This window comes from Micromonospora sp. NPDC047756, assembly GCF_055587245.1.
The window spans coordinates 294,622-407,825 of the sequence record NZ_JBVJGQ010000006.1 but is presented as its reverse complement, the minus strand read 5'-3'; the positions used below and the strand labels follow the sequence as shown (position 1 = coordinate 407,825).

The following is a 113,204-nucleotide window of genomic DNA, read 5'->3' as shown; positions in this document are numbered from 1 at the left end:
CTCAACGCTCCGCCGAAGGCGAGGAACTGCACCAGCAGGATGGTGATGATCAGGGTGCTCTGCTCCAGGCGCAGTTCCTCGGTGCCGTACTGGCTGGCCAGCGTGATGACGGTCTGGATGCCGTCGTTGTAGACCAGGAAGGCCAGCAGGAAGTACAGCGTCAGCGGGTACGCCTTGATCTCGCGCACGGTGCGGCCGAGCTGGCGGAACCCGTCGGTGAGAATGTTGCCGCCGCCGGCCAGTGCCGCCGCCGGCGGGCGTTCACGCAGCCACCGCAGCGGGACCAGCGTGAACAGCGCCCACCAGACACCGGCGGACACGATCGACCAGCGGGCCAGGTCCAGGGTGCGTTGCGGGTTGTCACCGTCGTCGAGCAGGGTGATCGCGACCAGGTTGAGCGCCAGCAGCAGACCGCCGCCGAGGTAGCCCAGCGCCCAGCCGCGGCTGGAGATGCCGTCGCGTTCGTCGGGACCGCCGAGCTGCGGCAGGAACGAGTTGTAGACCACGATCGCGGCGCCGAACGAGATGTTGGCGACCAGGAACAGCGCCCCGCCGAGCAGGTATCGGTCGCCGGTCACCAACGCCATCGCGACGGTGGCGCCGGCGCCGGTGAACGCGGCCCCGCCGAGCAGCCGCTTCTTGTGCGCCGACCGGTCCGCGATCGCCCCGATGACCGGCAGCACGAACACGGTGAGGAACACCGACAGGGAGATCAGGTACGGGTAGTAGGACCCGGCGGCGACCTTGATGCCGAGCGGGTACACGAAGCCGTCGCACGAATCCGCACCCAGCTCGCACCCGGCCGCCACCTCCGCGACGGTGGTCAGGAACGGACCGAGGAACACGGTGATGACGGTGGTCTGGAACGCGGAGTTGGCCCAGTCGTAGATGTACCAACCCCGGCGCTCCCGGCGGGTGCTCGCGGGAGGCGGGGTGTCGTCCACCGTGGGGGTCACGGTCTCGGCCATCGGGGGTCCTTGGAATGGTTCAGGCGGCCCATTGGCCGCGGCTGCGGTAGACGTCGCGCAGCACGCCGACGTGATCGGTCATGATGCCATCCACGCCACGATCCAGTAAGTCGTGCATCTGGGCGGGTTCGTCGATCGTCCAGACGTGCACCTGCAGGCCGATGCGGTGGCAGTAGTCGAGGAACCGGCGGTCCACCACCGGTACCCGCCCGTAGCGCGGCGGCACCTGCGCGGCGACCACCGACGGCGGCAGCCGCAGCGGACGCCCGTGCAGGGAGGCCAGCCGCAGCCGGGCGACGCCGCGCATGCCGAGGCTGGTGGCGACGCGTCCCTCGGTGAGCGCCCGCAGCCGGGTCAGCCGGGCGTCGCTGAACGAGGCGAGCAGCACCCGGTCGCCGGCGCCGGCCCGGGTCACCGTCGCGACCGTCGGCTCGACGCCGCCGTCGGCCTTCACGTCGATGTTGAAGCGGACCTGCGGCCACGCCCCCAACACCTCGTCGAGCCGGGGTACGACGGCGGCGCCGCCGACGCGTACGGAGGCGAGGTCCGCCCAGCTCATCTCGGCGATGCGCCCCGCCTCGCCGGTGACCCGACGCAACGTCGGATCGTGGAAGATCACCGCCACGCCGTCGGCGGTGGCGTGCACGTCGGTCTCCACGTACCGGTAGCCCAGCCCGATGGCCCGGGCGAACGCCTCGGTGGTGTTCTCGTCGCCCTCGGCGGCGCCGCCACGGTGGGCGAACGCCAGCGGCGCGGGCGCGTCGAGGTAGCCGAATCGGGTCAACACGCGACGCAGTATGCCTGCCGTCGGTGGAGCACGGGTGGCCTGCCGGCGAAGATCAGGCCCACGGCGTCGGCGGGTTCGGGCAGGTCCTTTGAGCGGCCCCGTGAGCGCGGCGCCGAGCGGGGCCGAGGGCCGGGTGTCGTCCTGGCCCCCGCTGGGGCAGCTCGTTCGTCGCGCTCGTCCCCGGCGCGCCGGTCGACCGCAGGCTCCCGCCCCCGGACCGACGCACGCCCCCCAGACATCAGTTCTTCACCCTTTGCTCTGCACCCGCGGAGGCGACAGTCACCGTCTGTAGCTGGCGCGTCGGCGGGTGCAGAGCAAAGGACACGGTGGTGGGGAATGGGGGTAGGGGTGCGCCGGACCGGCTCGCGCAGCCAGCGATGCCCCTGCACGAGCCGCCACCGCGCTCGATTCCCCGGCCCCCGGCGGGCCCGCGCAGTTGCTCGACTCGGGCGCGCGTGCACCGCCGGTGGTGCGGGGTGCGGGCCCGCGGCGCTCAGGCCGAGTGGCGGCGGTGGGCGCGGCTGAGGTCGGTGGGGCGTCCGGGGTCGACGTGGCGGGGCCGGTCGGGTTCGTCGGGGCGCAGCGGGGCGAGGGTGTCGGTGAGCGCGTCGATGATCCGGTCGGTGGCGCGGCGGGCGGCGCCGGGGTTGGCCGCCGCCGTCTCGCCCAGGTCGACGGGGGTGCCGAAGTGCACCCGGATCACCGGGCGGCGCCACAGCGAGCGGGCGATGCCGCGCAGCATTCCGCGGGGCGCCTGGTAGGGCAGTACCTCGTGCGCGCCCCACTGGGCGACCGGGACGACCGGGGCGCCACAGGCCAGGGCGAGGCGGGCGGCGCCGGTCTTGCCGCGTTCGGGCCACAGGCCGGGGTCCAGGCCGATGCGGCCCTCGGGGTAGATGAGGATCACCGAGCCGCGCGCGACGGCCGTGGCGGCGTCGTCGAGGGCCCGGTGCACGGCGCTGGTGCCGCGGTCGACCCGGATGTGTCCGGCGTGGCGCATGGCGGCACCGAACACCGGGACGCGGAACAGTCCGGCGGTCGCCATGATCCGGGGGGCGACGCCGCGGGTCTGGCAGGCGGCGGCCATGACCACCGGGTCGAACGGGCTGATGTGGTTGGCGGTCAGCACCAGCGGGCCGCGACGCAGGTGCGCCGGGACGTCGCCGGTGACCTCGAGGCGGGCGAGCAGGCCGACCAGGCCCCGGGCCAGCAGCAGGGCTGCGCGCCAGATCAGCGGCGGCTGCCAGGTGGTGTGTGCGGTGTCCATCAGCGCGCCATCGTCGCACGCTGCGCCGGGGCCGCGAGGGCGGGTCGGGTGATCAGGGTCATTGGTCCCGGCGGGGTACGGGCCGCCCAACCACCTACGACGAGCAGTAGTATTTACTACGTCGCGTAGTACGGATGGCTGGAGGTCTTCAGGTGGACGCGTTGGACGTTGCCCGCTGGCAGTTCGGTGTCACCACCGTCTACCACTTCCTCTTCGTGCCGCTGACCATCGGCCTCTCCGTCCTGGTGGCCATCCTCCAGACGATGTGGCACCGCACCGGCAACGAGCGCTACCTCAAGCTCACCAAGTTCTACGGCAAGCTTTTCCTGATCAACTTTGCGATGGGTGTGGTCACCGGCATCGTGCAGGAGTTCCAGTTCGGCATGAACTGGAGCGACTACTCCCGCTTCGTCGGCGACATCTTCGGGGCACCGCTGGCCATCGAGGCGCTCGTCGCGTTCTTCCTCGAATCCACCTTCATCGGCCTGTGGATCTTCGGCTGGGACCGACTGCCCAAGCGGGCGCACCTGGCCAGCATCTGGGCCGCTGCGATCGGCACCAACCTGTCCGCGTACTTCATCCTCGCCGCGAACTCGTTCATGCAGAACCCGGTGGGCTACCGGATCAACCCCGACAGCGGACGCGCCGAGCTGACCGACTTCCCGGCCGTGCTGACCAACAAGGTCGCCCTGATCACCTTCCCGCACACCCTGGCCGGCTCGTTCCTGGTCGCCGGATCGCTCATCGTCGCGGTCGGCCTGTGGCACGTCATCCGCAACCGCGACTCCGCCGACACCGGCGCGTACCGCTTCGCCACCAGGTTCGGCTCCTGGGTGGTCCTGGTCGCCTCCGCCGCCGTGCTGTTCACCGGCGACATCCAGGGCAAGATCATGACCGAGGTGCAGCCGATGAAGATGGCCGCCGCCGAGGGCCTCTACACCACTGAGAGCCCCGCCTCGTTCTCCGTGCTCACCATCGGCAGCCTGGACGGCAGCCGCGAGGTGTTCGCCCTCAAGATCCCGTACCTGCTGTCGTACCTGGGAACCGGCGACCCGAACGGCACCGTGCACGGCATCAACGACCTGCAGGCCCAGTACGCCACCCAGTACGGCGCGGGCAGCTACACCCCGATCATCCCGGTCACCTACTGGAGCTTCCGCTTCATGATCGCCTTCGGGATGGCGGCCGGCGCGATCGCTTTGCTGGTGCTCTGGAGCCAGCGCAAGGGCCGTACCCCGAGCAGTAAGTGGCTGCTGCGCGCGGGCCTGGCCATGCCGGTGCTGCCGTTGCTGGCCAACTCCTTCGGCTGGATCTTCACCGAGATGGGCCGCCAGCCGTGGATCGTCTTCGGCGAGATGCTCACCCGCAACGGGGTGTCGCGCAGCGTCTCGCTGGCCGAGGTGCTCACCTCGTTCACCGCGTTCACGCTGATCTACGCCACCCTCGCCGTGATCGAGGTGAAGTTGCTGCTGCGCTACGCCAAGGCCGGCGTGCCCGACGTCAGCGAGCAACCCCCCACCGACGACACCGACGACGCCGAGCGCCCGCTCGCCTTCGCCTACTGATCCCGGAGCCCATCGTGGAACTGACCACCATCTGGTTTCTCCTCGTCGCCGTGCTGTTCACCGGGTACTTCATCCTGGAGGGCTTCGACTTCGGCGTCGGCATGCTGCTGCCCGTGCTCGGCCGCGACGACCGGGAACGCCGCGTCCTGATCAACACCATCGGCCCGGTCTGGGACGGCAACGAGGTGTGGCTGATCACCGCCGGTGGCGCCATGTTCGCCGCGTTCCCCGAGTGGTACGCCACCCTGTTCTCCGGCTTCTACCTGCCGCTGCTGCTGATTCTGCTGGCCCTGATCGCCCGGGGCGTCGCCTTCGAGTACCGGCACAAGCGCCCCGAGGCGTCCTGGAAGCGCCGCTGGGACACCGCGATCGTGGTCGGCTCGCTGCTGCCGGCGTTCCTGTGGGGCGTCGTGTTCGCCAACATCCTGCGCGGCGTGCCACTGGACGCCGACCACGAGTACGTCGGCGGCCTGCTCGACCTGCTCCACCCGTACGCCCTGCTGGGCGGCGCGACCACCCTCGCGCTCTTCCTGACCCACGGCGCGGTGTTCCTCGCCCTGAAGACCACCGGCGACATCCGCGAGCGGGCGGGCGCGCTCGCCGTGCGCCTGGGCGTGGGCGCCGCCGTGCTCGCGGTCGGGTTCCTGACCTGGACGTTGAGCATCCGCTCCAGCGCGGCCGCCGTCGTGCTCGCCGTCGGCGCGGCCCTCGCCCTGCTCGGCGCTCTGGCCGCCGCCCGGGTACGCCGGGAGGGCTGGGCGTTCACCGGCACGGCCGTGGCGATCGGCCTGGCGGTGGCGACCCTGTTCGCGGCGCTGTTCCCGAACGTGCTGCCCTCCACCCTGGACGCGGCCGGCACGTTGACGGCCACCAACGCCGCGTCCACCCCGTACACCCTGAAGATCATGACCTGGGTGGCGGTGATCTTCACTCCGGTGGTGTTGGCCTACCAGGGGTGGACGTACTGGGTGTTCCGCAAGCGCATCGGCGTGGCCAACATCCCGCAACACTGACCACGAGGAGCGGGGAAATCGCGCCTGACCACGAGGAGCGGGGGAATCGCGCCGATCTTGCACTTCCGGTCGTCGATCCGCGTCAAATGTCGGATAGGCCGCGACAGAAACCGCAAGATCGCGCACCAGCGGGGGCGGGCGGGGCGGCGCGAGGGTGTCGGAAAATCAGCGGTTGGTGGGGGGTGGGCTCGTTACGGTGTGCCGATGCCCGCCACTGTGCACGTACGCGAACTCACCGCCGACGACCTCGACGCCGCCTGGGAGCTGGGCCGCTTCGCGTTCGGCTCCGACCCGCAGCGCCCGGCGCCCGCGCCCGTGCCGGTGCCCGGCCTGACTCGGTACGGCGCGTTCGACGAATCCGGTCGGCTCGTCGGCAACGCCGTCGACCTGCACCACGACCAGTGGTGGTCCGGGCGGGAGGTGCCGGCCGCGGACGTGGCCGGGGTGGCCGTGGCCCCCGAGGCCCGTGGTCGTGGGGTGGCGCGAGCCCTGCTCAGCGCGCTGCTGCGCGGCGCCCGTGACCGTCAGGCGGCGATCAGCGCGCTCTATCCGACCGTCGCCGCGCCGTACCGGGCCTGCGGGTGGGAGGCCGCCGGGGTGCTGCGTACCGTCGACCTGGCCACCGCCGCGTTGCCCCGGCACCGGCCCGCCGCGCACCTCACCGTCCGGGCCGGCACGCCCGCCGACCTGCCGGCGGTCGACGCCCTGTACGAGCGGGTCACCCGGCACCGCAACGGCATGCTGACCCGTCGGGGTGAGCTGTTCGACGCCGCCGACCGTGCTCTGCCCGGCGACGGGGTGACCCTCGTCGAGGCAGACGGCGAGCTGGTCGGTTACGCCACCTGGCAGCGGGGCCGGGGCTACGGGGCGGATTCGGTGCTCACCGTCGACGAGGCCCTCGCTGTCACGCCCGAGGCCGCCCGGGAGATCGTCGGGGTGCTCGGCAGTTGGGCCAGCGTCGCGCCGACGCTGCGGCTGTGCCCGCTCGACGGCGACGCGGTCAGCGCCGTCCTGCCGTTGGAGTCGGCCCGCGACCACGAGCGGGACCTGTGGATGCACCGACCGGTCGACGTCGCCCGAGCGGTGAGCGCGCGGGGGTGGCCCACCCACACCCGGGGCGTCGTCGACTTCGCCCTCACCGACCCGCTCGCCGAGTGGAACACCGGCACCTGGAGGCTGACCGTCGCCGACGGCGACGCCGAGCTGACCCGGGTCGACGGCGAGGCCGACCTGCGGTTGGACGTGCGCGGTTTCGCCCTGCTCTACGCCGGTGCCGCGCCGGCCCGCTCGGTCGCGCAGGCCGGGCTGCTGCACCACAGTCCGGGTGTCGACCCGGGCGCACTCGACCTGCTGGGCTGCGGCGGGCCCGCGCAGTTGCTCGACTACTTCTGAGCGGTCTGCGACCGTGGCTGCTCGGGAACGTCCTGCGCGACCGCTGACCGGCACCGGGAGGCGTTGCGGCGGCTGCCGGTACGCGACCGTTCCCGACGTCGCCGACGCCTGGTCGACCGGATGCACGACAGCGGTGCGGCAACGGGCCGCCGTGTCGCAGCGCCCGGCGCGGTAGGTGGTCCGGGCGGCCGGCTCCAGGATCCGTGCCCCGGACACCGGCCGCCCGGTGGCGGCGTCCGGTCAGGCCGGGGTCGCCGCCAGCTCGGCGTTAGCGTGTCGGGTGACGATGGTGAGCACCCGCGCTGCCGTGCTGGCCTCGTCGGTGGGGATTGCCGCGTACAGCCGGGCGCTGAGGTCGGCCACGGCTGCGGCGACGGCGCGCTGCGTGGCGCGACCGGTGTCGGTGAGCGCCAGCCGCGGCTCGTCGCCGCCGGCCGGGGCGTCGACCTGCGCGAGGCCGGTGTCGACGAGGTGGTCGAGCACCTGGCGCAGGGCCGCATCGTCGATCGCGAGGGTGCTGGTGACCCGGTACGTGAGATCGGCGCGTTCGACCGGGCCCTGGGCGAGGAGGTTCAGCACGATCACCTGGTGGAAGGTGACGCCGAGTGGGCTGATGGTCCGTTCGAGCAGGGCCCGGGTGGCGTAGTGGGCCTGACCGATGACCTGGCCGTTGAGGGTGGGGACGGTGGACATGACGCCTCCTTCGATACGTTGGCTAAACCAACGTTGGTTGCGCCAACATAACATTCGGTCGTGGGTCGCGCCAACGATTCCTGATAGGCTGCGCCCATGGACAACGCGGCCCCGCAGTCACCCGCCGGGCTCAACACCACCCCAAGCTGGCTGCTCAACCAGACCGCCGCTCACGCCGCCCGCCTCCTCAGCGAGGGCTTCGCCGCACACGACCTGCGCGGCTACCACTACCGGCTGCTCGCCACCCTCGCCGAGGACGGGCCCGCGAGCCAGGCCGACCTCGGCCGTCGCTGCGGCATCGACCGCAGCGACGTGGTGGCCGCCATCAACGACCTGGCCGGCCGAGGACTCGTGGTGCGTGCCCCCGACCCGGCCGATCGCCGCCGCAACGTCATCAGCGCCACCGACGCCGGCGCCGACGAGGCCCGCCGGCTGAACGCGACCCTCGCGCGCGTCCAGGTCGACCTGCTCGCACCGCTGTCCACCACCGAACGCGAGCAGCTGACGCGACTGCTCACCCGACTGCTGCGCCACCACAGCCGGCACTGAGCGCCCTCAGCGGGCCTCGCGCAGCTCCGCCAGCCGGGCCTCGATCTCGGCCAGCTCGGCGCGCAGCTTCTCGGCCTGCTGCTCCGCCTCGGCCCGCTCGGTGCCGAGAATCTGCTCCACCGCCTCCTGCACCCCCGGCACATCGACCAGGGCCACCATCTTCAACGCCTCCGCCGGCTTCACCACGTACGGCTTCGCGAGGGCCTTGCTGCCCTGCTGCGCGGCGACGGTCCACTCCCCGTCGGCGTACGCCAAGGTCACGGTGAGACCCGCGGGGCTCTTCGGCTTGACGGCCTTGACCGCCCGCCGCGCCGGCGGCTTCTCCGTCTGCTCCACCTTCGGCTCCTCCTGTCGCTGCGCGGGCACCCGCGGCGTGTCCAACACGAACTCCGGCGCGGCCACCGCCGGCGGCTCGGGCTCCGGCTCCGGCTTCGGCTCCACCACCCGACGAGTGGCACCCTTGGGCGCCACGGCCAGGTCGGCGGGGGAGAACGGCAACTCGTCGCGACCGAAGCGCACCACCACGAACTCGTCGGACACCTCCGGGTCGGTCAGCTCGATCACCTGACCGACCTGACCGGCGATCTGCCCCGCCGACGCGGTGAACACCACCCGCGGTTTACGCCCGGCCGCCAACGACTCCCGGATGCTCTGCACCTCGCTAGTGGACAAACCCTGGCCGGCATCCATCACAACCCTCTTCCGTACACCTGTTTGATTGCTGTCTTGATATCAGCCGACTGCGACACCCGCCGCACGGGGCTCACGCCCTCAGCCGCCCAGCGCCCGCAGCGCCCGATCCGCGTGCTCGTTCATGCTGACCTCGCTGTGGATCACCTCGATGACCCGCTGGTCGGTGCCGATGACGAACGTCATGCGCTTCATGCTCAACGGTCCCAACGGCACCCGCCGCTTGACGCCGAACTGCTGCGCCACCGCCCCGTCGGCGTCCGACAGCAGCGGATAGTCGAAGCCGTGCAGCTTCGAGAACTCGGCCTGCTTCGCCACCGGGTCGCGGCTGATGCCCACCCGCGTCGCGCCCAGCGCCGTGAACTCCGCGGCGAGGTCGCGGAAGTGGCAGCTCTCCGCCGTGCACCCCCGGGTCATCGCCGCCGGGTAGAAGAACAGCACCACCGGCCCGGCCGCCAGGAACTCCGACAGCCGCCGCGGCGTGCCCGTCTCGTCCGGCAGCTCGAAATCCCGCACCACGTCGCCGACACCCACACCCGCCACCGCGCACCTCCATCGTCTGATCGACAGCGCGGTGAGCGTAAGCGATCACGCCCGCAGCGTCGCCACCTCGTCGGCCTGGCGTCGTCCGGCCACCAGGGACACCCGCCGTCACGTCCGCGTGTGACCCTCCTCTCGAGGACCGGGCCGCGCCGGTCACGGTAGCGTCGGCAGGAGCATCGCGCAGCCGTCAGACTCCCCGGGAGGCACCGTGGCACCCGTCACCGTCATCACCGGCGGCGGCCGGGGCATCGGCGCGGCCACCGCCCGTCGGCTCGCCGCCGCCGGCCACCACGTGGCCCTGTGCTACCGCCGCGACGACGCCGCCGCCACCGCCGTCCTGGCCGACCTGCGGGCCACCGGCGCACAGGCCGTCGCGGTACGCGCCGACACCACCGACCCCGAGCAGGTGCGCGACCTGTTCGACGCCGCCGCGCAGCTCGGCCCGCTCACCGGCCTGGTCAACAACGCCGGCGTCACCAGCCTGATCGGACCGTTCACCGAACTGCGCGTCGAGGACCTGCGCCGGGTCGTCGACGTCAACCTCGTCGGGTACGTCCTCTGCGCCCAGCAGGCCGCCCACCGGCTCACCGACGGTGGGGCGATCGTCAACGTCTCGTCGGCGGCGGCGACCCTCGGCAGCCCGGGGGAGTACGTGCACTACGCCGCCGTGAAGGCGGCCACCGACACCCTCACCGTCGGCCTGGCCAAGGAACTCGCCCCGAGGGGCATCCGGGTCAACGCCGTGGCCCCCGGCATCGTGCGCACCGACATCCACGCCGACTCCGGGGTCCCCGACCGCGCCGACTCCGCCGTCGGTCGCATCCCGCTGGGCCGCGCCGGGGAACCCGACGAGATCGCCGCCGCCATCGCCTGGCTGCTCGGCCCGGACGCCTCGTACGCCACCGGGACCGTGCTGCGCGTCTCCGGCGGCCTGTGACGGTGCTGCGGGGTGCCGGCCGACGGCACCCCGCAGCGCACCTCAGTGGGTGAACAGCTTCGCCGCCGTGACGACGGTCTGGGCGATCCCGTAGCCGAGCAGCGCCGCCACCACCAACCAGGAGATCCACAACCGGGCCCGCTGCCCGGAACGGCTGTCCTCACTCATCGCGTACCACTCCTCTGCGCCGTCGTGTCCTCGTCCGCGTGCTGGTCCGGGTGCTCATCCGCCGCTGGCTCGTGGTAGCGCTGCGGCACCGGCCGCACCAGCAGGTTCGCCACGAAGCCCACGGCCAGCACGCCCACCATGGTGAACAGCGCCGGACGGTACGCCGCGGCGGTCAGCGAGCCCGGCTCGCCCTGCGCGTCGAGGAACCCGTTGACGATCAGCGGACCGGCGATCCCCGCCGCCGACCACGCGGTCAGCAGCCGACCGTGGATCGCACCGACCTGGAAGGTGCCGAACAGGTCCCGCAGGTACGCCGGCACGGTCGCGAAGCCACCGCCGTAGAACGACAGGATCACGCAGGCCAACAGCACGAACAGGGCCGTCGAGGTCTGCCCGACGAGCGCCAGCAGCGCGTAGAGCACCATGCCGACACCCAGGTACACCAGGTAGATCGGTTTGCGGCCGATGAGGTCCGAGGTGGACGACCAGACGAACCGCCCGGCCATGTTGAACAGCGACAGCAGACCCACGAACCCGCCGGCCGCCGCGACGGTCACCGCGGAGGCGCCGTTGTCGCGGAAGAAGTCCTGGATCATCGGGCTGGCCTGTTCCAGGATGCCGATGCCGGCGGTCACGTTGCAGAACAGCACCACCCACAGCAGCCAGAACGAGCGGGTCTTCACCGCGTTCGCCGCCGACACGTTCGCCGTGGTGACCAGCGGCTTCGCCGCCACGCTGGCGGGGTCGAAGCCGGCCGGCCGCCAGTCCGGCGCCGGCACCCGCACGTTCGCCACCCCGAACATCATGATCACGAAGTAGCCCAGGCCGAGCGTCACGAACAGCCACACCAGGGCGCTGCCCGACGCCGTCGACCCCGCGTTGGCCGGGTCGTAGCCGGCGTCGTAGAACGACAACAGTTGCCGCGACAGGGGAGAGGCGACCATCGCCCCACCACCGAACCCCATGATCGCCAACCCGGTGGCCAGACCCGGCCGGTCCGGGAACCACTTGATCAGTGTGGAGACGGGGGAGATGTAACCGATACCCAGCCCGATGCCGCCGAGCAGCCCGTAGCCCAGATACAGCAGCCACAGCTGCTTCGTGGCGATGCCCAGCGAGCCCACCAGGAACCCCGCCGCCCAGAAGCAGGCCGAGACGAACATGGCCTTGCGCGGCCCGTTCGCCTCCACCCAGGTCCCGGCGACCGCCGCGGACAACCCGAGCATCACGATCGCGATGCTGAAGATCACCCCGATCGCCGTCTGGCTGGTGTCGAAGTGGGCGATCAGCGAGTTCTTGTAGACGCTGGTCGCGTAGACCTGACCGATGCAGAGGTGGATGGCCAACGCCGCCGGGGGAATGAGCCACCGGCTGTAGCCGGGCGGCGCGACGGTGTGCCGACGATCGAGTGCGGAAAGCATGCGCTGCTTCCTCTCCGACGAGGACGAGAAACGTCGCCCCCAACGTGCCCACACCACACGTAAGCGGCAAACCTCACCGTCGCCGGACGGTCGACCCGCTGAGCTGAGCGGTCAGTCAGCGTCCGCGCGCCGCGCCCGTGACCGACTCGGCTCACGCACCGTCGCGACACCGCGACACCGCGGTCGGTCACGCCGCTTTCGTCAGTCGCGGCCTCAGCGCAGGTCCGGAACGTGCCAGCCGCCGGCCAACGCGTCGGCGTCCGCCGGACCCCAACCGCCCTTCTCGTACGACCGCACCGCCGTCGCCAGATCCAGGATCGGCGCGACGATGCGCCACTCCTGCTCGATCGTCTCGGCACGCGCGAAGCGCAGGTGCTGTCCGTCCATCGCGTCGTCGAGCAGCCGCTCGTACGCCTCCTGTCGGCGACCGAGAGCCGCGCCGAAGTCGACGGACAGGTCCACCGGACGGCTCGCCACCTCAGCACCCGGGCTCTTCGCCTGGATCGACATGGTGATGCCGTCACCGCGCCCGAGCCGGAACCGCAGCAGGTTCGCGGCGGGGGCCTGACCCCGCTCGGCCGGGATCAGCGAGCGCTGCGGCTGCTTGAACTCGACCACCACCTCCGTCGCCGTCCCCGCCAGGGACTTGCCGGCACGCAGGTAGAACGGCACACCCGCCCACCGGGGGGAGTCGACCGTCAACCGGGTCGCCACGAACGTCTCGGTGTTCGAATCCGCCGCCACGCCCGGCTCGTCGCGGTAGCCCGCGTACTGCCCCCGGACGGTGGAGTCCGGCGACAGCGGCGCGACCTGACGCAGCACCGCGGCCTCCGCCTCCCGGAACGCCGCGGTGTCCTCACTGACCGGCGCCTCCATCGCGATCAGCGCCACGACCTGCAGGATGTGGTTCTGCAGCACGTCCCGGGTCGCGCCCACGGTGTTGTAGAAGCCGGCCCGCCCCTGGGTGCCGAACGCCTCGGCGAGCGTCACCTGGATGTTGTCGATGTGCTCGTTGTTCCACAGCGGCTCGAACAACCGGTTGGCGAACCGGAAGGCGTAGAGACCCTCGACGGCTTCCTTGCCGAGGTAGTGGTCGATCCGGAACACCCGCTCCGGCGCGAAGGCCGCGCGCAGGGTGCGATCCAGTTCGCGGGAGGACTCCAGGTCACGCCCGAACGGCTTCTCCACGATCACCCGACCCCGGTCGGCCAGACCCACTGCCGCCAGGCCCTCGACGACGGCGCCGAACACCGCCGGAGGGATCGCCAGGTAGAAGACCGGCCGCTGGGCGTCGCTCAGTCGCTGCGCCAGCCGTTGGTACGTCGCCGGGTCCGCGTAGTCGCCGGAGATCATCGAGAGGTTGCCCGCGAGCCGGTCGAAGGTCTCGTCGTCGATCTCGTCCTGGGCCTCGGTGACCGACTTGCGGGCCATGGTGACCAACTGCTGATCGTCCCAGGCGGAGCGGGCCACACCGATCACCGGAACGTCGAGTCGGTCGCGCCGGGTCAACTCGTACAGCGCCGGAAACAGCTTCTTCGAGACGAGGTCTCCCGTGACGCCGAACAGCACTACCGCGTCTGAGCGCATGTGCATGGCACTTCCCATTCGATCATCCGAACCTGATCTTCCGAACGGACAACGGCACGACCCACTCCGGGAATTCCCCAGCGTGCGTCGCACGTGAGGACGGCGACACGCACCGCCGTGACGAGCCTTATCTTAAGGAAGGTTTACAGTGCAGGCGAAACGCCGGTAACCTGCGTAACCAATCGACAAACGTCGATCATGACGAGGCCTGGAGGTACCGTGCGTCGCCGACACACCACCACACGGCTGCTGGCCATAGCCGCACTCACGCTACCCGTCACCCTGCCCGCAACGCCCGCCGCCGCAGCACCCGCCGCACCAGCCCGACACCTCAGCGACGTCATCCCCGCACCGGTCGAAACCCACCCCGACGCACACAACACCTTCCGCATCACCCCCCTGACCGTCATCCGCACCACCCCCGGCTCAGCCGCCGCCTGGCAGGTCGGCCACCAACTCGCCACCACACTGCGCCCCGCCACCGGCCACGCCCTGCCCGTCCTGCCCGTACGCTCCACCCCGCTACCCGAGATCGCCCTGCTCATCGGCGGCACCGACGACCGCATCGGCCAGCAGGGCTACCAACTCGACGTCACCCGCCGCAGCGTCACCATCCGCGCCAACACCCCCGCCGGACTGTTCGCCGGCACCCAGACCCTGCGCCAACTGCTCCCCGCCCAGATCGAGGCACCCGACCGGCAGCGAACCACCTGGACAATCCCCGGCGGACGAATCATCGACCACCCACGCTTCGCCTACCGCGGCGCGATGCTCGACCTCGCCCGCCACTTCCACACCGTCGACGACATCACCGCCTACGTCGACCTGCTCAGCCAGTACAAAATCAACTACCTGCACCTGCACCTCACCGACGACCAGGGCTGGCGCATCCAGATCGACTCCTGGCCCCGCCTCACCACCGTCGGCGGCGGACCCGGCACCGGAGTCGACGGCGTCGGCCCCGGATACCTCACCAAAGCCGACTACAAAGCCGTCGTCGCCTACGCCGCCGCACGACACATCACGATCATCCCCGAGATCGACATGCCCGGGCACACCAACGCCGCCCAGTCGACCTACCCCGAACTCAACTGCGACGGCGTCGCACCGCCCCCGCGCACCGACATCGCCGTCGGCTACAGCTCCCTCTGCATCAACGACGAACTCACCTACCGCTTCGTCGAGGACGTCATCCGCGAAATCGCGGCCATCACCCCCGGACCATTCCTGCACATCGGCGGCGACGAAGCCCACGCGACCACCGACGAGGACTACCGCACCTTCATGAACCGGGTCCTGCCCCTGGTCACGAAGTACGGCAAACGCGCCTACGGCTGGAACGAAATCACCCGGGCCGACACCTCTACCGACGACGTCGCCCAGTTCTGGGGCACCGGCACCACAAACGCCAGCCTCGTCGCGGCCGCCGCCCGCGGCACCAAAGTCGTCATGTCACCGGCGAACAAGGCCTACCTCGACATGAAGTACGACGCCAACACCCGCCTCGGCCTACGCTGGGCCGGCCTGATCGAGGTGTCCGACGCGTACGGCTGGGACCCCGCCACCCGGGTCACCGGCATCGGCGAGAACGCCATCCTCGGCGTCGAGGCCCCACTGTGGTCCGAGACACTACGCACCCTCGACGACATCGAACACATGGCCTTCCCCCGCCTACCGGCGATCGCCGAACTCGGCTGGTCAACCACCGCCAGCCACGACTGGGAATCATTCCGCACCAGACTGGGGGAGCAGGCACCCCGCTGGCGACTGCAACAGGTCGACTTCTACCCGTCCCCACAGGTGCCCTGGACCTGACCCGTACCCCCGGTTCGTGGGCACCGGCCGACCCGGCCGGTGCCCACAACGCTCAGCGACCGCAGACGGTGTCCAACGCCTTCAGCGGCGGATCGAGATCCGGCGCCTCGATCTCGGCGGCCTTCGCACCGGCCAGGTGCTTCTCCACCCCCGCAGCCAGGGTCTCCAACGCGGTCCGCACCTGCGGATCGACAGCGGTCGGCGCCGCCGTCTTCAAGTCCTGCAACAGCGCCGTGTAGTGACCGCGAACCTTCGCGCCCGCCTCCTTGGCGCTCACCGGCTTGTCGATCGCGGCGATCGCATCGTCAGCCATCGCGACGTAGTGCTTCTTGACAAAAACGAGACTGGCGTCGCAGACCTGCTTGGTGTTCGCCGCCACGTCGACGGTCGGGCTCGGCGCCACGGTCGGAGACGGCGCGCCGGCCCCCTCATTCTCCTTCTCGGCAGGCTGGCAGCCCACAACGAGGCCGACGGTCGCGACCAGGCCAACCACAATACGGACAGACTTACTCGTCAAGGCGTTCCCCCGTGGTGATGTGCGGCCCCGCCGTTCACGGTGAACGGGCAGCGGCCGGAGCGCACCACTGTAGACACCACCCGCCGAAGACGCAGACCACCTTCACCCGCGGCCCACCCGGCATGAGACGTTGAACTCGAATCCCACCGCCGACAACCCCAACGAGGACCCCCGATGAACCTGGCGTTCGACCACACGGCGGAAACCGGACCAGCGGTGGTGTGCCTACCCATGTTCAGCACGAGCCGCGCCGCCACGGCCGCCGCCTTCCACCCCGCCCTCGCCGGCACCGGCCTCCGCGAGATCTACCTCGACCTACCCGGCCACGGAGACACCCCCGCGCACTGCCCTCCCACCTCCCAGGCGGTCCTGGACACCGTCTGCGCCTGGCTCGACCACCACCTCGACACGCCAGTCCTGCTCGCCGGCGGCTCCTACGGCGCGTACCTGGCCGCCGGCATCGCCCGCCAACGACCCGACCTCGTCCGCGGCCTGCTCCTCGTCTGCCCCGGTGTCACCATCGCCCGCCACAGCCGCAACCTGCCCGACGACCCACCACTCGAGGCACCCCCGGGCTGGCTCGACGCCGCTCCCACCGAACTGCACCCACATCTGGACGCCGCCCTGGGTCACCGCACCCCAACCGTCGTCGCGACGGTGCTCGCCGCGCTGAACTCCGGCGGCCCCGGCGACCCGACATTCCAACAGGCGTTGCAGAGCGGCCCCGACTACGCGCTGCCCGACGAGAACACCGAGATCGTCGTCGACAGCCCGGTGACCGTGATCACCGGCCGGCAGGACCGCATCGTCGGGTACGCCGACCAGTTCCGCGCCATGCGCCACTATCCGCGCGGCACCTACAGCATGATCGACGCGGCCGGGCACTACCTGCCCTACGAACAACCCGCTCTGCTGCGCTCGCTCACCCAGGACTGGCTGCGCCGTTCGCACACCTGACAGGCCGAGCTGGGGGAGCGGACCTTGTCCGGCTATCTACGCGGTCCCTGACGGGTTTCACTGCGATCCGCAAGTGGTGCTCGGTCACCCCGAAGAGCCACCGTCAACTGATCCAAGCCCATCGAACCCAACTCCAGCGCCTGACGATGGAACGCGCGCCGGTCGCCAGGGAAGGACGAACGGCCCGCCAGCCACACGCGCTCACCCACCTTGTAGGCCAACGCCTGCCCAGGCCGACCCAGGTAACGCGCAAGCTCGGCGGACGCGTAGGCCCCCTGATGACAGCGATCCCGCAACAGCTTCAGCGCCGCGTCCGCCGTCCACACGCCTCCATCGCCGGATGGCATCGCCAGCCGCAGGTGCAGGCCGATGTCGAGCACGACCCGTGCGGCGCGCAGGAGCTGCATGTACAGGTACCCCAGTCGAGCACCTGGCTGCTCATACAGCCCGAGCTCGTCCATGAACCGCTCCGCATACAGCGCCCAACCCTCCTGACTCCCGGAGAGGCCGCCGAGCAGATTCAGCCGCTGCCCGAGGCCGCCCCGGCAGGCTTCCGCGCCGAGGTGAAGGTGATGGCCGGGAACCCCCTCGTGAAAGGCGGTGCTGTAGGCGTACCAGGTAGGGAATGTCGCTGTGCCCTCCGGGACCGACCACCAGACCCGGCCCGGCCGCGCCAGGTCCCGTGACGGCCCTGTGTACGCGATGCCGGACGACGTGGCCAACCGCGACTCGATGCGCCTCAGCGGGGCGGGGATGTCGAAGTAGACACCGTCCAACCTCTCGGTAGTCGACTCCAACAGGTCCTGCAGCCACGCAGCGAACGACTCCCTACTGTGCAGCGTGCCAGGTGCGTCGGGACTGTTGAGCCGGGCGAGCACCTCCGGCACGCTGCCGCCCAGGGCCTCCGCCTCAGCGAGAAGCTCTGCCTCTGTCGCTCTGAACTCCTCCCAACCCCACTCGTACAGCTCGCGCAGGTCAGGTTGGGCCGCGAGGAAGGTACGCACCCAGAGCGCATACCGCTGCCGACCGAACGCCTCCTCCTCAACTGCCCGCGGTGCCAGGTCGACGGTCAGCCTCTCGGCGAGCTTCTGGTACGCCGCTCGCGAGCCCGCTGCTGCGGCTTGCAACGACGCCCGCTGACGCCCCTCGCCATAGCGATCCACCAGGGCAGCATCGTCGTCAGTCCAGGTGGGGCAGCGCTGCGCGACGAGCTCCACCTGACGGCGCGTCGGCACATCGCCGCGCTGCGCGGCGAGTAGGAGGCTGCGGGCGTACCCCTCCAGGGCCGCAGGGATCGCGGCCATGCGTGCGCCGACACGAGCCCAGCCCTCCTCGAAGGCCGCGTTCTCGGCGTCGCGGCCGGGAACCGCGGCTTCGACGGCTTGGCGGATGAGCTGAAGGGGACCGGTGGCCGCCACGTGCAGTTCGCGCAGATCCTCCCCGGCGTCGTGGAAGGCGACACGCGTGTGCAGCCGTTCGACGAGGTGGGCGTGCAGCGGGGTCCGGGCCGGCAGTGCCTCGATCTCGCGCAGGGCGCGGGCGGCCCGGTCCGCGCGGGCCTGATGGCCCTCGGGGCTGTAGTCGGTAAGCCCGTCGACGTCCTGTTCGCCAGCGTCGACCACGGCTGTGCAAGGGTCGAGGATGGCCATGTCGTGCAGAAGCCGCTCCACGAAATCCTCGATCACCTGGGCAATGTTAGGGCCTTGCGCCAGTTGCCATGGGGCAAGGTCGCATCGGTCCGGAACGATGTAAAGCTAATTCGATAATGCACATTATGTAAAGTAAGGCGTTCCAGGGCCCCCTCCGGCAGTGGTCAGTCGCGCGTCAGACCCGGCGGGCACGCGTCCTCGTCCGGCCCCACGAGACGCGCGTCGACAAGCGGGTTGCGGCGCAGGGCCGTGAGCACGGCCGCGCTGGCGCCGATGTCGGTCCAGGTGTCGTCCCACAGGGCGGAGACGAGCCAGGACCGATCCGCCGGGAAGAACAGGTCGGGCAACGCCCCGTCGCCACGCATGTGACCGGTCCGCCAGGTGAGAGCCTGCTCCGGCCCGGCCTCAATGAGCACGTACGACCAATCCCAGTAGAGCGACACCCGCCGGGCGTGCGGGAAGACCACGTCGTGGGCGCCGGTGTCGAGGAAACCCAGCCACCAGGGCTGATCGGATGTGCACCCCACCAGTTCGTCGATCACCGCGTGTTCGTGGGCGTCGAGGTCCACGCCGGCGGGCGGGTGGAACGTGCCGTACGCCTCGAACACCTGCGGGATCGCGGCGGTGACCGAGAAACCCGGCGTGGTACGCCCGGCGAGCCAGGCGACGTCGCTGGCCGTGCCGACCAGCCAACGCCGCCCGTCTCTGTCGACCCGGTCGGCGCCGGTTCGGATCGTCGCCTCGCGGGGTGCGGCGACCGCGGTGGGTGTCGCCGTCGGGGACCATCCGGGTCGGTCGGTCGCCTGCCACCGGTGCCCCTCGGGACAGACCCGTTGCACGGGGTCGCCCGGATCCCGGTACACGCTGGGCGTGCCGGGCCGACCACACTCGGGGCAGGTGGCAGCGGGTGACGTCATGTGCCGCACGATACGTGTTTCTCGATCAGGGCCACCCGTGTCCGCACCGGTCCGGCCGGTATGTCGACGAGGTGGTGCCCGTGCTCCTCGTACACCTGCTGGTGCAGGCGGGCGAAGGCCAGCGCGGCGGCGTAGCTGATCCGGCGCGCCGCGGTGTGCCGGATGAAGCCCAGCGGGCTGATCAGGAAGACCAGGCGTTGGTAGGTGCGCTCGCGCGTGATCCGGTCCACCTCGGCGGTCAGCGTCGGGCCGATCGGTCTGCCCAGGTGGCGGGCCAGTGCCAGAGTGCACAGCGGCGAGCGGTCGTAGAACTGCACCGGCTGACCGGCGTCGGTTCCGATCTGCCGGTGGTGTTGCAGCGCGGCGACGGTGTCGACGAAGTCGTCGTCGTGCCACGGTTCCGCGTACCCCCGTGCCTGCCTTTCGGTGATGAGGTCGGTGGCGGCCTCTCGGACGGTGAGGTGTCCCCTGCGGCGCAGGGCCTCGATGGTTGTTGTCTTGCCGGCGCCGGGCGCTCCGGTGAGGACGTATCGCCGGGGTGCTGGCATCTTCTCCCCCTCTGCCGGTCCCCTTCCAGGAAACCCGAGAATGCTGCATAATATCCCTTATGCATGACAAAAAGGACGAATCGCTCGGGGTGCTGATCGAGGAGTTCCTGACCGCTCGGGCCACCCGCAAGCCCTCCCCGCACACCCTGGCCGCGTACCGCAGGGATCTGCACACGGTCGCGGCCCTGGTCGCGGAGGCCACTCCCCTCCCCCTCGACGCACTGTCGATCACCGACCTCTCCCCCCGGGTGATGCGGGCGGCCTTCGCCCGGTTCGCCGCCCCCCGGGCGCCCGCGTCGGTGCACCGCGCCTGGTCCACCTGGAACAGTTTCTTCACCTTCCTGGTCGCCGACGGGTTCGTGGCGGGCAACCCGATGCCGGCGGTCGGGCGTCCCCGGGCGCTACTCCCCCAGCCGAAGCCACTGCGCGGCGCGGACACCCCCGAGGTGCTGCTGGCGTCCGTCGCGCGCGACGACGGGCGGCAACGCGACCCGTGGCCGGAGCGGGACGTGGCGGTGTTGGCGGTGGCGCTCTGCGCCGGGCTGCGCCTGTCGGAGTTGCTGGCGTTGCGCGTCGACTCGCTCGGCGGTCGGCCCGGTGAGCGGCGGGTCGAGGTGGTCGGCAAGGGTGGGCGGCCGCGGGTGGTGCCGATCGAGGCGGATCTGGACCGGGTGCTGCGGGACTACCTGGACAGTCGGGTGCGGCGATTCGGTTCGCGGTCGGTACGCCCCGACTCGCCGTTTCTGGTGGATCGGCGTGGTGAGCCGTTGCGCCGAGGTGGTCTGCAGTATCTCGTGGAGTCGTGTTACCGGCGGGCCGGCATCGGTGACCGGGTGCCGCGGGGTGCGCGGCTGCACGCGCTGCGGCACACCTTCGCGACCCGGTTGGCGGAGGACGGCGCGAGCGCTGCGGAGATCATGCGGTTGTTGGGGCACGCGTCGTTGGCGTCGTCGCAGACGTACATCGAGGTGACGGCCGGGCAGCAGCGTGACGCGGTCCGCGCCAATCGGACCAACCGCGCGTTGGCGGGTCTGGTGCCGCCGGGGTGAGGGTGGTCAGTGTGCGCGGTGGCCGGTGCCGTCGGCGGTGACGGGCAGGGGGCCGAGGACGGCGTTGATGATGTGGATGCGGGCGTTGGTGGCCCGGTAGTCGGCGCAGACCGTGTCGGCGCGGCCGCCGAGGCGGGCGGTGGGTCCGGTGCGGGTGACGGTGACGCTGACGCCGTCGAGGGTGGTGGCGGTGCCGGCGGTGCTCAGGTCGGCGATCGGGTGGTTGCCGGTGATGAGGTGGGCTTTCAGCAGGGTGCGGAGCTGGTCGGTGTGGTGGGTCATGAGGTCGTCCCAGTTGTCCTCGGAGAACGTGGCGGCGAAGGCGTCGTCGGAGGGGGCCAGGAGGGTGACGCCGCCGCCGGCGGGTAGGTCGGTGAGGACGCCGCTGGTGCGCAGTGCCGCTTCGAACGTGGTGAGGGTGGGGATCCAGCGCAGCGCCGCCTCGACGGGTTGCCCGGCGAGGAAGGTCGGGTTGCCGGGGTCGGTGCCGGTGGGTAGGGCGGCGCAGAGGGGCCCGGTGGGTTGGGGTGCGGTGCTCGCGGGTGCGGCGTCGGTGCGCGGGGTTGCGGGGCTGCCGGTGCAGGCGGCCAGGAGCAGGGCCGGCAGGAGCAGGCCGAGCGTGCGGCGGACGCGTCGAGCGCCGTGCGGTGTGCGGGATGGTCGGGGGTTTCGTGGTGCGGTGGTGGGGTGCGGCACGGCGGCCTCCACGGGTGCGGTGTTGCTGGTGGGGTGCCGGCGGCGCGGGTGTCGGTCCGCGCCGCCGGCGTGCTGGCTCGCTAGTGGTCGGTCACAGTGCCGCGCACTGGGTGGTGCGGGGGCCGTGGACGGTGTTGGCGATGCCGAGGTTGTGCGGGGTGGGGTTGTTGCCGGTGCAGGTGAGTGGGCCGCGGATGGTGGTGCCGGCCAGCACGGGTGCGTCGGTGGCGGTGGTGTTGCCGGAGAGGTCGACGGGGCCGGCGACGGTGGCGTCGATGATGGAGATCGTGCCGGTGGTGGCGATGCGGACCGGGCCGTTGATGGTGCTGTCGGCGAGCAGGACGCCGGCGGCGCCGGTGGCGGTGAGGGGGCCGTTGATGGTGGTTGCCGTGGTGACGAGTGCCGCGCCGGCTCGGACGGTGACTGGGCCGTTGATGGTGGCGTCGTTGGCGCAGGTGAAGCCGGTGACGGTCAGGGGTCCGTTGCGGCGGCCGGTGAGGGTGGGGTGGACGCGTTCGCCGTCGGTCAGCTTTTCCACGCCCTTGCTGTCGAGGAGCAGGGGGATGAGGCCGCGTTCGGGTTGGTTGAGGGAGACGTAGTGGTCGTCGCCGATGGTGATGACCTTCCAGCCGTGCGCGGCGATGCGTTGGGCGACGGTGGTGCCGACGCCGCCGGGTCCGTCGGTGCGGGCGCCGTTGTACTGGGCGTCGGTGAGTTTGTAGGCGCAGGGTGGGGTGTCGAGGATCAGGTCGGCGGGGGGCGCGTCGAGTGGTGGTGGGCTGTCGCCGGGGTGCGGTGCCGGGTGGGCGGGGATGGGGCGGGAGCCGCGGAAGACGAGCCGGCCGGTGTTGGCGGCTTGGGATTCGATGGCGTCGCTGCGGGCGGTCAGGATGTCGGCGCGGTCGGCGCGGTGGTAGTCGAGGAACTGGTGGAACGTCCAGAGTGCGGAGTAGGTCTTGCGGCGTCGGTTGTTGGCGGTGTTGCCCTCGTCGGGGCGGGTCTGGCCGCCGGAGCTGCGGAGTTCGAGCAGGGAGTTGGTGACGTTCTTGAGTCCGAGGGTGTTGCGGAGGATGGTCTCTTCGCTGAGGCCGACGTTGCCGCCGCCTTCGCAGCCGTAGGGGCAGGCCCACCAGCCGGCTTCGGCGCCTTTGGCGTACATGTGGCCTTCGATCATGTCCTGGGACTGGTCGAAGATGGGTTGGGCGACGTTCTGGTGCCGTGGGGGCAGCATCGGCAGGTCGCCGGCGCGGGAGTTGCCGAACTCGTGGCCGTCGTAGCCGGCGACGGGTCGGTAGTCGCGGACCATTGTGATGTACGCGGTGGTTTCGGGTTGGCGGATCAGGGAGTAGTCGCGGTTGAGGTCCTGGCCGGTGGAGTTGCCGCGGGTGTTGTTGGCGCGGCCGTCTCCGTTGATGGTGGGGACGATCAGGACGGTGGTGTGGCTGAGCAGGTCGGTGATGCGGGGGTCGGTGCTGAAGGCGAGTTGGCGGGCCATGATGAGGCAGGCTTCGCGGTCGCCGGGTTCGTTGCCGTGCACGTTGCAGTTGATGGCCACGGGTGCGGTGGCGGCGACGGCTTGCGGGGTGGCCGCGGGGGTGGGGTGGCCGATGACCATCATGTTGATGGGTCGGTTCTGGACGGTGCGGCCGAGTTCGACGACGCGTACGCGGTCGCTGAGGGCGTCGATGGCGGCGGTGTAGGCGTACTCGTCGGTGTCGGTGGTGTATTGGGCGGCGCGGGTGGTTTCCCAGCCGGTGCGCAGTTGCTCGCCGGGGGTGGTGGGGTTGCCCCAGGGTGCGGTGGTGGTGGCGGTGACCGGGTCGGAGTAGGGCTGTTCGGTGGTGCCGGTGCGGGCGCGTACGCGCCATTGGAAGGTGTCGCCGGGGTGGTAGCCGGCGTCGGCGAAGGTGGGTGCCTGTTGGTTGATCTGGCGGTTGGGTCGCCAGATGCCGACGATGGTGGGTGCGCCGGTGGGGGTGTTGTCGGCGTCGACGGGGGTGCGTTCGATCTGGTAGTCGGTGGCGCCGTCGACGGGTTGCCAGGCGAGGGTGGTGTATCCGTCGGCCTGGTGGGCGGTGAGGGCGGTGACCTGGTCGGGTGGTGCGGTGGTGTGGGCGTTGGCGGGGGTGGCCGCGGTGGTGAGGGTGAGGGTGATGAGGGTGGTCACGGCGATGAGGGTTTGTCGCTGGCGTCTCATGTGGCCTCCGACGGGTTGATCGTGGCGTGTCGACCAGCATGATCGTCGACGTCCGTCGATGCAATGATCTTGAGGGAATCTTGCGCCTTGTGGTCCGCTCCCCCGCTGGGTCTGCGGTCGGCGCGGTGTCCGGGGCACGTTCATACCGGCCGAGGGCGGCGTCGGGCGTCGACGGTCGGCGCGGTGAGGTGGTGTGGTTCAGCGGGCGTGGCGCAGGGCCCAGTCGAGGGCGACGTCGGCGATGCGCTGCCAGCCCTGCTGGGCGGGCAGCAGGTGCGCGTACCCCTCGAAGAACTCGACCTCGGTGATGGTGTCGCCGGTGTAGTGCGCGGCGTTGGAGCGCTGCACGCTGGGCGGCATGATGTGGTCCTCGGAGCCGGAGATGAACAGCAGCGGGGCGCGTTGGGCGTTGTGGTAGTCGACAGCGATGTCCTGGGGGCCGGGCAGCAGGTTGGCCAGGACGCTGTCCCAGAGGATGCCGCCGGCGGCGGGGATGGCGTAGCGCTCGTACAGGGCGCGGGACTCCTGCTGGTCGAAGGTGTTGGTGAACGCGTAGTGCCACTGTTCGAAGGTGAACCCGACGGCGCGGTGCCGGTTGGCGGGGTTGCGCAGCACCGGGAAGGTGGAGCGCAGTTGCGAGAAGGGGATGTTCCTGACGCCTTCGGTGGGCGCCGAGTTGAGGGCGACCGCCGAGGCGCCGTAGCCGCGGTCGAGCAGCACCTGGGTGAATGCCCCGCCGGCGGAGTGGCCCATGATGATCGGCGGCGTGGGCAGCGCGGCGACGACTTCGATGAGGTGGTCGATGACCTGCGGCGCGGTCAGCGTCTCCAGGGGGCTGGGGTCGGCGTTGATGGCCTCGACCTCGCCCTCCAGCCCGGGGTAGGTGGGGGTGAGCACCTGGAAGCCCTTGGCCTGGTAGTGGGTGACCCAGTGTTCCCAGCTGCGGGGGGTGACCCAGAACCCGTGGATGAGGACGATGGTGTCCGGCGTGTCGCTCACGGTCAGCTCCCTGTGGTGGCGGGGGTGGCGATGGCGCGACGGCGTGGTGTCGGTGATGCCTCACCTTAGACATTCGTGAGGCGCGATGCTGCCGGTTGGCGGTGATGCTCAGCCGAGGTCGACCAGCAGGGGGCGGTGGTCGGAGATGGTGGACGACGGCGCGGTGACCGCGCGTACGGGTGGGAGGGCGGTGAGGGCGTGCCGGTCGGCGAGGATGTGGTCGAGTTGGACGCGGGGCTGCCCGGACGGGTAGGTGGGGCGTCGGCCCAGGGGGTGCCAGCCGGAGATGAGCCGGGCCGCGCCGGCGGGGAGGTTGAGGTCGCCGAGCAGGACGCGGGGCCCCGGTAGCGCGCGCAGGGCGCGGACGGTCTGACGGAGTTGGCGGGCGTTCCAGCCGGGCACGAAGGACAGGTGGGTCGCGGCGACGGTGAGGGGGCCGTGCGGGGTGTCCAGGACGGCGGCGAGGATCACGCGGGGTTCGTCGTGCAGCAGGATGAGACCGCCGCGGGGGCCGGGCACGTAGACCGGTGAGCGTACCGGCGCCGGTTTGAGTCGGGTGACCTGCCAGCTGAGTACGGGGTGTCGGCTGATCAGGCCGATGCCGTAGCAGGGTTCCCCGTGGCCGTCGTCTTCGTGGCGCAGTGGGCGGAACTGTTCGCCGGGGGTGCCGACGACGGCGGCGGCGAAACGGTGGTGGGGTGCCCCGAGGGCGCGGGCGGCGATGGCGGTGAGGTCGAGGTTGCCGCTGCGGCGTTGGTCGCGGTCGACCTCCTGCAGGGCGAGTACGTCGGCGTCGAGGGCCCCGATGGCGGCGGCGAGTCGGTCGGGGTCGACGAGCCCGTCGGTGAGGGACCGTCCGTGCAGCAGGTTGAAGGTGGCCAGGCGCACTCCTGCACCTTACGTGCCCGTGGCATGGTTGCCGGGTGGTGAAGGTGTTGCTGTGTTCGGTTCTGGTGTTCGTGGCGGTCGGCGCGTTGGGGGTGTGGTTGCGGCGTACGCGGGGTCGTTGAGCAGGTGAGGCTGGCCACTCGGGTGCCAGGTGCGGGGTGTCGGGTAGGCAGAATTGCCGCCCGTGGACGCCGTGACGCTGAGTACTCTGCTGGCCGCCGCCGCGATGGCCGGGTGGGTCGATGCTGTGGTCGGTGGTGGCGGGTTGTTGCTGCTGCCGGCGTTGTTGGTGGCTGCTCCGGGGTTGCCGGTGGCCACCGCGCTGGGCACGAACAAGCTGGCCGCGATCTTCGGCACGGCCACGGCGGCGGCGACGTACGCGCGTAGGACGACTGTCGACTGGCGGGTGGCGGGTCCGGCGGCGGGGTTCGCGGTGCTCAGCGCGGGGGTGGGCGCGGCGCTGGCCGGGGCGGTGCCGGCGTCGGCGTACCGGCCGGTCGTGCTCGTGGTGCTGGTGTCGGTGGCGGTGTTCGTGCTGGTACGTCCCCGGATGGGGGTGGTGGCGGTGCCGTCGAAGCGCACCACGGTGCGGGTGGCGGCGGTGATCGCGGTGGCCGGGGTGGGGATCGCCCTGTACGACGGGTTGATCGGCCCGGGTACCGGCACGTTCCTGGTGTTGGCGTTCACCGCCCTGGTGGGTGCGGACTTCGTGCACGGCTCGGCGATGGCGAAGGTCGTCAACGCGGGGACGAACCTGGGCGCGTTGGTGGTGTTCGCGGTGACCGGGCACGTGTGGTGGCTGTTGGGCGCGGGCATGGCGGTGTGCAACATCGCCGGCGCGGTGCTGGGGGCGCGGATGGCGTTGCGGCGCGGCGCCGGGTTCGTGCGGGTGGTGTTGCTGGTGGTGGTGGTGGCGTTGGTCGCGAAGCTGGGCCACGACCAGTGGGTGAGCTAGCTGCGGCGGCTGGGTGAGTCGAAGCGTCCGGCGCGGATCTCGCGCAGGGCGCGGCGGCGGGTGTCGCCGCGCAGGGTGTCGACGTAGAGCCGCCCGGCGAGGTGGTCGGTCTCGTGTTGCAGGGCGCGGGCGAGGAACCCGCTGCCGGTGATGGTCAGCGGCTCGCCGTTCTGGTCGACGCCGTGTGCGGTGGCGTGCAGGGCCCGCACGGTCGGGAAGTACAGCCCGGGGATGGACAGGCAGCCCTCGTCGTCGTCCTGGAGTTCGTCGGACAGTTCCAGGGTGGGGTTGATGAGGTGGCCGCGGTGCCCGTCGGCGTCGTAGACGAACACCTGGGCGCTGACGCCGATCTGGGGTGCGGCGACGCCGGCGCGGCCGGGGGCGCCGAGCAGGGTGTCCATCAGGTCGGTGACGAGGGCGCGTAGCTCGGCGTCGAAGGTGGTGACCGGTTCGCATCCGGTGCGCAGGACAGGGTCGCCGATGATCCGGATGGGCCGCATGGTCATGGGGTTCAGCGTATCGCCGTGTGGTGCCGCGGTCAGCGCCCGGCCAGGGTGGCGCGGATCGGGCTGGTTTTCGCGGCGGCTTCGGCGACCTCGGCGTGTGCGTCGCTGTCCCAGGTGATGCCGCCGCCGGCCCAGGTGTGCAGTCGGTGGCCGTCGGCGGCGGCGGTGCGGATGGTCAGGCCCAGGTCGACGTGGCCCGGGGCGACCCACCCCAGCGCGCCCATGCTGGCGCCGCGTCCGACGGGTTCGAGGGCGTTGATCTGGGTGAGGGCGGCGAGTTTCGGGGCGCCGGTGACGGAGCCGCCGGGGCAGGTGGCGCGCAGCAGGTCGGCGAGGCCGAGGCCGTCGGCGGCGGTGGCGCGCACTGTCGATTCGGCCTGCCACAGGTCGCACCAGCGGCGGACGGCGAACAGGTCGTCGACGGTGACGGTGCCGGTGCGGGCGATGCGGGCGAGGTCGTTGCGTTCCAGGTCGACGATCATGATGTGTTCGGCGCGTTCCTTGGCGCTGGCGAGCAGTTCGGCGCGGCCGGTGGCGGTGGCCGGGCGGGTGCCCTTGATCGGTCGGGTGATCACCTGCCCGTCGGTGACCTCGACGAGGGTTTCCGGGGAGGCGCAGCCGATGGCCCAGCCGTGGCCGGTGAGGACGCCGCCGTAGCGGGCGCCGGGGAGCGCGCTGAGGCGGTTCAGGGCGGGCAGCGGGTCGCCGGTGTAGGGGGCGAAGGCGTGGCCGACGAGGTTGCTCTGGTAGACGTCGCCGCGGCTGATGGCGGCGCGGACCGCGTCGACGGCGTCGGCGTGCTGGGTGGGGGTCCAGCTCTCGACCCAGTCGCCGAGCCACCACGGTGGTGGTGGTCCGGGTCGGGTGACCCGGGTGGGGCCGTGGTGGTAGACGACGACGGCGAGGTCGGGTAGGCCCGGTGCGGGCTCGGGCGCCGCGGCGGGTGCGCCGGCCAGCAGCGCCCCGGCGGCGGCGGAGAGGTACAGCGCCGCGCCGCAGACGCCGGTGCCGTGCTGGCCGGGGGCGGGTCGGGTCAGGTCGTGCAGGGGGAGGCCGTGCGCGGCGAGGAACTCCTCGGCCAGGGTCGCGGGGTCTCCGCCGTCGCCGCGGGACCAGTGCAGGCGGGCGCGTTCGGTCAGCGCGCCCCGGCATGCGGCCGGCGCGGCGGGTACATCGACAGACGCGACCGGGCCGCTGGTCGCGGCGCACACCTTTGGGAGCGTTTCCACGCCGTACGGTCCAACCTTCCTCATCCGTTCAGTGGATTTCCCGTGCACCAGGCGGGCACCTGCTCGATGTTGGACACTTTCGCTTGGTACTGTGCGTCACTGGTCATGTGAACCATGACACAGTGCCCCCACAGTCCGGAGAACCCGATGTGCCAGCACCAACCGACCTGCCCCTCCGCTGAAGCCACCGACCGGGAAGCCGCGCGAGTGCTCGCCTGCTTCCGTGAGCAGGGCTGGAGCCTGCTCTGCAATGGTGTCATCGTCTTCGAGGACACCGGTGAGTTGCTCCCCGACGGCAGCAGCATCGCACCGCACCGCGGCCCCGCCCGCCACGCCCTCGTGGCCTGACCGACCACTCAGCGTCACCGTTTAGCCGCGCGTCACCGTTTAGCCGCCGCCGACCCAGGCTAGTCCCCCGGTAAGGGACACCACGCCCAGGTCGTCGCGGCTGCCGGGGCGGCTCGCAACCGCCCGCCCCGGCACGCCCGTCGCCAAGCTCAGTCTTCGAACGCCTCCGGCGACGGGCACGAGCAGACCAGGTTCCGGTCGCCGTACGCGCCGTCGATGCGCCGCACCGGCGGCCAGTACTTCCCGGCCCGGTCCACCCCGGCCGGGTACGCGCCCACCGACCGCGGGTACGCGTGCGACCACTCGTCACCGCTGACCATCGCCGCGGTGTGCGGCGCGTTGGCCAGGGGGTTGTCCCCCGCCGGCCACGCCCCGGAACCCACCTGCTCGATCTCCGCCCGGATCGCGATCATCGCGTCGCAGAACCGGTCCAGCTCGGCCAGGTCCTCGCTCTCGGTCGGCTCCACCATCAGCGTTCCCGCCACCGGGAACGACATCGTCGGCGCGTGGAAGCCGTAGTCGATCAGCCGCTTCGCCACGTCGTCCACCGTCACCCCGGTCGCCTTCGTCAACGGCCGCAGGTCGAGGATGCACTCGTGGGCCACCAGGCCCTTGTTCCCGGCGTACAGCACCGGGAAGTGCCCCCGCAGCCGGGCCGCCACGTAGTTCGCGGCGAGGACCGCCACACCGGTGGCCCGGGTCAGCCCCTCGGCGCCCATCATCCGCAGGTACGCCCACGGGATCGGCAGGATCCCCGCCGACCCGTACTTCGCCGCCGAGATCGCCGGGGTGGCGTCGACGTGCGCGCCCAGCGGGTCACCGGGCAGGAACGGCGCCAGGTGCGCGCGCACCGCCACCGGGCCCACCCCCGGGCCACCGCCGCCGTGCGGGATGCAGAACGTCTTGTGCAGGTTCAGGTGCGACACGTCCGCCCCGAACTGACCGGGCTTGGCGAACCCGACCAGGGCGTTGAGGTTCGCCCCGTCGACGTACACCTGCCCGCCGGCGTCGTGGACCTTCGCGCACAGCGACGCGATACCCGTCTCGTACACACCGTGCGTGGACGGGTACGTCACCATGATCGCGGCGAGCGCGTCGCGGTGCTTGTCGATCTTCGCGTCCAGGTCGACGAGGTCGACGTTGCCGTCGTCGTCGCAGGCCACCACCACGACCCGCATCCCGGCCATCACCGCCGACGCCGCGTTCGTGCCGTGCGCCGACGACGGGATCAGACACACGTCGCGGTGCGTCTCCCCCCGCGACGCGTGGTACGAGCGGATCGCCAACAGGCCGGCCAGCTCCCCCTGCGAACCGGCGTTGGGCTGCACGCTGACCGCGTCGTACCCGGTCACCTCGGCCAGCCACGACTCCAGTTGGCCGATCATCTCCCGGTACCCGACGGTCTGCGCGTCCGGCGCGAACGGGTGGATGTGCGCGAACTCCGCCCAGCTGACCGGCTCCATCTCGGTGGTCGCGTTCAGCTTCATCGTGCACGACCCGAGCGGGATCATGCCCCGGTCCAGGGCGTAGTCGAAGTCCGACAACCGCCGCAGATAGCGCAGCATCGCCGTCTCCGAGTGGTGGCTGCGGAACACCGGGTGGGTGAGGTAGTCGCTGCCGCGCGTCAGGTCGACGGGCAGCGCCGCGTCCCCGTCGCCGTCGAACGCGGGCACCCCGAACGCCGCCCACACCAGCGCCAGGTGCGCGGCGGTCGTGGTCTCGTCGCAGGACACCCCCACCCGGTCGGCGTCGACCAGCCGCAGGTTGACACCACGCTGCGCGGCGGCGGCCACCACCTCGGCAGCCCTGCCGGGCACGGTCACGGTGACGGTGTCGAAGAACGCGACGTCCGCGACGTCCATCCCACCGGCGCGCAACCCGGCCGCGAGCCGCGCCGCCATCGCATGGGTACGCGTCGCGATGGCGCGCAGCCCGTCCGGGCCGTGGTACACGGCGTACATGCCGGCCATCACCGCCAGGAGCACCTGCGCGGTGCAGATGTTGCTGGTCGCCTTCTCCCGGCGGATGTGCTGCTCACGGGTCTGCAACGCCAACCGGTAGGCCGGGTTGCCGTCCGCGTCGCGTGACACCCCGACCAGACGCCCGGGCAGCATCCGCTCCAGGCCCGAACGCACCGCCAGGTAACCGGCGTGCGGCCCACCGAAGCCCATCGGTACGCCGAAACGCTGGGTGGTGCCGGCGGCGATGTCCGCGCCGATCTCCCCCGGCGCGCGCAGCAGCGTCAACGCCAGCAGGTCCGCCGCCACGGTCACCAGGGCGCCGGCGGCGTGCGCCGCCTCCACGAGCCCGGCGTGGTCGCGCACCGCCCCGGACGCCCCCGGGTACTGCAGGTGCAGGCCGAAGAACTCCTCCGGCAACTCGTCGCGCTGCACGTCGAGGACCCGCACGTCGATGCCGAGCGGCACGGCCCGGCTGGTGATCACCGCGATGGTCTGCGGCAGGGCGTCGGCGTCGACGACGTACACGCCGCTCTTGGTCTTGGAGGCCCGGCGGGCGAGGGTCATCGCCTCCGCCGCCGCGGTGCCCTCGTCGAGCATGGAGGCGTTCGCGGTGGCCAGGCCGGTCAGGTCGGTGACCATGGTCTGGAAGTTCAGCAACGCCTCCAGCCGGCCCTGGCTGATCTCCGGCTGGTACGGCGTGTACGCCGTGTACCAGGCCGGGTCCTCCAGGACGTTGCGGCGGATCACCGCCGGGGTGTGCGTGCCGTGGTACCCCAGGCCGATCATGGAGACGGCGACGGTGTTGCGCGCCGCGAGGGCCCGCAGCTCGGCGATCGTCTCGGCCTCGGTGGCGGCCTCCGGCAGGTCGAGGGTGCCGTGCCAGCGGATCACCTCGGGGATCGCGGCGTCCATCAGCTCGTCGATCGAGTCGTGCCCGACGACCTCCAGCATCCGACGCTCGTCGTCGGGGCCGGGACCGATGTGACGGGTGGCGAACTGCTCTGCGGTCATCAGGGGCACTCCCGGGGCGAGGTCGACGTGTCGGCCTCCCCCTCTGTCGCACCCACAGGGGCACTCCACAGTGCCTGCCCACGAGGTCCTTTTGCCTGAGAGGTTCCGGGGAGGATTTGCCCCTTCGGCGCCGCCCTGCGTGCTGTCGGGCGGTCTCTCCCACGTGGGTGTTACCGGCGTGGTCAACGCTACCAGCGTCGGTGTTTCCGGCGGATGTCCTACCCCCGGGGGTAGGAGTCGCACCCCCGGGGGTAGGAGTCGCACCCCCGGGCGGGGATGCACCCCCGGGGCGGGGCCGTCAGACCCCCAGCGGCGTCCCGGCGCCGACGCGCGCGGCCAGCCGCGGCAGCACCGCGCCCAGCGGCGCGTCGACGCAGACGGTGGCGTGGGCGTCACCCCGGGTCGGCCCCTGGTTGACGATCGCGACCGGGATGCCCCGTTTCGCGGCCCGAATCACGAACCGGCGGCCCGACATCACCGTCAACGACGACCCGAGCACCAGCAGCGAGCGGGCCTGCTCCACGGCCGCGAAACACCGCGCCACCCGCTGCGACGGCACCGTCTCACCGAAGAACACCACGTCCGGTTTCAGCATCCCGGTGCCGCAGATCCCACAATCCACCGGCCGGAAAGCCGCCACCTGATCATCGGGGAGATCAACATCACCGTCCGGGTTGACAGCGGCGACGCGGGCCACGAACTCCGGGTTGGCCTCGCGCAGCCGCCGGTGCAGCTCCTCCCGGGAGGTCAGGTTGCCGCAGTCCAGGCAGGTCACCTCGTCGAGGCGGCCGTGCAACTCGATCACCGACGGGCTGCCGGCCGCACCGTGCAGACCGTCGACGTTCTGGGTGATGACCGTGTCGACCAGCCCCGCGTGTTGCAGGCCGGCCACCGCCCGGTGCCCCGCGTTGGGCGCCGCGCCCGCGATCAGCCGCCAGCCCAGGTGGCTGCGCGCCCAGTAGCGCCGCCGGGCCAACGGATCGCGGGTGAACGCCTGGAAGGTCATCGGCGTGTGCCGCCGCGCCACCCCGCTGGGCCCCCGGTAGTCCGGAATTCCCGACTCGGTGGACAGGCCGGCGCCGCTGAGGACCACCACCCCACCACCGGCCACCAGCGAGGTCAACGCGTCGAAGCTCTCCATCACCTCTCCATGCTGCCTCAACCGGTTCGCCAACGCCGAGCCCCGCGCCGGGTGAGCGGCCCCACCCGGCGCGGACGGCGGCCACCCGGCGGACACGTCGCCGACGACGGCGACGGCGGGCGACGACGGCTACGCGGCGACGACGTCGGCGACGACGCAGGCGATGTTGTCCGGCGCCCCCTCGGCCCGCGCCAGATCGATCAGCGCCCGCACCGTGTCGTCCGGGTCGTCCGTCGCGGCCAACGCCGACCCCAACCCGGCCCGGTCGACGACCGCGGACAACCCGTCGGAGCACAACAAATACCGGTCACCCGCCACCGCGGTACGCAACGCCAGATCCGCCTCGACCTGCCGGCCGCCACCGAGGGCACGCACCAGCACCGCGCGCTGCGGATGCGCCGCGGCCTGGTCCCGGTCGAGCCGACCCTGATCAACCTGGGCCTGCACCCAGGTGTGATCCTGCGTGAGCAGGGACAACTCACCGCCGCGCAGCAGGTAGGCCCGGGTGTCACCGATGTGCACCAGCGCCAGCCGGGAACCGCTGAGCAGCAGCGCGGTCAGCGTCGTGACGGGCTGGTCGGTGTCGGTGGCCAACCCGTGCACGGCCCGGTCGGCGGCGCTCACCGCGCCACCCAGCATCGTCAGCAGGTCCGCGCCCGGCACGTCGGTCAGGGCCAACGGCTTCAGGGCGTCGACGGCGGCGGCGCTGGCAGCCGCGCCGCCGGGCCCCCTCATCCCGTCGGCCACGGCGAGCAACCGCTCGCTGGCGTACGCGGTGTCCTCGTTGCTGTCGCGCACCAGCCCGGTGTCACAGCCGGCGGCACAGCGGACGGTGACGGTGGGATCCGGGTCAGACATGGTGGTGCCTCCTTCAGACAGGTGGTCCACGAGGAGGGTGGCGAGCCGGGCGCGGGCCGCGGTGTCGGCGCTGACCTGCCGCCAGTACGCGGTGACCGCCTCCGCCGCCGCTGCCGGCTCCAGGTCACACACGACCCGGATCGTCGCCAGCGGCATACCGAGCCGACGCAACTGGGCGACCAACCGCGCCACCGGCAACTGGACCGGGTCGTAGAGCCGGTAACCGGACTCCGGATCGACAGCGGCCGGCACCAGCAGCCCACCCCGGTCATACAGGCGCAACGCCTTCGGCGTCAGCCTCGCCGCCCGGGCGAACGCCCCGATGGTCATCAGCCCCACGTCGACATCCTCCTCGCACCGGTCACGGCGACCGGCACCCACCAGGCTCAGGGTTGCCCGAAGGTCAAGGTCAAGCCGGTGACGCCGCCGGTAGGTTGGGCGTATGCGCGTCGTCATCGCCGGAGGCCACGGCAAGATCGCCCTGCTGCTGCAACGCCACCTCGTCGGGCGCGGCGACACCGCCGTCGGCCTCATCCGCAACCCCGAGCAGACCGCGACGCTGCGCGCCGCCGGCGCCACCCCCGTCGTCTGCGACCTGGAACACACCCCGCCCGACCAGGTGGCCGAGCACCTGCGCGGCGCCGACGCGGTGGTCTTCGCCGCCGGCGCGGGCCCCGGCAGCGGCGCCGCCCGCAAGGACACCGTCGACCGGGCCGCCGCCGCGCTGCTCGCCGACGCCGCCACCCGCGCCGGCGTCCACCGCTACCTGCTCGTCTCCTCCATGGGCGTGGACACACCACCGGCCCCCGGCACCGACGACGTGTGGGCGGCGTACCTGCGCGCCAAACGCGCCGCCGAGGACGACCTGCGCCGCCGCGACCTGACCTGGACGGTGCTGCGACCCGGCCGGCTCACCGACGACCCACCCACCGGGCGGGTCACCCTCACCCCACACGCCGGTGCTGGGGCGATCAGCCGCACCGACGTCGCCCACGTCCTCGCCGCGCTGCTCGACGAACCGCGCACCACCGGCGCGACACTGGAACTCGTCGACGGACCCACCCCGATCGCCGAGGCCATCCGCGCCGCCGTCAGCTGAGCGACCCCGTCGCGCCGGCATGCGAACCCCGCACCGGCGCAGCCGACACCACTGCGGCCCTCAGCCGCCCGGGCGGTGCGCGGCGACCAACACCGGCCCACCGGGGACGGTCGGGAAACGCCGAACGTCACCCAACCCGGCCCCCGCCAGCACCTGCGCCATCCGGTCGGCGTCGAAGGCGTTGCCGCCGTTGCGCACCGCGTTCCACCGGTCGACGGCCGCCCGCAACGGGTCCCCGGCCGGCGCATTGGTGCCGGCCACCAGCCAGCCACCGGGTCGCAGCGCCTGCACCAACCGGGGCAACGCGAGCGCCAACGTCTGCTGGGGAAGAAACGGCGCCGGCACCCACACCAGGTCGTACCCGCCCGGCTCGGTCACCTCCGCGACGTCCTGCCGGCGCACACTGATCCGGTCGGCGACGTCGCGCGCCTCGGCCAACTCCCCGCGGGCCAGGTCCAACGCCCGCTGGAGCACGTCGATGCCCACCACCGACACCCGGGGCAACGCGCGGGCCAGGGCGACCGCCAACGCCGCCACGCCGGTGCCCACGTCCAGAATTCGGGCATCCGCCGAGTCCAAGCGCTCCGCCAGCCCCGCCAACTCGGGCACCACCCGGGTCGCCAACGCCCGGCCGGTCGCCGCCGACGCCCGACCCTGATGCAGCAACACCTCGTCGTCGACCTGCGCCCAGCCGACCGCACCCCCGCCGGAAGGCTCCTGCGCCGCCGCGGCGACCGCCTGCCGCAGCGAACTCAACCGCGCCTGCACCGCGCTGCGCCCGGTCGGCCCGTCGGCCGCCACCAGCGACGGGTGCGCGACCGGCGTCGCGCCGTCCCAGGACAGCAGACCGGCGGCCTCCAGGACCGCGCTGCGGTGCGGCGACGCCGCGACGACCTCGGCGAGCGGGGCCGACAGGGCGTCAGTCATGGTGCCGACGGCGGCCGCCAGCGCCCACACCGACGCCTCCAACGCCGCGAGGGGGTCCGCCGACCCGCCGGATGGAGACGGTGATACCGACACGACGGGCCTCTCCCCGGGGCGGGCCACCGGTCAGCCCCGCCTGACCCCTTCGACTATGCCACCGTCGCCAGCGCCCCGGGTGGGGTCCACGTCAGCGCACCCCACCCGGCGACTCAACGCTGCTGGTGCCGCGGCAACGCCGACTGACCCACCGCGCCGCCCACGAACGGCGCCCCCGGCGTCTCCGCCGCGATCCGGTCCATCGTGCGCGCCAACTGCTCACTGCCGTCGTCGAGATGCCGCGCCGCCGCCTGCATGTGCGACACCATCATCTCGCCGAAGATCCGCAACGCCTCCCGGGTCGCCACCGTGTCGTCGAAGCTCGACCCCGCCGCGCTGCGGTACTCCGCCACCGCCCGCTCCGCCTCCTGCTTCGCCTCCGCCTCCGCCGCGTGCAGGTAACTCTCGTACTGCACCCGGGCGTACTCGGCGACCCGACGCGCGTAGTCATGCGCCTGCGCGATGATCTGCTCGGCCTCCCGCTGCGCCGCCGACAGCAGATTCACCTCCCGCGCCGCCGGGACCTTCGACGCCGCCCCCGTACTGGGGATCACCCCGTGCCGGTGCAACTCCACCCGGTCGGTCAGCCGCTCGTTCTCCGCCCGCAACGTCGCGATCTGCGTCGCCAACAGGTCCAACTCGTCAGCGACCTGCACCCGGAACCGGTCCACGTCGGCGTTGTCGTAACCACGCCGAGCGAACGACGCCGCACCGAACTCCCACCGCCGCACCCGGTCGGCGGTCATCCGCACCTGCACACCGCCGGACACCTGCACCCCGTCATACCGACTGATCGGCGTCGCACTCACCTGTGCAGACCTCCGTCCGCGACCGCCGGGCTCGCAAGCTCACACCTCGCGCTCACCTGTGCCCACCTCCCGAAGTGTCACCCGCAGCCGGCTGCTGCACCGCCGTGCGCCACGCCGGGCCGTACCACTGCGCGCCCAGGCCCTCGTGGTGCACCTGACCCGCGTGGTAGCCCGCCTGCGCCAACGCCCGCACCGCGTGCGACACCATCTCGTCCGACCCACACACGAACACGTGCCGGGACCGCCAGTCACCGTCGGCCAACGCCCGGTCCACCGCCTGCACGAACTCCCCCGGCCGGTGCACGTCGGCACCGACCACGTACGTCACCGTCAACCACGGATACGACGACGCCATCTTGTCGATCGCATCATTGTCGTAGAACTCGCTACGGGACCGGGCCCCCACGTACAGGTCCACCCGACGGCGGGAACCCTCCGCGGCCACCTGCTCCACCAACGCCTTCACCGGCGCCCAGCCGGTACCCGACACCAACAGCAACAGATCACTGGACCCCGCCGCCCACAACCCCAGCCGGTCCCCCACCGGCGCCGCCAGGTGGATCCGATCCCCCACCGCCGACCCGTACACCAACCGCGACGACACCGCGCCACCCGGCGCGGCCCGCACATGCAACTCCAACGTGCCGTCCGCCCGCGGCGCGTTCGCCGGCGAGTAGTACCGCCACGACCGCACCGACGGGTGCGACACCCCGATCGACTGACCCGGCGTGAACGGCAACAGATACTGCGGACGCACCGTCAACACCGCCACGTCGAACGCCCGCCGCTCATGCGCCACGATCTCCGCCACCCACCACGGCGGATTGACCGCCTCAGCGGCCTGCGCGGCCTCCACCATCACCTGGGCGACCAACCCGTACGCCGCCGTCCAGTCCGCAGCCAACTCGTCGGTCCACTGCTCGCCGAGGAAATGCTGCAACGTCGCCACCAGCGCCTCACCGACCGCCGGATAGTGCTCCGCGCGGACCGCGAACTTGCGGTGATCCGCGCCGAGATCCTGCAGGAAACCCACCAGCCGATCGACCTGGTCCACGTTGGACACGATGTGACCCAACGCGGTCACGAGGCGGTCCCGCTGACCAGCCATGTTCGTGGGGAACATCTGCCGCGTCTCGGGATGGGCGAGGAACAACGTCGAGTAGAAGTAGAGCGGCACCTGGTCGCCGTGACCGGCGACCACCGACCAGCTCTGCTTGAGGCGAGCCGCGTCCACGCTCAGGCGTCCGACCTGTTCCCGGCAGCCACCACCTGGCCCTGCACCTGCCCCAGCACCGTCTGCACATCAGCGAGGACGTCCGACGGCACCCCGAGCTCGGTCAGCGTCAGCATCAGGTACTCGCCCACCTTCGCGTAGTGCCCCACCGTGATGCCCAACGGCTGGTGCGCCTCGGCCAACCCGCGACCCGTGTACTCGTTCGGGCCACCCAGCACCACCGTCAACATCAACGCCAGATGCCGCCGCTGACCCGCCATGTCCACGCCGTCGAAATAGCCCGCCAACTCAGGGTCCGCGAGCACCTTGTCATAGAACAGCTCAACCGCCGCCTTGACCGAACTGGCACCGCCGATGCGGTCGTAGTGCGAGGCGGGAACAGTCTCTTCCGTAACCGTCACGGTCGTTCCTTCCGGGGGTGAAGGGTCCAGAACCGTGAGGGACCATAGCGTGTCAACCGCCCTCGGTCAGCGCCCCCTTATCGGATTCCCGACAACACGCCGACACGGTGCGTCACCACTACCGATGGGTATCTCCACAATGGGCCACCAACACAACACCCACGGTATCCACAGTGGACCGACACGCCCGACATACCCCCACCACCGTCACCGACGGTCGCGAGAAAACAACCGGAAAAAAACCGAAGACGAAAACGTCAGCCGGCGCGCCGCCGCGCCCGCCGCGCCGCCAACTCGTCACCCACCGGATCCGGGCCCGACGCCACCGCCGGCTCCACCGGGCCGCTCGTCGCCGGCTCCGCCGGCAGATGCGACAACGACCCCTGGATCTCCTTGAAAGCCCCACCGATCGCGATGCCGAAGACCCCCTGGCCACCCTGCAACAGGTCGACCACCTCCTCCGGAGACCGGCACTCATACACCGTCGTCCCATCAGAGATCAGCGTGATCCCCGCCAGATCCTCCACACCACGCGACCGCAACGCCTCAATCGCCTTACGGATGTTCTGCAGGGACACCCCCGCATCCAACAACCGCTTCACGACCTTCAACACCACCAGGTCCCGGAACGAATACAACCGCTGCGTCCCCGAACCCGAGGCATCCCGAACGCTCGGCACCACCAGCGTCGTCCGCGCCCAGTAATCCAACTGCCGGTAACTGATACCCACCGCATGGCAGGCCGTCACACCCCGGTAACCAACCGAACCGTCACCCTCAGCCGCCACACCTGGCGACGAGGCACCCGACTCGTCGAACTCTGCACCCGGATCGGAATCCTGCGGCTCGTGCATCCGGACAACCTCCCCGTCAGTGTGGCGACGCGCCGTTTCCACCGACGCGCACCCCTCGACACGGAAACCCTATCGCCACCGTCAGGGGTTACCACGGAGGAACCGACGCGACACGCCGCGCAGCCACCGAGAAAGATCACCAACAGAGCCCAGGCACACCTCAGCCCGCGAAATCCTCCGGACGCACCTGCTCCAGGAACTCGCGGAACTTCTCCACCTCGTCCTCCTGCTCATCAGGGATAACGATCCCCGCCTCGCTGAGGACCTGCTCCGCACAACGAATCGGCGCACCAACCCGCAACGCCAACGCGATCGAATCGCTCGGCCGCGCCGACACCCGCACCCCATCACCGATCAACAGATCAGCGTAGAAGACGTTCTCCTTCAGCTCGGTGATCTCCACCGCCTGCAACGGCGCCTTCAACGCCGCCAACACGTCCCGCAGAAGGTCATGCGTCAACGGCCGGGCCGGCTTGACCCCCTGCTGCTCATAAGCGATAGCCGTCGCCTCGACCGCGCCGATCCAGATCGGCAGATAGCGGTCCCCCTCGACCTCCCTGAGCAGGACGATCGGCTGGTTGCTGGGCAGCTCCACCCGAACTCCGACCACGCTCAGCTCGCGCACCGCCGCCTCCGTGTCGTTGTCACCTACGCCGCACCGCGCCCTTCCCTGCACGGTACACGGACCGCAACACGGCCGTCCCATGCGCTACAGCACCACGCCCGCGCCGAAAAGGGGTTACCCCGGCAAGCCTACGGCACGCTTCCCGGAAGAGATCTTTCCGCTCAGCCGCCACCCACCGGGCACCCTCACCGACCCAACGTCGACCGCAGCCCCACCCGCACCAACGCCGCGTGCAACTGCTCCGACAACGCCACCAACTCCCGCGCCGTCTCCGCCGCCCGCGCCCGCGCCGCCGGATCACTCTGCCGCGCCAACGGCGCCACCAACTGCGCGAACAAACCAACCTCCCGGTCCGCCGCCGTCCGATAACCCCGCAGGTGCCGCGGCTCCAACCCGTACGCCGCCAACCCCGCCACCGCCGACGCGATGATCAAAGCATCAGCGTCATACCAACCCGGCGGATCCGACACCAGCACACCGAGCCGCTCCAACTCCACCAACGTCGACTCGTCGATCCCACTGCGCGCCACCAGATCCACCCGGCCGAGCCGCACCTGCGACGACTCGGCCGGCTCCGCCAACTCCCGACCCGGCACCGCACCATCAGGACCAACCGCCACCAACGCCGGCCGCGACCGCTCCGGCTGCTCACCGGACGAATCCCACTGCGCCAACTGCTCCCGGATCACCCGCAACGGCAGGTACCTGTCCCGCTGCGCGGTCAACACGAACCGCAACCGCGCCACATCGTCCCAGCTGTACTTCCGGTAACCCGCCGCCGTCCGCTGCGGCTCGACCAAACCCTCAGCCTCAAGAAACCGCAGCTTCGAAATCGTGGTATCCGGAAAATCCACCCGCAACTGCCCAAGCACCTCACCGATGCTCATCAACGGCTCAGACCGAGCCGCCCCGGGTGACCTGGAGGCCGCAGGCTCGTTCACCCCCGGCCGGCCTCCTCCTCCGGGCGCGGACCGGCGATGAACACCACCCGGAACTTACCGATCTGAACCTCGTCACCATTGCTCAACGTGGCCGCCTCAACCCGCTCACGATTGACGTACGTGCCATTCAGGCTGCCCACGTCCCGCACCGTGAACGTCCCACCATCGCGGTGGAACTCCGCGTGCCGACGCGACACCGTCACGTCATCCAGGAAGATGTCACTGTCCGGGTGCCGGCCACTGGTCGTCACATCGTGGTCCAACAAGAACCGGGCACCCGCATTCGGGCCTCGACGAACCACCAGCAGCGCCATACCCGGCGGCAACGAACCGGACATCCGGCTCGGCACCACATCGGTATCCGGCCCCTCCAGCACTTCGTCGAGCGAACCGAGATTGAGCGTCGAAGTGACGTCGAGTGGGGGGAACTCGTCGTCTGGCCGCGTCATGGGACCACCTCACGGATCTGTTCGGTCGGCGTCGGGTAATGGCGGGTCTGGCCGCCGGGCACTTGAACACCCGGCGGCTGGCTCCCCGTGCCCGGGAAGGCAATTCCGCAACGCTCAACTATTGGGTTCTCGGTCGACTGGGCGAGCCTAGCCAGCGCCGAAATGCAGGGCAACCGGACGCGCGCAGACAACCCGCGCACCGGATCAAGCACACTCAGCCTTCGGTGATCTTCTGATACGCGGCCGCCGTCAGCAACCCATCCGTCGCAGTCGGATCATTCGGCGTGATCTCCACCAACCAACCCTCACCGTACGGATCAGTGTTGATCAGCTCAGGCGTGTCGGCCAACGCATCATTGCGCGCAGCCACCGTACCGGCCACCGGCGCGTAGATCTCCGACACGCTCTTGGTCGACTCGATCTCACCCAACGAGTCACCGGCCGCGACCACCGCACCCGCCTCGGGCAACTGCACGTACACGATGTCACCGAGCGCGTCCTGCGCGAAGTGGGTGATGCCGACCCGGACCGAAGCCGTGCCGTCACCCGCCACCCACTCATGCTCGGCGGTGTATCGCAGATCCTCGGGAATCACCAGACGCGTCCTTCATCCATCGGTGCCCCGGACCACCCGGGTCCGGCGCGGCCGCGCCGGTCAGGAGACCGGACGGGCGTGTTCCAACTTGATCGGCACGTGCAGCGCCGAAACCTCGGCAACCTCACGCTCCCCAAACGTCACGTTACCGCCGTCACCCCGGACCGACGCCACCACCCCACCAGGAATGTTCAACGCCGTACGCATCGTCGCCGGATCACCGATCACCGTGATCGTGTACGGCCCCGACAACCGACGCCCCTCCACCATCAACGACCCGTTGTCCCCATCGAGGAAGAACGTCGACGCGATGATCCGCACCGTCGCCCGATCCCCACCGGAAATCTGCATCGCCTCGGCACCCGCACCGCGCAACTCCTGCACCGCGTCCAACACCCGGTTCGCCGAGATCGGCTTCACCCCGCCGTCGAACTGCACAGTCAACCCCGGACCCACCGCCGGCAACGTCCCCGCCAGGATGCCCAACTCGTCCGCCCGCCGCGTCGCCTCATCCAACGCCGCCTGACGACCCTGCTCACCCGAGCGCAACTGCCGCTGACTGTCCTCCAGAGCCCGGATGTCCTGCTGCAGGCGATTCTCCCGCGCATCCAGATCCGACAGGATCCGGACCAGGTCCTCCTGACGGGTGGCACCCAGAGTCGGGTCCGTCGACGTCGTCTTCAACTGCACGACCAACGTGAACCCCAGCAACGCCAACAACGCGGCGATCATCACCCCGGCCGCACTCCACCGGGACCGACCAGCCACCACCGACGCCGGCTCGCCCACCGGCTCCGCCGACTCGTCGGAACCCGCAACCGGCCGCTCCCCCGACCGCGACACCGCGCTCAGGTCCACCGTCGCACCATCGTCGACCGGCTCCACACCCGGCTCCACCGCAGGCTCGTCATCCGACGGCGCCTGCGGCGCCAACGGGCTCAACTCATCCGGATCCGGCGCATCCGGCCGCGGATCCGGCTCACCCGCCGGCCCACCCGGCCGCACCGGACCCACCGGCTGCGGCCACCCGGTCCCCGTGTCGGTCTGCTCATCACTCATCGCAACCCAACCTACGCCCGGAACAGGTGCCGGCGGATCGCCGCCACGTTGCCGAAGATACGCACACCCAACACAACGACCACACCGGTGGACAACTGCCCACCCACCCCCAACTGGTCACCCAGATACACGATCAGACCAGCCACCAGCACGTTCGAAATGAACGACACCACGAACTGCTTGTCGTCGAAGATGCGGTCCAACCGGGCCCGCACCCCACCGAACACCGCGTCCAACGCGGCCACCACCGCGATCGGCAGGTACGGCTGCAACGCCGCCGGCACCGTGGGATCAAGCCACACGCCCAGCACCACACCGGCCAGCAACGCCAACACCGCGATCATCGGCCACCTCCGGAGGGGCTAACACTCGTCCCCGGACCGGACGACCCGGGACTGCCGGAACGGACACCCGACGCGGAAGGGCTCGGACTGACCGACGGCTTGGCGTAGCGTAGCTGCGGCTCCGGCGCCGCCGGCAAGGTGAGGTCATCCGCCTCCCGCACACCGAACGACAACCCCGTCCCCTGCGCCACCTTGCGCATCAGCGCCGCATTCCGACTGTCCTCGAACTTGCGCCGCATCGAACCCGGCCCGATCGCCGACACCTCGTACGGCCCCGTCACCGGCCGGAAATCCACGAGCATCGCCTCACCCGCCGACCGGATCGTCGACGTCGACGTCAACCGCTGCCCGTTGATGGCGATCGCCTCCGCACCAGCACTCCACAACGCGTTCGCCACACCCTGCAGGTCGCTGTAGAGCACCCGCGGCGGCCCCGCGCCGGCACCGGTGACCGCGTCCGCCTTGTCCGGAGCGTCCGCCAACCGCACCACCACACCGTCACCGCGCACCCGGCCCAACCCGGTGCTCGCCTCCAGGTTGCGCAACCGGGCAGCGGCCGAACCGGTCAACGCCGCGTCCCGCTGCCGACTGACCTCCTCGCGCAGCTGGTCCGCCCGCGTGGACAACCGATCGGTCTGGCTCTCCCGCTCCTTGATCTGCGTCACCAGACCCGAGCGGGCCTGGCTGCGCCCCGGCTCGTCCGCCATCGTCTGCCGGTACGCCACCGCGAACAGGAAACCCAGCATCACCACCACGACCAGGCTCACCGACCGGGCCGGCAAGGCCCGCCACCCGCGCGCCGGAGCGGACTCCGCCGAGCGCCGACGAGCCGCAGCCGCATCCGCGTACCCCGGATCCAACGGGTTGCGGAACAACTCGGTGAGGAAATCCGGCGCGTACACCCGGTCCTGGCCGGGTTTTCCCGGCCGAGGCGCGCTCACGCCGCCGCTCCCGGACCGCGCGCCGCGCGCACCAGCCGGGCCGCCTGTACGACGTACATCGCGCCGGCCACCCAGTACAGCACCAGCCCCCACCAGGCCAACGCCCAACCGATGGCGCTCGCCGCCGTCGCCACGTCGGTGGCCGCGCTGGCCAACAGCAGCACCGGGAACGCCGCGAGCAGCAGGAACGTGGCGGTCTTGCCCACGTAGTGCACCGGCGGCGGACCGTACCCGTAGCGCCGCAGCACCGCCAGCGACGCCAGCAGGAGCACCTCACGGGCCAGCAGCGCCGCGGTGAACTGCCACGGCACCACCTCCCGGGCGGTGAAGGCGACCAGGGTGGCGAGGATGTAGAGGCGGTCGGCCAGCGGGTCGAGCAGCTCGCCCAGGCGGCTGACCTGGCGCAGGCGGCGAGCGATCCAACCGTCGACCCAGTCGGTGGTGCCGCCGATGGCCAGCACCACGACCGCCGCCACGTCGGCCTTTGCCACCAGGAACAGGTAGAGGAAGAGCGGCACGCCCAGCAGCCGCCCGAAGCTGATCAGGTTGGGCAGGGTGAGGACCTGGTTGCCGGGGGTCTCGTCACCGGCGTCCCGCGGTTGCTCTGCCCGAGCCGGCCGACGCGACACCGATCCTCCTCCACGGCACGCGGGCCCCCGGCCGGCGCCGGGCGCGGCTGAGGGTCGTACGCGCTGTCGGGCCGACCAGCGCCGGCTCTCCCCTGCGGCCCCGGGCGGGGCCCCATGCCCTGATACGGCCCGCGATCTCGATGATCGCGGGCCGGCTAGGTGCGCTGCCACTATATCGGGCTTCCTCTCGCTGGCCGGGCGCTGCGGCGGCCTGCCGGTGCGGTGGTGTCGCACTGTGGCGTGGATCACCACGCGTAGAGCGTCCTAGGATACTAGTGGAGGAGGGGACGGCGTTCAGGCCGTCTGGACGGCGGGATCGGTCTGCTGCTCGGGCACCGACGTCGCCGCCCGAGCGAACCCGGCCAGCGCCAGCAACAGCTCGTGCTGCATCCGCGACGGCATCCGATCCAGCACCGCCTGCACCGCGCGCTGACGCCGCTCGGCCAACTCCCCCAACAGGGTCAGCGCCGCAGGCGTCGGCACCAGCCGCACCTCACGCCGGTCCCGCGGATCCGCCACCCGACGCAACAACCCGGTCGCCTCCAACCGGTCGCACAGGCGGCTCGCCGACGACGGCACCACGTCCAGCAGCTCCGCCAACCCGTTGACGTTGGTCTCCGGACGACCGCTGATCAGCGTGAGCACCCTCAGCTGGGTGGGCGGCACCTGGTGGCGCGACCCGGCCGACTCCAGCACGGCGATCAGCGTCTCGGCGGCCGTGGTGATCGCCGCGGCGAGATCCGCAGGTCGCTCCACCTGATGTCCCCTGCCGTTGTCGCGCTGGTGCCCGCCCGGCAATGCGGCGGCGAGACTCACGCCATGCTCCGCTCGCGTGGACCGTGCCAGTCCAGACAGACCACGACGGCGTCGTCACGCAGATCGGAATCGGCGTGATAGGCGTGTAGTTCGCGCATCACCGTACCAACCGCCTCGGCCGGCGGCTGCAACCGCGTGGCGCGCAGAGAACGTGCCATCACCCGCTGCCCGTACGGCTCCTGGCCCGGCGGCTCGGCGGCCCACACCCCGTCGCTGACGACGAAGAGCCGGTCACCGGGGGCGAGTTGTATCTCCTGAAGCTCGTAGCGGGTCTCGGCGAACATGCCCAGCGGCAGCTGCTGATCCAGTTTCACCGGCTCGACAGTGGAGCCGCGCATCCGCAACAGGTGGGGCGAGCCGGCGTCGACGGCCCGCACCCGGCCGAGGCGAGTGTCCACCTCAAGCAGCAGGGTGGCCACGTACCGCGCGCCCCGGTGCTGGTAGAAGACCGTGTCCGACGCCAGCTCGGCCTGCTCCACCAGGCCGCCACCGGAGCGACGCGCGTTGCGCATCGCGTTGACGGTGACGGCTGTCAACAGCGACGCCGCCAGGCCGTTGCCCTCACCGTTGAGCACCGTCACGGTGAGACGGTCGCCGTCCAGCGACCAGTCGAAGTGGTCGCCACCCACCGTGTACGCCGGTTCGAGCTGGCCGGCCAGGTCGAACGCGTGGTGGGACACACCACGACCGGGCAGCAGGTCCCACTGCATCTCGGCGGCCATCGTCAGTCGCTCCCGACGGCGGGCCCGCCGGTAGCGGTCGGTCTCCCGGTCCGCCGCGCGCATCGCCACCGCCAGCGCGCCGGCGATGTCCGTCGCCCGACCGGTGACCGCCGCGTTCGGTACGGTCGGCAGCTCGATCATCAGCACGCCCAGCCGTTCCCCCCACACCGTCAACGGCAGGTAGAGCCGGCAGGGACCCGAACCGTCGCGGACCGGCTGCTGGCTGCTGAAGCAGCGCTGCGCCATGGTGTGACAGGCCAGGAAACCGCCGGCCGGCAGGTCCGGGTCCAGCACCGGCCACAGGCCGCTGATCCGGTAGTCGGCGACGAAGACGTCGGTGCGCAGCGCGCCCATCGCGGACCGGATCGCCCGGTCCGCCGCCTCCGCCAACTGGTCGGGCGGAGCCTCGCGCAACGCGCGCGACACCACGTCCGGCGCGTCTACCATCGTCGCCCTCCCCCGAAGCTTGCTGTAGGGCAAGCATCATACGGACGTCGCCGGACGGATGATCGGCGCGGTCAGTCACCCGCGCGGGTCGCGAGCACACCGTGGAACGCGTCGGGCACCTCGGCCGGTGGGCCTTGCGGCCGCCACTCGGTGACCGGGACGATCCCGTCCGCCGTCGGCGCCCACCGACCCAGCAGGGGCGCGAACGCCGCCGGTGGACGCATCCGGAACTGCGGCCCCATCATGGCCAGCGCCTGCGGGTGACCGGCCAGCTCCTCGGTGTCGAAGTCCACAGCGAGCAGGCTGCCCGGCGCCGCGGCAGCGTACAGCTCGTCGAGGGTGCGGGTCAGCGTGACGTCGTCGAGGAACGCGGCCAACCCCAGGAAGACCACGCCGACCGGCCGCCGACCCCACCCCGGCACGAAACGGTGCAGCTGCGCCGGGTCGATGGTGCCGATGTCGGTCGCGTCTCCGAAGCCGTAGCCGGCCCGGTCACTGCCGGCGAGGATGCCCTGTCCCAGTCGGATGGTGACCGGGTCGACGTCGGTGTAGAGCACCGTCGCGTCGGCGGCGACCTCGTGCACGTTGCCCATCGTCGGCACCCCGGCGCCGAACACCAGGAACCCGTCCACGCCCTGCTCGGCCATGGCCCGCACCGCCCGGCCCAGGAACGCCCGCAGCTCGCGGAACACCGGCGCGCACGGCCCGTACGCCTGCTCGAACGCGTTCGCGGCGGCCACGTCCACCGGGAAGTGATGCTGCCCGCCGAGCCAAAAGTCGATCATGCGCGCGGTACTCGGCTGGTCTGGTTCACCCATCGTCGGCGCTCCCTCCCCGGTCGTCGCCAGCGTACCGACCCCGACGCGCTCGGCGGTATCGCGACGCGGGGGCGTCCGGGCCCGCGATACTGGCCGCGAGCGGAGGTGGGCGGTGAACTCGGCGAACAACGCGGCGGTGGTGGTCGGCGTCGACGGCTCGGAGTCGGCGCTGCGCGCCGTGCGGCTCGCCGCCACCGAGGCGGCCCGCCGGCACCGACCGCTGCGGGTCGTGCACGGCTTCATCTGGCCGCTGCTGCACGTACCCGTCTCCCCCGCCCCGGACGCGCCGCCCGGCGGCGGGCTGCGCCACCGGGCCGAGGAACTCGTCGAGGCCGCCGTGCGCGAGGCCGAGGCGACAGTGCCCGGGTTGTCGATCTCCGGCGAGATCATCGACGGCGAGGCCGCCGCGGTGCTGGTGGGCGAGTCCCCCACCGCCGCGCTCATCGTGCTCGGCGATCGCGGGTTGGGTGGGTTCTCCGCGCTGCTGGTCGGCTCGGTCGCGGTGCAGGTCGCCGCGTACGCCGACTGCCCGGTGCTGGTCGCGCGCGGCACGCAACGCCCCGACCAGCCGGTCCTGGTCGCGGTGGACGGCTCGGACGCCTCCCGGCGGGCGGCGGACGTCGCCGCCGAGACCGCCGTGTCCCTCGGCGTGCCGCTGATGGCGGTGCACGCGTACCGACATCCCGGCAGCAGCGGCCCCGGCGACATGCAACCCCTGGTGTACGACGAGGCGAAGCTGCGCGGCGAGCAGGAGCGGATGCTCGCCGGGTGGCTGACCGGGCTCACCGAGGACCACCCGGGTCTGCGGTTGACCTGCCAGGTGGTGCACGGCCGACCCGGAACCGCGCTCGCCGAGGCGTCGCGCTCCGCCCAACTGGCGGTCGTCGGAGGGCGCGGGCGCGGCGAGGTGACCGGGTTGCTGCTGGGGTCGGTGAGCCAGTCGATGCTGCACCACGCGCAGTGCCCGGTAGTCGTGGTCCGCGCCCCCCGGTAGGGCCGGGGTTGGTCCGCCCCGAGACGGGTAGACGGCCGCGGTACGCCCAGCGGACGGCGGGCAGCACCAGGTGCCCAGACCGACGAAGGAGGCACAGATGCCAGGACCACGGCCGGGCAGTAACGCGTACGACAAGCAGCGCGCGCGGTTGCGTAACGCGATCGACGACTCCGGACGCCGAGTACCCGACGGCAAGGCCAACCAGGTCGCGAACAGGATCCTGCAGGAGGATCGCGGTCAGCGGGGCGTGGTGCGCGGCGACCGGACGTACGGCCCGAAGAGCGAGCGCGAACCGGGCGACCCGAAGTGAGGACGGTCGACGTGGCCGACGGCGCGATCGCGGGCGCCGTCGGCAGCACCGCGCTGAACGTGGTCAGCTACCTGGACATGGCACTGCGGGGGCGGCCGGAGAGCGACGTCCCCCAGGAGACCGTCGACCGGCTGGCCGGGATCGCGCACGTCGACCTGGGGAACGGGGCCCGAGCGGCCAACCGCCGCTCGGGCCTCGGGCCGCTGATCGGTTACGGGTTGGGCATCGCCGCGGGCGTCGGTTTCGCGCTCTACGCCGGTGGTCGACGTCAGCCGTTGCCGGTGGCCACCGGTCTGCTCGGCGCGGGCGTCATGACCATGACCGACGGGTCGATCACCGTGCTCGGGATCAGCGACCCGCGGACGTGGCGGCGCTCCGACTGGATCTCCGACATCATCCCGCACCTCGCGTACGGGCTGGCGGCCGCCGCCACCTGGAACAGGTTGCGACGGCCGCCAGGCCGCGGACGCTAGAGCCGTCAGCGGGTGTCGCTGTCGTCGTCGGCCACCGGCTCGCCGGCCGGGCCGTACGGCGACACCTGCCCCTTGGGCACTGGACGACCGGCGTCGCCACGCGAGCTACCACGGTTGGCCGGGTGCCCGCCCGGGGCGGGGCCCTTGTTGTCCTGGCTGGTGGCGCCCAGTGCGTTGCGGCGCAACTCCTGCTGCTGCGGGTTCGTCACGGGGTGTCTCCCTCCGGTACGGCAGGCGGCAGAAGCCGCCTCCACCGTCGGCATACCCGCCCGCCCCGAGGGCATTCCGGCCTCGCTCAGCGGTGCGACGGCTAGCGGGTCCTCAAGTGGGTAACCCGACCGGGTGGGCAATGATCGACGTGTGGTGCGGGTGTTGCTCGACCGGCGTGGCCGCACGTACGCGGAGGAGGCCGGTATCCGCCTCTCCGACCGGCCGGGGCCGCTGTACCAGCTGCTGGTGCTGACCACGCTGCTGAGCACCCGGATCCGCGCGTGCGTGGCGGTGGACGCCGCGCGGGAACTGTTCGCCGCCGGCTACCGCACCCCCCAGGCCATGGAGGCGGCCCGTTGGCAGGAGCGCGTCGACGCGCTGGGCCGGGGCCACTACCGCCGCTACGACGAGCGGACCGCCACCATGCTCGGCACCGGCGCCCGGCTGTGCCTGGACCGTTGGCACGGTGACCTGCGACGCCTGCACCGGGAGGCCCAGGGCGACCCGGCCGGGCTTCGGCGGCGGCTCACCGAGTTCCCCGGCATCGGCCCCACCGGCGCGGACATCTACCTGCGCGAGGCGCAGACGGTCTGGTCGGACGTGCGTCCGTACGCCGACCGTCGGGCCCTGGCGGGCGCGAAGCGGCTGGGCCTGCCGGGGTCCCCGGACCGGCTCGCCGGTCTGGTCGACGAACCGGACTTCGGCCGGCTCGCGTCAGCGCTGGTACGGGTGGCGCTGGGTGAGGAATCCGCCGGTGAGGTCACCCGGGTCGCCGCCCGGTGAGGCGCTCACTTGACGGTCTTGTCCCCCGGGCGGGTCAGGTGCCACACCAGCAACGCGGCGAGCAGCGCCAGGACCACCACCCCGCCGGAGATGCCACGGCCCTCCTCGGGGCTGCGGCCGGCGCTGCCGAAGTAGATCACCGCGAGGCCGGCCAGCACCGTGACGAACGTACGCAACCCTCGGTCCTTCACGTCTGGCACGGTAGGCGTACCGCGTTGCTCGCTTTGTCGATTTGAGTCTTTTGTCAGCCTTCTGGGTGAACGCTCAGCGCTCGTTGACGAACCCGCAGAGGCGTACCCGGCGCACCGCCCGGTCGGCGACCTCCACCACTTGCAAGGTCAGACCGGGCAGCCGCACCGTCTCACCCGGGGAGTCCGGCAGGTGACGCAGTCGGGCCAGCACCAGACCGGCCACCGTCGTGTAGTCCCGGGACAACGGAAAGCTCAGCCGCACCCCCAGGTCGGGCAGGTCATGCAGCGGGAAGTCACCGGGCACCAGCAGGGAGCCGTCCGGTTCCCGGACCACCCCGTGCATGTCCCGGTCGGTCTCGTCGTACAACTCACCGACCACCTCGGCCAGAAGATCCTCCATGGTGATCATGCCGTCGATGCCACCGTGCTCATCGACCACCAATGCCAGTTGCTGATGCTCCTGGCGCAGCTGACGCATCGCGTCGGCGACCGGCAGGGTCACCGGCAGCAGCAGTGGCGCCTGGACCCGCTCACCGACTCGGGCGGTGCCGGCCCGCACCAGGTCGCGGATGTGCACCACCCCGAGCACCTCGTCCAGGCCGCCGGGGCCGGTGACGGGAGCACGGGAGCGTCCGGCGGCGGCGAGCCGCCGGACGCCCTCGTCCGCGGCCAGATCGGCGGGCAGCGTCGTCACCTCGCGCCGGGCGACCAGGATCTCCCGCAGCGTCCGGCCGGCGATGTCGAACGCGCCGGTCAGGATCTCCCGCTGCTGGGCCGACAGGCCGCGCTGGCTGGACAGCATCTCCCGCAACTCCTCCTCGGTCATCTCCTCCCGGTTGGCCCGCGGGTCACCACCGGCGAGCCGCACGACCGCGTCGGTGGCCCGGCTGAGCAGCCACACCGCCGGCCGGGACACCCGAGCCAGCAGGTCCAACGGGCCGGCGCTCAGCAGCGCCCAACGCTCGGCCCGCTGCATGGCCAGCCGCTTCGGGGCCAACTCACCGAGCACCAGCGTGACGAACGTCAGCAGCACGGTCACCAGCAGCACCGCGGCGGGACGCGCCGCCGCGCCGAGGAACCCCAACGGCCCGACCAGCGGAGAGGCCAACGACACCGCGGCTGCCGCCGAGGCCAGGAACCCGGCCAGGGTGATGCCGAGCTGAATCGTGGCCAGGTAGCGGTTCGGGTCGCGGGACAGCTGCACCAACCGGTCACCGGCGCCGCTGCGCCGGCCCAGCCGCCGCAACTGCCCCTCCCGCAGGGTCACCAGCGCCATCTCGCTGCCGGAGAGCGCGGCGTTGACCAGCACCAGCACGGCCACCAACGCCAACTGCCCGAGCTGACTGCCCATCGCGTCCCCCCGTCCGCCGCCTGAGGTCACTCAACCGCAGCAAGGCGCGGCGTGGGCGGTGTTTGCGACCGCGCCCCCGCTCAGTCGACCTCCAGGTCGTCCAGCGAGATGGAGTGCGTCATCAGCCACCGGGCCAGCGCCGTCATCCCGAACAGCCACAGCGGCACCGACTCGGTGGGGCCGTTGGTGGCGTAGATGGCGAAACGCAGGTCCGGTGCCCGGTACGCCTCGATCCGCCACTTGTGCTGCCGGTCCCGCCAGACCGCCGAAGGGTCCATGGCGTCACCGTAGGTGACCATCGCCGGCCTCGGGGCCGGTTGGCCCGGCATCTCCGGCTCAGCCCGGCACCACCGTCGGTCCGAACACGATGCCGGCAACGGACACCAGGAGGCTGATGCCGACCGCGGCGAGGATCAGCCAGCCGAGCCCGCGCCACCCCGAGGCACGGCCGGGCACCGGCACCGGCGGTGGTCTCCACAGCTCCCGGTAGGTCCAGGCCAGCACACCTGTCCCGAATGGCAGCAGCCCGACCCAGAACCAGAACCACCGGGTGCCCACCAGCGGCGGCGCGCCACCGATCAGCCGGCCCAACCAGAGCGCGGCCAGCACACCGGCGAGCAGCGCCGCGGCGTTTCCGATCCGCTGCCCGGGGTCACCGTTCGCGCTCCCCGCGGCGGACAGGGCGGCGAGCTGGGCGTCCCGCCAGCTCGGCGGGGCGTCCACCGACGGGTCCGGCTCGGCGAGGTGCGAATGCCAGACGGGCGTTGCGTCAAGGATGTAGCGGCTCTGGCCGTTCGGCACGGTCCAGACGACCATTGCACCGTTGGTCGCATACTGCGGTCGGGGCCGACTCCCCCAGTACGCGCCGTCGTCGGCCCAGCCGGACGCCCGTTGGAAGGCCACCACCTGGCCGGTCGCGAGATCGCGGTCGAGCTGGGCCTCGGTCGACTGGCGGGGCTCCACCCACCACGCCAGACCGGCCCACAGCACCCAGAGCACCGGCAGCCCCCAGCGCAGCACCACCGGGACGATCTCCCGCCACCGCCCACCGAACGGTCGCGCCCGGGACGCCATCACCTCGACCATAAACCCACCGTCGCATCCCGACGCGACCCTGTCAGTCCCGCAAGGGCGCGCGTTCAGGTGACGACGATCCGGGCGTCGTCGGGCAGCCGGCGGGTCGCGCCCCGCCGGTCCAGCAGCTCCAGCAGGGGCACCGCCACCCGGCGGGTGGTGTCCAACGCCTGCCGGGCCGCGGAGAGGGTGAACGGCTGCGGCAACCCGGCCAACACCCGGACCGCGTCGTCGAGCGCGTCGGGCAGCAGCACCACGTTGTCGGCCAGCCGCAGCAGCGCCCCGGCCCGCACCGCGGCGCCGATCTCCCGGGGGCCCAGGCCGAGGTCGACGAGGCGGTCCGCTTCGGGGGCGCGGAACGGGCGGTCGCCGTACTCGGCGCGGACCCGGCGCACGGCCAGGGCCACCGGTTCGGGCAGCGCGTTGGCGCTCGCCGCGCCGACCCGACCAGCGTGGACGCGCAGCGGCGGCCGGACCAGCGCCTCGACCAGCACCCGGTCGGGCAGGGCGAGGCGCTGACGCAGGGCGTCCACCGGCATTCCGGGCTCCAACGGGTGCTCCCGCGCGTGCCGGGCGACCTCCTCGGTCAGCCGCTCGCCGAGCCGCCGCCAGTGCGCGGGGTCGGCCAGCCAGTCGCCGGCCACCGGCGCGGGGCTGTCCCGCCCCGGCCCGGTGGGCACCGGCACACCCATCCGGACCAGCGCGCCGGCCCGGATCAGCCGGCGACGGCGCAGCTCCCCCGCCAGGTCCGGTCGACCGTCCAACTCGGCGAGGACCTGGGCGCGGGCGGCGGCCGCACCCCGTCGGCCCAGCGGTGGCGGTGCCACGTCCAGCACCCGCACCCCGCCGCTCACGTGGTGGCGGCCCGGATCCCGCAGCAGCGCCCGGTCACCCACCAGCAACGGCAGCGGGCGGGCCAGCCGCAGCCGGACGGTGTCCGGGCCGAGCGGGCGCACCCGTACCGGCACCGCCGCCGACCCGACGTGCAGGGTGAGGGTGGCCGGCAGGTCGCCGGCCGGGTCGCCGGCGAGCCGGACGTCGACGAGGTCGGTGTGGTGAAACCGGCCCGGGGTGAGCAGCGCGTCGCCCCGGCCGAGCCGGTCGCGGGGCGTGCCCCGCAGGTTGACCGCGACCCGGGCGACCGCCGCCGCCTCCGGGCGGGCCTCGCCCAGGCAGTGCAGGCCGCGGACCCGGACCGGTTCGTCGGCGCCGGCCAGCTCCAGTTCGTCGCCGACCCGCAGCCGGCCGCCGCCGAGGGTACCGGTGACGACGGTGCCGCTGCCCCGCACCGTGAAGCTGCGGTCCACCCAGAGCCGGACCGGGTCGTCCACGACCGGCGCGGGCAGTTGGGCGGCGAGGCGGTCCAGGGCGGCCCGCAGCTCCGGCAGGCCGGCGCCGGTCAGGCCGCTCACCGCAACCGCCGGCACCGCGCCGAGGCTGGTCGCGGCGATCTCGGCGCGGGCGCGGGCCGTCGCCGGCCCCGGATCGGCCAGGTCCGCGCGGGTCACCGCGAGCAGGCCGTACGCGACGCCGAGCGCGTCGAGCGCGGCCAGGTGCTCGGCGGACTGCGGCATCCAGCCCTCGTCGGCGGCCACCACGATCAGCGCCGCCGGGACCGGGCCGACGCCGGCGAGCATGTTCGGCACGAACCGCTCGTGCCCGGGTACGTCGACGAAGGCGACGGTGCCGCCGGACGGCAGCGTCGTCCAGGCGAAACCCAGGTCGATGGTCATCCCCCGGCGGCGTTCCTCGGCCCACCGGTCGGGTTCCATCCCGGTCAACGCCCGGACCAGCGTCGACTTGCCGTGGTCGACGTGCCCGGCGGTCGCGACGACGAACACGCCTCAGTCGTCTCCGGGTACGCGCAGCACGGCCGCGCGGACGGCGTCGTCGGCGTCGGCGGGCACACAGCGCAGGTCGAGCAGGAGCCGCCCACGTACCACCCGCCCGAGGACCGGCGGGTGTCCGGTGCGCAGCGGGAACGCGTACCGCTCGGGCAGGCTCAGCGCCCACGAGTCCAACTCCACCCCGGGGGCGCCGCCCCCGCCGACCACCGCGACGGCCGGCACCACCTCCGCCTTGCGGCCGTCCGCGCCGAGGCGGTCCCGCAGCCGCTCCACCCGTTCCCGCAGAGCGCCCGGCTCGGCGTGCAGCGCCGCGCGGGTCGGGGTGTGCGGTTGGTGCAGGGTGGCGGCGAGCGCGGCCAGGGTGAGCTTGTCCACCCGCAGCGCCCGGGCCAGCGGGTGACGGCGCAGCCGCTCGACCACCTCGACGTCACCGAGCAGCAGCCCGGCCTGCGGCCCACCGAGCAGCTTGTCGCCGCTGGCGGTGACCAGCGCGGCGCCCGCCCGCAGGGTGCTGGCCGCGTCCGGTTCGTCGGGCAGCAGCGGATCCGCGCCGAGCAGCCCGGAGCCGATGTCGGCGACCACCGGCACCCCGAGCGTGGCCAGTTGCCGTACCCCGACGGCGGAGGTGAAGCCGGTGACCCGGAAGTTCGACGGGTGCACCTTGAGCACGAAACCGGTCTGCGGGCCGAGCGCGGCGGCGTAGTCGGCGACTGTGGTGCGGTTGGTGGTGCCCACCTCGCGCAGCCGCGCGCCGGTGCTCTCCAGCAGGTCGGGCAGGCGGAACCCGTCGCCGATTTCGACCAGTTCGCCCCGGCTGACCACGATCTCCCGGCCGCCGGCCAACGCGGTCGCGGCCAGCACCAGCGCGGCGGCGCCGTTGTTGACCACGTGCACGGCGCCCGCCTCGGGCACGGCCGCGGCCAGCGCGTCGAGCGCGCCCCGGCCGCGGCGGGCCCGCCGCCCGGTGGCCAGATCCAACTCGACGTCGGTGTGCCCGGCGGCGGCCACCACCGCGGCGACCGCGCCGGACGACAACGCCGCCCGACCCAGGTTGGTGTGCAGGACGACACCGGTGGCGTTGAGCACCACCCGGGGACCGGGCGTGGGCAACGCGGCGACCGCCGCGTCGCGTACCTCGTCGGGGTTGAGCTCACCGCGGCGGGCGCGGCCCTGCGCGTGGGAGACGATCGCCTTGACCTGCTCCCGGCCGAGAGTCACGGTGGCGGCGGCCAGCGCCGGGTCGGCGAGCAGCGTGTCCGTACGGGGCACCCGACGTCGCGGGTCCACCGGGCCGTCGCCCATCTCGTCATCTCCTGCAAGCGGTGTGGCGGAGACGGACGGGAATCGAACCCGCCTGGCCCGGGTCCCGGACCACTCCGGTTTTGAAGACCGGGAGGGGCACCAGCCGCCTGAACGCCTCCACCGGACATTCGATCACACCGCGGGCGGGTCCGCCCGACCAGATGGAAGATCCATGGCGGTCCGCCGCGCCTGCGCCCGCTCACGCTGCGGCACCACCGTGTACCGGGGGTCGCGGGCCGAGGCGACACCACCGTAGAAGATGCCGAACCGGGTCAACACCGACGCGGCCAGCAGCGAGGTCCCCGACAGCACCCCGACCACCCGGTGACGCCGGCCCAGCAGAGCGCCCGCCACCCCACCGAGGGTCAGTAGCCGCGCGGCACGCAGCATCCGGCCCGGCCGGCCCAGTCGGTAGGGCTCGCTGAGCAGGCCGAGGCGGCTCTCCAGCCGATGCGTGCCGTACAGCTCCAGGGCCGCGCCGGCCACCGCCATCCGGCGGGCCGGCCCGGCCTGGGCCGGCGGCGCGGCGAGCAGACCCACGCCGGCGCCGCTGGCCAACGCGCTGCCCGCGAAGATCACCGGCAACTCGGGGTACGCCTCATGCCACGACGGCACCGCCGTGTCGGCCAGCAACACCCCGGTGTACGTGGCCAGCGCCGGCGCGGTGCCGGCGGCCAGCAGCCCGGCGGCGTGCCCGATCGGCGGCAACGCCCGGCCGGCCAGCCCGAGCAGACCGCGCCGGGGCAGCACACCGGCCGCCTCGGCGATCGCCGCGACACCCGCCGCCGGCCCGTACGCGGTGAGGATCCAGGTCCCCATCGACATCGGCGAGGTCGGCTTGGCCACCCGCAGCATGTGGTGGAACCGCGCCGGCCGGCCCAGGTCCTTGACCAGGAAGACGGCGCTGGCGCTGACGGCGGCCAACGCGGTGACCCGACCGGCGCGTCGCAACGCGGGCCGCCCGGTGAGCTGCCCACCCGCGGCCAGCAGCGACGAGCCGGCTGCCAGCCCGCCGGTGAACAGGTACGCGGCGATGTCCCACTTCCACACCGGCCCCTTGAGGATGGGCCGACCGTAGTAGGACGTGAACTCAGCCTCCGGCACTCGCAGTTCCTCACCGCCACCGCCGCGCCGCCTGCGCCGCCGGCCGGGAGACTCGCCGCTGCGCCGCACCGTCAGGTCACCCCCGGGGGTGCTCACCGAGGGTTGGTGGCCGTTCTCGTCGGCGAACCGCTCCCGGAAGCGACGGAACCGGTCGCCCACCGGGCCCGACGGGGTCATGAGGAACCGCCCACGAACGCGGCGACGGTCGCCGCCGCCATAGCGAGAGCGGCGAGGCCGGCGCGCTTCCACATCTTCGGCAGGTCACGGGTGGTCACGACCGGGTCGGGCGGCAGCCCGTACACCTCGGGTTCGTCCAGGAGCAGGAAGAACGCCCCGTCACCACCCACGCCGTCGTTCGGGTCGTGCCCGTACAGGCGGGCCTCGGGGATCCCCCGGTCGTGCAGCGTCGCCACCCGGGCCGCGGCGCGTTCCCGCAGCTCGTCGAGGGGCCCGTACTGGATCGACTCGGTCGGACACGCCTGAGCGCACGCCGGAGTCATCCCCGCGCCCAACCGGTCGTAGCACAGCGTGCACTTCCACGCCCGACCGTCGTCCTTACGCTGGTCGATCACCCCGTACGGACACGCCGAGATGCAGTACCCACACCCGTTGCAGATGTCCTCCTGCACCACCACCGTGCCGAATTCCGTGCGGAACAACGAACCCGTCGGACACACGTCCAGGCAGGCGGCATGGGTGCAGTGCTTGCAGACGTCCGACATCATCAACCACCGGAAATCCGTGCGCTCCTCGACGCCCGTGCCCCGGCCCGGTGGTTGGGCCCCCGGCATCCCCAGGAACTGCGGGCCCGCGTCGACCGGCCGGGCCGGGTCGGCGTCGACCGGTGACCCGAGGACGTCCGCCAGGGCGACACCGTGCCCGGCGGGGCGGGGCTGCTCGATGAACGCGACGTGCCGCCACGAGTTCGCTGTCAACGCGCCGGTGTTGTCGTACGACATGCCGAGCAGGTCCAGGCCGCTCTCCGGAACGCCGTTCCACTCCTTGCAGGCCACCTCACAGGCCTTGCAGCCGATGCAGACGCTGGTGTCGGTGAAGAACCCCATCCGCGGCGGCGCGTTCTCGTACCCTGCTTCGGGTGCCGGGTCCAGCGGGCCGTACAGGCTGTGCGGGTCAGGAAGCACCGGGTTCCTTCCCCTCGTCGTCGGTGGTCACGGCCGGCGCGTGCCGGCCCGGGATGATCCCGGCGCGCCGCTGGTAGTCGGCCACCAGGTCGAGCAACGCGGGGCCGGTGGGACGACGGCCGGGCCGCACGTCGCAGGTGCCGACCTTGCTCTCCTGGATCAGCACGTTCGGGTCCAGGCTGATGCCGAACAGGTCGTTGGCCGAGTCGCCGGTGACCAGACCCTCGAAACCGAAGTGGTACGGCAACCACACCTGGTGGATGATCCGACCGTCCACCCGCAACGGGGTGAGCCGATCGGTGACCAACACCTTCGCCTCGATCACCGCGCGGCCGCTGACCAGGTGCGCCCAGCCCAGGTGCGTCAGCCCGACCTCGTCGGCGAGGGCTGGGGACACCTCGACGAACATCTCCGGTTGCAACTCCGCGAGGGGTGACACCGACCGGCTCATCGCACCGGCGGTGTGGTGCTCGGTGAGCCGGCTGACAGTGAACACGTACGGGAACACCTGGGCGTGCTCCTGCGGCGGACTCGGGTTCACCGAATTCACCGGGTGCGCGTACATCTTGCGCGTCGGGTTGGCCTGCTGAGCGTAGAGCGGGTTACGCACCGGCGACTCCACCGGCTCGTAGTGCGTCGGCAGCGGCCCGTCCAGGACACCGCTGGGCGCGTACAGCCAGCCCTTACCGTCGCCCTGCATGACGAACGGGTCGTCGCCCGCGATGCCCTCCGGTCCGGACGCGCCGGGCGGCGGCCGGTACGACGGCGGTTTGGTCTTCTCGAAGTCCGGCACGTCGTAGCCGGTCCACTCGGCCTTCTCCGCGTCCCACCACACGTAGCGCTTGCGCTCGGACCACGGGTTGCCGTCCGGGTCGGCGGAGGCGCGGTTGTAGAGGATGCGCCGGTTCGCCGGCCACGCCCAACCCCACTCGGCGGCCACCCAGTCCTGGTCGTGCCGGGACTTGCGCCGAGCCGCCTGGTTCACCCCGTCCGCGTACACGCCGGTGTAGATCCAACAACCGATCGCGGTGGAGCCGTCCGCGCGGGCCTCGGCGAAACTGGACAGCGGACGGCCGGTCGCCACGTCGTACCCGTTGATCTCGCGCAGCACCGCCTCGGCGCTCGGCTCCGCGTGCGGACCGTGCGTGGGGTAGTCCCAGGTGAGGTCGAGCAACGCCCGGTCGCGCGGCAGCGGAGAGTCGGCCAGCCGCTCCCGCAGCTTGCGGCCCAGGTGATAGAAGAACCACAGCTCGGAGCGGGCGTCGCCCGGCGGCTCGACGGCCTTCTCCCGCCACTGCAACAGCCGCTGCGTCTGGGTGAACGTGCCCTCCTTCTCCACATGCGACGCGGCGGGCAGGAAGAACACCTCCGTGCGGCACTCCTGCGGCACGATCTCGCCGGTCGCGACCTCGGGGCCGTTCTGCCAGAACGTCGCGCTCTCGATCATGAACAGGTCGCGGACCACCAACCAGTCGAGGTTGGCCATGCCGAGGCGCTGCGCGCGACCGTGCGCCGACCCGACCGCCGGGTTCTGCCCGAGCAGGAAGTACCCCTTGATCTTCCCGTCGATCATGTTGAGCACCTGCTGGTACGTGCCGTGATCACCGGTCAGCCGAGGCAGGTAGCCGTAACAGAAGTCGTTCTCCGGCGTCGCCGCGTCACCCCAGTACGCCTTGAGCAGGCTGGCGGCGAACGACCCCGCGTTACCCCAGAACCCCTTCTGCCCCGGATGGCGAATGCTGTCCACCCACTCCTCGAAACTCGGGTGTTCGGCGTGGTGCGGCATCGGCAGGTAGCCGGGCAGCAGGTTGAACAACGTCGGGATGTCGGTCGAGCCCTGGATGCTGGCGTGCCCGCGCAGGGCCATCACCCCGCCACCCGGGCGGCCCATGTTGCCCAGCAGGAGCTGGATGATCGCGCCGGTGCGGATGTACTGCACACCCACACTGTGCTGCGTCCAACCCACCGAGTAGATCAACATGCCGGTGCGGTCCCGACCGGAGTTCAACGTCCACGCCCGCGCCAACTCCAGGAACTGCGCCTGCGAGATGCCGCAGACCCGCTCCACCATCTCCGGGGTGTAGCGGGAGAAGTGTCGCTTGAGGATCTGGTACACACAGCGCGGGTGCTGCAACGACTCATCGCGTCGGGTCTGCCCGCTCACCGGCGCGCCGTGCGACTCGTGCGTCAAACCCGCCGCGCTGTCCCGCTCCTGCGCCGTGTGCCCACTGCCCGACGAACCCTCGTGCCCCTCGTACTGCCAGCTGTCCTGCACGTAGGCACCGGTCTGCGGATCGAAGCCGGAGAAGAAACCGTCGCCGTCCTCGGTGTCGCTGAACTCGTCACTGACGATGGTCGCCGCATTGGTGTACGCGAGCACGTACTCCCGGAAGTCCAACTCGTTGTCCAGGATGTAGCGCACCACCCCACCGAGCAACGCGATGTCCGTGCCCGCCCGGATCGGCAGGTACGCGTCCGCGACCGCACTCGTCCGGGTGAACCGGGGGTCGACGTGGAAGACCTTCGCCCCCCGACGCTTGGCCTCCATCACCCACTGGAAACCCACCGGGTGCGCCTCAGCCATGTTGGAGCCCTGGATGACGATCACGTCAGCGTTGGCGATGTCCTGCTGGAAATCCGTCGCACCGCCACGACCGAAGCTGGCCCCCAGACCGGGGACGGTGGCGGAGTGTCAAATACGCGCCTGGTTCTCGATCTGGAGCGCCCCCATCGCGGTGAACAACTTCTTGATGAGGTAGTTCTCCTCGTTGTCCAGCGTCGCCCCACCGAGGCTGGAGATGCCCAGCGTCCGGTTGAGCGGCCGGCCCTGCGTGTCGACGTCCTCCCAGGTCTGCTCGCGGGCGGCAAGGATCCGGTCGGCGATCATGTCGAGCGCCGTGTCGAGCTCCAGATCCTCCCACTGCGTCGAGTACGGCCGGCGGTAGCGGACCTTGGTCTGCCGCAGCGGACTGGTCACCAGGCTCTTGCTCGCCGAACCCTTCGGACAGAGCCGACCCCGCGAGATCGGGCTGTCCGGATCACCCTCGATCTGACTGACCCGCCCGTCCTTCACGAACACCCGCTGACCACACCCGACGGCGCAGTACGGGCAGACCGAGCGGGCGACGCTGTCGGCCGTCTCGGTCCGAGCGGTCAACGCGCGGGACCCGTCGGATTTCGCCGCGGCACCGCGGCCCAGCGGGTCCGTGCCGGTGAGCTGGCGATACACCGGCCAACCCTCGATGAAGGTCCGTAGACCCATCCCGACACCCCCTCCCACGCGAGCGACCCTCTGAAGATAGGTCACCTGAGACAGCTTCGCGAACCGAGGATGCACAGACAGCGCCGCCCCCAGCTGAAGGGCCGGGGGCGGCGCTGGTGTCGGTGTGCAGGTCGCCTCTCGGCGAGTGGCACGACGCGGCTCCAGCCGAACGGTATTCCGCGAGGGCGATATTAGGTGAGGCCCGGGGACACTGAGTCACACCGACACCCTCCACAACCAGCCCGCCGGCGCCGTTGTTCCCGCACCCGCCCACCTACCCGCTGCCGGGCGTCCCGCCGCTTTGGGGTCACACCCGCCCCGGGCCATGGTGCCGTGCGGCGTGCTGCCGTGGTGCCGTGGTGCCGTGGTGCCGCACCGATGGCAGCAGCCGCTCCCTCCCGCCGCACCCCAGGCCAGCGTCAGACGGTTGGCGGCCGGCACGGCCGGCACGGCCGGCGCGGGCGGCGCGGGCGGCGCGGGCGGCGCGGGCGGCACGGCCGGCGCGGGCGGCGCGGGCGGCACATCAAGGTGGCGTTGGCCATAGGCAGACCTGTCGGCGATCGGTGGTGGCGGTGCCGGTCACCACGCCGTACCTCCGGTTGTGCCCGGCGGTACGGCGGGCGGTCAATGCCATCCCGCTGCGCCGGACCGTTCTGCCGCAGGCTTTCATCGCTGCACGCCGGCCGTCTCACGACCGCGACACCCGCCGCCGCGCCGCGCTTCGGCCACATTTCACGAGATCTTGGACAGTTTCCGTTCGCGCGTGACGGAAAGTGTCCAAGATCTGCGGGCGGATGCGGGGTTGGATCTCGCTATCCACATCCCGCGAGGGTCCGGCACCGTCGGCATGCATCTCTAGAACAAGCCCCAGTCGCCCACCGCTCGCGGTCCGCGGTGAACGACCGGCGCCGGGCTTCGGGCTTCGGACCAACCGGCCCCGGCGACCGGCGAACGACCGAAGGGTCATGCCCAGCCACAATAAAACTGCCGCTGGCCGCCACCCCTGGTCCGGAGACGTGCGGGTGCTGGCCAGCAAGTCGGTGCCCTGGTCGGTCTCCGCGGGCAGGGCACGGGGATGCGGCTGGCCGGAGGCCCGAGGGTGCCGGTTTTCGGCCGGCGTCGTGGTGCGGTCTGCGGGGTCAGGGGGTGAAGATGCCGTTGGCCGGCGCCCCGGGGTTGCGGGGTACCGGCCAGCCGTCGGTGTCGTGGTGCGGTCTGTGCGGGGTCAGTGGGTGGAGATGCCGCTGGCCGGCGCCCCGGGGTTGCGGGGTACCGGCCAGCGGTCGATGCTGTCGTGCTGTGTGCCGTGACGCGGGTCAGCTGTTCCAGTGCTGGGCGACGAGGTCGGTGGCCTGCTGTTCCCACTGGGCGTAGGCGTCCGGGTAGGCCGACACCTGCACCGTCTGCGCGGCGTCGGTCAGGGGCATGTCCTGCCACCCGTCGACCTGCTTCAGACCCTTGAGGAAGGCGGTGGTGGAGTACTCGGGGTCGGTGATCTGCTCCGGCGTACCCCAACCACTGGACGGGCGCTGCTGGAACAGGCCCAGCGAGTCGTGGTCGTTCCTATCACCCAGGTGGCCCAGGTTCTCCAGCTTGGACTCCTGCAGGCTCGTCGCGATCGAGATGACCGCGGCCCGCTCGGGCAGGCCGGCCTTCTTCGTCGCGGCGATGATCGCCTTGACGTTGGCGGTCTGCTCGTCGGTGAGGCCGATGTGGGACTGCTCGCCCTGCGGCTTCGGCGCGGCCGACTGCACAGCCACGGCCACGGGCTTGGCATCAACCGGGGTGGCGGCGTGGGCGGCGATCGGACCGGCGAACACACCACCGGCGAACGCGAGACCCGCAACGGACAGAACGCTCTTACGCATGATCGTGTTCATGGGGGTAGCTCCTTCGGGGGTAGGAACACCCACACCACCAACAAGGGGGGAAAACGGTGGTGGTGGGTGTGAGCACCTCGTCCGGCGCTGCAACAAACAAGAGGAAAAGTTTGGGAGGTCGGCGACCTGGCGAGCGAGGGCTCGTGGCGCCGGGACCCTGTGTAACGACCGGGGGCCGGGAGTCATTCCGGGGTCGGCCCACCCATCGGGCGGCACCCTCGTCGAGGCGGTGCCTGCGGTCGTGGGGGTTGTAACGACCGGCGGGCCGCGGTCATTCCGGGGTCGGCCCACCCATCGGGCGGCACCCACATCGCGGCGGTGCCTGCGGCCGTGGGGACTGCAACGACCAGGTCAAGGCTGCCATTCCCACCTGCGCCACCCGCCCTGGAAGGGCCAGGCCTGCGGTCGGTGGTACTGCGATCGTCAGGGTGTGTAACGACCCCGCCCCGGCCATGATTCCAGCCCACACGTGCGCCCGACCACACCCCACAAACGGGCAAACCACCCACACGACACGAACTCCGAGCGCTCGGACGAGCCCCACCGGGGTGATCCACTCGGGTTCAGCGAAGGCGGGGCATCCCGGACGCTCGGACGCCCCGACATCAGGGAACCCGAGCGATCAGGGACGGATCGACCGGGTGTAGGCCGCGCATACCGGACATACTTTGCGGCCGGGCAGGGTCGGGTCGGCGCACATGGAGCAGCGCGCTCGGATCGACCTGAGCGACACCGGCTCTGACGGGCGTTACCCTGACACCATGCAGGCCGTCTCCCCCACCGCGACCGGCGTGGCCTATCTGGCCCGCCCGGGTCGCCCCGCTGTGGTGGCGCGGACCCTCGCCGAGCTTGCCGGCCCCACCCGGGGTGTGGTGGAACTGCCGGTACGGCTGATGTGGAACGCCGAGCGCACCTTCGACCTCAGCGACCCGGACCAGCTGCTCTGGATGTACGAGAACGTGCTTCGCGAGACCACGCGGGCCGAGGATCTGCGCGCCCTGATCAACGGGCGGACGTTGCGTCGGGTGTGGCGGCTGCTCAACCTGCCTCGGGGCGTACGCCAGGCGTGGGAGAGCCGGCACCGCGGCCTGCGCGCGGCGTGACCGAACCTCATCTGCACGAGTTCTACCGGGAGGTGGCCCGGGTGGCGCTGGCCGCCGCCGGGCCGTACCGGTTCGTTCTGGGTGGTGGGGTGGCGTGGGCGGTGCACGGGCTGGTCGCCCGACCGACGGAGGACGTGGACCTCTTCGCGGACGTGGAGGGTGCCGCGGGGGCGGCGTCCGCCGGGGTGCGGGTGGCCCTGGAGCGGGCCGGGTTCATCGTCAGTGACGCCGACCCGGACAGTGAGCTGGCCGAGCTGTTCGACGGGTACGAGCAGGACATGAAGGACTTCGTGGTGAGCCGCGACGGGCGCCAGATCCGGCTCAGCCTCGCCCGGTTGGACCGCCAGCAGAGTCCGGTGGTGATGGATCTCGGCCCGGTGATGGACGTTCGTGACCTGGTGGCGAACAAGATCGCGGCGTTGGTCAACCGGCGGGAGGTTCGCGACTTCATCGACGTGGCCGCTGCCCTCGACCACTACGACGTGACCGAACTGTTGGTGCTGGCCCGGCAGGTCGACCCCGCGCTGGACCCCGACGACGTGCGCGCCGCCGGCCGCTATCTGGACCGGCTCTCCGACCAGCGTTTCAGCCGATACGGCCTGGGGGCCGTCGACGTCGCGGAGATTCGGCAACGCTTCGCCGCCTGGCCACGCTGACCAACGAGTCACGAGAACACGCCGCACCAACGGACCGCGCCACCGACGGGCCACGCGAACACGAGACGCGAGCGGCCCACAAGCGTCGGGCCGCGCGAACAAGCCCGCACCACCGGGCCACGCCATCGACGGGCCGCGCGAACACGAGACGCGAGCGGGTCACGAGCGTCGGGTGGGCACCCGGGCGGACGCCCACCCGACGGCGGTTCACTTGGTCGGTCGACCGCCCGTGACCCCCAGGATCTCGCCGGTCACGTAGCTGGACTCCTGCGAGGCGAAGAAGACGTACGCGGGTGCCAGCTCCGCCGGCTGCCCGGGACGCCCCTCCGGGGTGTCGGTGCCGAACTGCTTCACCTTCTCCTGCGGCATGGTGGCAGGGATCAACGGCGTCCACACCGGGCCCGGTGCGACCGCGTTGACGCGGATGCCCTGCTCGGCCAGGTCGGCGGCGAGAGCCTTGGTGAAGTTGGCGATCCCCGCCTTGGTGGTGGCGTAGTCCAGCAACTGCGGCGACGGGTCGAACGCCTGGATCGACGACGTGTTGATGATCGCCGATCCCTCGGCCAGGTGCGGAATGGCGGCCTTGCAGAGCCAGAACATCGCGTACAGGTTGGTCTTGAACACCCGGTCGAACTGCTCGGTGCTGATCCCGAGGATCCCCTTGTCCTGCGACATCTGGTACGCCGCGTTGTTCACCAGGATGTCGAGACCGCCCAGGTCGCGCACCGCCCGGTCGACCAGTTCCTGGCAGTGCGCCTCGTCGGTGACGTCGCCGCGTACCGCGACACCCCGCCGGCCGGCGGCCTCGACCAGGCGGATGGTCTCCCGGGCGTCAGCGTCCTCCTCCTCACTGAGGTACGAGATGAGCACGTCCGCGCCCTCCCGGGCGAACGCGATCGCGACGGCCCGGCCGATCCCCGAGTCACCGCCGGTGATCAGCGCCCGCTTGCCGTCGAGCTTGCCGCTGCCCCGGTACGACTCCTCCCCGTGGTCCGGCCGCGGGTTCATCTCCGCGGTCGAGCCGGGCGCTGACTGCTGCTGCGCGGGCTGACCGGACTGCCCTCCGTACTGGCTGGTCGGGTCCTGCTGGGTGTGCTGGTCCTCGCTCACTGAAAACTCTCCTCGCTGCGCGCGGGAAGCGGGGTCTCCCGCGAATGCCGTCCCTGACCGCCCTACCCTGCGTCGGCCTGCGGAAACCGCCGTAACGGCCGGGGCTGCCGTGCGGCGGTGCCCGCTGCTGGTTAGGGTGCGCAAGGCGCTCACGAGGCGCGTCCACCCCCATGGAAAGGCACGTCATGACCTCTCCCTCCGGCCCGTCGCGCCGCCAGGTGCTCGTCGCCGCGGCGGCCGCGGCGACCACCCCGCTGATCGCCGCCGCGCCCGCGCAGGCGGCCGGCAGGCCCAAGCCGCGCACCTGGGATCTCACCCTCCTGGGCACGTCGGACACGCACGGCAACGTCTACAACTGGGACTACTACCGCGACGCCGAGTACGACGACAGCAAGCAGAACGACATCGGCGTGGCGAAGCTGGCGACACTGATCAACCAGATCCGTCGGGAGCGGCGCGGCAAGGCGACGCTGGTGCTCGACGCCGGCGACACGATCCAGGGCACGCCGCTGGCCACGTACTACGCCAAGCAGGAGCCGATCACCGCCACCGGGGAGAAGCACCCGATGGCCCGGGCCATGAACGTCATCGACTACGACGCGGTGACCCTGGGCAACCACGAGTTCAACTACGGTCTGCCGTTGCTGGACCTGTGGATCCGCCAGCTCGGCTTCCCGGCGCTCGCCGCGAACGCCGTCAACGCGAAGACCGGCAAGCCGGCCTTCCTCCCGTACGTCATCAAGAAGGTCTCCCTCGGTCTTGGCGCGCCCACCCTGCGGGTCGGCATCCTCGGGTTGACCAACCCCGGTGTGGCCATCTGGGACAAGGGGAACGTCGAGGGCAAGCTGCGCTTCGACGACATGATCGCGACCGCCGCGAAGTGGGTGCCGATCATGCGGGCCCGCGGCGCGGACCTCGTGCTGATCTCCGCCCACGGCGGTGACAGCGGCACCTCCAGCTACGGCCCCGAGCTGCCGAACGAGAACCCGGTGGCGTTGATCGCCCAGCAGGTGCCGGGGATCGACGCGATCCTCTTCGGGCACGCGCACAACGAGGTGGTCGAGCGGTTCGTGACCAACGAGCGCACCGGCACGCAGGTGCTGCTCTCCGAGCCGTCGAAGTGGGGCCAGCGGCTCACCCGGATGGACTTCACTCTCACCCGCGAGCGCGGCCGGTGGGCGATCACCAAGAAGGCCGCCACCATGTTGAACACCAACACGGTGGTGGAGGACCCGAAGGTGCTCGCCGCCGTGCGGGCCCAACACCAGAAGACCGTGGCGTACGTCAACCAGGTGGTCGCCCGGTCCACGGTGGAGCTGTCGGCGGCGCAGTCGCGGTACAAGGACACCCCGATCCTGGACTTCATCAACCACGTGCAGACCGAGGTGGTCGGCGCGGCACTGGCCGGCACGGCGTACGCGGACCTGCCGGTGCTGTCGATCGCGGCGCCGTTCAGCCGGACCGCCGTCTTCCCCGCCGGTGACGTGAAGATCCGCGACGTGGCCGGCCTGTACGTGTACGACAACACCCTCGAGGCGGTCGTGCTCAGCGGCGCCGAGGTGCGCGCCTACCTGGAGTACTCGGCGAAGTACTTCCGGACGGTCGCGCCGGGCGCCCCGGTCGACCCGGAGCAGATCAGCGACCCGGCGGTGCCGGACTACAACTACGACGTCTTCTCCGGCCTGGACTACGACATCGACATCTCCCGGCCGGTCGGGCAGCGGATCACCCGCCTGGTGCTGGCCGGCAGCGACACCCCGGTCGCGGACAACGCGCAGTTCGTGGTGGCGGTGAACAACTACCGGCGCAGCGGCGGCGGCAACTTCCCCGGCATCGTGAAGACCCAGGTCTACAACGCGCAGCAGGAGATCCGTCAGCTGCTCATCGACTGGGCGCAGGCCGAGGGGACGATCGACCCGGCGGACTTCTTCCAGCCCAACTGGCGTCTGGTACGCGAGGGCGTGCCCGTCTTCTGACGACAGCGCATCACGAACGGGCCGTGGGTGGCGACACCCGCGGCCCGTCGCGCGTTCTCAGCCCTGCACGTTCCAGCGGATCGGGTCCTCGGACTCCTCCGGCCGGTCGCGCCCGGGATCGGTCTCGGTCAGGGCCACCCGCTCGTCGGGACGGACGGCGGGCGGCAACTCCCCGAACCGCGCGTGCCGCAGGAACGCGTACTCGTCGTCGGTGAACGGTTGCTCGGTCATCAGCGTCTCCTCCTGCTCCGCTGTGATTGTCCGGCGGTCCTGCCGGTCGGCACCAGTAGCCGGGCGCACACCCTCTACGGCATCCTAGGATCCTGGGTGAGCGGGAGTGGCCTGCGGCGACGAACGGGACAACCGGTCGAGCACCGCGAGCGCCGCCCGGATCGGCCGACGGCGCAGCATCTCGTCGAAGCTCGCCCGCCCCTGGCAGAACTGCACGAACATCCGCCAGCCCGGCGGGGTCGCCAACAGCGCGTGGAACACGTCCGGGCGACGGGTGAACACGTCGAGCAGCCGGAAGCCCGCCCGCATCTCCGGCAGCAGACGCTCGGCCACCGCCCGCTCGTACCCGGCCAGGTCACCACCCGCGACCGCAGCTCCGGCCAACTCGCCCGAGCGCAACGCGAAGCTGATCCCCTCCCGGCTCCAGGGCTCCAGCAACCCCGCCGCATCCCCCACGACCAGCACCCGGCCGGTGCGCAACGGTGAATCCTCCGCCCGACAACGAGTCAGGTGACCGGAGTCGTGCTCCGCCGGCAGCCCGGTCAGACCCAACCGGTCGACGAACCGCCGCAGGTAGTCGCGGGTGCCCTCCCCCGCGCCGCGAGCGGCGATCACGCCCACGGTCAACCGGTCGCCCTTGGGAAACACCCAGGCGTACGAGCCCGGCATGTCGCCCCAGTCCAGCAGCAGCCGGCCCCGCCACCGCTCCTGCTCGACCGGCGGCACCGGAATCTCCAACTCCAGACCCAGATCCACCTGCCGATACCGAACCCCGACGTGCCGCCCGGTCACCCCCGACGAGCCGTCCGCCCCGATCACGGCACGAGCCGCGATCGTCGTACCGTCGGCCAGCCGCAGGCGTACCCCCTCGGGGTCCTGCTCGATGGCGCGGACCGCGACCCGCTCCCGCAGCTGCGCGCCGGCGGCGACCGCCGCCGCGCGCAACCGGTCGTCGAACTCCTCGCGGCGCACCATCGTCACCACCGGGCTGCCGTTGCGGCGGGTGAACTCCCGACGCCCGTCGCGGGTGAACGTCACCCGGTCCACCCGGTCGTGCGCGGGCACCTCGATCCGATCCTGAACGGCCGCCAGCGAGGTGCCGATCAGGCCACCACCGCAGGTCTTGTACCGCGGGTGCACGGCTCGCTCGACGACAAGCGTGGAGACGCCAGCACGGGCGGCGGCGTGCGCCGCGGACAGCCCCGCGGGGCCGGCGCCAACGACGACGAGATCCCAAACGATCACGGAAGCAGCCTAGGGCACCTCCCCGGCTCGACCGCCGGACCCGCCCGCCGTCGCGACCGCCCGATCAGGTGCGCATCTTCGGGCACCGAGGGGGTAACCGGCGCACGGCAACCGCCACCGCAGTGGCGGACGAGCAGAGGAGGAACCATGCAGCAGGTGCAACTGTCGGAGGCCGAGCAACGGGTGTACCAGGCGGTCACCACCCTTGAGGCACGCGGGCAGGTGCCCTACCCGGACCTGATCGCCGAGGAGTCCGGCCTCACCGAGGAGCAGGTGGGCAGCCCCCTGCACCTGCTCACCGAGAAGGGTCTGCTGCACCGCGAGGACTCACCGATGGCCGGCCTCGACTTCGGTCCCCGGTTCTGCGCCCGCCAGATGGCGTGACCCGCGAAGCCAACTGGCACGGTTCGCCCCCCGAAGACCCGGGTAGCGGTCAACCATGCGTGACCGAGGGTCGACGGGGGGCGCGATGAGCGCGGCGCAGACGCCGCAGCCGGTGACCGCGGCTGAGAACCGACGGCGCTGGCAGGCCGTCGGCGTCGGACTCGTCGCCGCCTTCATGACGCTGCTCGACGTGAGCATCGTCAACGTGGCCGTGCCCTCGATCGACCGGGCGCTGCACGCGTCGTCGAGCGATCTGCAGTGGATCCTCTCCGGGTACGCGCTCACCTTCGGGCTGGCGCTGGTGCCCGCCGGCCGCTTCGGCGACGCCCGCGGTCGGCGCAACGCCTTCGTCTTCGGCATCGCGCTGTTCACCATCACCAGCGCGCTCGCCGGCCTCGCCACCTCCCCGACCTGGCTGGTCATCACCCGACTGCTGCAGGGCGCCGCCGCCGGCATCGTCAACCCGCAGGTCATCGGGCTGATCCAGCAACTGTTCCGTGGGCCCGAACGTGCCCGCCCGTTCGGGATCCTCGGCGCCACCATCGGCATCTCCACCGCCGTCGGGCCGTTGCTCGGTGGGCTGCTCATCGCCGTCGGCGGCGAGGACCACGGCTGGCGGTGGGTCTTCTTCGTCAACGTGCCCGTCGGTGTCCTCGCGGTGATCCTCGGCTGGCGGTTGCTGCCCGGCCGGCCCACCGGCCAACCCGGCTGGCGTCAACTCGACCCCGTCGGGGTTCTGCTGCTCGGCATCGGTGTCGTCCTGGTCCTGCTGCCACTGGTGCAGGAGCAGCAGTGGCGGACCCCGTGGAAGTGGGCCCTCATCCCGGCCGGCCTGGCGGTGCTGGTCGCCTTCGGGCTCTGGGAACGACGCTACGCGCGCCACCATCAGCCCCTGTTCGACCTCCGACTGTTCAGCTTCCAGTCGTACACGCTGGGCTCGGTCCTGGCGCTCGTCTACTTCGGTGGCTTCACCGCGATCTTCTTCATCTTCACCCTGTTCCTGCAGATGGGGCTCGGCTACAGCGCCCTCGTCGCCGGCCTGGCCATCACCCCGTTCGCCCTGGGCTCCGCGGCCGCCGCCGTGCTCGGTGGCCGCATCGTCAACCGCTTCGGCCGACCACTGGTCGCCATCGGACTGCTCACCGTGGTGGTCGGACTGGCCGCCACGGTGATCGCACTGCGTCTCTTCCCGGACGCGCCGGCGCCCTGGGTCACCGCCGGACCACTGCTCGTCGCCGGCATCGGCAGCGGACTGGTGATCGCCCCCAACCAGACGATCACCCTCTCCGAGGTGCCCGTCGGTCAGTCGGGCAGCGGCGCCGGCATGCTCCAGACCGGCCAGCGGATCGGCGCCGCCGCCGGCATCGCCGCCGTCGGGTCGCTGTTCTTCTCCACGTTGGCCGACAGCCGCGGAGACTGGACCAACGCCTTCGAACAGTCCCTCACGCTCGCCGCCGGCATCATCGCGCTCGCGTTGATCGCTGCGCTGATCGATATCTGGCGAACCCACAACCACAAGAACTGACCGGTGTACGCCGCTGGCCGGCACCCCGGGGTTGCGGGTGCCGGCCAGCGGTCGGTGTCGTGGTGCGGTCTGTGCGGGGTCAGTGGGTGGAAATGCCGCTGGCCGGCGCCCCGGGGTTGCGGGGTGCCGGCCAGCGGTCGATGGTGTCGTGCTGCGTGCCGTGACGCGGGTCAGCTGTTCCAGTGCTGGGCGACGAGGTCGGTGGCCTGCTGTTCCCACTGGGCGTAGGCGTCCGGGTAGGCCGACACCTGCACCGTCTGCGCGGCGTCGGTCAGGGGCATGTTCTGCCACCCGTCGACCTGCTTGAGGCCCTTGAGGAATGCGGTGGTGGAATACTCGGGGTCGGTGATCTGCTCCGGCGTACCCCAACCCGAACTCGGGCGTTGCTGGAACAGGCCCAGCGAGTCGTGGTCGTTCCTATCACCCAGGTGGCCCAGGTTCTCCAGCTTGGACTCCTGCAGGCTCGTCGCGATCGAGATGACCGCCGCCCGCTCCGGCAGGCCGGCCTTCTTCGTCGCGGCGGTGATCGCCTTGACGTTGGCGGTCTGCTCGTCGGTGAGGCCGATCCGGGACTGCTCGCCCTGCGGCTTCGACGCGGCCGACTGCACAGCCACGGCCACGGGCTTGGCATCCACCGGGGTGGCGGCATGGGCGGCGATCGGACCGGCGAACACACCACCGGCGAACGCGAGACCCGCAACAGACAGAACGCTTTTACGCATGATCGTGTTCATGGGGGTAGCTCCTTCGGGGGTAGGAACACCCACACCACCAACAAGGGGGAAAACGGTGGTGGGGGTGTGAGCACCTCGTCCGGCGCTGCAACAAACAAGAGGAAAAGTTTGGGAGGTTGGCGGCCTGGCGAGCGGGGGGCTCGTGGCGCCGGGACCCTGTGTAACGACCGGGGGCCGGGGATCATTCCGGGGTGGGCCCATCCATCGGGCGGCACCCTCGTCGAGGCGGTGCCTGCGGTCGTGGGGGGTGTAACGACCGGCGGGCCGGGGTCATTCCGGGATCGGCCCATCCATCGGGTGCCCTCATCGCGGCGGTGCCTGCAGTCAGTGGGGGTTGTAACGACCGGCGGGCCGGGGTCATTCCGGGATCGGCCCATCCATCGGCACCCTCATCGCGGCGGTGCCTGTGGTCGTGGGGACTGCAACGACCGAGTGGAGGCTGCCATTCCCACCTGCGCCACCCGCCCTGGAAGGGCCAGGCCTGCGGTCGGTGGTACTGCGATCGTCAGGGTGTGTAACGACCCCGCCCCGGCCATGATTCCAGCCCACGGGGTGCAGCCGGTCACCAGCCGGAAACGCCCCCTGCGGGGCATAACACCCATACCCGCCGGCGTCGCGGCGTCGAACTGACCCGCACCCTAGGGTGATCCACTCGGGTTCGCCGAAGGCGGGGCATCCCGGACGGCCGGACCCACCGACATCAGGGAACCCGAGTCGATCAAGAACCGACCGACCGCGCGAAGCCTTGCACATCGGACGCCATGCCCGTTCCGATGACGGCCATCCGGTGCGTACCCGTGGATGCCGTGCGGCTGGCCTCTGGACGTACCGCGGATGTCGAGCGCGACCTGGGCGGGCATGGCCGGACCGACGACGGTCCGAGGGACGACGCCGGTGTGCCTGTCTCGCTGGACAGGCTGGCGCCCGTCGGAGTGTTCCGACGGGCGCCAGCTTCGGTGCTGTCCGGGCCAAGCCCGGTGGTGTGAACTAGTGCGCCGCACCACCGAAGCGCTGGCGGCGACGCCAGGCCAGGGTCAGCAGCAACATCACCGCTCCGGCGCCGACCAGGCCGCCGCCGAGCTTCATGGGCGTGCCGATGCTGTCACCGGTCACGGGCAGCGGCTGCTTCTTGTGCAGCACCCGCAGCTCGGTGCTGGCGGTACGGCCGGACTCCCGACCCGTGGCGGTGAAGGTCAGCAGACCCGTCACCGACGGCTTGTAGTTCTTGACGAAGCGGCCCTGACCGTTGGTGTACGCCGTGAAGTGCAGGGGCGCGCTTGCCTGGTAGGCCACCGGAGCCATGGCCACGGTGCTGCCGTCGCTGCGGCGGGCCGGAGCCGCGCCGCCGGCCGGAGCGGCCTGCGGGGTGACCGTCACGTTGATGTCGACGGTCTCGTTCGGGCCGAAGTTGGTGCCGGTCAGCACCACCGTCTCGCCGAGGTAGATCGTCGGACGGTTGACGGTGAGCGACGCGGCGGTCGGCGGGTACGGCGGCGGTTGCGGCGGGTCGGTCGTGGCGGTGGGCTGCGGCTGCGGCGCTGCCGCCCCCGCTGCCGTCGGCACGGCCACCACGGCCAGGCCGACCGTGAGCGCCATGATGATGCGGGATAGCCGCATGATTTGGTTCCCTCCTACTGATCACAGCTTGGTGCGGAATGAACTTGGGTGGTCCAGGGGCTGGCGGTGGGGGTCAGCCACAGCTCGGCCTGCCCGACGCCGGTCTTGGCCGTCAGCACGGTGACCTCCAGCGCCCTCTCGGCGCCGGGGCCGATGTCGACGCTGGCCGTGGCCACGTGGCGGCGGCGTTCGGTGCCGCTGCCAAGCGCCGTCTCGGCCCCGTCCAATCGGGCCTCCAGCACCGCTCCACCAGCCGGACTGAAGATCGACACCAGTGTTCGGGCGGTGTACGGATCGCCGGCCAGGCCGAGGCCGAGAACGGATTTGCTAAGTCCGGACTTCGGTGCCGTCGAGCGCAGGGTCACCCGTAGCCGGAACTCACGGCGACCGTCCGACCGGCATTCGCCGACCGTCAGGTTCGCCGTCGGCCGCAGGTAGTAGCCGAGCTTCGCGCCGCTGCCGTCGTTGAGGAACACGCCGACAGTCGGCACGGTGTCCTGTTCCGGAAGCGTCCCGGCCATCCGGCTCTCGCCGAACGTCCGCTGTTCCTCAGGTCGGGCACTCCAGAACAATATCCGGCGTTCGGTGATAGCACGGTCAAATGCGGACAACAACACCCGTGGGTTGACATTCTTCTTGAAAAAGGAGTCGAACACCGCCGACGCCGACGCCGCGAAGAACTCGTCCTGCTGTTTGACGTCGAGGCGCTGGTAGCTGTCGTTGAGCAGGGTCTGCACCACCTTCTCGCTGGCGAGCGGGACACCGCCGGGCACCAGCACCGGACCGGTCGCCTTGAGCAGGTAGGACAGCACCACCGGGTCGACGGCGAGCACGCCGTCGACAGTGGTGCCGGTCTTGCGCCGGAACATCTCGCGGTACAGCGCGGCGGCGGTCGGGAAGTGCGGGGACAGGTTGACGTCGGCGGGGTAGATGCCGGGCAGATCCGTCCAGAGGGCCCGGGTCTCGGCGGGCAGCTTCAACGCCGGGGTGAACTGACCGAGCGAGGAGGTGCTGCCCTGCTTGCCCATCTGCACCTTGCCGTTCTCCGCCTCGATCATCGCGTAGGCGCCGAACATGCCGCCGGTGGCGCGCAACTCGGCGAGGTTCTGCGAGACGAGCAGGTAGCGGCGTGGGCCGTTCGCGCCGAGCAGCGGCGGGAGGAGGCGGGCGCCCTGGTCGGCCGCCGTGGTGAGGCTGGCCAGCCGGTCGATCTCGCCACGCAGATCGCTCAGCGCCTGCCGGATCTGGCTGACCAGGCTCTCGGCTGGCACCGCCGCCAGGTTCCGGCGGGTACGTTGCACCGACTCGTGCACCCCGGTCAGCTCCGTGGAGACGGCGGCAAGCCGCGCGAGATCCAACCGGCCGCCGGTCGGCACCAGGCTGGCCAGGTCCGTGCGGAGCAGGGTCGGGAACGCGTGCCGGGCCAGTTCGTCGATGGCGACGGCGATCTGCGCGACCGCGTCGAGGTCGTCGCCGGCGACCGGCGCGTGCCGTCCGAGCCGCCAACTCGGGTCGGCCGTCGCCGAGCGGGCCGCGCCGGCCTGCTCCTGGAGGGCGGCGAGCGTCCGCAGGGCGCGGTCGGTGTCTCCACCGACGATCTGGGCGCTCAGCTCCCGGGCCAGGCCGGCGGCGTTGAGCAGGTGGGTGCGCGCCTGCCAGCCCTGGAAGCCGACCCACCCGACGGTCGCCAGCAGCAGCGAGCCGACCACCAGGGCGCCGAGCAGCGCCCGTCGCAGTCGGGCCCGCCGACGACGCCGGGACCGGCTCCGCCGCCGGATCGGACGTTCGCTCACCGTCACACCTAACTCCCATTCGCGGAACCGGACAGAAGGTCGATTCCCTGACGTTCTTAGCACGTCTAAGGGAAGTTCATGCCGTTATCGCAATTGTCGTCCCTTAAGCGAGCTTTCTTCGTGGTTCCACGGCGGGTTCGGCGATCCGTCCAGCCGCCTCGTGCAACAGCCGTTCGATCCGATCCACGCCGCCGGGCAACGACATCTCGCGCAGGTACGCCGCCCTCCCCCGGCGACCCATCTCGGTGCGGGTCGGCGGCGGGATGGTGGCGGCCAACCAGAATCTGTCGGCCAGGGCCGCCCAGTCCTCGGGCGGGCAGGACAGCCCGGCCCGAACCCGTTCGACCAGATCGGCCGTGTCCCCACCGGCGGAGGCGATCACCGGCGCGGCGCAGGACAGCGCGGCCTGGAGTTTGCCGGGCACCGTGCTGCGCAGCTCCGGAAGGTCGCGCGACATGACCAGCTGGTAGTCGGCGGCGGCGTACAGCTCGGGCATGTCGACCGGCGACCGCCGCTCCAGGAAACGGACGTTCTGGGCGCCCAGCTCGGCGGCGAGCCCCCGCACCCGCCGCTCCGCCGCGCCGGAACCGACGAGGACCAGATCCATCGTCCGATCCAGTGCCGCGGCCGCACGGACCGCGGTCTCGAGTCCCTGTCGCGCCCCGATGGTCCCGGCGTGCATCACCACGCACCGACCGTCGCGACGGACCAGCTGGCGGGCCGCCGCGCCGGGTGTCGCCGGGTAGAAGATCCGCTCGTCGGTCCAGTTCAGCACCAGCCGGACCCGGGCCGGGTCGGCGCCGGCGGCGACCACCAGGTCCCGCATCGACGGCGCCGCGACCGCGATTCGCGCGGCGGTCCGATAGATCCGGGTCATCGTGCTGCCCATCCGGGCCGCCCAGCGCCCCTCGCCGCCCTCGTCCGCGCCGTCGCGGGTCCAGACGTCCTGGACGTGCAGCACCGCGGGCACCCGGCCGAGCAGCCGGAGCACCGCGGCGGCGGCGAACGTCGTCGCCGGCAGTTGAAAGACGTAGAGCGCGTCCACGTCGCCCAGGAAGCGGCGCGCGACCAGCCCCGCGCTGCCGGCGAAGGAGAGGTAACTGGCCATTCGACCGCCGACGGACGTGGCGCCACCGGGGTACCGGGGGACCCGTCGCACGCTCAGCCGTTCGCTGTGCGTCTCGTGGTGCCACCGCTGCCGCCAGCCGGGATAGACGTGGCCACCGGGGTAGTCCGGAAAGCCGGTGAGGACCCGTACCTCGTGTCCGCGCGCGGCCAGCTCCTCCGCGAGGCTGCCCGGGATGAACGCCGGCTCGGGCGGAAAGTGGTACGACAGGATGCCGATCTTCACCGGTACGCCTCCGTCCCACCGGGATCGCCGACGACCGGCGCGGCACCACGACCGGCCGGCGTGCGGCGCGCGTACGATGCCGACAACCCCTCCCCGCACGGCCACCGGCGTCGACGCACCGCCCCCGCGGTGCGCGCTTCGGTGTCCGTACCGATGAGAGGGGCACCGATGGCTGATCGCGTGTTGTTCGTCTGCCATGCCAACCTGTGCCGGTCACCGATGGCCGAGTACCTGGCCCGCCGGCTGCTGGCCGACCGACCCGTCGAGGTGGCCAGCGCCGGCACCGACGCGGTCGACGGGCTGGCCATGCACCCGTACGCCCTGGAGGTCGCGACGGAGAACGGCACGGACCCGACGGCGTTCCGGACCCGGGGGTTGCGCCCCGAGTATCTGGTCGACGCGACGCTCGTGCTGACCGCGACCCGGCGCCAACGCTCGGTCTGCACCGCGTTGGCGCCGGGAGCGCTGCACCGGACGTTCACGCTGCGCCAGTTCGGTCGGCTGGCCGCGGCGGCCGAACCGCCCACCGACCTGGCCGACGACCCGCTGCGGGCGGCGATCGTCGCCGCCGCGCAGGCCCGGGGACGACTGCAACCCGCTGCCCCGGACGAGGACGACCTCCGGGACCCGATCGGCGGCACGCCGGCCGACTTCCGACGCTGCGCCGAGGAGATCGAACGGTCGCTGCGACCCCTCGCCGCGCTCATCGGGGCAGCCGGGTGAGTTCCTGGGTGTGGTCGGGGACTCCGTTGACCCCGTCGGCGGTCGCGCTGTGCCGGCCGGACGAGGCCCGTTCGGCCGGCACCGACGCCTCGGCCGTCGAGGCCACCACCCGGTAGGCCTCGTACTGGTACGCCTCCGCCTTGGCCACCTTGGCCATGTTGAGCACACAGCCGAGCAGCCGGACCGAGACCGAGTGCAGTGACCGGGCCGCCGCGGCGACCTGGGTCCGCGAGGTGCGGCCCTGCTGGGTCACCAGCAGCGCGCCGTCGGCCTGCACGGCCACCACCACGCCGTCGGTCACCGCCAGCAGCGGCGCGGTGTCGATGATCACGATGTCCGCCGACTCGCGCAGCGCCAGCAGCAGGTCCGACATGGCCTTGGAGCCGAGCAGCTCGCTCGGGTTCGGCGGGGCCGACCCGCTGGGCAGCACCAGCAGCGACTTGTCGCCCCAGCGCTGCACGACGTCGCCCACCTTCACGTCGCCGACCAGCACGTCCGTGAGGCCGACGCCGGCGTCCAGGCCCAGGTAGTCGTCGACCTTCGGGCGGCGCAGATCGGCGTCGACCAGCAGCACCCGCCAACCCGCCTCGGCCAGGGCGATGGCCAGGTTGCAGGAGAGGGTGGTCTTGCCCTCGCCCTGTAGGGCGCTGGTCACCGCGATGACCCGGGCCGGCTCGTGGACGTCCACGAAGCGCAGGTTGGTCCGCAGCTTGCGGACCGCCTCGGCGCGCGCGGAGGTCGAAGCGTCGCCCACGATGAGCGGCGCGCTGCGGGCGTTGGCCTCGAACGGGATCTCACCGAGCAGCGGGCTGCCCGTGGCGCGTTGCAGGCCGGCGGCGTCGCGCAGTCGGACGTCGGCGACGCCGCGCAGGATCGCCAGACCGATGCCGAGCAGCAGGCCGACCAGGCCACCGAGGGTGAGGTTGCGGACCGGTTGCGGCGAGACGGGGTCGGCGCTGACCCGCGGGCCACTGACCACCTCGATCTTGATGGGCGCCTTGCCCTCCGGGGTGGTCTCCACCTTCTGCACGAGTTCGACGAACTTGTTGGCGAGGCTCTCCGTCACGCGCAACGCGCGGGTCTGGTCGGTGTCGGTGACCGACGCCCGCAGCATGACGGTGCCGGTCTCGGTGGAGGTGCTCACCCGTCGCTGGACCTCGTCGGCGGTGAGTCCGACCGGTGTCTCGGCCACCACGCTCTGCGCCAGCCGGTCGCTGCTGAGCAGGTCGGCGTACGACTTGACACGCTGCTGGAGGAAGAGCCCACCCTGGTAGGCGTCGGTGACGCCGGTGTTGGGGGTGGTGACGAAGAAGGTCACCGAGGCGACGTAGCGGGGTTGGGCCCGTACCGTCAGGAACGCCGAGACGCCGAGAGCCACCATGACCGTGACCAGCGCGACCCACCAGTGCCGACGCACGTGGCGCAATTGGCGGAGCAGGTCCATCAGGAGCGCCCCCGAGCCGGTCCGGTTACGGCAAAGAACTTCACGAAAACCCCCAAGGTCGTCTCTAAACTCGTGAAACCATTAAAGCGGCTCATACGGCTTATGTCCGGAGTTACCTATATTCCGGGGGCGAGATGTGCGCCCGCATGACCAACCCGACAAACGTCCATTCGGCAGCGGCGACAACCGGGAAAAAGTCAAAGGCCGATCCGACGGCGTCCGATCGGCCCAGCGGTCGCCGCCGACCGCGCCGCCGGATAGGGTCGACAGCGGTGTGCCGGGAAGTCTGGTCGGCGAGTGGAAACCTGCTGTCCCGACTCCTTTAGGTGAGCCGACGTTGATCTCCCCCACCCCGCCGTCCGACCCGCGCCCGCCGAAGATCCGGCTGTTCTCCCGATCGTCCTGGCCGCAGGCCCGGCACCTGGCCGACGTGCTGCGCACCGAGACCGTCGGTGGCGCGCTGCTGCTGTCGGGCGCTCTGCTCGCGCTGATCTGGGCCAACTCCCCGTGGTCCGACTGGTACACCCGGCTCGGCGACGTCGTGCCCTGGCCCGGTGCGCCCTGGCACCTCGACCTGAATCTGGCCACCTGGGCGGCCGACGGCCTGCTGGCCATCTTCTTCTTCGTCGTAGGCCTGGAGCTCAAACGGGAGTTCGTCGCCGGTGACCTGCGCGACCCGCGCCGCGCCGCGCTGCCGGTGGCGGCCGCGCTCGGCGGGATGCTGCTGCCGGCGCTGATCTACGTGGCGGTGGTGCTGAACGGCGGCGGGGAGGGCCTGCGCGGGTGGGCCATTCCGACCGCCACCGACATCGCTTTCGCGCTCGCCGTCCTCGCGGTGGTCAGCTCACATCTGCCCCAGGGGCTACGGGCATTCCTGCTCACCCTGGCGGTGGTCGACGACCTGTTCGCGATCACCATCATCGCGATCTTCTACACCGCCGATTTCCAGCCCGTACCGCTGCTGGCCGCGTTCGCGCCGATCGCGCTCTTCGCGGTGCTGGTGCAGCGGGGGCGCACCTGGTGGTGGGCGCTGATCCCCCTCGCCGTCGCCGCCTGGACACTGGTGCACGCCTCGGGCGTGCACGCCACGGTCGCCGGTGTCCTGCTCGGCTTCACGGTCCCGGTGCTCGCCCGCCGACCGGCGGCCGGGGACCAGTCGGCCACCACCGGCGCGGAGGCGGGCGAGGGCGGGCTCGCCGCCCGCCTGGAGCACCGCTGGCGGCCCGTGTCGGCCGGCTTCGCGGTGCCGATCTTCGCCCTCTTCGCCGCCGGGGTGACAGTGCGGGGCACCGACCTGGGCGCCCTGCTGAGCGACCCGATCGTGATCGCCATCGTCGCCGCCCTGGTGTTCGGCAAGAGCATCGGCATCTTCGGCTCGACCTACCTGCTGGCCCGGTTCACCCGCGCCGAACTGGACGAGGACATCACCTGGACCGACCTGCTCGGAATCGCCCTGTTGGCCGGCGTCGGCTTCACCGTCTCGCTGCTGATCGGCGACCTGGCGTTCGGGGCGGGCAGCACGGCCGACGACCGGGTCAAGGCGGCCGTGCTGCTCGGTTCGCTGATCTCCGCCGGGCTGGCCGCCTCCGTGCTCAGCCGCCGCAACGCCGCGTACCGGAGGGTGGCGCAGCGGGAGCGGTTGGACGCCGACGGGGACGGTGTACCCGACGTCTACCAGCACCCCGACGCCCGCTGAACACGCCGGCGCGGCGCGGGTTCACCGTCGTGCCGCGCCGGCGCACCAACCGCGTGCGCCCGCGCTCAGTGGCGCCGGTCGGCGGGCGGCAGATCCTCGGTCTCCTCGACCAGCGCCTCGGCCGTCGGCCCGGTGAGGTCGTCGCCCGGCACCGCCACCGCCTCGGCGCGATCCTGCTCGTCGGGCTTGCCGCCGGGTGGCGGCTCCGGGGCGGTGGCACCGCCGGCGAAGCCGTACTCGTTCGGTTCGTCGTGCCGGCTCATCTGGTCATCCTCCCGCTCTTCCCGTTTCACCTGTCGAGGCCAACGGTAGGTGGTGATCGTCCTCGGCGCAGCGCGCCGCAGATTGTCGGCCGGACCACGGGGGTGAGCTGCCGAGCGCCGCCCCGAGCAGCTGACGCAGGGCGATGATCGCCACCGCGCCGGCCAGGCCGTTCCAACCCGGTTCACCGGCGAGGCGGAGCAGGCCGGCCGCGGTGAGCAGGTCCAGCAGGACCCGAACACCGCTGCGCAGCGCCCCGGTGGTGAGCGTGGTGAGCACCCCGGCGACCAGCGCCAGGGCGGTGACCGCCGTGACCAGGGCGCCCATCACGCGCGACGCTCGCCCTCGGCCACCTGACGCTGCTCCTGACGGATCTCGCGGCCCAGGAAGTAGTTCAACGCCGTTCGAATCGTCGCGATGGCGGCCAGTTGGCCGATCTGCGTGAACGACGGGGACACCGCCGTGCGCAGCACGTCGGCCGCCAACTGGAATTCCAGGCCGAGGGTCAGAAAGCGACCCAGCGACAGCCGGATCGGCGTGAAGCGGGCGGCGCTGCGGTGTCGCAGTCCTTCGACCACGAACCGCACCGCCGCCCACACCGCGCCAACGAAGATCACCAGCGCGCCGGCCACCTCGACCACGGCAACCAGCACCTGGTCGCCCTGGCGCAACAACTCGGCCGGCTCCACCCCGGGCCGTTACCCGCCCTCCGGGCAGCTAGTCGGCGCTCAGGTCAGCTCGTTCACCGCCTCCAGGATCAGCCAGAGACCGGAGATGGCGAAGAGGATCGCGGCACCGTACTTGATGGTCTTCTCCGGCAACCGCCGGCCGAGCATCCGGCCGACCAGGATGGCCAGCGCGTCGGCGGCCACCATGCCGATGGTGGAGCCGAGCCAGACGCCGAACCAGCCGTACTTGGTGGCGAGCGTGATCGTGGCGAGCATCGTCTTGTCGCCCAGTTCGGCGAGGAAGAACGCCACCGACACCGCCACCAGCGCGGTCTTGTTGGTCTTCTCCGCCTTGCGCTTCTCCTCCTCGGTGAGCTTGTCCCCGCGTAACGTCCACGCACCGAACCCGAGGAACGCCACGCCGGCGACCAGGGAGATCCACTCGGTCGGCAGCACCGCCCCGAGACCCGCGCCGATGGCGACCGACGCCAGGTGCACCACCGCGGTGGCGACCGTGATGCCGATCAGCACCGGAATCGGTTTGAACCGCGTAGCGAAGGTCAGCGCCATCAGCTGGGACTTGTCCCCCAGCTCAGCGACGAAGATGACGCCGAAGCTGACGACCAGCGCGGCGAAAAATCCCTCCATGACGTCCTTCCCGTTCACGCCGGGAAGAGGCACAGGGGCGCCCTCGACCCGGCTGCAACAGCCTGAGTCGAAGGTCTCGCCCGCCCCGGGAAAACCGGGGCCGCGTGGCCGGATGCGGAACGCACCAGTATGTCGACCACGACATTGGGGGCTACTCCCCTTCGCGCGGTCAGCCTATCGGATCACCTCCGGGACCGGCAGAGCCGGGTGAACAGGCTCACCGCGCCCGCGCCAGCGTGACACCGAAGAGCGCGTCCGGATCGGTCCAGAACTCCGCCGTGGCGAAGCCGGCCGTGGCCAGTTCCGCGGCGATCCCGTCCCGGTGGAACTTCGCCGAGACCTCGGTGCGCAACTCCTCCCCCTCCGCGAAGTCGACTGTCAGCCCCAGCACCCGCACGCTCATCGGCCGGGTCGCCCGCAACCGCATCTCGATCCACTCGTGGTCGGGATCCCACACGGCGACGTGCGCGAACGCGTCCGGGTCGAAGTCGGCGCCCAACTCCCGATTGATCACGTGCAGCACGTTGCGGTTGAACTCGGCGGTGACCCCGGCGGCGTCGTCGTACGCCGGCACGATCACCGAAGGGTCCTTCACCAGGTCAGTGCCGAGCAACAACCAGTCGCCGACCTCCAGCGCGGCGCGCATCGCCGTCAGGAACTCGGCCCGCTCGGCGGGCAACAGGTTGCCGATGGTGCCGCCGAGGAACACCACCAACCGTCGACCGCCGGTGGGCAGCCGGTCCAGTTGCCGGGTGAAGTCCCCCACGATGCCCCGCACCCGCAGGTGGGGATAGTCGGCCGCGATCTGGGCGGTGGACCCGCGCAGCGCGCTGACCGACACGTCGAGGGGGACGAACGTGCCCAGCCCACCACGCCGGGTGAAGGCGTCCAGCAGCAGTCGGGTCTTCTCCGACGAGCCGGAGCCCAACTCGATGAGCGTCTTGGCCCCGGTCAGCGTCGCGATGTCCGGTGCGTGCGCGGCCAGCACGGCCCGCTCGGCCCGGGTCGGGTAGTACTCGGGCAGTCGGGTGATCTCCTCGAAGAGGTCGCTGCCCCGGGCGTCGTAGAACCACTTCGGCGGCAGCCACTTCGACCCGGCGCTCAGCCCGGCCCGGACGTCGTCGCGCAGGCCACGCTCCAGGTCGCCCTCTTCGAGGTAGATCTCCAGGGGTTCCGCTGTCATCGGTTCGCTCCTCTGTCGTTCGATCAGCCGTTGCGTGCCTGCCCGGCCCCGCTCAGCGGGGTCGGCAGTGGACGTACCCGCACCTCACCCGCGGTGGCGACGACGAGGTGCCCCTCCGGCACCGACCGCCACCCGGGATCGTCGTCGTGCGGCTCGGAGGCCAGCAGCACCGCACCCGGCGACTCGCGCACCGACAGCGCGTGCCCCGCCACGCTGGCCACCACCCGATGCCCGTCGCTGAGCAGCAGGTTGAGCCGCGACCCGGGGGCGGCGGCGGCCACCTCGGTCACCGTCCGCCCGAGCGCCTCGACCGGGTCGACGCCGGCGCGCAACCGATGCCGCACCAACGCCCAGAGCAGCGCCGAGTCGGTGGAGGCGTCCAGCGTGAGCAGGTCACGCACCGGCAGGCCGGCGGCGAGCGGCACCACGGCGTCCGGCCAGCCGCGGACCACGCCGTTGTGGCTGAACAGCCACCGCCCCTCGGCGAAGGGCGCCGCCGCACCGTCGAGCACCGCCATCCCGACCGTGGCCGAGCGCACCGCCGCCACCACCGCCGCGCTGCGGGTCACCGCCGCCAGTTGGGCGATGGTCGGGTCGCTCCAGATCGGCTGCGCCCGCCGGTACCGCACCGGCTCACCCTCACCCGGGTACCAGCCCACACCGAACCCGTCGGCATTGATCGTGCCGCCGCCACGCATGTCGCGGGGCGCCCAGGACTGCCGCACCAGCGAGTGCGGAGGGTCGAACAACAACTCCGCCAGGGTGACCGGCGGCCCCAGGTAGGCCAGGTGGCGACACATCAGCGCCCCCGGCCCGCCAGCGGGCCGCCGGTCGTGCGGCGACTCACCGGTACGACTCGTCCGGTCGCGCGTCCCGGGCGCAGCGGAAACCGCTGAAGATCTGCCGGCGGATCGGATAGTCCCAGTTACGGAAGGTGCCCCGGCAGGCAGAGCGGTCGGTGCCGAACGAGCCACCGCGCAGCACCCGGTGCTCGCCGCCGAAGAAGACCTCCGAGTACTCCCGGTAGGGGAACGCGGCGAACCCCGGATGCCCGTCGAACGCGGTCGAGGTCCACTCCCAGACATCGCCGATGAGCTGGTGCACACCCAACGGCGAGGCGCCGCCCGGGTACGCGCCCACCGGCGCCGGCCGCAGATGGCGTTGGTCGAGGTTGGCGTGCGCCTCGGTCGGGTCGTCGTCCCCCCAGGGGTAACGCCGCGACCGCCCGGTGCTCGGATCCCACCGGGCCGCCTTCTCCCACTCCGCCTCGGTCGGCAGCCGTTTGCCGGCCCACGCCGCGTACGCCTGCGCCTCGTACCAGCACACATGAACCACCGGCTCGTCGGCGCGGACGGGCTCCCACCGACCGAAGCGCCGGTACGACCAGTCGTCGCCGTCGGCTCGCCAGTGCATCGGGGCGCTCAGCTGCTCCCGGACCCGATGCTCCCAGCCGGCTGCGCTCCACCAGCGCTGTTCGGTGTAGCCACCGTCGGCGATGAAGGCCGCGTACTGGCCGTTGGTCACCGGAGCGGCGTCGATGACGTACGCCGGGAGGTCGACCCGGTGCGCCGGACGTTCGTTGTCCAACGCCCACGGGTCGGTGTCGGTGCCCATGGTGAACTCGCCGGCCGGCACCAGCACCTCCGCGCCGACCCGGACCGACGGCTCGGGCGGCGCCGGGGCGTGCAGCACCGCCGGCCCCGAACGCAGCTGGTGGGTGGCGAGCATGGTCTCGTCGTGCTGCTGCTCGTGCTGCACGATCATGCCGAAGGCGAACCCGTCGGCGACCAGCGGCCGCTCGGTGAAGGCCACCGCGTCGAGCAGGTCGTGCACCTTGTCCCGAACGGTGGCCAGGTAGGCGCGCGCCTCCGCGGGCGGCAACAGCGGCAGCGTGGGCCGGTCCCGACGCGGCTGCTTGAACGCGTCGTACAACTCGTCGATGTCGCAGCGGACCGGCTCCCGGCCTCCGACGTCCCGGACCAGCCAGAGCTCCTCCTGGTTACCGACATGGGCGAGGTCCCAGACCAACGGCGACATCAGCGGTGAGTGCTGGCGCGTCAGGTCGGCGTCGTCGACCGCCTCGGTCAGCAACGCGGTGCGGGCGCGGGCCCGCGCCAACTCCGCGGCGATGTGATCGCGCAACCGTTCGCCGTCGACCCGGCCCGCCTGCGGGGCTCGCACCACCGGCTCACTCCTCGCGCTCACTGGTCTCTCCTCTCCGCGGCGGCCCGCCGCTGGCGTAGCCCTCGCCGGATCTCGTCGTGGGTGCTGGCCGGCAGCTCCAGTCGTGGCATGGCGCTCAGGGCCAGGTCGAGCAGGGCCGCCGCGGCAGCGGCCAGCGCCGGGTCGGCCAGGCCGTGTCGGGCGGCGGCCGACCATCGGTGCGCCACCGGCGTGGCGATCGTGTACGCCTCGCGCACGGTGCCCGGGTCGGCGAACAGGGCGGTCAGCACCGCCAGTGGCAGCCGCCAGCCGCGATCGGGTTGGGCGTCGAGGTAGCGCAGTTCCAGGTAGCCGCGCGGCCGTACCGGCGGAAAGAGGGTGCTGACGTGGTAGTCGAGGTCATCGGTGGTGGGCGGTCGTGGCAGCGCGCCGTCGAGCCAGTCGGCGAAGGTCACCCCCGGCGGCGCGTTCCAGTCGGCGCCGTGCCGGCGCAGACAGAGCAGCGGCGCGGCGAGCACGTAGCTGATCCAGGCGTCGGTCGGATCGCCCTCGGCTCGGGAGGGCGACCAGACCGGGCGGGTCCGAGCCGGGTCGATGGCCAGCCAGGCGGCCATCCGGGCGGAGGCCCAACCGGTGCGCCGCCCGGCGTGTCGGGGGGCGGAGGCGAACGCGGCGAGCAGTGGGGGCCCGACCGCGTGGGCCGCGGCCCACCGGTCGGCGACCTGGTCCGGCTCACCGGCGTCGAGGCAGATCTGCAGCCCGGCGGTGCTGTACATCATCGTGCGGCCGGCCGGGCCGTGGCGGTCGAAGGCTGCGCGCATCGCGCGGTAACGGGGAGTTTCCACCACCGGGCGGGGCCGTCGGTGGGGGTCGATGCCGCTGCTGCCGAGGATCAGCCCGGTGGCGGCCAGCAGGTCGGTGACCTGGGTGATGTCGGCCTCGGTGGCGCGGATCAATGCGGCGACCGAGGGGCGGGGCGGGGTGGAGATCTCCAACTGGCCACCCGGCTCCAGGGTGACCGTGCCGCCGTGCCGCAGCGGCTCGGCTGGGCTGGTGGCATCCAGGGTGGCGGGGCTGTGCCGCCCCAGCGCCGCCCGCAGCCTCGTCGCGTCGACGGGGCGGGCGGGATCGGCGGCGTCGTGCACTGTCCATTCCAGTTCGACGCCGGTGTGGGTGGGTGGGCCGGTCTTGAAGCAGATCCGGGCGAGATGTCGGACGGCGGCTGCGGACTCGCGCAGGATGGCGCTGTGGTCCAGCTCGGATGACGTCACCAAGGGTCGGGCCCCCTCTCCGTGTGCCAGGCCCGGCACACTGTGCCACCGTAAACCCACCCACCGACACCGTCGGAGGCGTGCACGGTGCCACCAATCTCTGTCTAACAGACGAATTTCCGAAGCAGGGCGGAACCAAACCGCTTCCGCCGCCGACCGGTCAGCCGCCGGCGCGGTGGCCCGGGCCCGGCGGTGACGGCGGAGCTTTCCCGGAAGGGGACGGCTTGCTCTTCGGGGACTCGGAGGGCGTGGCCTTCGCCGGCTCGGACGGCTTCGTCTCGGGTACCAGCCGCTGGCAGTACGCCTCGACCTCGGCGTGACCGCCGGCGGCGGTCACCAGCTTCTCGAAGCCCGGCGTGCGCAGGGCCTTCTCCCGCTGCTCGGGCTTCTTCGCCCGCCACGCCCGGCACAGTCCGTGCACGTGGGCGGCGGCGGTGGGACCGGCCGGCGGCGTGGCGGTGACCGACGGCGGCGCACCCGGCGGCGGCGGGACACCGGGGCCCACCGACGGATCGGGCCCGGCCGACCGGGATGCGCTCTGGTGCGGCGTGGGTGACGGACGTGACGGTGCCGGTGGGACCGGGTCCGGCGGCCGATCCCGGGTGACCGCGGCGAAGGCGGCTCCCGCGGTGGCGGTGGCTGCCACCGCGCCGATCCAGGCCACCGCGCCGGTGGTCATCCGGCGACGGCGTGGCCGCTGCGGCACGGCCGGCGCCGGGTTGACCCGGGCGGCCCGGAACGCGGCAACCGCGGCGTCCTCCCCGGCCAGCTCACTCGGGCGGACGGGGCCGGCCGCAGCGGCGAGCAAGGCGGCCACCGGCTCGGCCGGGGGCACGTCGCGGGCGTTCAGGTGCGCCTCGGGCGAGCTCGCGTCCACTGCGGCGGAGGGGCCCTGATCCTGCGTGGCGTCCACCCGGGCAGAGGCCGCGTCGAGCAGCCGCTCGGTGTCGGCGTGGTCGGCCCGCCGGAACGGGTTCATCGGGAGTCCCCTCACGTCAGCCGTCCGCCGGTTCGACGTGCGATGCCCGCAGGGCAGGGCTGCCTCCCGCACGCGGCGGCGGCACCCCCTCGACCCCGGCCGACGACTCGGCCGGGGTCTGGCGCTCCAGCAGGACCGCGAGCCGGCGTAGGCCACGATGGGCGGCGGTCCGCACGGCGCCGGCCCGGCGGCCCAGCACCCGTCCGGCGGATCCCGCGTCCAGCCCGATCACGGCGCGCAGCAGGACTGCTTCGGCCTCCCGGGGCGGGAGGGTGGCGATCAGCGCGAGGGCGGTCTCCGTACCGAGCGTCTCGCTGGCTCGCTCGGCGGTGTCCGCGTCGCTGGCGAGCTCGACGAGCGCCTGCACCGGGACCGGGAGCGAGGGGCGGCGACGCATCCGGCGCAGGTGGTCCATCGCGCGGTTACGGGCGATGGTGACCGCCCAGGCCCGGAACTCGCCCCCGGTGAAGCCGGGCAGGTCTCGGGAGATCTGGAGCCAGGTCTCGCTGGCGACGTCCTCGGCGTCGGCCCCGACGAGCGCGGTCAGGTACCGCAGCAGCCCGGGCTGGAGGCTGCGGTAGAGCAGGCGGAACGCCTCCTCGTCCCCGGCCTGCGCGGCGGTCACCACCTCCGACAGGTCGGTGCTCATGCGCGGTCCACGCATGGTTCACGGCGTGTCGGCCCGACCAGCCGGGCTGGCGCGCACCACACGGCACGAGTCGTCCGCCCGATCAGCACCAGCACCGCACCGCCCTCCACCGCTCTGATTGTGCCTGCGCCCCCGATTGTCGGGGCGGCGCGTCCGGGGGCCGGCGCCAGGGTGGTCGGTCGGCGCGCTGGGCGCCGACGTAGGCGGGAGGACCTGAGCCGGGCTAACGCTAGGAGCGGGCTCACGACGCGACAAGTCGGCGTCATGTCACGGAAGAGTGACAATTATCAACCTGGCACGACGGCGCGTCGCCGTCACGGACGGTACGCGACGGACGCCCACCACGCCTGGGAGCGGTTTCTTGCCACCGTCGACGACCGGAGAGCCGAAAATAGTCGCTTTTCGTGACACCACACATTCGCACCGTCACGAAGGGTGGGCGTCCACACTGGTCAGGCCGGATCCGCCGGTCTGAACCAGCCGCCCGGCGGCCCTGCCACGGTGCGCCGCCCCGCGCCACTCTGGGTACGGTAATGCGGTGTTGTCATCGGAGGTCGTACTCAGCGGTCGCTACCGCTTGGACGAACGTGTCGCCACGGGCGGCATGGGCGACGTTTGGCGTGCCTCCGACCTGATCCTCGGCCGGCAGGTAGCGGTCAAGGTCCTCCTGCCGGCGCTGGTCTCCGATCCCGATTTCATCGCCCGGTTCCGGGCCGAGGCGCGGATCATGGCGGCGCTGCGGCACCCCGGCATCGTGCAGGTCTTCGACTGCGGAGCGGACGACCTCCCCGACGGCGGGCGGGCCGACTACCTCGTCATGGAGTTCGTCGCCGGCGAGCCGTTGTCCAAGCGGATCGAGGCGGCCGGACGGCTCGACGTGGCCGAGACGATGTCGATCGTGGCGCAGGCGGCCGCGGCGCTCAACGCGGCGCACCGCGGCGGCATCGTGCACCGCGACGTCAAGCCCAGCAACCTGCTGGTGCAGGAGGACGGCACTGTCGTCCTGGTGGACTTCGGCGTGGCCCGCTCCACCGACATCACCAGCATCACCAGCACCAACGCGGTGCCGGGCACCGCCCTCTACATGGCCCCCGAGCAGGCCGCCGGGAGGCCGGTCAGCGGTGCCACCGACATCTACGCCCTGGGCGCGGTCACCTACTGCTGCCTGACCGGCAGTCCGCCGTTCACCGGTGACAATCCGCTCCAGGTCGCCGTGCGGCACCTGGACGACGAGCCGCCGGAGCTGCCGCACGACATTCCGGAGGCGGTCCGCGCCCTGGTGTCGCGGGCCCTGGCCAAGGATCCGCTGGAACGATTCACCAGCGGAGCGGCGATGGCCGAGGCCGCTCGGACGGCGGTCACCGGCGGCGAGCCGCCGACGGCGATGGCCGGGCCGGTCGCGCTGCGCGACGCTGGGCCGGGCACCCGGACGGACGTGCCGGCCGGCGCGGCCGTGGCGGACAGGCGGCAGCGACGGCGGGGTCCGCTCGTCGGCGCGGCGGCGGCCATGCTGGTCGCGCTGGTCGGGCTCGGCGCGGCGCTGGCCGCGACGCGTGACGCCGGCGAGAACCCGGCGGTCAATCTGCCGGCCCCCTCGCCGACGGTGGCGCCGACCGGCCCCGTCGACCTTCCCGCGGCCAACGAGCAGATCACCAGCGTCGGGCCGGGCCGCCCGGATCGACCGCACGTCGCCGGCAACTCCCCGTCGGCGTCGGTCTCCGCCACGCCGACCCCGCAGCCGAGCCAGACCGTCAACTCGCCGACGCCGTCCGTGGGCGTCACCACGGCACCGCCCCCCACCAGCGCGGCCCCCACGACGGCCGCGCCGCCGACGACCAGCGCGCCCGCTGATCCACCCGCCAGCTCCAGCCCGGCGGTCGAACCGGAGGTGCCGGCGGGCGGGTGAGCCGACCGCCGGGGCCCACCCCCGCCAGTCCCATCAGCACCGATATCCCCAAAACGGACTTACGACGCCGAAGACGCCTCTAGGCTCCTCAGCAGGCTATTTACACCATCTGCTGCGGGAGCCTGGGTGAGCGCTGAAAAGCTGGTCGTGATCGGTCAGGGGTACGTCGGACTGCCGCTGGCGATGCGGGCCGTCGAAGCGGGCCTGGACGTCGTCGGTCTCGACGTCGACGCCGACCGGGTGAAGCGTCTCGCCTCCGGCGAGTCGTTCGTCGAGGACATTCCGGCCGATCGGCTGGGCCGCGCGTTGGGCAGCGGCCGCTACCACCCCAGCACGGAGTACACCGACGCCGAGGGCTTCGACATCTGCGTCATCACGGTGCCGACCCCGCTGCGCGACGGGACCCCGGACCTCAGCTTCGTCGAGCAGGCCGGCATCGGCATCGGCCCGTACGTTCGCCCGGGCTGCACGGTGATCCTGGAATCGACCACCTACCCGGGCACCACCGAGGAGCTGCTGCGCCCGCTGTTGGAGTCGGCGAGCGGCCTGACCAGCCCCGGTGACTTCCACCTTGGCTACAGCCCCGAACGGATCGACCCGGGTAACCCGACCTGGCGCCTGGAGAACACCCCGAAGGTGGTCTCCGGTGTGGACCCGGCGGCGCTGGCCCGGGTGGACGGGTTCTACCAGCGCCTCGTGGAACGCACCGTAGCGGTGGACTCCACCCGCGTCGCCGAGCTGACCAAGCTGATCGAGAACACCTTCCGCCAGGTCAACATCGCGCTGATCAACGAGCTGACCATGCTCTCGCACCACCTCGACATCGACGTCTGGCAGGCGATCGACGCCGCCTCGACCAAGCCGTTCGGCTTCATGCCGTTCCGACCCGGCCCCGGCGTCGGCGGGCACTGCCTGCCGATCGACCCGTGCTACCTGTCCTGGCAGGTCAAGCGTCGCCTCGGGCGGCAGTTCCGGTTCATCGAGCTGGCCAACGACGTCAACCACGAGATGCCCGAACACGTCGCGCAGCGGATCATGGGAGGGCTGAACCGGGACGGCCGGGCCGTCAGCGGCGCCCGACTGCTGCTGCTCGGTCTGGCGTACAAGAAGAACACCGGCGACATGCGCGACTCCCCCGCTGTGGACGTGGCCCGTCGCCTGCAGTCCCTCGGCGCCGAGGTGCACGCCGTCGAGCCGTACGCCGAGGCGCACCAGATCCCGGCCGGGATCACAGTGGTGGGGCTCAGTGAGCGTGAGGTGCGCGCGGCCGACGCCGTGGTGGTGGTCACCGACCATGACACCTTCGACTACGACCTCGTGGTCCGGCACGCCCGCTACGTCTTCGACACCCGCAACCGGTGCGTCGGCCCGATGGTCGAGCGCCTGTAGACCCGGCACCGCTGGCCGGTCCCGCCGCCGGGGAAGATGGCGGGACCGGCCGGCGGATGTCCGTCCGGTGGCCGGGATCTGATCCGGCCGTCCGGACCGCGAACCGGGTCACTGGTCGGCGAGCGCCTCGACGACCGGGCGGGACAGCGCCCGGCGGGCCGGCAGCACCGAGGCCAGCAGGGCGGCGAGCACCGCGACACCGAGGATCAGCCCGAGCTGGCCGAGCGGCAGCACCACGTGAAAGTCGCCGCCGAGACGGTCCAGCAGGGCCATCGCGGACGCGCTGACTCCGGTGCCGAGTCCGACCCCGAGCACCGCGCCGACCAGCGCCATCAGCACCGCCTCGACGGCGAGCACCGCCCGCATCCGCCCCCGGGTGAGCCCGACCGCCCGCAGCACGGCGTTCTCCCTGGTCCGTTCGACCACCGACAGGCTCAGGGTGTTCGCCACGCCGACCAGGGCGATCACGACGGCCAGACCGAGCAGCGCGGTGACGAACGCGAGCAGCATGTCCACGGTGCCGGTGAGCATCTTCTTGTAGGCGCCCTGGTCCATCAGGTTCACCGTGGGGTAGCGGCCCAGCACCACGGTGATCGCGTCGCGGGCCCGCTCGGCGCTCACCCCGGCGGCGGGGTCGATCTCGGCCAGGTAGCCGCGTCGGGCGGGGAAGAGCGCGGCGAAGTCCTGGTCGGACAGGTCGATGACGTGACCCGCCGGCACCTCACCGTCCGGGGTGTCGTCGGTGACCACGGCGGCCACCCGGAACGCTTTCCCCCTGACGGTCACCGGTGAGCCCACCTCCCAGCCGCGGGCCCGCGCCAACTCACGGTGCACCAGCACCTGCCCCGGCCCGACCCGCTCGACGTCGCCGGCCAGCACCCCGCTCAGCGTCCGGCCGACCAGCGCCGGGTGGGCCGCGCGGATCTCGACGTCGTCGACGACGGTGCTGCGCTGCTCGTGCACCACACCCAGTTCGGGACGGGAGGCCAGCTCACCGACGAGCGCGGCCGGCAGGTCCTGACCGATTCCGCTGATCACGAAGTCCGTTCCGATCTGGGCGTCCACGCTGCGTTCGATGCCGTCCTTGGTGCTGCGGGCGCCGACCATGAACGCCGAGACCAGTCCAATGCCGATCACCAGCGCGGTGGCGGTCGCGGCGACCCGCCGTGGATTGCGCACCGTGTTGCTGACCGCCAGTTCACCGATGGCGCCGAGCACCCGTCGGACCGGCCAGCCGAACACCCGGGCCAGCGCGGGAACCAGCACCGGCCCGAACAGCACGATTCCGAAGAAGGTGAGCACCCCACCGACCGCCACCAGGAGCAGTTGGCCGGCGCTGGCGGCGCCGCCCAGCGCGGCCACGCCAACGGCGAGGACCACCGCGCCGATGCTCAGCCGTACCCGACCAGCACTCCGGCTGGGCTGTACCGCGGCGTCGGTGAGCGCGGCCACCGGGGCGATCCGCGTCCCCCGCCAGGCCGGCAGGAGGGCGGCGCACACGGTCAGCCCGGTGCCCAGCAGCAGGCCGGTGAGCACTGTCGACCCGGTCACGGTCAGCCCACCGGTGACCGGCACGTCCAGGTGGGACAGCAGCAGCCGCAACCCGGCGGCGAGGGCCACCCCGAGCAGCACCCCGAGCGCGGAAGCGACCAGCCCCAGCACCGCGGACTCCAGCAGTGTGGACCGGAAGACCTGTCCCCGGGTGGCCCCGATCAGGCGCAGCAGCGCGGTCCGCCGGGTGCGCTGGGCCAGCACGATCGCGAAGGTGTTGGCGATCACGAAGCCGGCCACCACGATCGCGACCCCTACGAAGATCAACAACAGCATCCGGAACTGGTCCACGTTGCGCACCGCGTCCTCCACTGCCTCGTCGAGGATCTGCTGGCGGCTCTTCACCGTGGCCTCGGCGCCGGCCACGGCGCGCACCCTGTCGATCAGCGCTGCGGTGTCGGCCCCCGGTCGGGCCGCCACCATGATCCGGCCGTACCCCCGCTCGCCGGTGAGGGTCAGGGCGTCCGGCCCGACCAGGCCGACGAACGGACCGCCGATGTCGCGGGCGGTGCCGGCCACGTCGACGGTGCCCACCAGGGTGTACGGGCGGGCCGCCCCACCGGTGGCGCCGATCCGCACCGTCGCGCCGAGCCCGAAGCCCTGCTCGGCCGCCGTCGGCGCGTCGAGGACCACCTCCCCGGCCCGGTCGGGCAACCGGCCGGCCACCACGTCGTACGAGCGCAGCGCGTCCTCGGTGGGGATCGCGACGAGCATGGTGAAGCCGAGCACCGGCCTACCGTCGGCTCCGACGACGCCGGCGGTGTTGGTCAGCTCACCGCCGGCGGCGGTCACCCCGTCGACCGCCCGCACCCGGTCGACCAGTGCCGGGGGCAGCACCTCGCGGCCGGCCGAGTAGACCCCCAGGTCGGTGTGGCGGTCGAAGGTGCCGGCCCGCTCGTACGCCCCGGTCCGCATCCCGTCGACGAAGATCATCGTGCCGGCGACGAACGCGACGCCGAGCACGACGGCGAGCGCCGAGAGCAGCATGCGCAGCGCCTCGGCGCGCAGCGAACGCAGGGTCAGGCGGATCATGCGGGGCTCCCGGTGCAGGTGGCGGATCGGACCCCTCCGACGCTATGGCCGGCACCGGTCTGTCGATCTCCACCTGCGCGCTCGACCTGCGTGCGCCCCGGGTCGCGGTCCGCCCGCCGACCGGTACGCCCCAGGTCGTACGCGGTGTCATCCGCCGGGCGTGACCAGCCCGCTCTCGTACGCCAGGACCACCGCCTGGACCCGGTCGCGCAGCTGGAGCTTGCCCAGGATCCGCCCGACGTGGGTCTTCACCGTCGCCTCGGCCACGTGCACCCGGGCGGCGATCTCCGCGTTGGACAGCCCCTGGGCGACCAGCAGCAGCACCTCCCGTTCCCGGTCGGTGAGCTGCGCGAGTCGAGGGTCGGCGCTGGGGGCGGCGCCGAGCTGCCCGGCGAACCGGTCCAGCAGGCGCCGGGTGATCGACGGGGCCACCACCGAGTCGCCCTGGGCCACCACCCGGATCGCGGCCAGCAGCTCCTCCGGCGGGACGTTCTTGAGCAGGAAGCCACTCGCCCCGGCCTGCAACGCCGCGAACGCGTCCGCCTCGGTGTCGAAGGTGGTCAGCACCAGCACCCGCGGGCCGTCAGCGGGCCGCTCGGCGCAGAGTCGACGGGTCGCCTCCACCCCGTCCATGGTGGGCATCCGGATGTCCATCACGACGACGTCGGCCTCGGTGCGGGCGAGCACCCGCAGGGCGTCCGCGCCGTCGATCGCCTCCCCGACGACCTCCAGGTCGGGCTGGGACTCCAGCACCATCCGGAACCCGGCGCGGACCAGCGCCTGGTCGTCCACGATCACCACCCGGACCGTCATGCCGCGATCACCTCCGTTGCCGGCTCTGACGGTAGCGGCAGCCGAACCTCGACCTGCCAGCCCCCGGTCGGCCGGGGACCGGCGGTGAGGCTGCCGTCGTACACGGTCACCCGCTCCCGCATGCCGAGCAGGCCGTGACCGCCGGACGGCGCCGGACTGACCAGCGGTCGGCCGCGACCGTCGTCGACCACCCGGACCACGACGGCCTCCGCGGTGTACGACAGGACGACCTCGACCCCGGCGCCGACACCGGCGTGCTTGAGCGCGTTGGTCAACGCCTCCTGCACCACCCGGTAGACGGTCAGCTCCAGGCCCGGCGGCAGGGCCAGTGGCGCACCGGCGACTGTGCTGCGGACGTGCAGACCGGCGTCGTCGAACCGGGCCAGCAGGTCGGGCAGCTCGGCCAGCGCGAGGCGTCGGTGCTCGGGGTCGGCCGCCACGGCGAGCCCGTCGGCCCCGTCCGGGCCGGCCGGGCCGGCGTCGCGCAGAACGCCGACCAGGCGGCGCATCTCTTCGAGGGCCTGCCGACCGGTGTCCGCGACCACCTTCACGGCGGTGCGGGCCTGGGCGGGGTCACGGTCGAGCATGAATCGGGCCCCGTCCGCCTGGACGATCATCACGGCCATGCTGTGGGCGACCACGTCGTGCAGCTCCCGGGCGATCCGGGTGCGTTCCTCGGCGACCGCCGCCCGGGACTCGGCCTCCCGCTCGCGTTCCAGGGTGCTGGCCCGCTCCTCCAGGCTGAGCACGTAGAGCCGGCGGGTCCGCACGTTCAGGGCGACCAACCACACCGCGCCGGTGACCAGCGCGTACCACAGCGCGGTCACCCACCACTGGATGACGTTGGGGGTCTGCGCGGCGGCCAGCAGCACGCCGACGGCCGCGACAGCGCCGGCCAACACGCCGTCGCGCAGCCGCCGGCCGTACTTGACCACGCTGTAGAGCGCGATCAGGACGGCTACGTCGTAGACGAGGGGACCCCAGCGGGCGATGACCTGGATCAGCGCGAGCGCCGCGACCGCCACCGTCACCGCGCTCGGGTGGGTGCGGCGGAACAGCAACGCCACCGCCATCCCCAGGCCGACCGCCGTGGCCGCCCACCCGCCCGGCTGGCTCACCGCCGCGGCCAGGGAGACGAGGACCACCAGCGCGGCGACGGCCACGTCGAAGGCGACGCCGCGCAGCGGGCGACCGAACAGGGTGCGTGTCACGGGCACCCAGCGTACGTGCCGAGGCGCTCGGCCCTCGTGCCCGCGCCGGGCTCAGCCGCCGAGGACCTCCCGCATCCGGTCGATCTCGACGGTCTGCTCGGTGGCGACGGAGTTGGCGAACTCGTTGAGCGTCAGGTCGGAGCCGACAGTGAGCAGGTTGGTGGCCATCTCGATGGCACCCTGGTGGTGCTCGGTCATCATCCGGACGAAGAGCTTGTCGAAGTCCGCGCCACGGGCTGCGGCGAGCTGCCGCATCGCCTCTGGCGACTGCATGCCGCGCATGGTGCCGTGGTCGTGCCCCTGCACCTCCGCCGGGAGGCCACGGGTCTGCAGCCAGCCGCGCATCATGCCCATCTCCGGCCCCTGGCTGGCCCGGATGCGCTCGGCGATGGCCCGGACGTCGGGGTCGGCGGCCCGGTCGGGGGCGAGCTCCGCCATCGCCAGGGCCTGCGCGTGGTGCGGGATCATCATCCGGACGAACCAGACGTCCAGCGAGTTGTGCGGGGCGGGACCGACATCGCGGACCTCGTGCGCCGGGCGGGTGGCCGCCGTCTCGCCCGGCCGGCCGGGCGCGATGACGGTCAGGTCGGTGGGGACGGGGCTGGCCGACGGCGACGCGGCGGAGGTGGCGGGGGCGGAGACCGGCTGCGGCGCGCTCGTACCGGTGTCGCCGTCGAGGCGGATCACCATGAACACCACCAGCGGCAACACGAGAGCCAATGTGACGACGGCCAGGATGCGTGCGCGCCGGTTGGTCATGGGCCACTCCCTGCAGTCGAGGTCACCGCGATGCTATCCATTGAAGAACCCGCTTTCATGTGATCCAGCTCACATCGACGTTCTTCGTCGGACGGTAACGTGTCAACCATCGTCTCCCCCTTGCGAAGGGCCCCGCCGATGATCAGATTCCACAAGCCACGGTTACGACAACTGCGTGTCGTGGCGCTCGCCACGACCGGCCTCCTCGTCGCCAGCGCCCTCGTCGCCCCGGCGAGCAGCAGTGCCCAGACGGTGCCGCAGGCGGCCCCGGCCCTCACCAACACGATCCCCGGCGTCGACGAGATCGTCAGCAGCCCCAACCTGCGCCAGATCGCCAACGTGCCCAAGGTCGCCCCACTGGACGCGACGAACAGCGACATCGCCTTCCAGGGCAAGTACGCGTTCGCCGGCAACTACAACGGCTTCGTCATCTACGACATCTCGCGGCCCAGCGCGCCGACGGTCAAGGCCCGGGTGCTCTGCCCGGGGTCGCAGAACGACATCTCCGTCCACGGCGACCTGCTCTTCCTCTCCACCGACTCGTCGCGCAGCGACGACTCCTGCAACAGCACCACGCAGGGAGCGGACGTGAAGGGCTCGTGGGAGGGCATCAAGGTCTTCGACATCAAGGACAAGGCCAACCCGCGCTACATCAAGTCCGTCGAGACGGCCTGTGGCTCCCACACCCACACCCTGGTGCCGGGCAAGGACCGCAAGGCTGTCTACCTGTACGTCTCGTCGTACAGCCCGCGGGCCGAATTCCCGGACTGCCAGCCGCCGCACGACTCCATCTCCATCGTCAAGGTGCCGCTGAAGAAGCCGACCGACGCGGCAGTGGTCGCGACGCCGAACCTCTTCCCGGACGGCGGCTTCCCCGGCAGCCCGACCGGCTCCGCGACCACCGGTTGCCACGACATCACCGCCTACCCGTCAAAGGACCTGGCCGCCGGCGCCTGCATGGGTGACGGCATCCTGCTCGACATCAAGAACCGTGAGGCCCCCCGGGTCATCAACCGGGTCCGGGACGAGACCAACTTCGCGTTCTGGCACTCGGCCACCTTCAACAACGCCGGCACCAAGGTGATCTTCACCGACGAGCTGGGTGGTGGCGGGGCGGCGACCTGCAACGAGGCCGTCGGCCCGAACCGCGGCGCGGACGCCATCTACGACATCGCCGGCCGCGGCAACGCCCGGACGATGACCTTCCGCAGCTACTACAAGATCCCCCGGGCGAACGCCGACACCGAGAACTGCGTGGCGCACAACGGCTCGCTCATCCCGGTGCTCGGCAAGGACATCATGGTCCAGGCGTGGTACCAGGGCGGCATCTCGGTGTTCGACTTCACCGACTCGGCCAACCCGAAGGAGATCGCCTTCTGGGAGCGCGGTCCGCTGTCGGCCGACACCTTCGTCGGCGGCGGCACCTGGTCCGCGTACTACTACAACGGCCACATCTACTCGAACGACATGGTCAAGGGCCTGGACGTCCTGGAGCTGAACGACTGGCGTACCTGGTCGGCCAAGCTGACCCGTTACAAGGAGCTCAACGTGCAGACCCAGCCCAGCTACCTGGGCTGGTAGGCACCACGCGTCACACCGGCCCGGTCCCCGATCGTCGGGGGCCGGGCCCGGCCCACCTCCGGCGGCAGTCCGCCACGGTGGGGCTGGTCACCAGGGCGTGGGGTTGCCGGGCGCCTGCTCAGACCCTGTGTCAACGTGAACACTTGTGACCCTCGCAGCCCCGCCCGAACCGACAACGCGCTGGCGGCCCCACCCGCTGGACCTGGTGGCGGCCGTGCTCGCCGTGGTCGGGGCGGGCTGCGCGCTGAGCGGGCTGCTCCCCCGCGCCGAGACCACCGCCACCCTGCACCGGATCCTGCCGCTGCTGCTGTTCCTCGGCACCGTGATCGTGCTCGCCGAGCTGACCGCGGTCGCCGGTGTCTTCGACGTGCTGGCCAGCCGACTGGCCATCGCCTCCCGGGGCAGGTGGGCCGCGCTGTTCCTGCTCTGCGGCGGTCTCGCCACGCTGACCACCCTCGTCCTCAACCTCGACACCACAGCCGTGCTGCTCACCCCGGTGCTGCTCGCGCTGGCCCGGAACCTACGGATCCCCGCCGCCCCGCTCGCCGTCACCACGGTCTGGCTGGCGAACACCGCGAGCCTGCTGCTGCCGGTGTCGAACCTGACCAACCTGCTGGCCGCCGACCGGGTCGGGCTGGCACCGCTGACGTACGCGGCTCGCATGGCGTTGCCACAGCTCGCCGCCGTGACCGTCACCATGGCCCTGCTCTGGTTCGGGTGGTGGCGGCGGGAGCGGCCCGCCGGCGGGCGCTTCGTCCCGCCGACCCGGCACGTACCGGCCGACCCGGTGCTGCACCGTACGGCGCTCGCCGGTTGCCTGATCTTCGTCGCCGGCATCCTCGCCGGCGTGGAGATCGAGATCGCCTCCACCGTCGGGCTCGCGCTGGTGCTGGTCGGGTTCCTGGTCCGCTCCCCCGCCACGCTGCGCCCGGGACTGGTCCCGGTGCGCCTGCTGTTCTTCGTCACCGGCCTGTTCCTGGTGGTGCAGACCCTCGGCCGGCACGGGCTGGACGACCTGGTCGGCACCCTCATCGGTGCCGACGGGGGCGCCCTGGGGGCCCTGCGTGCCGGTGGCACCGGCGCGCTGCTGGCCAACGCGGTGAACAACCTGCCCGCCTACCTGGCCGGCGAGTCGGTGCTGCCGGCCGCTGACCACACCCGCCTGCTGGCCCTGCTGATCGGCACCAACGTGGGCCCGCTGGCCGCCCCCTGGGCGTCCCTGGCCACCCTGCTGTGGTTCGAGCGCTGCCGGGCGGCCCGGGTCGCGGTGCCGGTGACCCGCTTCGTGCTGACCAGCACCCTGCTGGCGGTCACCGCGACGCTGGCCGCGGTCGGCGCGCTGCTGCTGGTGAGCTGAGCGCTCAGTCGCGGTACACCGCGACCTGAAGCTCGGTGACGCCCTTCTCCGGGGTGTCCGGGCTGTAGTCGAGGTAGACCTCCCGGGCGAAACCGTCGGTGCGGTAGCCGTTCTCCTCGATCCACCGGGCGAGCGCCTGCATGCTCGGCTCGACGTCGTCCATCGCCCCGTGATGGATGATCGTCGCGGCGGTACCTAGCTGCGGCAGGTCGCGCACCGTGACGTCGGGCGCCGCGGACGGCTCGGCGTCGACGAGCACACCGGCGTGGACGACGACAGCGTCACCGCCCGGGTCGACGGGCTCGTACCAGGCGATGCTCGGCCCCGTCGGGTTGACCCCGGCGGCGGCCAGCCGACGGAACAACTCCGGGTAGAGCGGCTGGATCACCGGGCCGATGTCCGCACCCTGGTAACTGGGCGCGACGGCGGTCAGCTCCGCCACGCGGACCGGCGCGATCTCCTTGAGGACGACGTCCTGGGTGGTCATCCGACCCTCCGACTCGATCATGCGGAGCCTCGCCTCGACGGCCGTGAGCCGGGCCGTGTCGGCGGCCAACTGCTCCGCCAGCTGGCTTCGGCGCAGCCGCAACATGCCGCGCAGCTCGGCCACGTCGACGGCGTCGTCGACGATCGAGCGCACCTGTTCGAGGGTCAGGCCCAACTCCTTGAGGGCGATCACCCGGTTGAGCCGGCGCAGCTGGTCGGCGCGGTAGAACCGGTAGCCGGTGTGCGGGTCGACGCTGGCCGGGGGCAGCAGACCGATGCTGTCGTAGTGGCGCAGCATCCGCACCGACACCCGGCCGAGTCTGGCGAAGTCTCCGATGGTGAACATGGCCCCCTCACACTCGTCCCTGACACCGTGTCAGAGTCAAGCTGCGGGGCAGCCGTCAGTGGCGGGCGGGGCGCGGGCCGACCAGCCGGCGGACCATCGGAGCGGCGTTCCACCTGGCCGCGCCGACCAGGTCGCGGGCGTGCTCCAGCACCGTGTAGTCGGTGCGGGTCAACCCGTCGGCGATGGCCCGGTCCAGGTCGTTGCCGCAGCGGCTCAGCACGGTGTCGAAGTCCCGACGGACCGGCTCCTGCAGGTCGTAGCCGAAGGAGCGGTGCAGCCGGGCGAAGAGCGGCTTGTACAGCCGGACCCGCTCGTGCAACCCCGACGAGTACGACATCGGGTTCTTCCGACGGCGGAGGATGTAGTCCGGCAGCACGTCGGCGAACGCCCGCCGGACGATCCACTTCTCCTGCCCGTCGCGCAGCTTCAGATCCACCGGCAACCGCATCGCCAGCTCCACCACGCTGAGGTCGAGAAACGGCACCCGGGCCTCCACGCCGTACGCCATCGCGGCCCGGTCGACGCGCTGCAACTCGGTGCGGCACAGGTTGCGGATGCGGTGCAGGAACAGTCGGCGGGCCGCCGCCGGGGCGACCCTGTGGTACATCGGGTACCCGCCGAACAGCTCGTCGGAGCCGTCGCCGGTCAGCACCACCTTGATGCCCAGATCGCGGAGCCGCCGGAAGATCGGCACCGAGACGACCGCGTTGATGATGTCGCCGTACTCGGTCAGCTCGGAGATCCGGATGGCCTCGCGGACGTCGGCGAGTCGGATGTCGCGCAGGCGCAGCTCGACCACCACGTGCGGCACGTCGAGGTCGGCGGCGAGCCGCCGGGCGTACGCCACGTCGGGGCTGTCCGCGACTCCGACGGTCACCGCGACGCAGTCCGGGTGGATGTCGCGGACCTGCCGCAGGGTCAACGAGCTGTCCAGGCCACCGGAGAGCACCACCCCGACGGTCAGGTCGGTCTCCACCCGCATCCGGATCGAGTCGCTGAGCGCGGCGCGGACCAGCAGCGCGGCCTCGTCCGGGTCGTCGATGACCGGCAGGCCGTCGGCGATGGTGAGCAGGTCGACGTACGGGCTCAGTCGTACCTGCCCGTCCGCCTCCGCCCAGCCGTGGTGCCCGGGCGGCACCTCGACGATCGGGGCGCCGTGCCCGACGAGCGCCTTGACCTCGGAGGCGAGGTACAGGCAGCCGGGTCGACGGGACCAGTACAGCGGCTTGACCCCGAGCGGGTCGCGAGCCAGGTACGCCCGGCCGGTGGCCCGTTCGACGACCGCGAAGGCGTACTCGCCGCGCAGCCGGGTCACCGCCGCCTCACCCCACTGCTGGAACGCGGCCAGCAGCACCTCGGTGTCGCTCTCGGTGCGGAAGGCCTGCCCCAGGCGGGTCAGCTGCGCCCGCAACTCCCGGTGGTTGAAGATCTCCCCGTTGAAGCAGAGCAGCCACCGCTCGTCGGTCGACGTCCAGGGCTGCACCGCCCGGTCCCGGTCCACGATGCGCAGCCGCCGGGTGCCGGCGAGCAGCCCATTCTCAGACCGGGTCTCGGTGACCTCACCACGCGGGGCCAGGGCGGCGAGCATCCGCCGGAAGGTCGCCGGGTCGGCCTCGGGGCCGATGCTCAACGCGATGCCGCACACCGGCTCAGACCCCCATCTCAGCCTCGTACGACCGGCGGAGGCGACGCCGGGCGGTGGGCGCGAGACACAGGTGCCAGGCCTGCCCCTCGTCGATCACGTTCAGCTCACCGGCCTCCTGCCGGCTCAGCAGCAGTTCCGCCAGCGCCTCGCGCGCGCCGAAACGCTCGAACCAGGCCAACTCGACGTCGGCCGAGTAGCCGAGGCAGTGCCCGCTGGGCAGCATCGCGGCGTAGCCCAGACGGCGCAGCCGGTACTGGTGCTCGGCGCTGCGGACCAGGCTGGTCACCCAGAGCGGCGGGGTGGCCGGCGGCGCGACGGCGGTGAACTCCCGTCCGATGTCGTTGAGCAGCGCCACCACCTCACGCCGGGCGCGGCGGAACAGCAGCCCCGCGGTGCGCGGGGTGGCGTCGGGTCGCAGCCGGCGACGCAGCCCGCGGGCGGCCCGGCCCAGTATCGTGGCGGGCTGCTCCTGGTACCGGAAGCGCAGCAGGTCGCGGCGGCGCAGCCACTCCAGGTCGACCAGCTCGGGGCTGCCGTTGACCTGGTCGTCGGTGACGAACGTCGGCGCGTCCTGCCACCACAGCACGTCGATACGGGAGAGCAGGTAGATCCGGACCAGCGCGCTGAGGTCGGTCGCCGAGGTGCGGTCGTTCGGCTGGTAGCGGGCCATCTCCAGCAGCAACGTCTCGCGCGCGCCGATCAGCCCCTGCGGGGTGGCGTCGAGGACGGCGGCGAGCGCCGGTTCCCGCAGCCGCTCGTCGATGAGCACCTGCCGGGCCCGGGTGCTCGCCGCGTCGGCCAGCGCGCCGACCTCGACCAGCAGCTCGGCGACGGCGGCCCGGTAGGCGGACAGGTCGGGAGCGGGGGCGGAGACGCGGCGGGGGGTCGCACCGGAGGGTCGACGGCGGGCCGGAGCGGTGGGCGACGGAGGCGAACCGGGCTGCTGTCCCGGGCTTCGGCTGGGCACTCGCATGACGGGTCCCTCTCTCCGGTCACGGCACTGGGTAGGTTCGCCCTGAAACACACCGTAATCATCGGGACCGGAACGGACCGAACATTCCTCCTATCTCCCCTCGAAGGGTGCGCGCACGACGCACCGGCCCCGGGCGGTGCCATGTGGGTGTGGCGGCCTTTGGAGCTGATGCCGTCAACGAATCGCCACCGCCGCGCCCCGTCCTGGCGGCGGCCCGCCTGGGCAGACCACCTGAGCGCGAGCCCGAAGCCCAGAGCCCAGAGCCCGAAGCCCAGAGCCCGAAGCCCAGAGCCCAGAGCCCAGAGCCCAGAGCCCAGAGCCCGAAGCCCGAAGCCCGGAGCCTGAAGCCCGGAGCAAGCGGGCCCGTGATGTCACAAACGATTCAGCTCCAAAGGCGCCGACCGACCCATCACCCACCACTCACCGGGCTGTCCCGCGCGGGCCCGAACACGGCCCCGCCGGCGGGACGCAGAGCATGAGCCAAGCCCAGCACGCCACGCACCGTCGCGCGCTCAGGCCGCCGCTGTCAGTCGCCGCGCGTCGACACCAGGGTCTGCACCTCGGCGTACGACGGCAGGACGCCCGCAGCGGTGGACCCGCCGTCACGGACGGCGTCGGCGGCGGCGAGCGCGGCGCCCAGCGCGGCCCGGAACAGCAGCGAGCCGGTGCTGACCCGGGCCACCCCGGCCCCGCCCAACTCGGCCAGCCCTGGGCCGCCCGGCTGGTACAGCGCGTTGACCGGAGCGTCGATCCGCTCGGTGAGATCGCGCAGGGTGGCCAGGTCGGCGGTCCCGGGCACGAAGATCCCGTCGGCACCGGCCATCCGGTAGGCACGAGCGCGAGCGAGGGTCTGCGGCAGTGGGTCCTGCACCCCGAGCCACCAGGTGTCGGTGCGGGCGTTGACGAACAGCTCCGGCACCGCCGCCTTCACCGCCACGATCTTGGCAGCGGCGGCCTCAGTGTCGGCGAGGGTGCCATCGGCGCGCCCGTCCTCCAGGTTGATCCCGACCACGCCGACCCCGGCCAACTCCCTGACGTACTCGGCGACCTCGGCCGGGTCGTCGCTGAATCCGGCCTCCACGTCCACGCTGAGCAGCACCGGCAGCCGAGCCAGCCCGCGGGCCAGGGCGAGGGTCTGCGCCGCACTGGCCGCGACGCCGTCGGGCAGGCCGGCGGTCGCGGCGACCCCGAGGCTGGTGGTGCCGATGGCCGGATGTCCACGCGCGGCGAGCGCCGCCGCCGAGGCGTGGTCCCACGCGTTGGGCAACAGCAGGGGGCGGCCGGCGCGGTGCAGGGCGTGAAACGCGGCCCGACGTTCGATCATCGGACGCTCACCTCCAGGGTTGTCGGCACCCGCAGGGTCGGGTGCGGTTCGTGCCGCAACGGGTCCGGGCCGCGCCGGCAGCGTTCCCGCAGCACGTCGAGCACACCGGTGGCGAGCGCCAGCGCGTGCCGGTCGCCGGGACAACCCCGCTCCCCCGCCCCGAAGGTCAGCAGCCCGGCACCGGGCCGACCGGGCCGGAACGTCGCGGGTTCGCTGAACACCTGCGGGTCACGGTTGGCCGCGTCGAAGCGCAGCAGCACCGGGCTTCCGGCCGGCAGATCCTGCCCGCCCAGGCGTACCTCGTCGACGGTCACCCGTCGGGTGGCCCGGACCGGTGGGTCGAGGCGCAGCACCTCGGCCAGCAGGTCGGCGGTCCGTGCCGTGGTCGGCGCGCCATCCGGGGGCAGCAGGTGATGGGCGGCGGCGCCGATCAGGCCGGCGGTGGCATCACACGCCTGGACCAGCAGACCGATCAGGTTCGCCCGTACCTCCGGTGAACCCTGCGGCGCGAGCGCCAGCAGCGCCGTCACCGCCCGGTCGGCCCGCGCGGTCAGGGCCGGGTCCACCCCCGGGTGGTACGCCGCCGCGACGACCGCGACCGCCGTCCCGGCGGCTACCGGATCAGCGAAACCGAGGCGACCGGCCAACGTCCGCAGCGGCACCGGCCGGGCCAGTTCCCGCATCACGTCGACGCGGTGCTCGGCGCGGTGGAGAACGGCCACGGTCAGCCGCACCGCCTCCAAGCGCAGGTCGTCCGGGTCGAGCGGGGCCAGCGCGCGCACTGCGACCGCCCGACGGTCGGCGTGCCGCAGCGGTGGACTGAACCGGCTGACCGTGGCACGCAACCAGGCGAGGGTGCCGGGCGGACCGGTGTCGACGGCCGGCACCTGGAACGCCGGGTCGGTGAGCGCCGCCCGCACGTCGGCGTGCCGGGTCACCCACCAACCGCGCTCCGGTTCGAACGAGGGCGGTCCACACGACGGTGTTCCCGGGGCGGGCGCGATGGGCGGCCAGTTGTCAGTCACCGCCCGACCCTAGGGCGCGAACCGTTCGCCCCGGACCGAACGATCCCGCCATGGTCACCCGCTGCTCGCCGGTCAGGCGCGACCGCTCGTGGGCGACGGGACCACCGGCGGGTCGAGGGTGTGTTCGGGGATGGCGAGCGCGGCGGCCAGGCCGGGGCGGCCGGTGGGAGTGAGACGGACGGCGCGGCCGATGCCCTGGCTGATCCAGCCCAACTCGGTGAAGCGGCGGCAGAGCGCCGCGCCGAGCGCCCCGGCCAGGTGCGGGCGGCGTTCGGTCCAGTCCAGACAGTCGCGGACCACCGGGCGGCGGGCGGCGCGCAGCGCGTCCACGGGTACGCCCAAGCCGGCTGCCCAGGCCCACCCGTCGGGCGTGAGCGCCAAGCCACTGGCCCGGTCGAGTCGGCGCTCGCTGAGCATCGCGTCGTACATCAGCACGCCCAGCCGCCCGGCGAGGTGGTCGTAGCAGGTCCGGGCGTACGCCAGGGAAGCGCTCGCGGTCGCCGCGCGCAGCGACCCGGTCGGTGTGGGCGTGGCCGGGGCGTGCCCGGCCAGGTCCTCGATGAGCTGGGCGACCGACGGCCCGGCCAGCCGCAGGTAACGGTGGCGGCCCTGCCGTTCCTCGACGAGCAGCCCACCGCGGACGAGTCGGGTGAGATGGTCGCTGGCCGTCGACGGGGCGACACCGGCGCGCCGGGCCAGCTCACCGGCGGTCCATGCCCGCCCGTCGAGCAGGGCCAGACACATCCCGGCGCGGGTGCCGTCGGCCAGCAGGGCCGCCAGCTCGGCCATCCCCCGACCGTCGGTGCCAACGCTCATCGCCCCAGTCTAGGAAGGCAGTCGGGTCAGCGCGGTCACCGAGCGGTCCGTGCCGTCGTAACTGCGGGCGGCGTCGAAGTCGCCGGTCGGGCGCTGCCCACCGGCGACGGCACGCGCCAACCGCAGGTCGGCGTCGCGGAACCGCAGGGCCAGGCTCAGGTGCGGCACCCAGGCGTCGGGCGCGTGCCACGGGCGGTGTCCGTCGGCATCGGCGAGAACGTCCCAGGCGGCGGCGTGCAGCGCGGTCAGCGCCGGAGTGGGTCGGACGAGCCAGACCAGTGGCGCGCTGCCGTCCAGGACGACGACCCGGTCGAGCGTCACCGGCACCGGCAGCGCGGCGTCGAACAGCTCGGCCAGGCGGTGCTCGACCCCCGGCGGGAACTCGTCGACGGCGGCGAGGGTGAGGTGCGGGCGGTTGGTGGGGTGGATGTTGCGGGCCAGGCTGGGCAGCCCGGCGGCGGCCAGGCGGCCCCAGACCGCCCGGACCGCGACCTCCAGGCCGGGCGAGCAGAGCAGTTCCACCGTACGCACGCGCCCACGGTAGCCGGACGTCCACGCCACCCCCGCGGCTTTCGAGATCAGCGCCGGAGAGTGCTCGCGGTCCTTCCCGCCGCGCGCCGCCGGTGTCGACGGTCAGAGCCAGCCGTTGTCCCGAGCGGTGCGGACGGCCTCGGCACGGTCGGCGACGCCGAGCTTCTGCACGGCGGCGGAGAGGTGGTTGCGCACGGTCCCGGTGGACAGGTGCACCCGACGGGCGATCACCGCGACCGGCGCGCCGACCTCCACCAGCCGCAGCGTCTCCAGTTCCCGAGGGGTCAGCGGGCACGGGGGCAGGGTCAACGCATCGGCGGCCAGCGACGGATCGACGTAGCGCCCTCCGGTGTGCACCCGGCGGACCACATCGGCGAGCGCCGCACCCGGTGAGCCCTTGGGCAGGAACCCACGGGCGCCGGCGGTCAACGCCTGGCGCAGGTGCCCGGGACGACCGTGCCCGGTCAGCACGACCACCGCGCACTCGGGTCGGACCCGGGTCAGCTCGGCGGCTACCGCGATGCCGTCCAGGCCGGGCATCTCCAGGTCCACCACTGCCACGTCCGGGCGGTGCGCCAGTGCCGCGCTGACGGCGGTCTTCCCGTCGGCGGCGTGCGCCACCACCTCGATGTCCGGTTCCAGGGCGAGCAGCGCGGCGACGGCGACCCGGATCAGGTCCTCGTCGTCGGCCAGCAGGACGCGGATCACGACGGCACCGGCACTGTGGCTTCGAGGGTGAAGATCGCGTCCTCCCGGCGTACCCGCAACTCGCCCCCGGCGGCGGCGAGCCGGTCGGCCAGCCCGCGCAGGCCGTGGCTGTGCGCGTCCGGGCCACGGCCGTCGACGCCGTCGTTGGCCACCGTCATCCTGGCCACGTCATCCTCCCGCTCGACGCGGATCCGGCACCAGTCGGCCCGGCTGTGCCGCAACACGTTGGTGCTCGCCTCGCGCAACACCGCCGCCAGCTCGACGGCGGCGGGCTGCGGCAGGTCCGCCGGCAGCGGCGCAACCGTGCACCGCACCCCGCAGGAGCGCAACACCCCCACCACCGCGGCGAGCTGTTCGTCGAGATCGACGGCCCGATAGCCGTGCACCGTCTCGCGTACCTCGCTCAGCGCGGAGGCGGCCAACCGTTGCACCTCGGCGGCCTCCCGTCCGGCTCGTTCCGGGTCGACCGGCGCGAGCCGGGCGGCGAGTTCGGCCTTCAACGCGATCACCGTGAGGCGGTGCCCCAGGACGTCGTGCACGTCGCGGGCGAAGCGCAGCCGTTCCTCGACGGCGGCCAGCCGGGCCTGGGCTGCCTGGCCCTGCCGGGCTTCCACGAGCAGGTCCCAGAACCAGACCTGGAACCCGTTGACGGCGGCGCCCGCCGCGCCGATCGCGCCGGTCACGGCGAGGTGGCGCGGCACCGAACCACCGGTCCACCAGGCCACCGCGACCGACACCGCGAGGACGCCGACCGCGACCGCCAGCGCGGCCCGCCACCGCACCAGCAGCGGCGTCATGCCGATCAGCGCCGCACCGAGCCAGGCCCAGGTCGGCCACCTGCCGGCCGCCACCGGGCCCACCAGCGGAACGGTCAGCACCGCCACCCCGACCAGGCTCAGCTCGGCCCGATGCCGCCAACGCGGGTCGAGCCACGGCGTCACGGCCGCGTACAGGACGACGGTCTGGGCGATCACGAAGGCGAGGATGCCGACCGCGCCGAGTGTCACCCGGCCCGGGTCGGGCTCGCGGGTCAGGCCGACCGCCGGTAGCAGGACGCTCGCCCACCCGCCGGTGGCCAGCGACACCAGCGTCGCCCGCCGGACGCGGCGCAGCCGGCGGTCCGCCCGCGGAGTCACCGCCTCGCTCGCCACGCACCGATCCTAGGACCGTCCCGCGCGTGGTCCACCCATGCGAACTGTCACGGTTGGGCCGTGCGGTCCGCACGGTTTTTCCGTGACGAACGGGTCTGCCGGCCACACCGGGGGCACCGGCAGGGTCGAGGCATGGAAAACACCCGGATGTACGCGGACGGCCGCACCGCCGTACCGTCGCCCGCGCCCCTGCCCACCGACGCGCCGGCCTCCTCGGCCCCGACACCGACCGCGGCGGCGCCGACCGCCGCGGCACCGGCCAGCAGCAGGCGGCGGCTGCTGTGGCACCTGGGCGAGATGGCCCTGGCGATGGTCGCCGGGATGCTGCTGCTCGGACCGTTGTGGGAGCTGGCCGGCGCGGCGCTGGGCGTGGGTGGCGCGCTGGCCCGGCCGGAGGTCGCCGCACTGGTGATGGCCACGAACATGACAGTGGGAATGACGGTGGTGATGCGCTACCGGGCGCACCGCTGGCACGCGGTCGCTGAGATGGCCGCCGCGATGTACGTCCCGTTCCTGCTGCTGCTCGTGCCGTTTCGGGCCGCGCTGATCGACGCCGACGCGCTGATGCTCGGCGGTCACCTGCTGATGGTCCCCGCGATGGTGCTGGTGGCCCTCCGGCACCGACACGAAGCCTCCGTGCCGGTACGCCGACACCCGGTCGTGGTGGCGCTCGCCCACCGCTGGCCGGCCGGGCTGGCGCTGCTGCTGACCGCGGACATGTGGGTCGACCCGGGCGTGCTCAGCCCGTGGACGATGCTGGTGCTGCCCGGCGGCTACCTGCTGATCGGCATGGCCCGCCGCACGCTGGGCGGGCGGGGCGTGCTCGCCACCCAACTCGCCGGCCTGGCCGTCTGGGTCGCCCTGACGCTGGTCGCGGTGCTGGCCGGTGGGCGGACCGCCGCCTGGCTGGTGGCGCTCGGGTGGTTGGCGCACGCCGGCTGGGACGTCGTGCACCACCGCAACCGCCGGGTGGTGCCACGCGGCTACGCCGAGTTCTGCGCGGTGCTCGACGTGGCCCTCGCCGCGGTGATGGTGCTGGCCATCCTGACCACCGACGCCTGACCGGGGCCGCCGCCAGGGTCGCCGAACAGCCGTGGCACGGGTTCGGGGACAGCTGTTGTGGCGGTCGCCGCAACGGCCCGGAGGGCATGATGAAAGGCTTGGCACATGAGTTCCGCACCTGCACAGCACGACGCACCGATCGACGCCACCCCCGACGGCACCGACGAGGTGAGCGCCTTCACCGAACTCGGGCTCCGCGCCGAGCTGCTGGGCGCGCTCGCCGCCCTCGGGTACGAGGAGCCGACCCCCATCCAGCGGGAGGCTATCCCACCGCTGCTGGAGGGTCGGGACCTGCTGGGGCAGGCAGCCACCGGCACCGGCAAGACGGCCGCGTTCGCGCTGCCGCTGCTGAACCTCATGGAGGCGCACCGACGGGGCGGCGACCCGGTGGCGCTGGTGCTGGTGCCGACCCGGGAGCTGGCGGTACAGGTCTCCGAGGCGTTCCACCGCTACGGCAAGGACCTGGGCGCGCGGGTGCTGCCGATCTACGGTGGGCAGCCGATCGGGCGGCAGTTGCGGGCACTGGACAGCGGCGTCGACGTGGTGGTGGCCACCCCGGGCCGGGCCCTCGACCACATCGCCCGGGGCACCCTGCGCCTCGGCGGGTTGGCCACGGTGGTGCTCGACGAGGCCGACGAGATGCTCGACATGGGCTTCGCCGAGGACATCGAGGCGATCCTGGAGCACGCTCCGACGCAGCGTCAGACGGTGCTCTTCTCGGCCACCATGCCCTCGCGCATCGACGGGATGGCCCGCCAGCACCTGCGCGAACCGGTGCGGATCGAGATCGGCCGGGAGCAGCCGGTCGCGGGTGAGGCGCCCCGGGTGCGGCAGAGCGCGTACATCGTGACCCGGGCGCACAAGCCGGCCGCGCTGGGTCGGGTGTTGGACGTGGAGTCCCCGACCGCGGCGATCGTGTTCTGCCGCAGCCGGGAGGAGGTCGACCGGTTGACCGAGACGATGAACGGCCGGGGCTACCGCTCCGAGGCGCTGCACGGTGGCATGAGCCAGGAGCAACGCGACCGGGTCATGGGCCGGCTGCGGGCGGGCACCGCGGACCTGCTGGTGGCCACCGACGTGGCGGCGCGTGGGCTGGACGTCGAGCAGTTGACCCACGTGGTCAACTACGACGTGCCGTCCGCTCCGGAGTCGTACGTGCACCGGATCGGTCGGGTGGGTCGGGCTGGCCGCGAGGGCGTGGCGATCACCCTCGCCGAGCCGCGCGAGCACCGGATGCTCAAGACCATCGAGCGGGTGACCGGCCAGCGGATCACCATCGACAAGATCCCCACCGTGGCCGACATGCGCACCCGGCGGCTGGAGCTGACCCAGGCGGCCCTGCGGGAGAGCCTGCTGGAGGACGACCTCGACCCGTTCCGGGTGATCGTGGAGACGCTGACCGACGAGTTCGACCTGATGGAGGTCGCCCTCGCCGCCGTGAAGCTGGCCCACGAGGTGACGTCGCCGGGCTCCGACGACGAGGAGGAGATTCCGCAGGCTCCGGTCCGTGGGTCGCGCGAGGGCCGACCGGAGGCCGGCGGCCGGGGCGGCGACCGGCGCAGCGGGGGCCGGCCGCGTTCCGGCGGCGGCAACACCGTCCAGGTCTTCGTCGGCCTGGGTCGACGCGCCGGGGTGCGCCCGCAGGATCTGGTCGGCGCGATCACCGGTGAGACCGGCATCCGCGGCCGGGACATCGGCTCGATCGAGATCGCCGACCGGTTCTCACTGGTGGAGGTGCCGCAGGGGGTGGCCGACGAGGTCATCTCCGGCTTGCGCTCCAGCACGATCAAGGGCCGCAAGGCCACCGTGCGCCGCGACCGCGGCGGCGACGAGCGCTGAAACGCGGTCGGCGAGGCGGCGGGAGAGACCGGGGCACCCGCCGCCCCGCCGGTGTCAGCCGATGTTTCCGTTGACCACGTTGTCGGCCCCGACCAACGACGCGCCACCGGAGCGGTGGTCGTACGCCCGCATCACGTTGTTGGTGACGATCCAGTTGTTGCTGGTGCCGACCGTCATGATCGGTCGGTCCTGGCGGCGGGGCGTCGCGTCGTCGTAGAACTGGTTGCCGATCACCTGGCACAGGTCGGCGTCGCGGCCGAGGATCCCGTTCGCGCCGTTGTCGTGGATGTCGAGCCCCATCACCCGGGTACGGCCGGATGAGGAGACCTCGATGCCGTTGGTGGCGTTGCGCCACAGCCGGCCGCCGATGAACTGGGTGCCCCAGACCTGCCGCAGGTCGGCACCGCTGCCGGTGCCACTCGTGCCGTTCGACTCCAGGTAGACGTTCTGGAAGATGTTCCGGTGGGCGGGCTCGCGCAGTTCCACGCCGTTGCCCCGGCAACCCCAGACATGCAGGTTGTCGAAGAAGCAGGCGCTGTCCAGCAGCCGTATCCCGGTCTGGCACTCACCGACCCAGACGTTGAGGAACTCGTTGTCGTACGCGACCTTGTTCACGAGGATGCCGACGCCGAGGCAGTCCTCGATGTTGATGTCGGTGATCTTGTTGGCGTGGGCGCTGGTCTCCGCGTCCTTGCCGAGGAACTGGATCGCGTGGCTGCCGGAGTTGCCGAAGTGCAGGTGG

General features: G+C 72.0%; 109 protein-coding genes, 1 tRNA gene and 1 riboswitch (2 of these 111 only partly in view). Of the genes, 28 read left to right on the top strand and 82 right to left on the bottom strand.

Annotation, left to right across the window (positions count from 1 at the left end):
• The 3 genes from ACZ6NZ_RS21925 to ACZ6NZ_RS21915 all read right to left on the bottom strand — a co-directional run.
• A protein-coding gene (locus tag ACZ6NZ_RS21925) for an MFS transporter (RefSeq protein ID WP_465859900.1) crosses the window boundary here: on the bottom strand, positions 1-968 show its 5' portion. 424 nt of this gene lie to the left of the window's left edge; only the first 968 of its 1,392 coding nucleotides appear in the window; the start codon lies at positions 966-968; its stop codon lies off the left edge, out of view.
• Positions 969-987: 19 nt separating this feature from the next.
• Positions 988-1,755 carry a glycerophosphodiester phosphodiesterase gene (locus ACZ6NZ_RS21920; RefSeq protein ID WP_465859899.1) on the bottom strand — a complete coding sequence of 256 codons (768 nt, stop codon included), beginning with the start codon at positions 1,753-1,755 and terminating at the stop codon, positions 988-990.
• A gap of 493 nt (positions 1,756-2,248) precedes the next feature.
• Positions 2,249-3,022, bottom strand: a complete 774-nt coding sequence (locus ACZ6NZ_RS21915) for a lysophospholipid acyltransferase family protein (protein ID WP_465859898.1) — start codon at positions 3,020-3,022, stop codon at positions 2,249-2,251.
• Positions 3,023-3,174: 152 nt separating this feature from the next.
• Between ACZ6NZ_RS21915 and ACZ6NZ_RS21910 the strand changes: the two genes are divergently transcribed.
• The 3 genes from ACZ6NZ_RS21910 (at position 3,175) to ACZ6NZ_RS21900 (ending at position 6,992) form a co-directional block, all read left to right on the top strand.
• A complete protein-coding gene (locus tag ACZ6NZ_RS21910; RefSeq protein ID WP_465860119.1) occupies positions 3,175-4,587 on the top strand; it encodes a cytochrome ubiquinol oxidase subunit I in 1,413 nt (470 codons plus the stop codon).
• Between the two features lie 14 nt (positions 4,588-4,601).
• Positions 4,602-5,600, top strand: a complete 999-nt coding sequence (cydB, locus tag ACZ6NZ_RS21905; RefSeq protein WP_465859897.1) for a cytochrome d ubiquinol oxidase subunit II — start codon at positions 4,602-4,604, stop codon at positions 5,598-5,600.
• A gap of 204 nt (positions 5,601-5,804) precedes the next feature.
• Positions 5,805-6,992, top strand: a complete 1,188-nt coding sequence (locus ACZ6NZ_RS21900; RefSeq protein ID WP_465859896.1) for a GNAT family N-acetyltransferase — start codon at positions 5,805-5,807, stop codon at positions 6,990-6,992.
• Positions 6,993-7,232: 240 nt separating this feature from the next.
• Here ACZ6NZ_RS21900 and ACZ6NZ_RS21895 read toward each other — a convergent pair whose 3' ends face one another.
• Positions 7,233-7,685, bottom strand: coding sequence for a hypothetical protein (locus tag ACZ6NZ_RS21895; RefSeq protein ID WP_465859895.1), 453 nt, complete (start codon positions 7,683-7,685; stop codon positions 7,233-7,235).
• Between the two features lie 96 nt (positions 7,686-7,781).
• Here ACZ6NZ_RS21895 and ACZ6NZ_RS21890 point away from each other — a divergent pair, with 96 nt between their 5' ends.
• The gene (locus ACZ6NZ_RS21890; RefSeq protein ID WP_465859894.1) at positions 7,782-8,234 is read left to right on the top strand and encodes a MarR family winged helix-turn-helix transcriptional regulator; all 453 of its coding nucleotides are present in this window, start codon (positions 7,782-7,784) and stop codon (positions 8,232-8,234) included.
• Between the two features lie 6 nt (positions 8,235-8,240).
• Here ACZ6NZ_RS21890 and ACZ6NZ_RS21885 read toward each other — a convergent pair whose 3' ends face one another.
• Positions 8,241-8,924 (bottom strand): hypothetical protein, encoded by a 684-nt coding sequence (locus ACZ6NZ_RS21885; RefSeq protein WP_366607007.1) that lies wholly within the window; start codon positions 8,922-8,924, stop codon positions 8,241-8,243.
• Positions 8,925-9,005: 81 nt separating this feature from the next.
• The gene (locus ACZ6NZ_RS21880) at positions 9,006-9,467 is read right to left on the bottom strand and encodes a peroxiredoxin (protein ID WP_308193727.1); all 462 of its coding nucleotides are present in this window, start codon (positions 9,465-9,467) and stop codon (positions 9,006-9,008) included.
• A 208-nt stretch (positions 9,468-9,675) separates the two neighbouring features.
• Between ACZ6NZ_RS21880 and ACZ6NZ_RS21875 the strand changes: the two genes are divergently transcribed.
• Positions 9,676-10,404: an SDR family NAD(P)-dependent oxidoreductase gene (locus tag ACZ6NZ_RS21875; protein WP_366607009.1), complete on the top strand. Its 729-nt coding sequence runs from the start codon at positions 9,676-9,678 to the stop codon at positions 10,402-10,404.
• A gap of 42 nt (positions 10,405-10,446) precedes the next feature.
• Here the strand turns inward: ACZ6NZ_RS21875 and ACZ6NZ_RS21870 are convergent, their stop codons facing one another.
• From ACZ6NZ_RS21870 to zwf, 3 genes are all read right to left on the bottom strand, one after another.
• Positions 10,447-10,572, bottom strand: a complete 126-nt coding sequence (locus ACZ6NZ_RS21870) for an MFS transporter small subunit (RefSeq protein ID WP_465859893.1) — start codon at positions 10,570-10,572, stop codon at positions 10,447-10,449.
• A complete protein-coding gene (locus tag ACZ6NZ_RS21865; RefSeq protein ID WP_465859892.1) occupies positions 10,569-11,993 on the bottom strand; it encodes an OFA family MFS transporter in 1,425 nt (474 codons plus the stop codon). Before ACZ6NZ_RS21865 ends, ACZ6NZ_RS21870 begins: the two co-directional genes overlap by 4 nt.
• A 213-nt stretch (positions 11,994-12,206) precedes the next feature.
• Positions 12,207-13,586, bottom strand: coding sequence for a glucose-6-phosphate dehydrogenase (gene zwf, locus ACZ6NZ_RS21860; protein ID WP_465859891.1), 1,380 nt, complete (start codon positions 13,584-13,586; stop codon positions 12,207-12,209).
• 213 nt (positions 13,587-13,799) lie between these two features.
• Here zwf and ACZ6NZ_RS21855 point away from each other — a divergent pair, with 213 nt between their 5' ends.
• Entirely contained in the window at positions 13,800-15,395 is a 1,596-nt protein-coding gene (locus tag ACZ6NZ_RS21855) for a beta-N-acetylhexosaminidase (RefSeq protein WP_465859890.1), read from the top strand.
• Positions 15,396-15,447: 52 nt separating this feature from the next.
• Here the strand turns inward: ACZ6NZ_RS21855 and ACZ6NZ_RS21850 are convergent, their stop codons facing one another.
• Positions 15,448-15,798, bottom strand: a complete 351-nt coding sequence (locus ACZ6NZ_RS21850) for a hypothetical protein (RefSeq protein WP_465859889.1) — start codon at positions 15,796-15,798, stop codon at positions 15,448-15,450.
• 288 nt (positions 15,799-16,086) lie between these two features.
• On the opposite strand from ACZ6NZ_RS21850, the gene ACZ6NZ_RS21845 reads away from it, so the two are divergent.
• Complete coding sequence (locus ACZ6NZ_RS21845; RefSeq protein ID WP_465859888.1) at positions 16,087-16,869, top strand: alpha/beta fold hydrolase; 783 nt, start codon at positions 16,087-16,089, stop codon at positions 16,867-16,869.
• A gap of 32 nt (positions 16,870-16,901) precedes the next feature.
• On the opposite strand, the gene ACZ6NZ_RS21840 is transcribed toward ACZ6NZ_RS21845, so the two are convergent.
• The 3 genes from ACZ6NZ_RS21840 to ACZ6NZ_RS21830 form a co-directional block, all read right to left on the bottom strand.
• The gene (locus ACZ6NZ_RS21840) at positions 16,902-18,554 is read right to left on the bottom strand and encodes a DUF885 domain-containing protein (RefSeq protein WP_465859887.1); all 1,653 of its coding nucleotides are present in this window, start codon (positions 18,552-18,554) and stop codon (positions 16,902-16,904) included.
• A 128-nt stretch (positions 18,555-18,682) separates the two neighbouring features.
• Entirely contained in the window at positions 18,683-19,435 is a 753-nt protein-coding gene (locus tag ACZ6NZ_RS21835; RefSeq protein WP_465859886.1) for a hypothetical protein, read from the bottom strand.
• Positions 19,432-19,983, bottom strand: a complete 552-nt coding sequence (locus ACZ6NZ_RS21830) for an AAA family ATPase (RefSeq protein WP_465859885.1) — start codon at positions 19,981-19,983, stop codon at positions 19,432-19,434. The genes ACZ6NZ_RS21835 and ACZ6NZ_RS21830 overlap by 4 nt, the downstream gene beginning before the upstream one ends.
• Positions 19,984-20,042: 59 nt before the next feature.
• Here ACZ6NZ_RS21830 and ACZ6NZ_RS21825 point away from each other — a divergent pair, with 59 nt between their 5' ends.
• The gene (locus ACZ6NZ_RS21825; RefSeq protein ID WP_366607022.1) at positions 20,043-21,032 is read left to right on the top strand and encodes a tyrosine-type recombinase/integrase; all 990 of its coding nucleotides are present in this window, start codon (positions 20,043-20,045) and stop codon (positions 21,030-21,032) included.
• A gap of 6 nt (positions 21,033-21,038) precedes the next feature.
• Here the strand turns inward: ACZ6NZ_RS21825 and ACZ6NZ_RS21820 are convergent, their stop codons facing one another.
• The 4 genes from ACZ6NZ_RS21820 to ACZ6NZ_RS21805 all read right to left on the bottom strand — a co-directional run bounded on the left by ACZ6NZ_RS21820 (position 21,039) and on the right by ACZ6NZ_RS21805 (position 25,812).
• Positions 21,039-21,728 carry a fasciclin domain-containing protein gene (locus ACZ6NZ_RS21820; protein ID WP_465859884.1) on the bottom strand — a complete coding sequence of 230 codons (690 nt, stop codon included), beginning with the start codon at positions 21,726-21,728 and terminating at the stop codon, positions 21,039-21,041.
• Between the two features lie 91 nt (positions 21,729-21,819).
• A complete protein-coding gene (locus ACZ6NZ_RS21815) occupies positions 21,820-23,895 on the bottom strand; it encodes a M14 family zinc carboxypeptidase (protein WP_465859883.1) in 2,076 nt (691 codons plus the stop codon).
• Positions 23,896-24,123: 228 nt separating this feature from the next.
• A complete protein-coding gene (locus tag ACZ6NZ_RS21810; RefSeq protein WP_465859882.1) occupies positions 24,124-24,924 on the bottom strand; it encodes an alpha/beta hydrolase in 801 nt (266 codons plus the stop codon).
• A gap of 108 nt (positions 24,925-25,032) precedes the next feature.
• Positions 25,033-25,812 carry an endonuclease/exonuclease/phosphatase family protein gene (locus ACZ6NZ_RS21805; protein WP_366607030.1) on the bottom strand — a complete coding sequence of 260 codons (780 nt, stop codon included), beginning with the start codon at positions 25,810-25,812 and terminating at the stop codon, positions 25,033-25,035.
• 184 nt (positions 25,813-25,996) lie between these two features.
• Here ACZ6NZ_RS21805 and ACZ6NZ_RS21800 point away from each other — a divergent pair, with 184 nt between their 5' ends.
• On the top strand, positions 25,997-26,767 hold the full coding sequence (locus tag ACZ6NZ_RS21800) for a sulfite exporter TauE/SafE family protein (protein ID WP_465859881.1): 771 nt from the start codon (positions 25,997-25,999) through the stop codon (positions 26,765-26,767).
• On the opposite strand, the gene ACZ6NZ_RS21795 is transcribed toward ACZ6NZ_RS21800, so the two are convergent.
• On the bottom strand, positions 26,764-27,273 hold the full coding sequence (locus ACZ6NZ_RS21795) for a peptide deformylase (RefSeq protein WP_366607033.1): 510 nt from the start codon (positions 27,271-27,273) through the stop codon (positions 26,764-26,766). The two genes, ACZ6NZ_RS21800 and ACZ6NZ_RS21795, sit on opposite strands and share 4 nt — an antisense overlap.
• Positions 27,274-27,305: 32 nt before the next feature.
• The gene (locus tag ACZ6NZ_RS21790) at positions 27,306-28,526 is read right to left on the bottom strand and encodes a chorismate-binding protein (RefSeq protein ID WP_465859880.1); all 1,221 of its coding nucleotides are present in this window, start codon (positions 28,524-28,526) and stop codon (positions 27,306-27,308) included.
• A 123-nt stretch (positions 28,527-28,649) separates the two neighbouring features.
• On the opposite strand from ACZ6NZ_RS21790, the gene ACZ6NZ_RS21785 reads away from it, so the two are divergent.
• Positions 28,650-28,850 (top strand): DUF5999 family protein, encoded by a 201-nt coding sequence (locus ACZ6NZ_RS21785; protein ID WP_007460326.1) that lies wholly within the window; start codon positions 28,650-28,652, stop codon positions 28,848-28,850.
• A 149-nt stretch (positions 28,851-28,999) separates the two neighbouring features.
• Here ACZ6NZ_RS21785 and gcvP read toward each other — a convergent pair whose 3' ends face one another.
• From gcvP to ACZ6NZ_RS21770, 3 genes are all read right to left on the bottom strand, one after another.
• Complete coding sequence (gene gcvP, locus ACZ6NZ_RS21780; RefSeq protein ID WP_465859879.1) at positions 29,000-31,822, bottom strand: aminomethyl-transferring glycine dehydrogenase; 2,823 nt, start codon at positions 31,820-31,822, stop codon at positions 29,000-29,002.
• Positions 31,823-31,895: 73 nt separating this feature from the next.
• Positions 31,896-31,994, bottom strand: a riboswitch (glycine riboswitch).
• Between the two features lie 126 nt (positions 31,995-32,120).
• Positions 32,121-32,963, bottom strand: coding sequence for an NAD-dependent protein deacetylase (locus ACZ6NZ_RS21775; protein WP_465859878.1), 843 nt, complete (start codon positions 32,961-32,963; stop codon positions 32,121-32,123).
• A 129-nt stretch (positions 32,964-33,092) separates the two neighbouring features.
• Entirely contained in the window at positions 33,093-34,160 is a 1,068-nt protein-coding gene (locus ACZ6NZ_RS21770) for a MerR family transcriptional regulator (protein ID WP_465859877.1), read from the bottom strand.
• Between the two features lie 103 nt (positions 34,161-34,263).
• Here ACZ6NZ_RS21770 and ACZ6NZ_RS21765 point away from each other — a divergent pair, with 103 nt between their 5' ends.
• The gene (locus tag ACZ6NZ_RS21765; protein WP_465859876.1) at positions 34,264-34,920 is read left to right on the top strand and encodes an NAD(P)-binding oxidoreductase; all 657 of its coding nucleotides are present in this window, start codon (positions 34,264-34,266) and stop codon (positions 34,918-34,920) included.
• 60 nt (positions 34,921-34,980) lie between these two features.
• On the opposite strand, the gene ACZ6NZ_RS21760 is transcribed toward ACZ6NZ_RS21765, so the two are convergent.
• The 16 genes from ACZ6NZ_RS21760 to ACZ6NZ_RS21685 all read right to left on the bottom strand — a co-directional run bounded on the left by ACZ6NZ_RS21760 (position 34,981) and on the right by ACZ6NZ_RS21685 (position 47,624).
• Positions 34,981-35,940, bottom strand: coding sequence for an SAM-dependent methyltransferase (locus ACZ6NZ_RS21760; protein ID WP_465859875.1), 960 nt, complete (start codon positions 35,938-35,940; stop codon positions 34,981-34,983).
• 113 nt (positions 35,941-36,053) lie between these two features.
• The gene (locus ACZ6NZ_RS21755) at positions 36,054-36,749 is read right to left on the bottom strand and encodes a DivIVA domain-containing protein (protein WP_366607043.1); all 696 of its coding nucleotides are present in this window, start codon (positions 36,747-36,749) and stop codon (positions 36,054-36,056) included.
• A 52-nt stretch (positions 36,750-36,801) separates the two neighbouring features.
• Positions 36,802-37,983 (bottom strand): globin domain-containing protein, encoded by a 1,182-nt coding sequence (locus ACZ6NZ_RS21750; protein WP_465859874.1) that lies wholly within the window; start codon positions 37,981-37,983, stop codon positions 36,802-36,804.
• Between the two features lie 2 nt (positions 37,984-37,985).
• The gene (locus ACZ6NZ_RS21745) at positions 37,986-38,384 is read right to left on the bottom strand and encodes a group I truncated hemoglobin (protein WP_465859873.1); all 399 of its coding nucleotides are present in this window, start codon (positions 38,382-38,384) and stop codon (positions 37,986-37,988) included.
• Between the two features lie 257 nt (positions 38,385-38,641).
• Complete coding sequence (locus tag ACZ6NZ_RS21740) at positions 38,642-39,238, bottom strand: MerR family transcriptional regulator (protein WP_366607048.1); 597 nt, start codon at positions 39,236-39,238, stop codon at positions 38,642-38,644.
• 160 nt (positions 39,239-39,398) lie between these two features.
• On the bottom strand, positions 39,399-39,863 hold the full coding sequence (locus ACZ6NZ_RS21735) for a bifunctional nuclease family protein (protein WP_030327706.1): 465 nt from the start codon (positions 39,861-39,863) through the stop codon (positions 39,399-39,401).
• 185 nt (positions 39,864-40,048) lie between these two features.
• Complete coding sequence (gene ftsR / locus ACZ6NZ_RS21730; protein ID WP_465859872.1) at positions 40,049-40,750, bottom strand: transcriptional regulator FtsR; 702 nt, start codon at positions 40,748-40,750, stop codon at positions 40,049-40,051.
• Positions 40,751-40,800: 50 nt separating this feature from the next.
• Entirely contained in the window at positions 40,801-41,253 is a 453-nt protein-coding gene (odhI, locus tag ACZ6NZ_RS21725; protein ID WP_007071101.1) for an oxoglutarate dehydrogenase inhibitor Odhl, read from the bottom strand.
• Between the two features lie 214 nt (positions 41,254-41,467).
• Positions 41,468-41,848: a glycine cleavage system protein GcvH gene (gene gcvH / locus ACZ6NZ_RS21720; protein WP_091397961.1), complete on the bottom strand. Its 381-nt coding sequence runs from the start codon at positions 41,846-41,848 to the stop codon at positions 41,468-41,470.
• A gap of 60 nt (positions 41,849-41,908) precedes the next feature.
• The gene (locus ACZ6NZ_RS21715) at positions 41,909-42,907 is read right to left on the bottom strand and encodes a DUF881 domain-containing protein (protein WP_465859871.1); all 999 of its coding nucleotides are present in this window, start codon (positions 42,905-42,907) and stop codon (positions 41,909-41,911) included.
• A gap of 11 nt (positions 42,908-42,918) precedes the next feature.
• Positions 42,919-43,251, bottom strand: a complete 333-nt coding sequence (locus ACZ6NZ_RS21710; RefSeq protein ID WP_030327710.1) for a small basic family protein — start codon at positions 43,249-43,251, stop codon at positions 42,919-42,921.
• On the bottom strand, positions 43,248-44,192 hold the full coding sequence (locus ACZ6NZ_RS21705; RefSeq protein ID WP_465859870.1) for a DUF881 domain-containing protein: 945 nt from the start codon (positions 44,190-44,192) through the stop codon (positions 43,248-43,250). The genes ACZ6NZ_RS21710 and ACZ6NZ_RS21705 overlap by 4 nt, the downstream gene beginning before the upstream one ends.
• Positions 44,189-44,821: a CDP-alcohol phosphatidyltransferase family protein gene (locus ACZ6NZ_RS21700; protein ID WP_465859869.1), complete on the bottom strand. Its 633-nt coding sequence runs from the start codon at positions 44,819-44,821 to the stop codon at positions 44,189-44,191. Before ACZ6NZ_RS21700 ends, ACZ6NZ_RS21705 begins: the two co-directional genes overlap by 4 nt.
• A gap of 294 nt (positions 44,822-45,115) precedes the next feature.
• A complete protein-coding gene (locus ACZ6NZ_RS21695; protein WP_465860118.1) occupies positions 45,116-45,577 on the bottom strand; it encodes a MarR family winged helix-turn-helix transcriptional regulator in 462 nt (153 codons plus the stop codon).
• 56 nt (positions 45,578-45,633) lie between these two features.
• Positions 45,634-46,806 (bottom strand): PP2C family protein-serine/threonine phosphatase, encoded by a 1,173-nt coding sequence (locus tag ACZ6NZ_RS21690; protein WP_465859868.1) that lies wholly within the window; start codon positions 46,804-46,806, stop codon positions 45,634-45,636.
• 71 nt (positions 46,807-46,877) lie between these two features.
• Positions 46,878-47,624, bottom strand: coding sequence for an SAM-dependent methyltransferase (locus tag ACZ6NZ_RS21685; RefSeq protein WP_465859867.1), 747 nt, complete (start codon positions 47,622-47,624; stop codon positions 46,878-46,880).
• Positions 47,625-47,736: 112 nt separating this feature from the next.
• On the opposite strand from ACZ6NZ_RS21685, the gene ACZ6NZ_RS21680 reads away from it, so the two are divergent.
• The 3 genes from ACZ6NZ_RS21680 (at position 47,737) to ACZ6NZ_RS21670 (ending at position 49,401) form a co-directional block, all read left to right on the top strand.
• Complete coding sequence (locus tag ACZ6NZ_RS21680; RefSeq protein WP_465859866.1) at positions 47,737-48,618, top strand: universal stress protein; 882 nt, start codon at positions 47,737-47,739, stop codon at positions 48,616-48,618.
• Between the two features lie 97 nt (positions 48,619-48,715).
• Positions 48,716-48,928: a phosphatidylethanolamine-binding protein gene (locus ACZ6NZ_RS21675; protein WP_088989541.1), complete on the top strand. Its 213-nt coding sequence runs from the start codon at positions 48,716-48,718 to the stop codon at positions 48,926-48,928.
• Positions 48,925-49,401: a hypothetical protein gene (locus ACZ6NZ_RS21670; protein ID WP_366607063.1), complete on the top strand. Its 477-nt coding sequence runs from the start codon at positions 48,925-48,927 to the stop codon at positions 49,399-49,401. Before ACZ6NZ_RS21675 ends, ACZ6NZ_RS21670 begins: the two co-directional genes overlap by 4 nt.
• Positions 49,402-49,406: 5 nt before the next feature.
• Here ACZ6NZ_RS21670 and ACZ6NZ_RS21665 read toward each other — a convergent pair whose 3' ends face one another.
• A complete protein-coding gene (locus tag ACZ6NZ_RS21665) occupies positions 49,407-49,610 on the bottom strand; it encodes a hypothetical protein (protein WP_366607065.1) in 204 nt (67 codons plus the stop codon).
• A 133-nt stretch (positions 49,611-49,743) separates the two neighbouring features.
• On the opposite strand from ACZ6NZ_RS21665, the gene ACZ6NZ_RS21660 reads away from it, so the two are divergent.
• Positions 49,744-50,394, top strand: coding sequence for a hypothetical protein (locus ACZ6NZ_RS21660; RefSeq protein ID WP_465859865.1), 651 nt, complete (start codon positions 49,744-49,746; stop codon positions 50,392-50,394).
• A gap of 5 nt (positions 50,395-50,399) precedes the next feature.
• Here the strand turns inward: ACZ6NZ_RS21660 and ACZ6NZ_RS21655 are convergent, their stop codons facing one another.
• The 11 genes from ACZ6NZ_RS21655 to ACZ6NZ_RS21605 form a co-directional block, all read right to left on the bottom strand.
• Entirely contained in the window at positions 50,400-50,585 is a 186-nt protein-coding gene (locus ACZ6NZ_RS21655; protein WP_036410487.1) for a hypothetical protein, read from the bottom strand.
• Between the two features lie 73 nt (positions 50,586-50,658).
• Positions 50,659-51,936 carry a hemolysin family protein gene (locus tag ACZ6NZ_RS21650; RefSeq protein WP_465859864.1) on the bottom strand — a complete coding sequence of 426 codons (1,278 nt, stop codon included), beginning with the start codon at positions 51,934-51,936 and terminating at the stop codon, positions 50,659-50,661.
• Positions 51,937-52,016: 80 nt separating this feature from the next.
• A complete protein-coding gene (locus ACZ6NZ_RS21645; RefSeq protein WP_366607070.1) occupies positions 52,017-52,214 on the bottom strand; it encodes a hypothetical protein in 198 nt (65 codons plus the stop codon).
• Positions 52,215-52,272: 58 nt separating this feature from the next.
• Positions 52,273-53,022: a hypothetical protein gene (locus ACZ6NZ_RS21640; RefSeq protein ID WP_465859863.1), complete on the bottom strand. Its 750-nt coding sequence runs from the start codon at positions 53,020-53,022 to the stop codon at positions 52,273-52,275.
• A 53-nt stretch (positions 53,023-53,075) separates the two neighbouring features.
• Positions 53,076-54,851, bottom strand: a complete 1,776-nt coding sequence (gene selB, locus ACZ6NZ_RS21635) for a selenocysteine-specific translation elongation factor (RefSeq protein WP_465859861.1) — start codon at positions 54,849-54,851, stop codon at positions 53,076-53,078.
• 3 nt (positions 54,852-54,854) lie between these two features.
• Positions 54,855-56,159, bottom strand: a complete 1,305-nt coding sequence (selA, locus tag ACZ6NZ_RS21630) for an L-seryl-tRNA(Sec) selenium transferase (RefSeq protein ID WP_465859860.1) — start codon at positions 56,157-56,159, stop codon at positions 54,855-54,857.
• 23 nt (positions 56,160-56,182) lie between these two features.
• A tRNA-Sec gene (locus tag ACZ6NZ_RS21625) sits at positions 56,183-56,278 on the bottom strand.
• A gap of 13 nt (positions 56,279-56,291) precedes the next feature.
• Positions 56,292-57,440 carry an NrfD/PsrC family molybdoenzyme membrane anchor subunit gene (gene nrfD, locus ACZ6NZ_RS21620; RefSeq protein WP_465859858.1) on the bottom strand — a complete coding sequence of 383 codons (1,149 nt, stop codon included), beginning with the start codon at positions 57,438-57,440 and terminating at the stop codon, positions 56,292-56,294.
• Positions 57,437-58,405, bottom strand: coding sequence for a 4Fe-4S dicluster domain-containing protein (locus ACZ6NZ_RS21615; RefSeq protein ID WP_465859856.1), 969 nt, complete (start codon positions 58,403-58,405; stop codon positions 57,437-57,439). The genes nrfD and ACZ6NZ_RS21615 overlap by 4 nt, the downstream gene beginning before the upstream one ends.
• Positions 58,395-61,667, bottom strand: coding sequence for a formate dehydrogenase (gene fdh, locus ACZ6NZ_RS21610; protein WP_465859855.1), 3,273 nt, complete (start codon positions 61,665-61,667; stop codon positions 58,395-58,397). The genes ACZ6NZ_RS21615 and fdh overlap by 11 nt, the downstream gene beginning before the upstream one ends.
• 1,316 nt (positions 61,668-62,983) lie before the next feature.
• Entirely contained in the window at positions 62,984-63,547 is a 564-nt protein-coding gene (locus ACZ6NZ_RS21605; protein WP_465858994.1) for a hypothetical protein, read from the bottom strand.
• 761 nt (positions 63,548-64,308) lie between these two features.
• On the opposite strand from ACZ6NZ_RS21605, the gene ACZ6NZ_RS21600 reads away from it, so the two are divergent.
• On the top strand, positions 64,309-64,650 hold the full coding sequence (locus ACZ6NZ_RS21600; RefSeq protein ID WP_465859853.1) for a hypothetical protein: 342 nt from the start codon (positions 64,309-64,311) through the stop codon (positions 64,648-64,650).
• Positions 64,647-65,306, top strand: coding sequence for a nucleotidyl transferase AbiEii/AbiGii toxin family protein (locus ACZ6NZ_RS21595; protein ID WP_366613466.1), 660 nt, complete (start codon positions 64,647-64,649; stop codon positions 65,304-65,306). The genes ACZ6NZ_RS21600 and ACZ6NZ_RS21595 overlap by 4 nt, the downstream gene beginning before the upstream one ends.
• Positions 65,307-65,513: 207 nt before the next feature.
• Here the strand turns inward: ACZ6NZ_RS21595 and ACZ6NZ_RS21590 are convergent, their stop codons facing one another.
• Positions 65,514-66,416 carry an SDR family oxidoreductase gene (locus ACZ6NZ_RS21590; RefSeq protein WP_366613464.1) on the bottom strand — a complete coding sequence of 301 codons (903 nt, stop codon included), beginning with the start codon at positions 66,414-66,416 and terminating at the stop codon, positions 65,514-65,516.
• Positions 66,417-66,601: 185 nt separating this feature from the next.
• On the opposite strand from ACZ6NZ_RS21590, the gene ACZ6NZ_RS21585 reads away from it, so the two are divergent.
• The gene (locus tag ACZ6NZ_RS21585) at positions 66,602-68,392 is read left to right on the top strand and encodes a bifunctional metallophosphatase/5'-nucleotidase (RefSeq protein WP_465859851.1); all 1,791 of its coding nucleotides are present in this window, start codon (positions 66,602-66,604) and stop codon (positions 68,390-68,392) included.
• Positions 68,393-68,449: 57 nt separating this feature from the next.
• Here ACZ6NZ_RS21585 and ACZ6NZ_RS21580 read toward each other — a convergent pair whose 3' ends face one another.
• Together ACZ6NZ_RS21580 and ACZ6NZ_RS21575 are read right to left on the bottom strand one after the other, a co-directional pair.
• Positions 68,450-68,623, bottom strand: coding sequence for a hypothetical protein (locus ACZ6NZ_RS21580; RefSeq protein WP_167362358.1), 174 nt, complete (start codon positions 68,621-68,623; stop codon positions 68,450-68,452).
• 84 nt (positions 68,624-68,707) lie between these two features.
• Positions 68,708-69,868, bottom strand: coding sequence for a geranylgeranyl reductase family protein (locus ACZ6NZ_RS21575; protein ID WP_465859849.1), 1,161 nt, complete (start codon positions 69,866-69,868; stop codon positions 68,708-68,710).
• A 147-nt stretch (positions 69,869-70,015) separates the two neighbouring features.
• On the opposite strand from ACZ6NZ_RS21575, the gene ACZ6NZ_RS21570 reads away from it, so the two are divergent.
• Positions 70,016-70,252: a hypothetical protein gene (locus ACZ6NZ_RS21570; RefSeq protein WP_030491902.1), complete on the top strand. Its 237-nt coding sequence runs from the start codon at positions 70,016-70,018 to the stop codon at positions 70,250-70,252.
• Between the two features lie 85 nt (positions 70,253-70,337).
• The gene (locus tag ACZ6NZ_RS21565; protein WP_465859847.1) at positions 70,338-71,777 is read left to right on the top strand and encodes an MFS transporter; all 1,440 of its coding nucleotides are present in this window, start codon (positions 70,338-70,340) and stop codon (positions 71,775-71,777) included.
• A 170-nt stretch (positions 71,778-71,947) separates the two neighbouring features.
• Here the strand turns inward: ACZ6NZ_RS21565 and ACZ6NZ_RS21560 are convergent, their stop codons facing one another.
• The 4 genes from ACZ6NZ_RS21560 to ACZ6NZ_RS21545 form a co-directional block, all read right to left on the bottom strand.
• On the bottom strand, positions 71,948-72,511 hold the full coding sequence (locus ACZ6NZ_RS21560) for a hypothetical protein (RefSeq protein ID WP_465859845.1): 564 nt from the start codon (positions 72,509-72,511) through the stop codon (positions 71,948-71,950).
• Between the two features lie 987 nt (positions 72,512-73,498).
• Positions 73,499-74,128 carry a hypothetical protein gene (locus tag ACZ6NZ_RS21555; protein ID WP_366612517.1) on the bottom strand — a complete coding sequence of 210 codons (630 nt, stop codon included), beginning with the start codon at positions 74,126-74,128 and terminating at the stop codon, positions 73,499-73,501.
• 14 nt (positions 74,129-74,142) lie between these two features.
• Complete coding sequence (locus tag ACZ6NZ_RS21550) at positions 74,143-75,921, bottom strand: DUF4012 domain-containing protein (RefSeq protein ID WP_465859844.1); 1,779 nt, start codon at positions 75,919-75,921, stop codon at positions 74,143-74,145.
• A gap of 103 nt (positions 75,922-76,024) precedes the next feature.
• Positions 76,025-77,272 (bottom strand): glycosyltransferase family 4 protein, encoded by a 1,248-nt coding sequence (locus ACZ6NZ_RS21545; protein WP_366612519.1) that lies wholly within the window; start codon positions 77,270-77,272, stop codon positions 76,025-76,027.
• 168 nt (positions 77,273-77,440) lie between these two features.
• Here ACZ6NZ_RS21545 and ACZ6NZ_RS21540 point away from each other — a divergent pair, with 168 nt between their 5' ends.
• Positions 77,441-77,995, top strand: coding sequence for an arsenate reductase/protein-tyrosine-phosphatase family protein (locus ACZ6NZ_RS21540; protein WP_465859843.1), 555 nt, complete (start codon positions 77,441-77,443; stop codon positions 77,993-77,995).
• Here the strand turns inward: ACZ6NZ_RS21540 and ACZ6NZ_RS21535 are convergent.
• On the bottom strand, positions 77,976-79,439 hold the full coding sequence (locus ACZ6NZ_RS21535; protein WP_366612521.1) for a tyrosine-protein kinase domain-containing protein: 1,464 nt from the start codon (positions 79,437-79,439) through the stop codon (positions 77,976-77,978). The genes ACZ6NZ_RS21540 and ACZ6NZ_RS21535 overlap by 20 nt on opposite strands.
• Positions 79,440-79,779: 340 nt before the next feature.
• Here ACZ6NZ_RS21535 and nhaA point away from each other — a divergent pair, with 340 nt between their 5' ends.
• On the top strand, positions 79,780-81,135 hold the full coding sequence (gene nhaA / locus ACZ6NZ_RS21530; protein WP_465860117.1) for a Na+/H+ antiporter NhaA: 1,356 nt from the start codon (positions 79,780-79,782) through the stop codon (positions 81,133-81,135).
• 65 nt (positions 81,136-81,200) lie between these two features.
• On the opposite strand, the gene ACZ6NZ_RS21525 is transcribed toward nhaA, so the two are convergent.
• The 10 genes from ACZ6NZ_RS21525 to ACZ6NZ_RS21480 form a co-directional block, all read right to left on the bottom strand.
• Positions 81,201-81,398: a hypothetical protein gene (locus tag ACZ6NZ_RS21525; RefSeq protein ID WP_465859841.1), complete on the bottom strand. Its 198-nt coding sequence runs from the start codon at positions 81,396-81,398 to the stop codon at positions 81,201-81,203.
• A 4-nt stretch (positions 81,399-81,402) separates the two neighbouring features.
• Positions 81,403-81,723, bottom strand: coding sequence for a hypothetical protein (locus ACZ6NZ_RS21520; RefSeq protein WP_465859840.1), 321 nt, complete (start codon positions 81,721-81,723; stop codon positions 81,403-81,405).
• Complete coding sequence (locus tag ACZ6NZ_RS21515; protein ID WP_130401010.1) at positions 81,723-82,085, bottom strand: DUF1622 domain-containing protein; 363 nt, start codon at positions 82,083-82,085, stop codon at positions 81,723-81,725. Before ACZ6NZ_RS21515 ends, ACZ6NZ_RS21520 begins: the two co-directional genes overlap by 1 nt.
• A 39-nt stretch (positions 82,086-82,124) precedes the next feature.
• Entirely contained in the window at positions 82,125-82,712 is a 588-nt protein-coding gene (locus ACZ6NZ_RS21510; protein WP_030338044.1) for a TMEM165/GDT1 family protein, read from the bottom strand.
• 217 nt (positions 82,713-82,929) lie between these two features.
• Positions 82,930-83,895 (bottom strand): L-histidine N(alpha)-methyltransferase, encoded by a 966-nt coding sequence (gene egtD / locus ACZ6NZ_RS21505; protein ID WP_465859837.1) that lies wholly within the window; start codon positions 83,893-83,895, stop codon positions 82,930-82,932.
• Positions 83,896-83,918: 23 nt separating this feature from the next.
• Positions 83,919-84,695 carry an ergothioneine biosynthesis protein EgtC gene (gene egtC, locus ACZ6NZ_RS21500; protein ID WP_465859835.1) on the bottom strand — a complete coding sequence of 259 codons (777 nt, stop codon included), beginning with the start codon at positions 84,693-84,695 and terminating at the stop codon, positions 83,919-83,921.
• A 43-nt stretch (positions 84,696-84,738) separates the two neighbouring features.
• Positions 84,739-86,076: an ergothioneine biosynthesis protein EgtB gene (gene egtB, locus ACZ6NZ_RS21495; protein ID WP_465860116.1), complete on the bottom strand. Its 1,338-nt coding sequence runs from the start codon at positions 86,074-86,076 to the stop codon at positions 84,739-84,741.
• Positions 86,077-86,096: 20 nt separating this feature from the next.
• Entirely contained in the window at positions 86,097-87,332 is a 1,236-nt protein-coding gene (gene egtA, locus ACZ6NZ_RS21490) for an ergothioneine biosynthesis glutamate--cysteine ligase EgtA (RefSeq protein ID WP_465859833.1), read from the bottom strand.
• Between the two features lie 157 nt (positions 87,333-87,489).
• Positions 87,490-88,308 carry a hypothetical protein gene (locus tag ACZ6NZ_RS21485; protein ID WP_465859832.1) on the bottom strand — a complete coding sequence of 273 codons (819 nt, stop codon included), beginning with the start codon at positions 88,306-88,308 and terminating at the stop codon, positions 87,490-87,492.
• A 16-nt stretch (positions 88,309-88,324) separates the two neighbouring features.
• Complete coding sequence (locus ACZ6NZ_RS21480; protein WP_465859830.1) at positions 88,325-88,957, bottom strand: RNA polymerase sigma factor; 633 nt, start codon at positions 88,955-88,957, stop codon at positions 88,325-88,327.
• 538 nt (positions 88,958-89,495) lie between these two features.
• On the opposite strand from ACZ6NZ_RS21480, the gene ACZ6NZ_RS21475 reads away from it, so the two are divergent.
• Both ACZ6NZ_RS21475 and ACZ6NZ_RS21470 read left to right on the top strand, forming a co-directional pair.
• The gene (locus tag ACZ6NZ_RS21475) at positions 89,496-90,863 is read left to right on the top strand and encodes a serine/threonine-protein kinase (protein WP_465859828.1); all 1,368 of its coding nucleotides are present in this window, start codon (positions 89,496-89,498) and stop codon (positions 90,861-90,863) included.
• A gap of 126 nt (positions 90,864-90,989) precedes the next feature.
• On the top strand, positions 90,990-92,252 hold the full coding sequence (locus ACZ6NZ_RS21470) for a nucleotide sugar dehydrogenase (protein ID WP_366612531.1): 1,263 nt from the start codon (positions 90,990-90,992) through the stop codon (positions 92,250-92,252).
• 108 nt (positions 92,253-92,360) lie between these two features.
• Here the strand turns inward: ACZ6NZ_RS21470 and ACZ6NZ_RS21465 are convergent, their stop codons facing one another.
• From ACZ6NZ_RS21465 to ACZ6NZ_RS21450, 4 genes are all read right to left on the bottom strand, one after another.
• Entirely contained in the window at positions 92,361-94,835 is a 2,475-nt protein-coding gene (locus ACZ6NZ_RS21465) for an ABC transporter permease (RefSeq protein ID WP_465859826.1), read from the bottom strand.
• Between the two features lie 147 nt (positions 94,836-94,982).
• Positions 94,983-95,648: a response regulator gene (locus tag ACZ6NZ_RS21460; RefSeq protein ID WP_465859824.1), complete on the bottom strand. Its 666-nt coding sequence runs from the start codon at positions 95,646-95,648 to the stop codon at positions 94,983-94,985.
• Complete coding sequence (locus ACZ6NZ_RS21455) at positions 95,645-96,865, bottom strand: sensor histidine kinase (protein WP_465859822.1); 1,221 nt, start codon at positions 96,863-96,865, stop codon at positions 95,645-95,647. Before ACZ6NZ_RS21455 ends, ACZ6NZ_RS21460 begins: the two co-directional genes overlap by 4 nt.
• Before the next feature lie 45 nt (positions 96,866-96,910).
• On the bottom strand, positions 96,911-97,618 hold the full coding sequence (locus ACZ6NZ_RS21450) for a DUF305 domain-containing protein (RefSeq protein ID WP_465859821.1): 708 nt from the start codon (positions 97,616-97,618) through the stop codon (positions 96,911-96,913).
• A gap of 138 nt (positions 97,619-97,756) precedes the next feature.
• Between ACZ6NZ_RS21450 and ACZ6NZ_RS21445 the strand changes: the two genes are divergently transcribed.
• Positions 97,757-99,199 (top strand): LVIVD repeat-containing protein, encoded by a 1,443-nt coding sequence (locus tag ACZ6NZ_RS21445; protein WP_465859819.1) that lies wholly within the window; start codon positions 97,757-97,759, stop codon positions 99,197-99,199.
• Between the two features lie 145 nt (positions 99,200-99,344).
• Positions 99,345-100,556 carry an ArsB/NhaD family transporter gene (locus tag ACZ6NZ_RS21440; protein WP_465859817.1) on the top strand — a complete coding sequence of 404 codons (1,212 nt, stop codon included), beginning with the start codon at positions 99,345-99,347 and terminating at the stop codon, positions 100,554-100,556.
• Positions 100,557-100,560: 4 nt separating this feature from the next.
• Here the strand turns inward: ACZ6NZ_RS21440 and ACZ6NZ_RS21435 are convergent, their stop codons facing one another.
• From ACZ6NZ_RS21435 to ACZ6NZ_RS21395, 9 genes are all read right to left on the bottom strand, one after another.
• Positions 100,561-101,388 carry a MerR family transcriptional regulator gene (locus ACZ6NZ_RS21435; RefSeq protein WP_465859816.1) on the bottom strand — a complete coding sequence of 276 codons (828 nt, stop codon included), beginning with the start codon at positions 101,386-101,388 and terminating at the stop codon, positions 100,561-100,563.
• Between the two features lie 55 nt (positions 101,389-101,443).
• Complete coding sequence (locus ACZ6NZ_RS21430; RefSeq protein WP_465859814.1) at positions 101,444-103,033, bottom strand: asparagine synthetase B family protein; 1,590 nt, start codon at positions 103,031-103,033, stop codon at positions 101,444-101,446.
• A gap of 4 nt (positions 103,034-103,037) precedes the next feature.
• The gene (locus ACZ6NZ_RS21425) at positions 103,038-104,006 is read right to left on the bottom strand and encodes a DUF5715 family protein (RefSeq protein ID WP_465859812.1); all 969 of its coding nucleotides are present in this window, start codon (positions 104,004-104,006) and stop codon (positions 103,038-103,040) included.
• Positions 104,007-104,532: 526 nt separating this feature from the next.
• A complete protein-coding gene (locus ACZ6NZ_RS21420) occupies positions 104,533-105,330 on the bottom strand; it encodes an isocitrate lyase/PEP mutase family protein (RefSeq protein WP_465859810.1) in 798 nt (265 codons plus the stop codon).
• Positions 105,327-106,355, bottom strand: coding sequence for a cytochrome P450 (locus tag ACZ6NZ_RS21415; protein WP_465859809.1), 1,029 nt, complete (start codon positions 106,353-106,355; stop codon positions 105,327-105,329). Before ACZ6NZ_RS21415 ends, ACZ6NZ_RS21420 begins: the two co-directional genes overlap by 4 nt.
• A 72-nt stretch (positions 106,356-106,427) precedes the next feature.
• Positions 106,428-107,171, bottom strand: a complete 744-nt coding sequence (locus tag ACZ6NZ_RS21410; protein WP_465859807.1) for an ArsR/SmtB family transcription factor — start codon at positions 107,169-107,171, stop codon at positions 106,428-106,430.
• 9 nt (positions 107,172-107,180) lie between these two features.
• Positions 107,181-107,702 carry a 2'-5' RNA ligase family protein gene (locus ACZ6NZ_RS21405; RefSeq protein ID WP_465859805.1) on the bottom strand — a complete coding sequence of 174 codons (522 nt, stop codon included), beginning with the start codon at positions 107,700-107,702 and terminating at the stop codon, positions 107,181-107,183.
• 102 nt (positions 107,703-107,804) lie between these two features.
• Positions 107,805-108,410, bottom strand: a complete 606-nt coding sequence (locus tag ACZ6NZ_RS21400; RefSeq protein ID WP_366612545.1) for a response regulator transcription factor — start codon at positions 108,408-108,410, stop codon at positions 107,805-107,807.
• On the bottom strand, positions 108,407-109,561 hold the full coding sequence (locus ACZ6NZ_RS21395; RefSeq protein ID WP_465859803.1) for a sensor histidine kinase: 1,155 nt from the start codon (positions 109,559-109,561) through the stop codon (positions 108,407-108,409). The genes ACZ6NZ_RS21400 and ACZ6NZ_RS21395 overlap by 4 nt, the downstream gene beginning before the upstream one ends.
• Positions 109,562-109,693: 132 nt before the next feature.
• On the opposite strand from ACZ6NZ_RS21395, the gene ACZ6NZ_RS21390 reads away from it, so the two are divergent.
• Positions 109,694-110,623 carry a hypothetical protein gene (locus ACZ6NZ_RS21390; RefSeq protein WP_465859802.1) on the top strand — a complete coding sequence of 310 codons (930 nt, stop codon included), beginning with the start codon at positions 109,694-109,696 and terminating at the stop codon, positions 110,621-110,623.
• Between the two features lie 105 nt (positions 110,624-110,728).
• On the top strand, positions 110,729-112,462 hold the full coding sequence (locus tag ACZ6NZ_RS21385) for a DEAD/DEAH box helicase (protein WP_465859800.1): 1,734 nt from the start codon (positions 110,729-110,731) through the stop codon (positions 112,460-112,462).
• Between the two features lie 54 nt (positions 112,463-112,516).
• Here ACZ6NZ_RS21385 and ACZ6NZ_RS21380 read toward each other — a convergent pair whose 3' ends face one another.
• Positions 112,517-113,204, bottom strand: partial view of a right-handed parallel beta-helix repeat-containing protein gene (locus tag ACZ6NZ_RS21380; protein WP_465859798.1) — the 3' portion only. Its footprint extends 491 nt past the window's final position; the window shows 688 of its 1,179 coding nt (coding positions 492-1,179); the start codon falls outside the window, past its right edge; the stop codon is at positions 112,517-112,519.

Bases quoted from the DNA above. Each gene is read 5' to 3' on its own strand.
- ACZ6NZ_RS21600 (WP_465859853.1), top strand. From the start codon at position 64,309: ATGCAGGCCGTCTCCCCCACCGCGACCGGCGTGGCCTATCTGGCCCGC.
- ACZ6NZ_RS21715 (WP_465859871.1), bottom strand. From the start codon at position 42,907: ATGAGTGATGAGCAGACCGACACGGGGACCGGGTGGCCGCAGCCGGTG.
- nrfD (WP_465859858.1), bottom strand. From the start codon at position 57,440: ATGACCCCGTCGGGCCCGGTGGGCGACCGGTTCCGTCGCTTCCGGGAG.
- ACZ6NZ_RS21865 (WP_465859892.1), bottom strand. From the start codon at position 11,993: ATGCTTTCCGCACTCGATCGTCGGCACACCGTCGCGCCGCCCGGCTAC.
- ACZ6NZ_RS21790 (WP_465859880.1), bottom strand. From the start codon at position 28,526: ATGAGGAAGGTTGGACCGTACGGCGTGGAAACGCTCCCAAAGGTGTGC.
- ACZ6NZ_RS21510 (WP_030338044.1), bottom strand. From the start codon at position 82,712: ATGGAGGGATTTTTCGCCGCGCTGGTCGTCAGCTTCGGCGTCATCTTC.
- ACZ6NZ_RS21555 (WP_366612517.1), bottom strand. From the start codon at position 74,128: ATGCGGCTATCCCGCATCATCATGGCGCTCACGGTCGGCCTGGCCGTG.
- ACZ6NZ_RS21410 (WP_465859807.1), bottom strand. From the start codon at position 107,171: ATGAGCGTTGGCACCGACGGTCGGGGGATGGCCGAGCTGGCGGCCCTG.
- ACZ6NZ_RS21775 (WP_465859878.1), bottom strand. From the start codon at position 32,963: ATGGAGAGCTTCGACGCGTTGACCTCGCTGGTGGCCGGTGGTGGGGTG.
- ACZ6NZ_RS21435 (WP_465859816.1), bottom strand. From the start codon at position 101,388: ATGTTCACCATCGGAGACTTCGCCAGACTCGGCCGGGTGTCGGTGCGG.
- ACZ6NZ_RS21675 (WP_088989541.1), top strand. From the start codon at position 48,716: ATGCCAGGACCACGGCCGGGCAGTAACGCGTACGACAAGCAGCGCGCG.
- gcvP (WP_465859879.1), bottom strand. From the start codon at position 31,822: ATGACCGCAGAGCAGTTCGCCACCCGTCACATCGGTCCCGGCCCCGAC.
- ACZ6NZ_RS21540 (WP_465859843.1), top strand. From the start codon at position 77,441: ATGGCTGATCGCGTGTTGTTCGTCTGCCATGCCAACCTGTGCCGGTCA.
- ACZ6NZ_RS21765 (WP_465859876.1), top strand. From the start codon at position 34,264: ATGCGCGTCGTCATCGCCGGAGGCCACGGCAAGATCGCCCTGCTGCTG.
- egtD (WP_465859837.1), bottom strand. From the start codon at position 83,895: ATGACAGCGGAACCCCTGGAGATCTACCTCGAAGAGGGCGACCTGGAG.
- ACZ6NZ_RS21830 (WP_465859885.1), bottom strand. From the start codon at position 19,983: ATGCCAGCACCCCGGCGATACGTCCTCACCGGAGCGCCCGGCGCCGGC.
- ACZ6NZ_RS21585 (WP_465859851.1), top strand. From the start codon at position 66,602: ATGACCTCTCCCTCCGGCCCGTCGCGCCGCCAGGTGCTCGTCGCCGCG.
- ACZ6NZ_RS21460 (WP_465859824.1), bottom strand. From the start codon at position 95,648: ATGACGGTCCGGGTGGTGATCGTGGACGACCAGGCGCTGGTCCGCGCC.
- ftsR (WP_465859872.1), bottom strand. From the start codon at position 40,750: ATGAGCATCGGTGAGGTGCTTGGGCAGTTGCGGGTGGATTTTCCGGAT.
- ACZ6NZ_RS21525 (WP_465859841.1), bottom strand. From the start codon at position 81,398: ATGAGCCGGCACGACGAACCGAACGAGTACGGCTTCGCCGGCGGTGCC.
- ACZ6NZ_RS21795 (WP_366607033.1), bottom strand. From the start codon at position 27,273: ATGACCATGCGGCCCATCCGGATCATCGGCGACCCTGTCCTGCGCACC.
- selA (WP_465859860.1), bottom strand. From the start codon at position 56,159: ATGGGCGACGGCCCGGTGGACCCGCGACGTCGGGTGCCCCGTACGGAC.
- ACZ6NZ_RS21645 (WP_366607070.1), bottom strand. From the start codon at position 52,214: ATGGACCCTTCGGCGGTCTGGCGGGACCGGCAGCACAAGTGGCGGATC.
- odhI (WP_007071101.1), bottom strand. From the start codon at position 41,253: ATGACGCGGCCAGACGACGAGTTCCCCCCACTCGACGTCACTTCGACG.
- ACZ6NZ_RS21825 (WP_366607022.1), top strand. From the start codon at position 20,043: ATGCATGACAAAAAGGACGAATCGCTCGGGGTGCTGATCGAGGAGTTC.
- ACZ6NZ_RS21570 (WP_030491902.1), top strand. From the start codon at position 70,016: ATGCAGCAGGTGCAACTGTCGGAGGCCGAGCAACGGGTGTACCAGGCG.
- ACZ6NZ_RS21485 (WP_465859832.1), bottom strand. From the start codon at position 88,308: ATGAACCCGTTCCGGCGGGCCGACCACGCCGACACCGAGCGGCTGCTC.
- ACZ6NZ_RS21520 (WP_465859840.1), bottom strand. From the start codon at position 81,723: ATGGGCGCCCTGGTCACGGCGGTCACCGCCCTGGCGCTGGTCGCCGGG.
- ACZ6NZ_RS21420 (WP_465859810.1), bottom strand. From the start codon at position 105,330: ATGATCGAACGTCGGGCCGCGTTTCACGCCCTGCACCGCGCCGGCCGC.
- ACZ6NZ_RS21565 (WP_465859847.1), top strand. From the start codon at position 70,338: ATGAGCGCGGCGCAGACGCCGCAGCCGGTGACCGCGGCTGAGAACCGA.
- egtC (WP_465859835.1), bottom strand. From the start codon at position 84,695: ATGTGTCGCCACCTGGCCTACCTGGGGCCGCCGGTCACCCTGGCGGAG.
- ACZ6NZ_RS21480 (WP_465859830.1), bottom strand. From the start codon at position 88,957: ATGAGCACCGACCTGTCGGAGGTGGTGACCGCCGCGCAGGCCGGGGAC.
- ACZ6NZ_RS21650 (WP_465859864.1), bottom strand. From the start codon at position 51,936: ATGGGCAGTCAGCTCGGGCAGTTGGCGTTGGTGGCCGTGCTGGTGCTG.
- ACZ6NZ_RS21640 (WP_465859863.1), bottom strand. From the start codon at position 53,022: ATGGTCGAGGTGATGGCGTCCCGGGCGCGACCGTTCGGTGGGCGGTGG.
- ACZ6NZ_RS21425 (WP_465859812.1), bottom strand. From the start codon at position 104,006: ATGCGAGTGCCCAGCCGAAGCCCGGGACAGCAGCCCGGTTCGCCTCCG.
- ACZ6NZ_RS21560 (WP_465859845.1), bottom strand. From the start codon at position 72,511: ATGAACACGATCATGCGTAAAAGCGTTCTGTCTGTTGCGGGTCTCGCG.
- zwf (WP_465859891.1), bottom strand. From the start codon at position 13,586: ATGCACATGCGCTCAGACGCGGTAGTGCTGTTCGGCGTCACGGGAGAC.
- ACZ6NZ_RS21605 (WP_465858994.1), bottom strand. From the start codon at position 63,547: ATGAACACGATCATGCGTAAGAGCGTTCTGTCCGTTGCGGGTCTCGCG.
- ACZ6NZ_RS21885 (WP_366607007.1), bottom strand. From the start codon at position 8,924: ATGGATGCCGGCCAGGGTTTGTCCACTAGCGAGGTGCAGAGCATCCGG.
- ACZ6NZ_RS21580 (WP_167362358.1), bottom strand. From the start codon at position 68,623: ATGACCGAGCAACCGTTCACCGACGACGAGTACGCGTTCCTGCGGCAC.
- ACZ6NZ_RS21915 (WP_465859898.1), bottom strand. From the start codon at position 3,022: ATGGACACCGCACACACCACCTGGCAGCCGCCGCTGATCTGGCGCGCA.
- ACZ6NZ_RS21465 (WP_465859826.1), bottom strand. From the start codon at position 94,835: ATGATCCGCCTGACCCTGCGTTCGCTGCGCGCCGAGGCGCTGCGCATG.
- ACZ6NZ_RS21835 (WP_465859886.1), bottom strand. From the start codon at position 19,435: ATGACGTCACCCGCTGCCACCTGCCCCGAGTGTGGTCGGCCCGGCACG.
- ACZ6NZ_RS21895 (WP_465859895.1), bottom strand. From the start codon at position 7,685: ATGTCCACCGTCCCCACCCTCAACGGCCAGGTCATCGGTCAGGCCCAC.
- ACZ6NZ_RS21690 (WP_465859868.1), bottom strand. From the start codon at position 46,806: ATGGTAGACGCGCCGGACGTGGTGTCGCGCGCGTTGCGCGAGGCTCCG.
- ACZ6NZ_RS21390 (WP_465859802.1), top strand. From the start codon at position 109,694: ATGGAAAACACCCGGATGTACGCGGACGGCCGCACCGCCGTACCGTCG.
- ACZ6NZ_RS21385 (WP_465859800.1), top strand. From the start codon at position 110,729: ATGAGTTCCGCACCTGCACAGCACGACGCACCGATCGACGCCACCCCC.
- ACZ6NZ_RS21870 (WP_465859893.1), bottom strand. From the start codon at position 10,572: ATGAGTGAGGACAGCCGTTCCGGGCAGCGGGCCCGGTTGTGGATCTCC.
- ACZ6NZ_RS21450 (WP_465859821.1), bottom strand. From the start codon at position 97,618: ATGACCAACCGGCGCGCACGCATCCTGGCCGTCGTCACATTGGCTCTC.
- ACZ6NZ_RS21785 (WP_007460326.1), top strand. From the start codon at position 28,650: ATGTGCCAGCACCAACCGACCTGCCCCTCCGCTGAAGCCACCGACCGG.
- ACZ6NZ_RS21845 (WP_465859888.1), top strand. From the start codon at position 16,087: ATGAACCTGGCGTTCGACCACACGGCGGAAACCGGACCAGCGGTGGTG.
- ACZ6NZ_RS21900 (WP_465859896.1), top strand. From the start codon at position 5,805: ATGCCCGCCACTGTGCACGTACGCGAACTCACCGCCGACGACCTCGAC.
- ACZ6NZ_RS21890 (WP_465859894.1), top strand. From the start codon at position 7,782: ATGGACAACGCGGCCCCGCAGTCACCCGCCGGGCTCAACACCACCCCA.
- ACZ6NZ_RS21685 (WP_465859867.1), bottom strand. From the start codon at position 47,624: ATGGGTGAACCAGACCAGCCGAGTACCGCGCGCATGATCGACTTTTGG.
- ACZ6NZ_RS21535 (WP_366612521.1), bottom strand. From the start codon at position 79,439: ATGGACCTGCTCCGCCAATTGCGCCACGTGCGTCGGCACTGGTGGGTC.
- ACZ6NZ_RS21740 (WP_366607048.1), bottom strand. From the start codon at position 39,238: ATGCACGAGCCGCAGGATTCCGATCCGGGTGCAGAGTTCGACGAGTCG.
- ACZ6NZ_RS21445 (WP_465859819.1), top strand. From the start codon at position 97,757: ATGATCAGATTCCACAAGCCACGGTTACGACAACTGCGTGTCGTGGCG.
- ACZ6NZ_RS21710 (WP_030327710.1), bottom strand. From the start codon at position 43,251: ATGATCGCGGTGTTGGCGTTGCTGGCCGGTGTGGTGCTGGGCGTGTGG.